Consider the following 112,360-nt stretch of genomic DNA (forward strand, 5'->3'; position numbering starts at 1 on the left):
TCGGAGACAGGGTCAGATCTCGGAGACAGGGTCAGATCTCGGAGACAGGGTCAGATCTCGGAGACAGGGTCAGATCTCGGAGACAGGGTCAGATCTCGGAGACAGGGTCAGATCTTGGAGACCTGGTTGAAGGAGAGCTCGACCGGCGTCTCGCGACCGAAGATGGAGACCAGGACCTTGAGCTTCTGCTGCTCGGCGTTGATCTCGTTGACGGTCGCGGGGAGGGTGGCGAACGGGCCGTCCATGACGGTGACCGACTCGCCGACCTCGTAGTCGACGGTGGCGGGGGCCTTGGCCTGCTCCTTGGCGGCCTTGGCGACGCCCTCCTCCGGCTCGGGGGCCAGCAGGTTGGCGACCTCGTCCAGGCTGAGCGGGGAAGGCTTGTTCAGCAGGCCGACGAACCCGGTGACGCCCGGGGTGTTGCGGACCGCGGCCCACGACTCGTCGGTGAGCTCCATGCGGACGAGGATGTAGCCCGGCAGGACCTTCTCGTTGACCTTCTGGCGCTTGCCGCCCTTGATCTCGGTCACCTCGTGCTGCGGGACCTCGATCTGGAAGATGTAGTCCTCCATGTTGAGGGTCTGCGTCCGGGTCTCGATGTTGGTCTTGACCCGGTTCTCGTAGCCCGCGTAGGAGTGCACGACGTACCAGTCGCCCGGCTGAAGGCGGAGCTGCATCTTGAAGTCGGCGTACGGGTCGACCGGCGGGGCGGCCTCCTCCTCGCCGGCCTCCTCGGCGGACTCCTCGGCGGACTCGGCCGGCTCCTCGCCCTCGACGGACTCGGCGAGCTCGGCGGCGCCCTCGGCCGCGTCCGGCGCGGGGCCCTCCTCGCCTTCGAGCTTCGTGTCCGCCGGCTCGGCGTCGCCGGCGGAGACGACCGCCTCGGCCGTCTCCTCGGCGGGACCCGCCTGGTCTGCCGCAGCAGCCGCAGCAGACTGGGCCTCTTCAACGGCCTCGTCGTAGGGCTGTGAGGGCTCGGACACGGTGGACTCTTCTCTCGGTCTGCGGTGATGGACTTGCGAAGGTACGGCGGGGCTCGGCACCCGGCCCGGGTCGTGCGGCGTCAGCCGAAGAGCTCGTAGACGCCCTTCTGCAGCCCGTAGTCGATGCCGGAGACGAGCGCGACCATGACCAGCACGAACACCAGCGAGACGGTCGTGTAGGTGATCAGCTCTCGCCGCGTCGGCCAGATGACCTTGCGCAGCTCGGCGATGACCTGGCGCACGAAGAGCGCGGGCGAGGTCCTCCTGGAGGGGGACTTCTTCTTGCCCTTGCCCTCGTCCTTGGCCTCGGGCTCGTCGCGAGTCTCAGTCGCCATTTGCCGCCGTTCACCTCATAGGTCGTGATCCAACCACCCTGTGGTTGCCGCGCGGTCCCGTGCCGCGGAGTGCCACGGAGGGCCATTGCGCCGCCATGGCGCGGCCGGCACGGGTGCGCGCACCGCACCTCGCAGGGCAGGAGGGACTCGAACCCCCAACCGCCGGTTTTGGAGACCGGAGCTCTACCAATTGAGCCACTGCCCTTCACTTCTCCGGCTAAGGAGAAACCCGACCATGGGATCGGGCGGTGCCGGGTCCCAGCTTACGGCCTCATCGGTGCCCGCGTGCGGACAGGCTCGTATACCGGTGACACGTCACTTGGAGGAGGAGTCTACGTGCCGGAGGGGCCCGCGTCGAACCGGATATCCCGGAGATCCCGGAACGCCGCGGCGACGACCCGTCCGACCGGCTCGGATATATGGCTGCGGGTCCTGGTGCGCCGTCTGTAACGATAGGGGTATGAGCATCGACCGTCCTCGCATCTCCAAGCGCATCGCCGCGATATCCGAGTCCGCCACGCTGGCCGTCGACGCCAAGGCCAAGGCGCTGAAGGCGGCGGGCCGCCCGGTCATCGGGTTCGGCGCGGGCGAGCCCGACTTCCCGACGCCCGACTACATCGTCGAGGCCGCGGTGACCGCGTGCCGGGTGCCGCGCTTCCACAAGTACACGCCCGCGGGCGGGCTGCCCGAGCTGCGCGCCGCGATCGCCGAGAAGACCGAGCGCGACTCCGGGTACCGGGTCGAGGCGTCGCAGGTGCTCGTGACCAACGGCGGCAAGCAGGCGGTGTACGAGGCGTTCGCGGCGCTGCTCGACCCGGGCGACGAGGTCATCGTCCCGACGCCGTACTGGACGACCTACCCCGAGTCGATCAAGCTGGCGGGCGGGGTGCCGGTGGACGTCGTCGCCGACGAGACCACCGGCTACAAGGTGAGCGTCGAGCAGCTCGAGGCCGCGCGCACCGACCGGACGAAGGTGCTGCTGTTCGTGTCGCCGTCCAACCCGACGGGCGCGGTCTACAGCAGGGACGAGATCGAGGCGATCGGGCGCTGGGCCGACGGGCACGGCCTGTGGGTCGTCACGGACGAGATCTACGAGCACCTCGTGTACGGCGACGCCGAGTTCCACTCGATGCCCGTGGTGGTGCCGGAGCTTGCCGACCGAACGCTCGTCCTGAACGGGGTGGCGAAGACCTACGCGATGACCGGCTGGCGGGTCGGCTGGCTGATCGGCCCGGCGGACGTGGTGAAGGCCGCGCAGAACCTGCAGTCGCACGCGACGTCCAACGTGGCGAACGTCTCCCAGGCCGCCGCGCTCGCCGCGGTGACCGGCGACCTGTCGGCGGTCGCGGAGATGCGCAAGGCGTTCGACCGGCGCCGGCACACGATCGTGCGGATGCTGAACGAGATCCCGGGCGTGGTGTGCCCCGAGCCGGAGGGCGCGTTCTACGCCTACCCGTCGGTCAAGGCGCTGCTCGGCAGGCAGCTGCGCGGCAAGCGCCCGGAGACGTCGGTGGAGCTGGCGTCGCTGATCCTGGAGGAGGCCGAGGTCGCGCTGGTGCCGGGCGAGGCGTTCGGCACCCCGGGGTACTTCCGCCTGTCGTACGCGCTGGGCGACGACGACCTCGTCGAGGGCGTCTCGCGCGTCGCGAAGCTGCTGTCCGAGGCGAGCTGACCCGCGCGAGACCGGCGCGGACGACCCGTCCGTGGACGGCCCCGTACGAACACGAGCCGTCCGTGCACGTGCCTCCTCTGGACGTGCTGTCCACGGACTCCAGACATGAGCCGGCATTACACGAAACCGGCCCCGGGTGCACAAATCCCGGGGCCGGTTTCGCGTGGGACGGGGCCTCCGCCGGGCCCGTCACCGGGATGTCCGGCGGGACGTCCCACGCACGGCCCCTCTCCGCCGTGGGACGCCCCGCCGGACGGAGTTCAGGGGCGCACGCCCTCGGCGATGCGCATGAGCCGGTCCTTGGCCGTTCCGGCGGCGGTCACGGTGACGCCGACGCCGGACCGCGCCATCCAGGAGATCTGCCGCGCCGAGTCGGGGCGGTCCCCGGTCAGCGCGGGCATCCCGTGGACGGACGTGTGGCCCGGGACGCCCGGAGCGCGCATCAGGTCCTGCGGTCCGGTCAGCCCGTCGCCCTTCACGAGCGCGATCTCCACCCAGCCGCCGCTGCCGCGCCACGTGCACGTCGTGGTCTCGCGTCCGGCGCTGCGGGCGACATCGCACGGGCCGGTGGAGGTCAGGCCGGCCGGCAGATAGGTGATCCACTGCGGCAGCTTGCCGACGGCGCCGGGCAGCCCCGGCTTGGACGGGGCGTGCCCGTCGCCGGACGAGCCGTGCTCCTGCGGCTTCTGGGAGGCTCCCGCCTCGGACGTCCCCTTAGGAGACGGGGACCCGGGGACGCCCGAGGCGGGAGGTCGCTCCGGCAGCTGCAACGCCGAGACGGTGTTGCTGGGACGGGTCGTCTCGGAGTCGCCGGCCGGTGTGGCCCGGAACGACTGATAGGTGGGCACGAGGGCCAGGGCCGCGACGGAGGCGGCCGCCACGCCGGCGGCCGCGTGGACGCGGGCCTTGCGGCGGCGGTGGCGGCGCTTGACGTCGGCGACGAGCGACTGTGACGCGGTCGCCCCGGCCACCTGCTCGGCCATGGCCTTCCGCAGTTCACTCTCCAGATCCATCGCTCATCTCCCCAGTGGCGCCAGGTTACGGTCGAGGCGTTCCCGGAGCCTGGCGAGCCCCCGGGACGCCTGGCTCTTGACCGTTCCGACCGAACAGCCGAGAGCCTGTGCCGTCTCCGCTTCCGACAGGTCCTCCCAGAAGCGCAGGACGAGCACCGCCCGCTGCCGCGGGCCGAGCTTGCGCAACTCGTCCATCAGGGTCCCTCTCAGCTCGACGGAGTGGTTGGGCGAGACGGTCGGCGTCTCCGGGAGCCTCGCCATGTGGATCTCCCGGAGCACCTTCCACCGCCGGGACCGGCTGATCACCAGATTGACCAGGATCCGGCGGACGTAGGGCTCGGGATCGCTGTCGGGTTCCAGCCGTCCCCAGTGGCGGTAGGCCTTTTCAAGCGCGGTCTGCAGGATGTCCTCGGCGTCCTGCCGGGCCCCGCACATCAGTGCGGCGGTGCGCAGCAGGGCATCGCCGCGTGCCGCCACGAACTCCACGAACGACTCGTCGTCTCGACGCCCCACAGTGCTCCGTCCCGGCTAGAGCGGTTCCGGCAGTTTGTCTGGTCGGGGATGGGCGGCCTCCGCGCCTGGGCCGCCCATCCCTCGTCTGTGTTGTGTTCTGGTGCTGCTGTCTTGCTGGTGTTGCTCGTGCCGCCCTTTGTTACCGGTTTCTACGCTTCGTCACCAGCGGCCTCCGCTTCGTTACCGGTGTCACGGCTTCCCTGGCGGCGTCAGCCGGTCTTGCGCAGGGCGGCGGCCACGTCCTTCAGCCCGCCGGCCACGACCGGGCTGCCGTTGACGAACAGCGAGGAGCCGTTCGGGTCGAACAGCAGCACGCCGTTGCCGTTCGGGCTCTGCCAGGCGGCCACGCCGGCGACGGTCAGCGGGGTGCCGCCCTCGGGCAGGCCGAGCGCCTGCCGCAGCTGCTCCTGCGTCATGCCGGCGCGGGTCTTCAGCGTCTCGACGGTGAGCCACTGGCCGGCCTTGCCGGTCCACTTCTGCGTGACGGCGCAGACCTGCTGCTTGCGCAGCTCCGCGGAGCCGGGGACGGCCGACACGTAGCGCAGGCCCTTCGACGCGATGACGGTCTTCTCGACCGTGCCGCCGACCTTCACGACGGGCTTCAGGGTGCTGCAGTCGAGCTTCGGCAGCGCGGGCAGGGCGGGCTTGGCGGGCGCGCCGGGCACCTGCGTGTTCGGCTTGGCCTCGGTGCCGGCGGGCAGGTCGCCGGTGGACGGGGCGCAGGTGGGCAGGTTCGCCGGGACGCCGGGCTTGGCGGGCACACCGGGCACGGCCGGGACGCCGGGCTTGGCCGGGACGCCGGGCAGGTTCTTGCCCTCCGGGGCCTTCACGCCGGGGACCTCGGTGTTCGGGACGCCCGTCTTCGGCAGGCCCGTCTTCGGCAGCTGCCCCTGCGGCAGGTCCTTGGTGACCGGGTGCTGCTTGAGGTGCTGCTCGACCTGCTTCTTCACACCGTCGGCCGGGACCTTGGGCAGATCGGACTTCGCCGGGAGGCACGTCGGGGCGGTCTTGGGCGCGGCGTCCTGGAGCTTGCGCTCGACGGCGGGGGCCTTGGAGCCGTGCGACTGGAGGCCGGCCTCGTGGTGGGTGCCGGTCATGGCCCACGTCGCGCCGCCGCCCACGGCCACGGTCCCGATGGCGGACGCTGCGATCAAGGCGGCCTTCAGCGTGATCATCGTGAATCCCTTTCTGCACGGGGGTCTTGCTCGGGGGGTCTTGCTCGGGGGTGCCTGTCTCTCTCTGGCGCCCCTCGTATACGCACGGTGCCCGGAGGGGGTTGCACGCGATTCCAAAGTTTTTTCGGGGATGCCCATGGGCGTGATGGCCGCCGCGTGTCATGCGAGGTAGTCCGGTGTGGTGATCCTGCGGGGGCGGGCGTTCGGGGAGGACGATGATCCGGCAACATTGGGTCATGGAGGCCCGTACCGTTTCAGCCCGTCCGGCCGAGGACCGTTCCACGCCGGACCGTTCCATCACGGACCGCCGGGAGCCCGCGCCCGCGCGCGGTCCCGCCCGCCCGGACGTGGCCCTGCTGCCCAAGGCGCACCTGCACCTTCACTTCACCGGCTCGATGCGGCACTCCACGCTCGTGGAGCTCGCCGGCCAGCACGGCGTCCACCTGCCGGACGCCCTCGTCGAGGACTGGCCGCCCCGGTTGCAGGCGACCGACGAGCGCGGCTGGTTCCGGTTCCAGCGCCTGTACGACATCGCGCGCTCGGTCCTGCAGACGCCGGACGACCTGCGGCGGCTGCTGCGCGAGACGGCCGAGGACGAGGCCGCGGAGGGGTCCGGCTGGCTGGAGATCCAGGTCGACCCGAGCGGGTACGCGGCGCGGTTCGGCGGGCTGACCCCGACCGTGGAGCTGGTGCTCGACACGGCGCGCCAGGCGTCGGAGGCGACCGGCGTCGGCATCGGCGTGGTGATCGCGGCGAACCGGACCCGGCACCCGCTGGACGCCAAGACCCTCGCGCGCCTGGCCGTCCAGTACACGGGCAAGGGCGTCGTCGGGTTCGGGCTGTCCAATGACGAGCGCCGGGGTCGCGCCTACGACTTCGAGGGGGCCTTCAGGATCGCCAAGCGCGGCGGGCTGCTGTCGACCCCGCATGGGGGCGAGCTGCTCGGCCCGGCGAGCGTCCGGGAGTGCCTGGAGACGCTGGAGGCCGACCGGATCGGGCACGGGGTCCGCGCCGTGGAGGACCCGCGGCTGCTGGAGCGGATCGTGGACCGCGGCGTGACGCTGGAGGTCTGCCCGGCGTCGAACGTGGGCCTCGGGGTGGCGGCGACCGCGTCGGACGTCCCGCTGCGGCGGCTGTTCGAGGCGGGCGCGTCGATCGCGCTCGGCGCCGACGACCCGCTGCTGTTCGGCTCCCGGCTGGCGCGCCAGTACGAGCTGGCCCGCACCGCGCACGCGTTCAGCGACGCCGAACTGGCGGAGCTGGCCCGGCAGTCGATCCGCGCCTCGGCGGCCCCGGACGACGTCCGAACCCGCCTCCTGGCAGGCATCGACGCCTGGCTCGCCGCTTAGCCTGCGTTTCGAAGTCCCGGCCCACTTCCCCTGCCTGCTGCATCGTGGCAGACCACATCGTGGCCGATCAGAGCCGCGCAGGACCGAGGGCTCGCAGTGATCCAGGGCTCGCAGTGATAAGGGCTCGCAGTGATCCAGGGCTCGCAGTGATCGAGGCGGGCCGACGTGAGGGGGCGGGGTCAGGTGGGCGGGCGGTCGGGGTCTCTGCCGCGGAGGCTTTCCGACCAGGCCGCCATCGCGCGGGGCAGGTCGGGGCCGGCTGGGGCGCCGAACGCGGTCATGACGTTCACGAGCAGGCCGTCCGCCATGAACCGGGCGACCGCGTCGGGTCCCTCCCCCGACAGGTCGCCGACGAGGCGCCAGAGGCGGGCCCAGCGGATCCGGCCGAGCGCGGCGATCTCCTCGTCCCGGACGGCGACCGCGTGGATCCCCAACTGGAGGCGCGGAAGGGCGGGCTCCTCGCGCGGCAGCCGGAGGTACGCCCGTTCCATCGCGGCCATGGCGTCCCTGCCGCGCAGGCCGCGCGCGGCCTCCGCGAGGCGGTGCTCGATGTCGTCGAAGCAGCGTTCGGCGGCGGCGAGGAAGAGCGCGTGCTTGGACGGGAAGAGCCGGAACATGTAGGGCTGGGAGACGCCGATGCGGCGGGCGATCGTCCAGGTGGACGTGCCGTCGTAGCCGCCGTGGGCGAACTCGGCCATCGCTGCCCGGACCGCCAGCTCGCGGCGCGCACCGGCGCTCATCCTCGGGCTCATGGCGTCCACGGTAGTGACTTGGAACGATCATGGGGGCGGGTGCCACAGGCCCCGCCGTTCGAGGTGGGCGACCAGCAGTTCTCCGGCCCGGACGATGTGGGCGCGCATCTCCTCGTCGGCCGCGGGGGCGTCGGCGTCCCGGAGCGCCGCCAGGATCCGGCCGTGGTCGCGGACGGCGACGCCTGGCCAGTCGGCGAGCCGCCCGTACAGGCCGCGCGGGACGTAGCGGGCGGCCGTGCCGAGCGACCAGGCGAGCTTCGGCGAGTCGGCCGCCAGGTTGATCTCCCGGTGGAAGAGGTGGTTGCGCTCCTCCATGAGGTCGGGGCGGTGCGCGGCGTTGTCGCGTGCCAGGGCGTGCTGGAGGCCGTCCAAGCGCCGCAGGGCGTCGGGGCCGATGCGGGGCGCGGCGCGCTTGGTCAGTTCCGCGGCGATGCCCGCCTGAACCCAGAACAGGTCCTGGACGTCCCGTTTCGACAGCGGCGCGACGACGAACCCGCGCCTCGGCTCCAGGACGACGAACCCTTCGCTGCGGAGCGATTTCAGCGCCTCCCTGACGGGTGTGACGCTGATCCCGAACTCCATGGCGAGGCGTTCCAGCCGCAGGTGCTCGCCGGGCCGCAGCCGCCCGTCCATGATCAGTTCGCGGAGGCGGGCGGCGGCCTCGTCGCTCAGCTGGAGCCGCGTGCCGAGCGCCTGCCGGGGCGGGGGGAGGGGAGCGGGAAGGACCACGGTCGTACTCCAGTCCGGGCCCTGCCGCGGCGCGCCCCGCGGTTCCTCAAGGGCCCTGGAGGGATTGTTCCCGCCGGGTCACGCGGTGATGCCCTCGATCAGCAGCAGGACGCCGAAGACGGCGAACCCGGCGGCGGCGCCGTACTTGATGACGCGCTCGGGCAGCCTGCGGCCGAGCATCTGGCCGACGACGATGGCGAGCGCGTCGGCGGCGACCATGCCGACCGTGGAGCCGAGCCACACTCCGGTCAGCCCGGCGAGGCCGCCGTGGTCGGCGGCGAGGGTGACGGTGGCGAGCATCGTCTTGTCGCCCAGTTCGGCGAGGAAGAACGCCCCGCCGACGGCGAGGATCGCCGATCCCGTGGCGCGCCGCGCCTTGTCGCGCTCGTCGTCGTCGAGCTCGTCGCCGCGCAGCGTCCACAGCGCGAAGCCGAGGAACGCGATGCCGGCGATGATCGAGATCGGGCCGGTGGGGAGCGCGGCGCCGAGGGCCGCGCCGAGCGCGACGCTCGCCAGGTGGACGACCGCGGTCGCGGCCGTGATGCCGATCAGCACCGGAAGCGCGCGGAAGCGCGTGGCGAACGTCATGGCCATGAGCTGGCTCTTGTCGCCCAGCTCGGCCACGAAGATCACGGCCAGGCTGATGAGGAAGGCGGACACCTGATCCCTTTCGCTCGTGCTGCCGGGCGAAAGGGCGGGGGCTCGCGCGCGCGACCTCGGCCCGGCATGACTGCCAGGCCGAAGGTCTCGTCCGCCGCGATGTGAATCGGGCCCGCGTGACCGGGCGCCGTCGGCGGCGCCAGCATGTCGACCACGCGATTGGGACTACTCCCCCTCGACGCCGCCCACCCTACCAACCCTCACCCGACGCCCCACGTCAGACGGCCCCTGCACTCTGAACAGCCGACCCGCGATCGGGCGGGGCTGTCTGGGGTGGGGGCCGGGGGGTGGGGCCGGGGTTAGAGCGTCACGCCTACCATGACGGGCTCGTTGACCAGTTCGACGCCGAAGGCGTCGCGGACGCCGTCGCGGACCTCGCGGGCCAGGGCGAGCAGGTCGGCCGTGCCGGCGCCGCCCGGGTTGGTGAGGGCGAGGGTGTGCTTGGTGGAGATCCTGGCGGGGCCGCGCGCGTGGCCCTTGGTGAATCCGGCGCGGTCGATCAGCCAGGCGGCGGACGTCTTCACCCGGCCGTCGGCCTCGGGGTAGCGCGGGAACGTCGCGTCCGGGCCGAGGCGTTCGGCCACGCGGCGTTCGAGCTCGGCGAGCCGGTCCGGGTCGAGGATCGGATTGGTGAAGAACGATCCGGCGCTGCGGGTGTCGGGGTCGGTCGCGTCCAGCACCATGCCTTTGCCGCGCCGCAGTTCGAGGACGGCGTCGCGGGCCTCTTTCAGCGTGACCCGGTCCCCCGGCCGGACGTCCAGCTTCCGGGCGAGTTCGGCATAGGCGATGGGCTGCGATTCCTCGGTCTCGTCCAGCGCGTATGTCACGTCCAGGACGACGTACCGGTCGTTGCCCTTGAAGACGCTGTGCCGGTAGGTGAACCGGCAGGCGTCGCGGTCGAGGACGACGCAGGCGCGGGCCTCCCGGTCGTAGGCGCGGACCTCGACGATCGTCTCGCTGACGTCCTGCCCGTAGGCGCCGACGTTCTGGATCGGCGTGGCGCCGACGCGGCCGGGGATGCCGGACAGGCACTCGACGCCGGCGAGCCCGTCGGCGACGCAGCGGGCGACGAACGGGTCCCAGTCCTCACCGGCCTGGACGCGGAGCAGGACCTTGCCGCCCTCGGCGGCGACGCGCTCGGTGCCGCGGGTCCCGACGTGCACGACGGTGCCGGGGAACCCGTCGTCGGACACCACGAGGTTGCTGCCGCCGCCGAGCACGAGGACCGGCTCGCCCTCGTCGTCGGCCTTGCGGACGGCGGCGACCAGTTCGGCCTCGGTCGTCGCCTCGACGAAGCGCCGCGCGGGCCCGCCCAGCCGCAGCGTGGTGTATCCGGCCAGGTTCACGTCTTCGGCGAACACCGCCACGTCGTCTCCCCCTCCTGCCGCCCCCGCGCCGCCGGGCGGCCCGCCCTCGTCCGGTGGCCTGCGCACCGGCCGGGGCGGCCCCGGCCGGTGTGCCGCCGCGCTCAGGCGAGCTTGACGACCGCCTTGGCGCGCGTGAGGACCTTCTGGTCGTTGGACCTGGCGGTGAGCGCCACGACGACCTTGTTGTCGTCGAGCTTCTCCTCCACCTTGCCGCTGATCTCCAGCGTCGCGCCGCCCTGGTCGGGGACGACGACCGGAGAGGAGAACCGTACCCCGTAGTCGACGACGGCGCCCGGATCGCCGACCCAGTCGGTGACGTAACGGCCGCCCTGCGCCATCGTGTACATGCCGTGCGCGATCACGTCCGGGAGGCCGACGGCCTTGGCGACGGACTCGCGCCAGTGGATGGGGTTGAAGTCGCCGGACGCGCCCGCGTACATGACGAGGTTCGCGCGGTCGACGGCGTAGGTCTGCGCGGGGATCTCGGTTCCGACCTCGACGTCGGCGTAGTTCACCTTGGCGGTCATCAGGCCCCCCGCTCCACGATCGTGTTGTAGGACTTGCAGACCAGTTCGCCTTCGACGGTGGCGACCTCGGTCTCGACGACCATCTTCTCGTTGTTGCCGATCGAGCGGATCTCGGTGATGGTCGAGGTGCAGGTGATGACGTCGCCGGCGCGCAGCGGGCGGGTGTACTCGAAGCGCTGCTCGCCGTGCACGACCATCGCGTAGTTGAGGCCGAGGTCGGGGTCGGCGAGGCCCGGGTTGCCGAGGGACACCACGATCGGGAAGGTGGGCGGCGCGATGACGTCGGGGTATCCGGCCGCCTTCGCCGCCTCCTGGTCGCGGTAGAGCGGGTTGCGGTCGCCGATCGCGTCCGCGAACTCGCGGATCTTCACCCGGCTGACCTCGTAGGGGTCGCTGGGCGGGAAGGTCCGCCCGATGAAATCACGGTTGAGTGCCATGCAGTCCGTCCCTCCAGGTGGACCAGGGCTCCGGAGCCGCCGCCGGCCGCGCTTCCCGCCGGTCCGCGACGCCCGGGCGCCCTCTGAGCGCGCTGGTTCCGTCTCTTCGGACGGACGGTAACAGAACGACGTTCAGCCCGTCCTCGCGGGTCTCACTGCGAGAACGGGCTGATCATGTCAGGGCAAGCATGCGAAGAAGTCTGCGGGGGCGGACTCGCGCCGTGGACGGGTCTCCCGGTGCGGACTGCGGGTCCGTGCTCCCGGGGTTTCCCAGTGTGGACGGCGGGTCCTGGCCCTGCTTTCAGCGGGCAGTACTTCTCCGTCCGGACCTCGGTTAGCGCGTCTCCTTGTGCGGACGGTGCGTCCTGGCCCCGTGTTGAAGCGCAGCGGGCAGTACTTCTCCGTCCGGACCTCGGTTAGCGCGTCTCCTTGTGCGGACGGTGCGTCCTGCAGTTGGGGCAGTACTTCTTGATCTCCAGGCGGTCCGGGTCGTTGCGCCGGTTCTTCCGCGTGATGTAGTTGCGGTGCTTGCACTCCTGGCAGGCCAGCGTGATCTTCGGCCGGACGTCGGTGGCAGCCACGATGGAGTGCCTTTCTGAGCTAGGGACATGGACTTTCGGACCTCGGCCGTCCCAGGGGGCGGCCGGCGATTCGACCCAGCCTGCTCACCCCCGGGGTGGGGGTGAGAGACCTGGGTAGTAGCGAGGGCCGGACTTGAACCGGCGACACAGCGATTATGAGCCGCTTGCTCTGCCTGACTGAGCTACCCCGCCGTGATGGTCGGTGTGGACCGGATTGACAGGATACCGGATGCGCACCGAGCCCTGGAAACACGAAATCCCGGGTGAGGATCGGGGAATCGGTTCCACGGGCTCCGCGGGACCGCCTCCCAGGTTACCGGGTGAGCCGACGATCTGCGAAACGTCCTGCTGGAACCGGTGGGACGGTACCACAAGCCCAGGTAGGGAGCGAATCAGGACGGCCTGCGCTCGGACAGTGACAGCTCTGCCCCTGTCCCCTGAACCGGCCGTGGCCCCATGAAAGGGCCCTGCGCCATGTATCGGCCCTGCCCTGGGAAAGAGCATGCCCGGTGAAACAGCCCTCCCCCGGAAACGACGAAGGCCGCCGTCCGGAGTGCGGATGGCGGCCGGGATGCCGTGAGCCCCTTTACGGAATCGAACCGTAGACCTTCTCCTTACCATGGAGACGCTCTGCCGACTGAGCTAAAGGGGCCTGCGTCGTTCGCGCAGTGAAACCATACACGGCCCGGGCGCGTGGTGCGAACCGGATTCCCTCACCGGTGTCGGTGCTGGTCAGCGCAGCAGGTTGCGGGCGATGACGAGCTGCTGGATCTGGCTCGTCCCCTCGTAGATGCGGAAGAGCCGGACGTCGCGGTAGAAGCGCTCGACGGCGACGCCGCGCATGTAGCCCATACCGCCGTAGACCTGGACGGCGCGGTCGGCGACCCGTCCGACCATCTCCGAGCAGTAGTACTTGGCGCAGGACGGGCCGAGCTTGGTGTCCTCTCCGGCGTCGTAGGCGCGGGCCGCCTCCAGGACCATCGAGCGTCCCGCGTAGAGCTCGGTCTGCGAGTCGGCGATGAGCCCCTGGACGAGCTGGTACTCACCGATCGTCCTGCCGCCCTGGCTGCGTTCCTTCGCGTACGCGACGGTCTCGTCCAGGATCCTTTGGGCGAGGCCCACGCAGACTGCGGCGATGCTGAGCCGCCCGTGGGCGAGGGACGCCATCGCGGTGCGGAAGCCCGTTCCCTCCGTCCCGACCATGGCGTCGGCGGGGACGCGCACGCCGTCGAAGAACACCTCGGCCGTGTGGGCGCCGCGCTGGCCCATCTTCTGGTCGGCCGGGCCGACCCGCAGCCCGTCCGCGCCCTTCTCGACGAGGAAGGTGGAGATGCCGCGCGAGCCGGCGCCGCCCGTCCTGGCGAAGACCATGAAGACGTCGGCCTCGGGCGCGTTGGTGATGAACCGCTTGGCGCCGTCGATGACGTAACCGTCGCCGTCGCCGTCGCGGACCGCGGTCGTGGTCAGCGTGCTGGGGTCGGACCCGGCCTCGGACTCGGTCAGCGCGAACGCCCCGATGACCTCGCCGGACGCGAGCCTGGGCAGCCAGGCGTCCTTCTGCTCCGGCGTCCCGGAGTTCACCAGGACCTGACCGGCGATGCCGTTGCTGGTGCCGAACATGGAGCGGAACGCGGGGCTGGCATAGCCGAGCTCGAAGACCAGCCGCACCTCCTCGCTCAACGACAGGCCGAGCCCGCCGTACTCCTCGGGGAGCGCGTACCCGAACAGGCCCATGTCACGGGACGTGCGCCGCAGCGCCTCCGGGATCGCGTCGGTCTCCTCGATCTCCTCCTCACGCGGGACGACCTGCTCGCGGACGAAGCTGCGGACGGCCTTGAGCACGTCGGCGAAATCCTGTGGCTCCATGCGCGCCATTCTAGAATCAGATTCCAAGATGGCGCTCGGGTTCTCTTTCGACCCGCCCGATGTGCCAGGCTTAACGATCATGTCGCTTCAGCCTCTCGTCGACCGGATCGTCCGGGCCGCGGTGGTCGAGGACCGCGCCTTCGGCGACCTCCTGCCGCAGCTCATGCAGGCGTCCCAGTCGGCCTCGCCCGCCGAGATGACCGCCGCCCTGCCCCGACTGGCCGAGGGCGTCGCCGAGGCGCCCCCGAACCTCGGCGGCTGGCTCGCCGTCGTCACCGGCGCCTGGATCGAGAACGGCGCCGACCCGGACCCCGTCGGGGCGCCCCTCGTCCACCGCATCTCGGAGGTCACAGCCGCCGCGCTGGCGTTCGCGAACGCGTGGGACCAGGCCGCCGCCGGCAAGCCGCCGCCGGACATGCAGGAGGAGCAGCCGTCCCAGGAGGTCTTCGACACCGTCGAGCCGCACCTCGGGGACGGCGCCGTGACCGCGATGATGTCGTGGTTCGCGCTGCCGCAGTTCGCGATGGCGGGCTGCACGGTCCTGCAGATGGGGCCCTCGGTGCGGGCGGGCATCGCCGAGCGCGACTTCTGCGCCTTCGCAGCCGGGCAGGCCGCCCAGTACCTCGGGCAGATGGAGCACTACCAGGCGCTGCTGCGCGTCCTGGACGGCGAGCGCCTCCTCGTCCTGGACCGCGCGAGCCGCAAGGGCTGGACGGTCACGATCGGCGGGATCGGCGACAACTTCCAGCTGCACGTCCTGCTGGCGGGGGCGCTCATCGGGCGGCCGGGCGGGCTGACCGGCGACCGGCCGGCCCCCGAGATCATCGCCTGCTTCCTGAACGCCGACGTCCCGCCCGGGCGGCCGATCATCTCCAGCCCGTGGAACCTCGTCGACGCGCACGGCGAGTGGATCTGGAACGAGGGCGTCCCGGCCGACATCCCGGTCGTGAACGGCACCCGCGTCGTCGTGATCGACCCGCCGCCCTACGAGCGCACGTTCCCGGCCGGACGGCGCTTCCCGCTCATGCCCGCCACCCTCCGCGTGGACGGCATGCACCTGCCGGAGGACCTCGACGCCTGGTGGCCCCACATCGCGGCCCCGACGCGCTGAGGCAGAGCGGCCCCGACGCGCTGAGGCAGAGCGGCCCCGACGCGCTGAGGCAGAGCGGCCCCGACGCGCTGAGGCAGAGCGGCCCCGACGCGCTGACGGCAGGGCTCGCGCGGGGACCGGCGCTTCGGTCAGGAGTCGAAGCGCACGAAGACGGCGGTGGCGTCGTCGTATCGCTTACCGCGGGCCGCGGGCGCCGATGCCTCCGCGGCCCTGGTCCTCCTGACCAGTTCCCGCGGCCCCTGCTCGTCCAGGAGGCGGAGCAGGTCGTCCCACTCCATCTGGCCGAAGCGCTCCACGAGCCTGGACGCGCCGTCGCTCAGCACCGCCGCCCGCCGCAGCCCCTCGACCGGCACCTCACCGGTCAGCCCCTCGTAGGCGGCCTCCGGTCTGGTGCTCGCCACCCAGAAGCCGCCGGGGCTGTTGCGGGACCGCCGCACGCCCTCCAGCGTGTAGCTCGGCAGATGGTCGACCCGGTCGTCCCGGAAGACCCTGATCTCTCCGACGTCCACCACGATCGGGGAGTCGGCGAGGACGTACCACTCCACGGCCCCGCCGCGGCGCCGCAGCAGCGACACGGTCGCGGACGGACTGTCCGGATTCTCCAGGTCGCACGTGTCCGTGTGCGCCTCCCCGGTCACCTTGATCGCCTCTGCGACCAGGTCGGGCAGCGGCTTGCCGTCCTCCAGCGCCAGCAGCCCCGCGATGCGCCCGCCGAGCCTGCGCACCAGCCACGCGGGGTCGTGCCGGCATCCGCTGTCCACCCCGTTCGGCGCCGTCGCCCCGTCCAGCAGGACCACCCAGCCGGGGCCCGCCGCCACGAAGTCCTCGTTCTCCCGTCCCGGCGTCGCCTCACTCACATAACTCACCTGCACGGATGCAGGTCTACCCGCTGACCCGCCCGCAACGGGCCGCTAGACCAATTCCCTCACCCTCGGTTCCCGCGCCTGACCTGATGTGGTCGCCCGCTCTTCCGCTGGGCTGACCGTTTCGGGGTGGTCGGCGAAGAACGGCCTCGTCCGCGCGTCCGTCGAGCGGCCGGACGCTCTCGCTCCACTCCCCCGGAATCCACCACCGCCCGTTTGCGCGGCCGCCGCCACGTTGAGCCGGTCGTCCCGTACTCGACCGTGCGGCTCCCGTAGGCGCCGCGCGGGGGGACGCGGAGGGACGCGGCACGAGGCGTCCTCACTACAGAGCGTTGACGTGGCACCGAGGCCCAGTCCGGCCCGTCGGAGACGTGGTCCACTCCGGCCCCGGGTTTCGGTCGCGGTCGACAGGACCACGCCATCGTGCCGCTGACCTGGGAAGATCATCTTTCGGCGGGCCAGGAGACCGCTTTCGGACAGCGATCTTTGTATCCATCGACCGGGTCGGCGGCGTCCGCATCGACCGGCCCACGCCGCTCCGCAGGAGCGCCACATCCTCGTCCGTGACACGTTTTCCCAGTTCACGCGCCGAGATCGAGAGTCGCCCAGGGATGTTCGTGGTCCCCAAGCCCAGCCGTCCGACCACGCGTCTGACAGGTCCAATGACTCCCATGCGACCAGATCACCCCAACTGTCACATATCGTTCACCTGCAGCTTCATCCCCCAATAGACCGAAACGTTAACTCTGACCCATTACCGTTCGATCGTCGCCGCGCTCCCCGGCGAAACCCCGACCCCTGCCGGTGAAGGAGAGAGCGGCCCGTGACGCATCGTGGCCAACGCGCGCGCGTGTTCGCCGCCGTCGCCGTGGGAGCGGCCGCCCTGCTCGTGGCCGCCTTCCTGGCCTTCCACGCATGGCGGGAGGACCCGGCCGCCGCCGCTCCGCCGATGCCGTCCCCCGACGCGTCCCGTCCGGCCGAGCCCGCGACCGCGGCCGCACTTCCGCCCGCGGCGCCGCTCCGCCTCGAAGTGCCGCGGATCGACGTCCGGACACCGCTGATGAAGCTGGCCAAGAACCCGGACCAGACCGTCGAGACGCCGCCGCTGAGCCGCGCCCAGGAGGCCGGCTGGTACCGGCTCGGCGCCGCCCCCGGCAGCCGGGGCGCGGCGGTGGTCATCGGGCATGTGGACTCGACCCGCGGCCCGGCCGTGTTCTACCGGCTGGGCGAGCTGCGCCCCGGCGACAAGGCGAGCGTGCTGCGCGCCGACGGCCGCACCGCCGTCTTCCGGATCGACTCCGTCGAGCGGTTCGGCAAGAACCGCTTCCCCACCCGCCGCGTCTACTCCGACCCCGGCTACCCGGCGATCCGCCTGATCACCTGCGGCGGACGCTTCGACCGCGCCACCGGCCACTACGTCGACAACGTCATCGCCTTCGGCCACCTCGTGCGCTCCGCGGAGGCCCGCTGACATGCGTCCCGCCCACGAAGCGCCCGAAGGGTCCCGTCCGCGGCCCGGACGCCACCGGTTCACCAGCCCGGCGCCGCCCGGCGGCACGCCCCAGGTCCGACGGACGTCCGGTTCGGGACACCTTGCGTCCCCGACGGCCTGGGGAGGCCCGTCCGCGTCCCACCGCGCCCCCTCTCCGACCACCACCGTGCCCGACCGGATGGCGGCCGCGCTCATGCCGCCGCCGGTGCGGCGGCACCCGGTCGCGCCGCCCCGCCCGACCGGCCCTCGGCCGCGTCCGGTGCCCGGTCCGCCGCGCCAGGAGAAGCGGCAGCAGCAGGAGAAGCAGCCGAAGCAGAAGAAGCGGGACGGCAAGCGCGACCAGCCGCCGGTGCGCGCCGACGCGATGCGCGTGACCGTCCTGATCCCGGCGCACAACGAGGCGAAGCAGATCACCGAGACGATCGCCTCGCTGCGCCGCCAGGAGCGGCCCCCGGACCACATCATCGTGATCGCCGACAACTGCACCGACGCCACCGCCGCGTTCGCCCAGCTGTGCGGCGTCGAGATCGTCGGCACCCGCGGCAACAAGCACAAGAAGGCGGGCGCGCTGAACCAGGTCCTCGACCGGCTGCTGCCGATCTTCGGGCCGGACGACGCGGTCATGGTGATGGACGCCGACTCGGCGCTCGACCCGGGGTTCATCCGGCACGGCGTCGAGTACCTGGCCACCGGCCGGTACGCGGCGGTCGGCGGCACGTTCACCGGCAAGCCGGGCGGCGGCACGGTCGGCATGTTCCAGCGCAACGAGTACGCCCGCTATGCCCGGGACGTCCGGCGCCTGCAGGGCAAGGCCCTCGTCCTCACCGGGACCGCGACGATCTTCCGCGCCACCACCCTCCAGGATGTGGTCGCCGCCCGCCGGGAAGAACGCCTCCCCGGACTGCCGCACGTCTACGACGTCCGCGTGCTGACCGAGGACAACGAGCTCACCCTCGCGATCCTGCACCTCGGGTTCCGCATCCTCTGCCCGAAGGAGTGCACGCTCACCACCGAGGTGATGCCGACCTGGCGGGAGCTGGCCCAGCAGCGGCTGCGCTGGAAGCGCGGCGCGCTGGAGAACCTCGTCGACTACGGCTGGACGCCCATCACCCGCCCCTACTGGGGACGGCAGCTGCTGTCCCTGCTCGGCATCCTGGTGATCACCGCCTACCTGCTCTCGCTCGCCTACTCGGCGGTCTACCTCGGCGGGATCCAGCTCAGCCCGGTGTGGGGCGGCATCACGGTGATCTTCATGGTGGAGCGCGTGGTGACCGTCCGCCAGCGCGGCCCGGCCCAGATGGCGATCGCCGCCACCATCGTCGTCGAAATGATCTTCGACGTCTTCCTCCAGATCGTCCAGGCGCGTGCGTTCTGGCAGGCCGCCTGGCGCAAAGAAAGGAAATGGTAGATGTACCACAACCCCCCGATCGGCGGCGTGGCCGCCGGTTTCGGCGGCGCCGCCGCCGCGTCCCCCTGGCTCGGCCTCCAGGCCCTCTGGCTCGGCCTCGCCCTCTTCACCCTTGTCTCCGCGGGCCTCGCGGTGAAGCGCATCCTCCCCGCCCGCAAGGGCTGACCGTGAGGGCCGGGGACCCCCCTCCCGGCCTTCACGCGCCCGCTCCGGTAGGTTCCGGCCGGTGAACGGAATCGCAGGCACGGTCGCGACGGCTGGCGGCCTGTTCGCGGCGACGAACGTCGACGACCTCATCGTCCTGACCGTCCTGTTCCTGTCCGACCGCGCGACGGGCTCCCCGAAGCCCCGGCAGATCTGGGCGGGCCAGTACCTGGGCATCGCCGCCCTGGCCCTCGTCTCGGTGGTCGCCGCGCTGGGCCTGGAGATCGTCCCGGACGAATGGATCGGGCTGCTCGGCCTCGTCCCGCTGGCGCTGGGCATCCGCGGCCTCGTGGCGGCCGTCCGCTCCCGCGACCACGACGCCCCTCCCGCGGTGGCCTCGGGCCTGCTCCCGATCGCGGGCGTCACGATCGCCAACGGCGCCGACAACATCTCGGCCTACACCCCGGTCTTCCGCACCATCGGCCCGGCGCCCACCCTGGCCACCCTCGCGGTCTTCGCCGCCGGCGTCGCCCTGTGGTGCCTGGCCGCCTCCTGGCTCGGCTCCCACAAGAAGGTCATCGACCTCCTCGACCAGCACGGCCGCCGGCTGGTCCCGATCGCCTTCATCACCATCGGCACCCTGATCGTCCTGCAGTCCACCACCGCCCTCGGCCTGTAGCTCACGCGAAGCCCTTGGGATGCTCCCGCCGTACGGACGACAGGGCCGCCGATCGGCTACCCACCGACCTCCGCCACGGCATCGGCCTTGGCCGCGGCCGCGTCGGCCTTATCTCGGGGCGGCTGAGCGGTCGGCCGTCGCTACCATCGGTCGATCATGGGGCGAATATCGACTTCGCGGGGACTGCGGCTACTGGGCGGAGCGGCCGTCGCCGCGGCAGGTGCGCTGCTGGCACTCGGATGGGGGCGCAGAAGCCTGGTGGTGGTCACCGTGCAGGGGACCAGCATGCTGCCCACAATGCAGGACGGCGACCGCGTGCTGGTCCGGCGGCGTCCTCTGCGGCAGGTCAAGCGCGGGGACGTCGTCGTGCTCGAACCTCCCCTGGACGGGCCCTACCTGCCCGGCCCCGCAGGTCCCGACGGACGGATCTGGAACGTCAAGCGCGTCGCCGCCCTCCCCGGTGACGAACTGCCGCCCGGCATACCCGGCGCCTCGGGTCTCGCCGGAGAGCGGGACACGGTGCCGCCGGGGGCGCTCGCGGTCCTCGGCGACAACCCCGACAGCATCGACTCCCGCCACCGGGGCCTTTTCTCGGGCGACCGGCTACTGGGCGTCGTGGTGCGCCGCCTGAGCGTCACACCGCACCCGAGTCAACGGCCGGGCGGGGGGCAGATGCCGACAAGATCCTTCTGATCTTGATCGCAGAGTGCACAAGCCGGCATCGCCGGCCGGCCGCCCCCTTGCCGTAAATGATCAACGTCATTAGCTTCGGCACCGGTGGGCGTGATCATCTTGGCGCGACGCGCCGCCGCTCGGAACCCCGGGCCGGAACGATCCGGCCCCGACTTGAGGAGTCCCTCATGATCCGTGCACTCAACCGCCTGGGCGACCGGATGCTCGGCCGGGTCCTGCCGAACACGACCGCCCGCGCCGAGCCCTGCTGGTGGACGTCGACCGGCGTCCGCTGCTGCATCTACGCCGGCAAGACCTACTGCGGCATCTGACACCCGCCGCCGCTCGCCTTGCAGTACGTCACGCTGACCGCGCGCTGCGCCCTGGGGCTGATCTTCCTGGTCGCGGTGGCCGGCAAGGTCCGCGGCCGGGACGCCTTCCGGGAGTTCCGGCTGTCGGTGCCCGGCCTCGCGCCCGGCCTGCCTCCCACGGCGACGGCCGCCGCCGTGGTGGCCGCGGAGTCCGCCGCCGTCGTACTGCTGGCCGTCCCGCGGACGGCGCCGGCCGGCCTCGCGCTGGCCGGCGCCGTCCTGTTCGCGTTCGCCACGGCGATCCACCGGGCACTCCGCGACGGCAGGAACGCCACCTGCCGCTGCTTCGGCGCACGCCCGTCCCCCGCCGGACGCGTGCACGTCGCGCGCAACCTCGCCCTCACCACGCTCGCCTGGGGCGGCCTGGCGTCGCACCTTGCGGCCCCCGGGCCGGTGCACCCCGCCGGCGCCGTCATCGCGGTGGCGGGCGCGGGCGTCCTGACCCTGGTGTTCGTCTTCTTCGACGAACTCGCCGACCTGCTGCTCGCGCCGTCCGCACGCTCTCCGCAGTGACGCGTCCCGGCACCATCATGAGGGAGCACCGTTGCCCTACCTCGCCGCGGGAGTCGTCTTCGTCGGCGTCCTCTGCGCGTTCGACCTGATCCTGACGCTGGCCGTCGTCCGCCGCCTGCGCGAGCACGCGGCCCTGCTGGACGGCGGGCGGGCACAGGTCCCGTTCACACCCCCGGGCACCTCGCTGCCCGAGTTCAACGCGCCCGCTCTCGACGGCACCGCCGTGACCCGCGCCTTCTTCACCGAGCCGACGATCGTCGGCCTGTTCTCCACCACCTGCGCCGCGTGCCGCGAACGGCTGCCCGAGTTCACCGAACGGGTCCGGGGCCTGGACGCCCGGCGCGTGCTGGCGGTGATCGAGGGCGAGCGGGACGACGCCGAGCCCTTCACCGCCGCGCTCGCACCGGTCGCCACCGTGGTCGTCGAGCCGGTGAAAGGGCCTGTGAACACGGCGTTCGGGCATCCGGCGTCCCCCAGTTTCTACGTCGTCGGGCAGGACGCCGTGGTGACGTCCTCGACCCTCACGCCTGCCGGGCTGTCGCTGCCGGCCCGCACGTGAGCCGACCCGGGACGCGTACCGCGGTCGTCGCCGCGCTGGCATGGCGCGCCCACCGGACCGCGACGGCCGCGTCGGTGGTCCTCGCCGTGCTCACCGGGCTGGCGCCGGTCGCGACCGCGTGGCTGACGAAACTCGTCCTGGACGCACTCGCCGGCGGCGGAGACCGGAGCGTCCTGCCGGGCCTCGCCGCAGGGCTGGCCGCCTGCGGACTGTGCGTCATCGTGCTGCCGCACGCGTCCACCTACGCCCAGGCCCAGCTGCGCCGCGCCGTGCGCGCCCTCGTCGTCGAGCGCCTGTTCGGCGCGGTCAACGCCCACACGGGCCTGCGCCGCCTTGAGACCCCGGCGTTCCAGGACACGCTGCGGCTGGCGCACGAGTCCAGCCAGACCGCGCCGGACCGGCTGATCCTCGGGACGCTGGCCATCGGCCAGGCGGCCATCACCATGTCCGGATTCGTCGGCACGCTGCTGGTGATCAACCCGCTGCTGGTCCAGGTGATCTTCCTGGCGGCGCTGCCGTCGGTCTGGATCCAGCTCGGCCTGAGCCGGGAGCGGGCCCGGACGATGTGGAGCATCAGCCCCGGGAAGCGCCGCGAAGTCTTCTACGGGGAACTGCTGACCAGGCCGGAGGCGGCCAAGGAGGTGCGCCTGTTCGGGCTCGGCGGGCACTTCCGTTCCCGGATGCTCGACGAGGTCCGCTCGACCAGCGGCGCCGAACGGCGGATCGACCTGAAGACGCTCCGCAGTCAGGGGCTACTGGCACTGGTCGGCAGCGCCGTCGCGGGCGGGGGCCTGGTGTGGGCCGTGCTGGCGGCCGCGTCCGGCACCCTCACCGCGGGCGACGTGACGATGTTCATCGCGGCGGTCGCCGGAGTCCAGGCCGCGTTGACGTCGATCGTCGACCGGTGGGCGGACGCGCACAACGCACTCCTGCTGTTCGGACACTTCACCGCGATCGTGGACGCCGAACCCGACCCGCCTCCACATCCCCGCCCTCGTCCCGTCCCGCCCCTGCGGCAGGGGATCGAACTGCGGGACGTGTGGTTCCGCTACAGCGAAGCGCACCCCTGGATCCTTCGCGGCGTCGACCTGCACATCCCGTTCGGCCAGAGCGTCGCCCTGGTCGGAGTGAACGGGGCGGGCAAGAGCACGCTGGTCAAGCTCCTGTGCCGCCTGTACGACCCGGACAAGGGCGCCGTCCTCTGGGACGGCGCGGACCTGCGCGACCTCGACCCCGAGGAACTCCGCGAACGCATCGGCGCGGTATTCCAGGACTTCATGGAGTACGACCTGACCGCGTCCGACAACATCATGCTGGGCGACCTGAGGAGCACCGGCGAACAGATCGTGGACGCCGCCCGGCGCGCCGGGGTCCACGAGGCGCTCGAGGCGCTGCCGCACGGCTACGACACGATGCTCAGCAAGATCTTCGGCAGCGACGGAACCGGCGTCGCCCTCTCCGGCGGTCAGTGGCAGCGGCTCGCCCTCGCCCGCGCGCTCCTGCGGCAGGACCGCGACCTCCTCCTACTGGACGAGCCGAGCTCCGGTCTGGACGCGGACGCGGAGCACGCCGTCCACGCGTCCCTCCGCCGCCACCGCCACGGCCGCACCAGCGTCCTCATCTCCCACCGCCTGGGTGCGGTACGCGACGCCGACCTCATCGTCGTCCTCTCCGAAGGCAAGATCACCGAGCGCGGTCCGCATGACGCCCTGATGGACCTGAACGGCGAATACGCCCGCCTCTTCACCCTCCAATCCAGCGCCTACTCACCTTCCCGGGAAGGTCGGCACGCAGGGAGGGCCCCTTCTGGCGGACTCGGCTGACATGGTGGTGCCCCGGCCTGCCAGAAACCCAGGAGGAGTGATCGCGGACGGCGTCGGGGAGCAGCCGAGCACGCCGAGCAGGAACCGGCCGGCGAAGGCGAGCCTGTTCTTCGCCGGCTCCGGCATGGCGGCACTGGCGAACTCCGCCACCGGCATCGCCTGGGTCAATCCCATGATCTTCGTTGGCCTGGCGATGCCGTACGCACTGGCGGCGGCGCCCCAACCGGCATCGTCTTCGGGCACGTCGGTCGCTTCCGCGGCCGCCGTCTCGACGGGGACGGGCGCGGGATGGCGCTACTCGGGATCCTGCTTGGCCGGCTGATGATCTTCGTCTGTGTCCTGGCGGTCGTCGCGGTGCTGGGACTCATCGCCGGCCTGGCCGTCCTCGTGGACTCTCTCGACTCCAAGTAGAGCCAGGCCCCCAGCACGAACAGACTTCAGAGCCGCCGAAGGTGCTCTCGAGTCTCGGCAGCAGCCGGAGACCGGCCGCGGGGAGACGGGCGACTTCCGCCATCGGCCCAGGTCACGATCGCGCAAGGTCCTCGGGCGGTCAGGCGACCGCTCCGCCCTCGGGGGTCCCATGAAGATGATCGGGGCGTCGGCCAACAACAGGGTGACCGCGGCCCGAAAGGAAGTCGATGAAAGCTCCTCCGGAGGCAGGACCCGTGCCGGACGACGCCGAGCTCGTGGCATCGTCCGTGCGCGAGCCCGAACGCTTCGCTCTGCTGTACGACCGCTACTTCGATGACATCCACCGCTACCTCGCCGCGCGACTCGGCCGGGAGAACGCCGACGACCTCGCCGCCGAGACGTTCCTCATCGCCTTCCGCCGCCGGACGGACTTCGACGCCTCGCGCGGCGGCGCCCTCCGTCCCTGGCTGTACGGGATCGCCACCAATCTGGTGTCCCAGCACAAGCGCACCGAGCAGCGCCGGCTCAAGGCGCTCGGCAGGGTGAAGGCCGACTACGCCACCGACGGCCATGAGGAGCACGTGGCCTCACGCGTCACGGCCGAAGCCCTTCGGCCGGATCTGGTGCGGGCGATGCGGGACCTCGCGCCAGGCGACCGGGACGTGGTGTTCCTGTCGGTCCTGGGCGGGCTCGGCTACGACGACATCGCCCAAGCCCTCGGCATCCCCAGCGGCACCGTGGGCTCCCGCCTCAACCGTGCCCGAAAGCGGCTTCGACGCGCTCTGGGCAGCGGAATCAACTCGACGGAGGAGGACTGATGGACGAGATGACGCTGATCGAGCGCGTTTTCAGCGAGCCGAAGGCCGACCCGAGCGTCGCCGCGGCGGGCCGGGCCCGGCTCCTGGACCTGGCGAAGGCCGCCGAACCCGCCCCCCGCCGGCGGCCGGGACGGCCGCGCACCCGCTGGCTGCTCGGGGCCGGACTGCTGCCCGTGGCGGCAGCGGCCACCACGGCGATCGTGGTGGCCGGCGGCACGTCGACGCCGGCCCCCCGTCCCGCGGACCCCTCGGCCCGCGGGATCCTCCTCGCCGCGGCGACCCGGTCCGCGGCGGTACCCGCGACCGGCCGCTACTTCCGATTCACCGAGGAGGAAGCGCAAGCGCACACCGTCGGCTCGAAGGAACATCCGTACCGGATGCTGAGCCGCAGCGTCGACGACCTGTGGTACTCCACGGAGCCCGGCGCCACCGGTTGGGTCTCCTCCCAGGATCTGGGCGCCCAGCCCGCGACTCCGGCGGACGCCGCGGCATGGCGTGCCGCGGGAAGCCCGAAGCGGGTCAGGGAGCAGTGCGACGAAGGCAAGATCATCGGATCCAAGTCCGGCAGGTTGCGATCCGACGGCACCTTCGAAGAGGTCCCGGTCAGGCAGCGGTGCAGCTGGTTCGACGTCCGGCCCCGGCCGAAGACGACCACGCCGATGTCGGGCGGCGAGGGCATGACGGGGCGGCCGCCCGCCGGTCTGGACATCGCCAGGCTCTCCGACGACCCGGCCACCCTGCGGCGCCAGCTCCTGACCTGGACCCGTTCAGGCGGCCTCGCCGGCCCGGTGGAGGGCGACTCCGCCCAGTTGTGGGCGGCCGCCGGCATCCTCATCGCCTCCCCCGTCGGACCCGTGCGGCCGAAGGTGCGCGCGGCCGCATACCGGGTCCTGGCGGACCTCCCGGACGTGCGCTCGCTCGGCCCGGTCACCGACCAGAACGGGCGGCAGGGCCAGGCTCTGGCCCGGACGGGCGCGGGCGGCGAGGGCGTCGGGCCCGGCACCTACAGGCTCATCATCGATCCGAAGACCGGGTCGCCGTTGGGGACCGACTACCGAGGGGCCGGTTCCGGGGAGTACTCCCTCGTGCTCAACTACGGATACACCGACGAAGCCCCGAAGATCCCGAACGGCACCCGCCCCTGACCCCGGGCACCTAGCCTGGCGAAGCCGGAAACGAGCCTGGCCACAGGCATCGCGCTGCGGTAGCCGCCGGCCGGCCGCAGCACTCGGCGATGGCTCAGAGGCCCTGCACCCCCTGGCCGTGTCCAGGTGGTGCAGGGCCGAGGTGCAAGCAGCTCAGTCGGCCGAGTGCGCGGAGTTCCCCGTGAGACCCTTCAGCCCGGCCCCAAGGGAACGTGGTGGTTCTACGGCGTGGAAGGCGGCCGTCAGACCATCCCCATGCGGCACACGGAGCGATGATCCCGTTCGTCTCGTCCGCCGTCGGAGCCGCCTCTGCTCATACGGGTGCTAAGAGTTGACCGCCGCGCGTTTGCGGGCGCTTCGGACCGCTGCGGAGAGGGTGGCGATGTCGTAGGCGCCGACGTGGCGCCGTCCGTTGACGAAGAAGGTCGGGGTTCCGGAGACGCCGCTCAGGTCGGCCGAGTCGACGTCTTCGGCGATCCGTCCGGCACCGGTGTGGCGGCGCAGGTCGGCACGGAAGCGCTCGACGTCGAGGCCGATCTCGCCGGCGTAGCGGACCAGGTCCCGCGGTCTCAGCGCGTCCTGGCGGTCGAGCAGCAGGTCGTGCATCTCCCAGAACCGGCCCTGCGCGGCGGCCGCCTCGGCGGCCTCGGCCGCGAGCTGCGCCTGGGGATGGATGTCGTTGAGCGGCAGGTGGCGCCACACGTACCGGACGTCGCCATGGTCGGCGAGCAGTTCCCGGACGACGGCCTCCGCCCGCCCGCAGTACGGGCATTCGAAGTCGCCGTACTCCACCACGGTGACCGGTGCCTTGGCGGGACCGCGGACATGGTCGCGCTCCGGCTCGACCGGTGCGGCCAGGTCGATGATGCTCTCCGCCGTCCCGAGCAGCGCGCGCAACCGCCTGCGCGGCGGCAGCAGCGCCGTCGCGCGGACGACGCCCCAGGTCACGACCGTGGCGCCCAGTGCCGCGGACAGCACACCGATCTTGGCCTCCTCCAGCCGCGCACCGGTGAAGGAGAGCGTCGCGATCAGCAGGGCCACGGTGAAGCCGATGCCGGCGATCGCGCCGCCGCCACCGACCGCGGCCCACCCGACCGGCGGACGCAGCCGGCCCCGGCTCAGCCTGGTCACCAGCCATGAGGACCCGAGGATCCCGAGCGGCTTCCCGGCCACGTACCCGACCACGATGCCGAGCGTCACCGGCGAGGTGAAGGCGCGGCCGAGGAACCCGGCGGTGATCGTGACGCCCGCGTTGGCCAGCGCGAACAGCGGCACGACCACGTAGCTCGCCCACGGGTGGATCAGCAGCTGGAGCCGCTCGTTCGGGGAGATCGCCGCGGCCACCCCCGTCCGCGCCGACCGGGCGAACTCCGGGGTGGGCTGTTCCCGGAACAGCCTGAAGACCTCCGTGGCGCGTTCCAGGTCGTCGCGCGCCGCCGGATGGGCGTACGTCAGCAGTCCCATGACCAGGCCGACGACCACCGGCTCCACCCCGGCGGACTGGACCGCCGCCCACGCGGCGACGCCCAGCACGACGTACACCGGTATCTGCCGGACCCCGAGGGCGCGCACCAGCACGGTCACCGCGAAGATGCCGACCGCCAGCAGCAGCGGCGGCAGCGCGACCTCGCCGCTGTAGACGACCGCGATCACCACGAGCGCGATGACGTCGTCCACGACGGTGGCCGTGAGCAGGTACGTGCGCAGCCGTGCGGGGAAGGTCCGTCCGACCAGGGCGAGCACGCCAAGCGCGAACGCGGTGTCGGTCGACATCGCGATGCCCCAGCCGTGGGCGGCCGGGCTCCCGGCGTTCAAGGCGAGGTAGATGGCCACCGGCACGACCATCCCGCCGACACCGGCGGCCAGCGGCAGCGCGAACCGCCGCCGGTCGCGGAGCTCTCCCATGTCGAACTCGCGGCGCGCTTCCAGCCCGACCACGAAGAAGAACACCGTCATCAGGCCGCTGTTGACCCACGTCCGCAGATCCTGCGAGAGACCGGCGCCGCCAATCCGGATGGACGCCCGCGTCTCCCACACCCGCGCGTAGGAGGACGCGTCCGCGTTCGCCCAGACCAGTGCGGCGAGCGTCGCGGCCAGCAGGACCACGGCGCCGCCCGTCTCGGTGCGCATGAACTCCCGCAGCGGAGTCCGCAGGTTGCGCGCCCACGCGGTCCGGTCGGCGAACGATCCGGAGGGCGGGCCCGCTCGTCGCTCCGTCATCGCCGGACGCTCACGAGCGCCCCTCGCCCGCGTCCGGCAGCCGGACGTGCAGGGAGACGGTTCCGGTCAGGTCGATCCAGGCCGAGTCCGGTGTCCGGACGAAGCGCACGAGGACGTGGTCGCATCCGGGACACCGGGCGACCAGGCCGGGCGCCCGGTCGTACACCCGCAGCTCGGCGATCGCGCCGGTGCGCCCGCAGTTGACGCAGCGGCAGGTGGCCGCCGTGACGTCCACGGCGAACAGCTCGCTCAGCGGGCCGGCCAGCACGTTGCCGTCCACATGATCCATGGGACGCCGGTCCGGTTCTCCATGGGGCGCGTTCATCTCGATCAGCCTCCGCTCAGCCGAACCGTTCGGTCTTGATCCGCCGCGGGTCGTGACCGCGGGCGAGCAGCATGTCGGCCGCCGCCTCCACGAAACCCGTCGGCCCGCAGACGAAGCAGTCATGGTCCGGCGGGCCGTCGCCGAGATCGGCCGGCATCAGCCGACCGGGCGGGCGGGCCCAGCCCTCGGGCGCCACCCGGGTGTAGACGTGCGTGACGTCCAGGCCGGGCTCGGGACGCCGCAACTCGTCGGCGTAGAACACGTCTTCGGGCGTGCGCGTGGAGTACACCAGCCGAAACCGCGCTCCACTCCCGGCCAGGCGGCGGGCACGGACCATCGCCATCAGCGGCGCGATGCCGGAACCGCCCGCGATGAGCAGGACGTCCCGTCCCGACTCGGGCCGCCACACGAACCAGCCGCCCACCGGGCCCCGGATCTCGACCGGGTCGCCGACGGCGAGCCCGTCGACGAGATACGGGGAGACCTCACCGTCCGGGACCCGCTGCACGGTGAGCTCGACCCGGTCAGGCGCGGAGAGCGAGTAGCTGCGCTGCGCGGCATAGCCGTCCTCGGCGGTCAGCCGCACGTCGACATGCTGACCGGCCAGATGCCCCGGCCAGTCCGGCACATCGAAGACCAGCGTGCGGGCCGTGCTCGTCTCCTGGCGCGTCTCGGCCAGCCGCGCCACGCGCCACGCTAGTCGCCCTGGTACCGCTGCTCGCGCCATGGGTCCCCATAGTCGTGATAGCCGGCGGTCTCCCAGAAGCCCGGCTCGTTCTCGGTCAGCAGGTCGATGCCGCGCAACCACTTGGCCGACTTCCAGAAGTACAGGTGCGGGACCAGAAGCCGCACCGGCCCCCCGTGCTCCGGGTCCAGTTCCTCGCCGTCATAGCGGTAGACGACCCATGCCTGGCCATCGAGCAGATCCTCGAGCGGCAGGTTGGTGGTGTACCCGCCGTAGGACGACACGAGCGCGAAATCGGCCGTGGTCTCCACGTCGTCCAGCAGGACGTCCAGCGACACCCCCTGCCAGTCCGTGCCGAGCTTGGACCACTTGGTGACGCAGTGGATGTCCACCCTCGGCGTCTCGAACGGCAGATCCAGCAGCTCCCGCCACGTCCACCGGTGCTGCTGCCCGGTCTCCGTGGTCACCGTGAGCTCCCACTCCTCAGCCGGGATCCGCGGGGTCGGACCGGCCGACAGCACCGGAAAGTCCTCGGTCAGGTACTGCCCGGGCGGCAACTGGACCCCAGAATCCCGCCGCCGCCCATGGAACCCGGGCGAAACGATCCCCATCACAGCCTCCTCTCATCAGGCCGAACGGACCCCGCCCCTCGGGCCCTACCTTCCCAATCACGCCGAGCCCGATGCGATTCCCCCACTCGACGCCCCCTGGGCACAGCACCCCCACTGCCGACTGTCGGCTGATCTACCCGTTCCATCACTGCCACTGCTGGAAGGCGAGCGCGCTACCTGAGACGAGACCGATCGCGCAGGACCGCATCGCAACGATTCAGCGAAGGCGTAAGGGACGGTTGTTTCATAATTCGGTACACGATGTACCGTTATGGTCATGGCGACTGACACGCAAGCTTGGCCGGACGGCCTCGCGGTGGCCCAGGTACGGGTCGCGCGGCCCACCGACAAACTGGACGAGGTGGTCACCTTCTACAAGGACCGCTTGGGCCTGCATGAGCTCTACCGGTTCAACGACCACGCCGGCTACGACGGCGTGATGCTCGGACTGCCTGGAACCGACTACCACCTGGAGTTCACCTCACACGCCGACGGCAGCCCGTGCCCGGCACCCACCGACGACAATCTCCTCGTGTTGTACTTCGCGGACGAGGCACGGATGTACGACGTGGTCGAACGGCTCGCGGCAGCCGGGCACGAACCGGTGCCGGCGGAGAACCCCTATTGGACCGAGAACGGCGCGCTCACATTCGCAGACCCGGACGGCTGGCGCGTCGTCTTGGTGCCCAAGCCTGTCTTCTAATGGCTGGCCGTGCCCGCGACCCGCGCATCGACAGCGCCGTGCTCGCCGCCACCGCCGAACTGCTCGGCGAGGTCGGCTACCCCGCGCTGTCGATGGGCGCCGTCGCCCAGCGCGCCGGTGTTCATCGTCCGGCCGTCTACCGCCGCTGGCCGTCCAAACGCCACCTTGTGGTCGACGCGGTCGCCGAGGGCCTCGGCCTGCGCCCCACCCCCGACAGCGGCGACCTGCGCGCCGACCTCGTCACCGGCATCACCACGGTGGTCGACTCTCTGGCAGGCACACCCCTCGGGCGGGTGCTGCCCGCTCTCATCGCGGACCTGCACACCGACCCCGAACTGTCCGAACGCTTCCTGGACCGGGTGTTCCACCCTCGCCGCGCCACCACCGCCGCCACACTCCGCTCGGCCGCCGAACGCGGCGAGATCCGCGCCGACTTCGACCTCGACTTCGTCCTGGACGCCCTGGCGGCCCCGCTCTACTACCGCATTCTGTTCGGCCACCTGCCATTGACCCGCTCGGTGGCCGAACAATCCGTGGACACGGTCCTCGCCAGCCTCAGCAGGACCGAACGTGAGGCTCCCCCGTAGCACGGACGGTCGTGGTCGAGGCACGGTGTCGTTCCTCGTAGTCCACCGGACTGAGCTTCTGGTCCGCAGCAAGATCAGACATGTCCAGGCATGTCCTTACGCGTCTCCTGACCAGCGCGGCAACCTCCCGCTCGTCCACACCCGTCCAAGGTCATCCGACCCCATGGTCAGCAGGAGCGTTGGCAGCCGCTCTGCTTGAGAAGGTTGGGCCCGCTGACGGCCTCTTCCGCTCGCCGGGACGATCGATCTCTTGGAGACCTCCGTCACCGGCGCTGGTCTGCTCGTGTTCGCGCGGAGCAATCACGCCGCAAACGCTGCTGAAGTCGGGATGCGGCTCCAGGGCGAATTTGTGTGCGCCGGCAGGACTCCCGAGGACGTGCCCCACGGCTCTGGCATGCTGAGCCCATGACTGGCGAACATCAGGACCCTGAGGAGCGCCGTGCCCACCTGGTCCGGGTCTTCACGGCTCTGGGTGCGGCGGATCCCGAGGTCTGGGCCGACTCCGAAATGGACGAGAACATTCCGCAGCTGGCCCGTTTCCTGTTTCTGCGCAGCGTCCGGCAGGTGGTGGCGCAGTGGGAGCAGCCCGGCGCCGTGGAGCAGCTGCTCGCCGATCCGCGAAACCCCGACGCGCTGGCGCAGTTCGAGGCTGCGGGCATCGAGCCACGGACGTTGGCGCTCTTCGCCAGTCGGGTCGCCCATGCGACCGCCTTCGACCTGGCTTATCGGCTGGCGGACTCCGACTTCGTCGACCACGACCCGGAGGATCCCGACGGATACCCGCCCATGGGGCTCCGCGACGAACTTCCCGGCTGGTGCCTGGTGGAGTCCACACCGACCGGTGAACACACCGACCGCCACCTCGACAGCCTGCACGAGGACATCGGCGGGCTTTGGGAGGAGTTCACCGCGGAGTTCAAACCGCAGCGGGACGCGTAGAAGTACCGAACACAGACGCTCTCGAACCCCAAGTCTTGACAATTACCTCCAACCCCCTCCCAACCGCCACAGACGCACGATGCTCCGGGGTGCTGACTTGCTCTCGTCTCGGGCTCCCGCTGCTGGGCGGGGCGGCCGTGCAGTACTGATCTCGCAGAGGGCGATGAAGGAGGGTGCCGATGTTCGGCTTGATGGTCCGGTTCACCTGCAAGGACGAAGAGAGCGCCGGTAGGTTCGATCAGCTGGTGTCCGAGACGATCGGCAAGATCGAATCGGAGGAGCCGGGCACGCTGATCTACGCGGTGCACAAGGTCGGCGGGCATCCGCATCTCCCATGAGCTGTACCGGGATCGGGCGGCCTTCGACGCGCACGAGGAACAGGAACGCGTCCGGCGGTTCCTCGGCGCTCGTGATGACCTGCTCGCCTCGGTGGAGGTCGACTGGTTGGGCCTCCAGGTAGGCGAGGGAACGACAGGGTGAGCACTGAGTATCAAAGAGCACTCGGACGGCGGATCGCTCAGGAGCGAAAGCACCAGGGGCTGTCTCAGCCTGAGCTGGCGCGGCTGATCGATCGATCTGTGGCCTGGGTCTCCCAGGTGGAACGCGGCGTGCGCAAGATCGACCGCATGTCGGTCTTGGAGAAGGTCGCCGACGTGATGGAGCTGCCGCTCTCGGAGTTGGCGGCCGAGGCTCCGGTGGTCGCCGCCTCCAGTGAGGAACTGCCAGGGCCGGCCGGACTGCGGCTGGTGCTGTCGGGCGCTCACTCGCTGCGGGCCATGCTGCACGCGGCTCCCGCCCCGCCTACGGCGGAGATCAAGCGAACGTACGGGTGATCCCCTGATGATGGCCGCCGGCGCCTTCGGCTCGGGTTCGTCTTCCTGCAGGCGCGGCACTTCGACCAGGCCGAGGAGAACGCCCGGACGGCTACTGAGGCGCTGTGGTTCCTGGTCGACCAGGGCAAGCCGGAAGCCATGTCCCTGTGGGGCGGGCTGATGTTGCAGCGGCCGTGGCCGGGTCGCGGCTCAACCAGGCGGACGTGGCCTATGGGCATCTGGCGTGAGCGCGTGAGGTCGCTGAACGGCTCGGGAGTGGTCGCAACGACTACAACACCGAGTTCGGTCCGGCGAACGTCGTGCTGCACGAGGTCGCCGTCGCGGTCGAGTTGGGAGACTTCGGGCTGGGAGCGAGGTCGACACCTCGACGTTGTCGGGGGAGCGGCGGGCACGGCTGCATATCGACCTCGCGCGTGCGCACGCTCAGCGGAGACAGGTTGACGACGCTGTTGCGGCCCTACTGGAGGCGGAGTCGATCACGCCGGAGCAGATACGGAACCACCGAAATATGCGTCAGGTCGTGTCCGATCTGCTGACCATGCAAGACCCACCCTCGTCAGACCTGCGCGAACTCGCGGAGAGGGTGGGCGCGCAGGAAGCCGGGGTGCTGGCGACTCAGGTGGCCGAGTGGGCCGGGAGTGTCACCGTCCTGCTGCGGGTCTACGCAGGGTGCATCGACGGTCACGAGCACATGTGGAACGGCCGTGTCGAGGACGCGCTCAAGGACGACGACCAGGGCGTCGAGACGTCCCGGCCGTGTTCCGTGACTGTTCCGTGAAGAGCCGGCAATGGCCGGTAGGAGTGGGGAGCTACTGGGAAACAACGAGAACGGCCCCTGACAGCGTTCTAGCTGGTCAGGGGCCGTTCTACATGATGGTGGCGGGTGCAGGGTTCGAACCTGCGTAGGCTAAGCCGACGGTTTTACAGAGAGACCACGTCCGCGACAGCGTTGACGCACTGACCTGCGAGGACCGTCAGTCTCCAGGAGAGGAGATACGCTTGTTCCGCCATGGTTCCGAAGGATGGCCTCGCGTCCATCTTCTCTGTGGATGTCTGACTCGCCCTCGTCACCGCATGACCCAGGTGGTTTGTGACGGCTACCCCGCAGCCAACTCACGTTCCATCCGTCCGATCTGCTCCGGGAGCTAGGTCTCGGCGTTGCCTTCCAGTACCAGCCGGTTGACCCCGAACCTCCCCACCAAGACGACCACGCCATATATGCTTTGCCCGTGTCCATCGCAGCTCAGCACCATTGGTACTCGCTCGGTTGGGTGGATTGGCTTAGCGTAATTGGTACGCCATTTACCCTACTCGGCCTCGGACTCGCTTATTGGCAAGCCAGAAATGCCTCTACCAAGGCTGAAGACATCCAAAAGGCAATGAAAAGCACCGAGAGGCAGATTAGAGAGAGGCAACTGATACTTCTCATCCCCGCATTGAGGGTCGTTTCGAGCCAATTGGACGAAGCAATCTTTAACAATAATAGCCAACTCGCAAGACAGCATCTAGAGAGTTGGCGATCACAAGTGACTCACATTCGAGGTATTCTCACAGCCGCGGATTCAGAGCGTCAAGATCTGCAGCGCAGCATACAGCAAAGCATAGCCCAGGCAGCGACGGCCGGAAGTGACCTACTTAAGGCAAATCCGGCTAACGTGAACGTCTTCACCACATGCGAAAATGCACGCGATCGCATGCATAAAACTTGCGACCTGCTAACAGTTTGGCTCGGTACATATTCTACCAGCACACCGGAAGGTGGTGGGGTTTAACATGGCTAACGCCGTCGCCGAACTCGCCGCGCAACTGTACAGGCTCACACAAGAACGGATAATTGAATGGGAATCCTCTGGGGCCTCTACGTCGGGTAGGTTTATTTACTCAACGCCAAGCGCCTCAGTCGTCATCGAACTGATCACCGGTAAGAGCGGTGGTCGCGACCGAGTGCGCTTGAGTATTCTCAACTCCTCTGGAGACGAGGTGGATGACGTCGAGGTTTACCGAAGTTCAGCAGCAGAACCATCCAGTGCATTGGCGATCGGCGCATTGGCCAGTCTTTTGCGCGAGGACCCTAACGCGAAGCTCGTTAATGCGCTCTATAGGGAAGTGAGGCGAAGCGTCATGAAGGCGGATGACGTAATCGCTGAACTGTTGGACAGCCTCCCTGCAGAGGACGAGTCGGGAGACACGGAGGAGTGAAACGCGAAAGCCGGAGAGGAAGATTAGCTCAGTTTGTAGACCGTAATCTCTGCCGTTACCTTCGGAAGATGGTGGAGTACATCTCGCACCAGCACAGTCAACCACCACCGGATGGGGTGTGGACTATGAATTACGAATGGGTGGAGTTTATTGGAACTCTGGCACTCCCTTGGGGAGTTCAGGGGGATGAATGGGTTCGGCGCGTCCAGGAAAATATTAAGCAAATGGAAGGTGTGGACGGTACTGGGATAAAGAATGATCTCACCACTCAGCCATTCATTGAACTGCGGATGACTTGTAGTGGTAGCGAGGTGGACACACGGCTCTTGGTCTTGCCTCTTCAGGACGGACAAGGCATTCAGATTGGCTTTGGGGGTCGTACCGGGAAAATTGATGAGCCAGTGGCGGAAATGTGGGCATCTGCGATCAGCAAAGCCAGCGATGAGTTGGGCTCCAAAGAAAAGCATGGGTGGACCGCACTGATCGGGCAGTATCCGGAAAAAGTCGGCACGTATACAATACGACTTGCGGACAACGGTGAAGTCGGCGGGATGAGTTTGACTTCTACTGGAAGTCTGATTCGAGAGCCAGTTCAGTCTATGACGCCTTCATTCTCTACGTGGGGTGTCCGTGCATCTGTACCTATTCTTGTGCGAGGCGCCAGCCAAGGACACGATTGGGATCAAGCGCAGACAGTTGCCGCAGATACATTGAATAGGCTGGTAGGTCTCCTCTCTCTGGCATGGGATAGGCGCATCGAGGTGCGGGAAAGTGCGGCCCCTTTGGCATGGGGAGAACGCCGGGCACCTGAGAGAATCCCCTACCTGTCTGATGATTTTGGCCTCGAACTTGATGACAAACCAGCGGCTACGGATGTTAGTCTTCCTGACTGGCTCGATGATGCATGGAAGAAGTTGGAAAAGCAGCGGAAGCTAGGCGCAGCGCTCTCTACCTATATGGAGGGTGTGCGAATTGCGGAGGATCATCCCAGCTTGGCCCTGGTGGCCTTTATTTCTACCATCGAATCTATCTCGCTCATGCTATTCAAAAAACAGAAGTGCCCCAACTGCCACAACCATATGAATGTCTCGGCGAAGTTTCGGGAAACACTCAGGTTGGCGATAGGAGATCATGAGGCCGCCAGTCTTGCCGCCACGTATAGCAAGCGCTCTAAGACCGTCCATGAGAGTCGCCTTCATGGAAACGAGTTGCTTCCCGGAGCAACGCAATTTAGCATTTTTTCCATGCCAGCCGAAAGGGATTTCCATTTTCAAAGCGTCTACCGTATCAAAGTGGCCGCCCAGAAGCTTCTCTTGATGGCTTTACGAAACGAGTTGCCCCCTCGACGAGAATTCACAGGAGAGGGCGCTGATGGGTAGCCCGCTAGTTGGATGTAAGGCCAAAAAGACTAAGCCCTGACCCATGGAACTGCCAGGGCTCAGCAGTAGCGAGTTAAGTGGCTATTAGTCCAAGTAGTGAAACTTGGGCTTGGGGTGCATTAGGAAGTCGTGGTGGGAGATGTTCCAGGCGTAGGCGCCGGACATGGAGAAGGCGACTAGGTCGCCGACTGCGATGCGATCTGTGGGGACTTCGCGTGCGAAGACGTCCTTTGGGGTGCAGAACTGGCCGACGAGGGTCACGGGTTCACCGGCGACTGCGGGGCCGTTGCCGTTGTGGGTGAGGACGTCGTGCGGGTGGTTGTGTTGTTTGGTGACGGGTGTGCGGATGTGCATGGTGCCGCCGCGTAGGACGGCGTTCCACTGGCCGTGTGCCTTTTTCACGTCCAGTAGTTCGGTGAGGTACCACCCGGCGTAGACGCTGATGGAGCGGCCCGGTTCGATGCGCAGCGTTTCGCCCGGCTCGGCGAGTGCGGCGACGTACTGCTTCCAGTCGAATCGGGTCTCGGGTGTGGAGTAGTCGACGGCCATGCCGCCGCCGAGGTTGAACTCACGCGGTCCGGTGTGGCCGATCCTGTCGAGCCACGCGCGGCCCCACGCGAGGATCTCGGCGGACTGGGCGACCATGGCGGACGCGTCCAGGCCGGACGCCAGGTGCGCGTGGATGCCGCGTAGGCGCAACTGTGGGGAGTTCTCCAGGATGCCGGGGCACGACTCGATTAGGTCGGGATCCATGCCGAACGGGCCGCTCATGGCAAGCGCGACGCCGCTGCGGTCGCCGACGAGGTTGACCCGTAGCAGGACATCGACCTCACGGCCGGACGTGGCAGCGATCTCGGCCAGGCGGGACAGCTCGTAGGGGCTTTCGACGTGGATGCGCTCGACCCCGAGGTCGAGGGCAAGGCGTAGTTCGTCGTCGGTCTTGCCGGGGCCGCCGAACGCCAACCGCGCGTCCGGCAGTGCCTCGCGCACGTGCGCCAACTCGCCGCCGGACGCGACCTCGATGCCATCGACGTACGGGGCGAGAGCTTGCAGGATCGGCGCGTCCGGGTTGGCCTTTGCGGCGTAGAAGATCTCCGGCGCACCGAGTGCCGGAAGCGCGGCCTTGACCTCGGCCGCGTGCTCACGCAGTGCGGCGAGGTCGTAGACGTAGGCGGGTAGCTCGCCCTTGCCGGCGAGGGCCTGGGCGTGGTCCTGGACTGGGCGCGTGATCATCGGGTGTGGTCTCTTCCGGTTGTCAGGCAAGCGGGAACTCGTACTGAGCTGTCACGTAGTGGGCGGGCGCGACCGAGACCGTGACCTCGACGGCGCGTCCCTCGGCCGTCATGCCGACATGCGTGATCTCCACGACCGTGCGCTCCGGGCTGATCTCCAGCGCGTGCGCCTCGGCATCGGTGGGCAGACGACTTGGGATGATCTGCTCGCGCGTCCTGGTCTGGGCGTAGCCGAGTTCGGCAAGCGCGCTCTTGACGCCGCCGACGATCACCGGGCCGTCTTCCTCCAGGACGGTTCCCTCGGCGATGTCGAGCGGGAACCAACTGGGCAGCCGGACGGGAATGCCGCTGGCGAGCAGACGCAGCCCACGGGAGCGAACCTCGGCGTCGAACGCCACACGGGCGCCGTTGGTTTCGCGGGGCGCCCGCTCGTAGCGCGCTGGCGAGCGGAGCATCGGCGGCAGCCAGGTGACCATGGTGCCCCGTCCCTGCCGAGGCCGGACGATCCCCTCGGCCGCGAGGGCACTTAGCGGGCTTCAGGCTGAGTCGCCGCTCGATGAGACCCCGCACCCGCCCCGCGGCATGCTGCCATCTCGACATGCGGCCGTCTCAGCGTGGCTGAGTGCTGGTATGCCTCCGGCACAGGGGTCCGAGGGTGCCGGGCAAGAGGAGGACGCCATGCGCCGAATCAGTGAGGCGACCAGGCCAAAGAGCCCTTAGAACTTCGGCACGTATTCGGCACAGCCACCCGTAGAAGGCCGTTAACGATCAGAGACAGCCGGACACTACGAGAACAGCCCCCGACCGGGTTACGCCTGGTCAGGGGCTGTTTTCACTGGTGTGGCGGGTGCAGGGTTCGAACCTGCGTAGGCTAAGCCGACGGATTTACAGTCCGCTCCCATTGGCCACTCGGGCAACCCGCCGTGGTGTTTCGCTGGAAAGGATAGCGGACCATCGGGGTGGGTGTGACATCGAGGCGGGGCGTGCGGGGGGTGGGGAGTCGATACGCTCTGTGGATCAGTGATGCTGCTGCTGAGGGGATGTGTGGGCGATGGCCGACTCGTCGTTTGACATCGTGTCGAAGCTCGACCGGCAGGAGGTCGACAACGCGTTGAACCAGGCCGCCAAGGAGGTGGCCAACCGGTTCGACTTCCGGAACGTGGACGCGGGGATCAAGTGGTCCGGGGAGACGATCGAGATCCAGGCGAACACCGAGGAGCGGGCGAACGCCGTGTTGGACGTGCTGAAGGACAAGCTCGTCAAGCGGGGGATCTCGCTGAAGGCGATCGATCCGGGTGAGCCGAAGCTGTCCGGCAAGGTGTACAAGCTGGGCGTGGGGCTGAAGGAGGGCATCGCCCAGGAGGACGCCAAGAAGATCGGGAAGATCATCCGGGAAGAGGGGCCGAAGGGTGTGAAGGCCCAGATCCAGGGGGACGAACTGCGGGTGACCTCGAAGAAGAAGGACGACCTCCAGCAGGTCATCTCCCTGTTGAAGGGCAAGGACCTCGAGGTCGCCCTGCAGTTCGTGAACTACCGGTAGGACGAAGGGGAGCGCGCCGGCCCCATCCCCCGCAGAAGTGGCCGGCGCGCTCTTGTGTGTTATGACGCGGCCGTGTCCGGAGTGGTTCGGTCGAATTCCTGCTAGCGGCGGCCGGCCATGCGTTCCAGGCGGGCGATGCGGTCGGCGGTCGGGGGGTGGGTGGAGAAGAGCTTGCCGATGCCGGCGCCCTGGAAGGGGTTGGCGATCATCAGGGAGCTGGTGGTGGCGAGCTCGGGGTCCTGCGGGAGCGGCAGGGCGCGGGTGCCCGCGTCGATCTTGCGGAGGGCCGAGGCGAGGGCCAGCGGGTCGCCGGTGAGGCGGGCGCCGGCGGCGTCGGCGGAGTACTCGCGGGTGCGGCTGATCGCCATCTGGACGACGGCGGCGGCGACCGGGCCGAGGACGAGCATCAGGAGCGCGCCCAGGATGCCGGGGCCGTCGTCGTCCTCGGAGCGCCCGATCGGCAGGAAGATCGCCAGGTGGGACAGGTACGTGATGACCGTGGCGATGGCGGCGGCCACGGAGGAGATGAGGATGTCCCGGTTGTAGACGTGGGACAGCTCGTGTCCGAGGACGGCGCGCAGTTCCCGCTCGTCCAGCATCTGGAGGATGCCGCGGGTGCAGCAGACGGCGGCGTTGCGCGGGTTGCGTCCGGTGGCGAACGCGTTGGGCTGGCGGGTCTCCGAGACGTACAGGCGCGGCATGGGCTGGCGGGCGGAGGTCGACAGCTCCCGGACGAGCCGGTAGAGCACCGGCGCCTCGACCTCGCCGACCGGGTGGGCCAGCATCGAGCGCAGCGCGATGCGGTCGCTGAAGAAGTACGCGACGCCGTTGGTTCCGAGGGCTATGACCAGCGCGATCGCCAGGCCGGTGGTGCCGCCGAACGTCCAGCCGGCGACCAGCATCAACGCCGACAGTGCGGCGATCAGTGCTGCCGTCTTGACGCCGTTGAACTGCACCTGCGTCGCCTCCCCGTCGGTCCTGCCATGAACATCAACGGTTTGACCTGGGCGAACGTTCCCAAACGTGGACGGGTTACGTGGCCTGTCCGACCGTCTGCAGGACGATCTGCGGCGCGACCGACAGCACGACGGCGCCGGCCGCCGCGGCGGTGATCGCGACGCGGACGGCGGGGCCGGGGGCGGCGTCGTAGTCCTCGCCGGTGGCGGACGGGGTGAACAGGCGGACCGCCCAGGCGAGGTAGTAGTACAGCCCGATCACCGTGTTGATCGCCATCACGACGGCGAGCCAGGTGACGCCGCCGGCGAGGGTGGCGCGGAACACCACGACCTTCGCGAACAGCCCCATGACGCCGGGGGGCAGGCCGGCGAGGCAGATGAGGAAGAAGGCGAGGGCGGTGGCGACGGCGGGGCTGCGGCGGGCGAGGCCGCGGTAGTCGTCGAGGGTGTCCCGGCGTCCGGTGGCGGTGCCGCGGCGGGAGAAGCCGATCACGACGGCGAAGGCGCCGATGTTCATCACGGCATAGAGGGCGACGTAGGCGGTGGTGGCGGCGACGGCCTCGGGGAGGCGGTGCGAGCCGACCGCGAGCGGCGCGAGCATGTAGCCGGACTGGGCGACGGACGACCACGCGAGCAGGCGGATCGCGGTTTTCTGGCGGAGCGCGGCGAGGTTCCCGAGCGTCATGGTGAGCGCGGCGAGGACGGCGACGACGGGCCCCCACACGTGCCCGTAGGCGGGCAGGCCCAAGGCGAGGACGATCGCGAGCCCGGCGAACCCAGCGGCCTTGGACACCACGGCGAGGAAGGCGGCGACGGGCAGCGGGGAGCCCTGGTAGACGTCCGGGGCCCAGAAGTGGAACGGGACGGCGGCGACCTTGAACGCGAACCCGGCGAGGACGAGCACCGAGCCGAGCCCGGCGACGGGGTCGAGGTCGGCGGGCAGCCGGGACAGGGCGGGGGCGATCCGGTCCAGGTGCATGGCGCCGGTCGCGCCGTACACGAGGCTGATCCCGAACAGCATGACCGCGGTGGAGACGACGGAGACGAGGAAGAGCTTGAGCGCGGCCTCGGACGCCGTCCCGTCGTAGCGGCGCAGCGCGGCGAGCGCGAACACCGGGAGGGAGAGGGTCTCCAGCGCGACGAGCAGGAGGACGAGGTCGCGGGCGGCGACCAGGGAGAGGGCTCCTATGACGGCCGAGAGGAGGAGGAAGTGGTACTCCCCGACCGGGATCTTCGAGTCGGTGATCTCCTGGAGGGACAGCAGCACGACGATCACGGCGGCGCCGAGGATGATCCCCTGGAAGAGCAGGGTGAAGTCGTCCGCGACGTAGGAGCAGGAGGCGGGGCCGCCGGCGCGCAGGCCGTCCGGCAGGCAGAAGGTGGCGCGGCGGTCCCCGGTGGCCAGCGCGACCACGGCGGCCAGCGCTGCGGCGAGGGACCCGCCGGACAGCAGGGTCAGGACGCGGCGGGGCGCGTCGAAGGCGTCGGCGAGCAGCAGCCCGATCGCGGCGACGGCGAGGACCAGCGGCGGCGCGATCGCCGCGTAGTCGATGCTCTGGATCATCAGCCGCCTCCGAACAGCGCGCGGACCGGACCCGTGGTCACGTCCAGCAGGGTCTTCGGCCAGAGGCCGACCAGCAGCGTCAGCGCGATCAGCGGCACCCAGGCGGCGTACTCCTGGAGGGAGACCGGCGCGACCGGGCCGCGCGGCTCGGCGACGCCATCGGACGGCCCGTGGGTGAGCTTCGCGAGCATTCGCAGGAAGTAGGCGGCGGTCAGGACGGTGCCGAGCGCGGCGACGGCCATGAACGTCACGAACGTCTCGCGGGGCAGGGACGCGTGCGGGCGGTACGCGCCGATCAGCGCGAGCACCTCGCCCCAGAACCCGGCGAGCCCGGGCAGCCCGAGGGACGCGACGGACGCGAAGGTCAGGATCGAGGCCAGCCGCGGGGACGTGCTGAGCATGCCGCCGCCGATGGCGTTCATGTCGCCGGTGCCCCAGCGCTCCTTGACCGAGCCCGCGAGGAAGAACAGCAGGCCGGTGATGAGGCCGTGCGCGATGTTGCCGAACAGGGCGGCGTTGACGCCGACGGGGGTGAGGGTCGCGATGCCGAGCAGGACGAAGCCCATGTGCCCGACGGACGAGTAGGCGATCATCCGTTTGAGGTCGCGCTGGGCGAGGCAGGCGAGGGCGCCGTAGACGATCCCGATGACGGCGAGGAGGCCGAGCCACGGCGCCCAGACCTGCGCGCCGTCCGGGGCGAGCGGCAGCGCGACGCGGACCAGGCCGTAGGTGCCCATCTTCAGCAGCACGCCGGCCAGCAGGACGGACCCGACCGTCGGGGCCTCGGTGTGCGCGTCCGGCAGCCAGGTGTGCAGCGGCCACATCGGCGCCTTGACCGCGAACCCGATCCCCATCAGGGCGAACGCGGTGACCTGGAGGCCGTGCGACAGGCCGGACCCGTGCCGGGCGGCCAGGTCGGTCATGTCGAGCGTGCCGGCCTCGGTGCCGACGAGCAGCATCCCGGCGAGCAGGAGCCCGGAGCCGAGCAGCGTGTAGAGGATGAACTTGGTGGCGGCGGCGCGGCGCCCCGTCCCGCCCCACAGCATGATCACCACGTACATGGGGACGAGGACGGTCTCGAAGAAGACGAAGAACAGCACGAGGTCGAGCGCGACGAACGTGCCGAGCATCCCGACCTCCAGGACGAGCAGCAGCGCGGTCAGCAGCCGGATCCGGCCGCCCTCCGGCGGGTGCCGCAGCGTGTAGAGGAAGCACAGGAACGTCAGCAGGGCGGTCAGCACGACGAGCGGCAGGGAGATCCCGTCCACGCCGAGGTGGAACCGCAGGCCGATGGCGGGCGCCCAGGGCCGGTCGACCTCCAGCTGCATGCGGGACGTGTCGCCGAAGTCGAACGCCGTCGCCGCCGACACCGCGACGAGGAGGGTCGCGGCGGACACGGCCGTCCCGAACGCCCGGACGGCGAAGCCGGTGCGCAGGAACCGGTCCGCCGGGACGAGCATGGCGAGCGCCCCGAGCAGCGGGATCGCCATCATCAGCACGAAGATCACTGGAAGATCACCACCGCGGCCGCGATGACGGCGACACCGGCGAGCAGGCCGGTGAGGTAGGTCTGGGGGTTTCCGTTCTGGACGAACCTGACCAGGCCGCCGAGCCTGCCCGTGGCCCGTCCGGTGCCGGTGACGGCGCCGTCCACGCGTCTCTGGTCGAAGATGACGACGTGCCTCGCCAGGGTCTGGACGGGCCGGACGATGACCGCCGCGTAGAGCTCGTCCACGAAGAAGGCCCGCGCGAAGACGGTGCGGACCGGGCCGAGCGCCCGCGCGGGGTCCAGAGCCGGGTCGCGGTTCCACACGAGGAACGCGCCTCCGGCGCCGGCGGCGAGGAGCAGGATGCTGAGCACCGAGGCCCCGAACTGGGGACGCAGCTCCGACGCCCCGAGCCCGAAGAACCCGAGGATCGCGGCGGGGACGGCCAGCGCCGCCACGGTCCACGACATGAAGCGCGACGGGTCGCGCACCTCGTACGGTCCGCGACGTTCACCGAAGAACGTCATCAACCACGCGCGCATCGCATAGGCGGCCGTCAGCACGACCGTGATGAGCAACCCCAGATAGATCAGCCATGCGATCCCGCCCGACACGCTGATCGAGTTGGGCCCTGCGCCAGAGGCCTGTGAGAGGGGCGCGTAGGAGAACCAGCCGGCCGTCTCGATCTCGCCGCCGTGCAGGGCGGCGTGCTGGGCGGCCTCGATGACGGCGTCCTTGCTGAACCATCCGCTGAACGGCGGGACGCCCGCGAGGGCGGCGAAACCCACCGTCATCGACCAGAACGTGAGGGGCATGCCGCGCCGGAGCCCGCCGTACTGGGCGAGCAGGTTCGACCCGGCGGTCACGATCACGCACCCGGCGGCGAGGAACAGCAGTGCCTTGAACGCCGCGTGGGTCAGCAGGTGGAAGACCGCCGCCGACCGCGCGCCCACCGCGAGTCCGGCGGCCATGACGGCGAGCTGGCTGATGGTCGAGTACGCCAGGACGCGCTTCAGGTCGTCCTGCGCGAGGGCCGCGCACGCCGAGCCGACCATGGAGACCACGGCGATCACGCCCAGCACGGCGAGCGCGGACGGGGCCGCGAGGAACACCCCGTACAGGCGCGCCACGACGTAGATCCCGGCCGCGACCATCGTCGCGGCGTGGATGAGGGCGCTGATCGGGGTGGGGCCCGCCATCGCGTCCGGGAGCCAGGTGTGCAGCGGGAACTGGGCGCTCTTGCCCGCGACCCCGGCGAGCAGCAGCAGCGCGGCCGCCGTCGCCGTCGTCTGCGGGAGCTCGCCCGCCGTCCGGACGATCCGGTCGATCTGGAACGTCCCGGCGCCCACGCCGAGGACGATCACGCCGATGAGGAAGCCGACGTCGCCGAGCCGCGTGACGAGGAACGCCTTGACCGCCGCCCGCGAGTTGGCCCGGTCCTCCCAGTGGTGGCCGATCAGGAAGTACGAGCAGATGCCCATGACCTCCCAGCCGACGTACAGGACGAGGAGGTCGCCGGAGTAGACGACCAGCAGCATCGCGGACGTGAACAGCGAGATGAACGCGGCGTAGGACGAGTACCGCCGGTCCCCCGACATGTACGCGACCGAGTACACCTGGACGGCCAGCGCCACGCAGCAGACCATGAGCCCGACGACCGCGGCGAGGCCGTCCACCTGGAGCCCGACGCTGATCGGGACCGAGCCGGTGTCGACCAGCGCGAGGGCGCCGGTGCGCTCGCCCGGGTCCCGCCAGACGGCGAACGCGACGATCGCCGACAGGACGAGCGACACCGCGACCGGCGCGCAGGCGATCAGCGCCGGACCGTTGCGCAGCGGCGAGCCCGCGGGGGCGCCGCGCAGCACCCGGGTCAGGGACGGGCCGAACAGCATCCCGGCGAAGGCGGCGAGGAAGGGCAGCAGCGCGACGAGCGACGCGAGCCAGATCACGGCGACGCCTCCTCGCGCTCGGGTTCCGGTTCGGAGGTCTCGGCGTTCTCGGGGATTTCGGAGAGACTGCGCAGCCGGTCGACGTCGATCATCTGGCGGTTGCGGAACACCAGCAGCACGATCGCGAGGCCGAGCCCGACCTCCGCCGCGGCGATCACGATCGTGAACAGCGTGAGGACCTGGCCGCCGTGCAGGCGGTCGCGGTACCAGACGTCGAACGTGACGAGGTTGAGGTTCACCGCGTTCAGCATCAGCTCGACCGACATCAGGACGAGGATCGCGTTGCGGCGCGCCAGCACCCCGTACACGCCGACGGAGAACAGCAGGGCGGCGACGACCGTCGGGTAGGCGAGATGCATCAGGCGCCGCCCTTCCCGTCTGGCGTCGCCGCGGGCTCCGCGCCGGATTCCGCGCCAGGCTCCGCGCCGGATTCCGCGCCAGGCTCCGCGCCGGGTTCGGTGCCGGGCTTCGCCTTCCGCTTCGCGCGGGGCTTCCCGTCGGCGGCGGGACGGGCCCGGATGTCCGAACGCGACAGGACGATCGCGCCGACCAGCGAGGCCAGCAGCAGCACCGACAGGACCTCGAACGGCAGCACCCACGTCCGGAACACCGCGCCGCCGAGCTCGTCCGCCGATCCGCCGCCCGCGCGCAGCGGCATCCGCGCGTCGCCGAACCCCATGACCATCACCGCGACCAGGACGGCGGCGGTGCCGGCGGCGACGGCCAGCGCGGCCCACCGGTTCCCGGAGTCGAGGTCGGCGGACTCCCCGATCGGCGCGCGCGTCAGCATGATCCCGAACAGCAGCAGCACCACGATGGCGCCGACGTAGATGAGGACCTGCACCCAGGCGACGAACTCCGCGGTGAGGACGAGGTAGCCGCCCGCGAGCGCGCCGAACGACACCACCAGCCACAGCGCCGCGTGGACGAGCTGCCGCGTCGTCACCACGAGGACCGCGGAGCCGACCGCCACCACGCCGAGCAGCGCGAACACGATCTCCTGGCCGCTCATGCGCGCTCCCCGGGCGCCGAGGGGGGCCGGCGGGCGGCCCGTGCGGCGGCCTTCTCCGCCGCGGCCACCTCCTTCGGCGGCTCGGCGGACGGGTCGTGGGCCTGCGGCGGCGGGACGGTCCACATCCACTCCCGCAGGCGCTCCTTCTCGTGCGTCAGCTCGGCGATGTCGTACTCGGCGTACTCGAACTCCGGCGACCAGAACAGCGCGTCGAACGGGCACACCTCGATGCAGATGCCGCAGTACATGCACAGCGCGAAGTCGATCGCGAACCGGTCGAGGACGTTGCGCGTCCGGGGGCGTCCGCCGCCCTCGGCCGGGAGCGTCTCCTTGTGCGAATCGATGTAGATGCACCAGTCGGGGCACTCGCGGGCGCAGAGCATGCACACCGTGCAGTTCTCCTCGAACAGCGCGATGACGCCCCTGCTGCGCGGCGGCAGGTCCGGTTGCACTTCGGGGTACTGGCGCGTTATGGACCGCCGCGTCATCGTCCGCAACGTGACCGCCAGCCCCTTGGCCAGCCCGCCTCCTGGTAGCCGTCCCACGCGCCCCATGATTGCGCACGATCGGCGCGGGGGGAACGCGGCGGGTTCCGCGTTCGTCCAACGAGGTATAGGTCGTGTGCTGATGAGCTGGTTTGCGGCCGGGGAGGGCATGTGAGTCATCACGCGGACCGCCCGCACGATTCGGAGCCCGGTCACCGCCCCCGTCCGGCGTCCGACCGCGCCCGTCCCGCGCACCGGCACCCGCCGCGGCCTCGGCAGAAGCCGCGCACCCCACCCGGCTGGAGTCCCCCTTACCCCGGGCCGCCGGTGCCCCCGCAGCCGCCCTATCCGCCGCCCATTCCGGCCCCGACCCCGGAGACGGCCCGAGGTTTCGTGTGGGCCTGCGTGCCCTTCCTCACTCTCGGCTACGGGACGCCGGTCTCGTTCCTGTACGCGGCCGTCCGGCGGCGGTCGCCGGGGCTCGCGGTCACCGCCGCCGGGTACGGCGCCGGGTCGGTCGCCGTGCTGATGATGCTTCAGTCCGGCCAGCTGTTCCTCACCGCACTCGGCTTGTTCACGGCGATCCTGCTGTGGATCGCCGGTACGGGGCACGCGATCGCCCTCCGGTCGTCCGTCTTCCCCCGGGAGGTCCCCCGCCACCGGCTCAACGAGCACGCGGTCGAGGTCGCCAAGTACCGCCGGTCGCTGCGGGAGGAGGCCCGCGCGCTCGCCGCCGAGGACCCGGCGCTCGCCCGCGAACTGCGCATCGGCCGCCCGGACATGCCGCGCACCTACGACGACGGCGGCCTCGTGGACGTCAACCACGCGTCCCGCGAGATCATCGAGGCGCTGCCCGGCGCGACCCCGGAGATCGCCGACCGGATCGTCCGCCGCCGCGAGCAGACGGGCGGGTTCGTCTCGGCCGAGGAGATGGCCGTCGACGCCGACGTCCCGCCGGACGTCCTCCCGCTGATGGCCGACTTCACGATCTTCCTCAGATGACGCCAGGGCTGCGAGGGCTGACGGCGCTCAGAGGGCGACCTTGAGGACGCCGGTCAGCGCGAGCTGGGCGAACGACAGCGGGACGAGCCACGCCCAGGCGAGCTTCTGCAACTGGTCCTCGCGCATGCGCGGATAGCTGACCCGCAGCCAGATCACGCAGAACGCCAGCACGCCGACCTTCAGCAGCGTCCAGAGCCAGCCCAGCTCGGTGTTCAGGAACGGGCCCTTCCAGCCGCCGAGGAACAGCACGGTCGTCAGCGCGCACAGCACCACGATCCCGGCGTACTCGGCCAGGATGAACAGCGCGAACCGCAGCCCGCCGTACTCCGTGTACGGGCCGAAGATGATCTCCGAGTCGGCCACCGGCATGTCGAACGGCGGCCGCCGCAGCTCCGCCAGGCCCGCGACGAAGAACACCACGCCGCCCACCGCCTGCCACGGCAGCCACCACCAGCGCCACTCCTCCACGACGCCCTGAAGCGACAGCGTCCCCGCCGCCATCGCCACCGACGACGCCGCGAACACCATCGGCAGCTCGTAGGACATCAGCTGCGCGGCGACCCGCATCCCGCCGAGCAGCGAGTACTTGTTCGCGCTCGCCCAGCCCGCCATGATCGCGCCGATCACGCCGACGCCCATGACCGCGAGCGCGAAGAACACCCCCGGGCCGAGGTCGAGCGCGACCTGCCCGCCCGGCCCGACCGGGACCACGAGCAGCACCAGCAGGTACGGGACGATCGCGACGCCCGGCGCCAGCTTGAACACCCACCGGTCGGCGTCGCGCGGGACCACGTCCTCCTTCTGCGCGAACTTGACCCCGTCGGCGACGAGCTGCGCCCAGCCGTGGAAGCCGCCCGCGTACATGGGGCCGAGGCGGCCCTGCATGTGCGCCATCACCTTGTGCTCGGCCTGCCCCACCAGCAGCGGGAGCACCGCGAACGCGCCCGCGACCAGCAGCAGCTTGACCACGACCTCAAGCATTCGGACCCCAGCCCTCCGGGACGCCGGGCGGGCGGACGCGGCGGCGGCTCGGCGCGCCGTGCCCCGACTCGCCCGGTTCCTTCGCGCCCGGCCACGGCTTGGCGACGCGGGCGGCGAGCACGAAGTCCTTGCGGAGCGGGTGGCCCTCGAAGCCCTCCGGCAGCAGCAGCGGGACGAGGTTCGGGTGGCCCTCGAAGAGGATGCCGAACATCTCCGACGTCTCCCGCTCGTGCCACGCTGCGCCCCGGTAGACGCCCGTCGCGGTCGCCAGCACGGGTGCGCGCTTGGAGACGCGCGTGCGGATCAGCAGGTGGTGGCGGCGCTCCAGCGAGTAGACGTGGACGACGACCGCGAAGCCGTCCTCCATCTCGTCCACGCCGGTCAGCCAGTCGAAGAACCCGCAGGAAAGCTCGTCGCGCGCGAAGGTGAGCGCGTCGATCCAGTGCTCGGGCGGCACCCCGACGGCCAGGCCGCCGTGCGTCTCCTCGCTGGTGATCTCGTCGCCGAAGCGGGCCGTCCAGGCGTCCGTGAGTTCCGCCGCGAGGGATTCGGAGCTCATCGGTCACGTCCGATCTGGTCGTCGTGCTCGTCGTCGACCAGGCCGGGGATGATCGAGGGATCGTGCTCCGGATTCACGCCCTCGGCCGTGTCCTGCGCCGTGCCCTCGTCAGTGCCCTCGTCCTCGGGAAGGTGAACGGGCTGCGTCGTGTCCGTGGGCAGGACGGGCGGAGTCTCAGGCTCGGGCGCGGCCTCGATTTCGCTTAGGTTTCGGACGGGCTGCGTGACGTCGGTCGGCCCGACAACCTCCGGCTCGGGTTCTGGGCGAGCCTCGGCTTCGCCGAGGTGCTCGACCGGCTGGGTGACGTCGGTCGGTTCGACGGGCGGCGCCTGCGGCTCGGGCCTCCCCGGGGCCTCGGCATCGTCGAGGTGCCGGACGGGCTGGGTCGTGTCCGTCGGCCGGGCGGCCGGCGCCTGCGGCTCGGGCTCGGGCGGAGGTTCGGCCTCGCCCAGATGCGGGACGGGCAGCGTCTCGTTCTCCGCGGCCTCGTGCCCCACTACCTCAGACTGCGCCGCCTCGTCGTCCGGCCCCTCCTCCGGTGCGCTGTTCCAGTGCTCGAAGGTCTCGTGCTGGTCGGGCGGGGGCGGCGGCTGGAGCGGGCGGCGCAGGACGGTCGCCGTGAGCGGGCGCGGCGCGGGCGGCGGGGCCACGGGCTCGCGGTCGGCGCCGTCGCCGCCGTAGCGGTCGCCGAGCGACTCGGCCGCGATCTTCTCCTGGAGGTGGACGATGCCGTGCAGCAGCGCCTCCGGGCGGGGCGGGCAGCCGGGCACGTAGACGTCCACGGGGATGATCTGGTCGACGCCCTTGGTCACGCAGTAGGAGTCCCAGTACGGGCCGCCGCAGTTGGAGCAGGCGCCGAAGGAGATGACGTACTTGGGTTCGGGCATCTGCTCGTAGAGGCGGCGCACGGCCGGGGCCATCTTGTCGCTGACGGTCCCGGAGACGACCATCAGGTCGGCCTGCCGCGGGCCGGGGGCGAACGGGATGACGCCGAGCCGGATGAAGTCGTGCCGGCTCATCGACGTCGCGATGAACTCGATGGCGCAGCAGGCCAGCCCGAAGTTGAAGACCCAGAGCGAGTAGCGGCGGCCCCAGTTGAGCACGAACCTGATCGGCTTGGGCGCGAGCCGCGACAGCGGCCCGACGCTCGGCGGGGGTAGATCGATGGTGCCCACACCGCCATTGTTACAGCGCCCGGCGGTCAGACCCAGGACAGGACGCCCTTCTTGCCCGCGTATGCGAGCCCCGTGGCGAGGAAGGCCAGGAAGACGAACATCTCGCCGAGGGTCGTCGCGCCGTAGCCGGGGTCCGAGAAGACGGTCGCCCAGGGGAACAGGAAGACCGCGTCCACCGCGAACACCACGTACAGGTAGCCGAAGACGTAATAGCGCACGTAGGAGTGGGCCCAGCCCTCTCCGACCGGATCGACGCCGCACTCGTACGTTGTCAGCTTCTCGACCGTGGGACGATGGGGACGCAGCAGCCGGTTCGCCGCGAGCGCTCCCCCGACGATCCCGGCGCCCACGAGGAGCAGCACGACCACGACGACATATGTGTCGAAATAGTTATGCACCAGATCCTCCTCGCGTGCGTCACATCAAGTATCTCGCGGAGCAGCCAGTATCTCGCGGAGCAGCATCGAGCTATGTGACGTCGTACCTCCTCGACAGGGGGATCACAATGTCATGGTCTTGCTGCACACTAGGTTCGCATGGGTCAGTTTGACCTGGAAGGACGTGACCGGATGAGCAACCCCCCTCCTCCCCCGGGCTGGGAATCCCCGGGCGGGGCCTCCTGGCCGCCTCCGCCGCCGCCAGCGGGCCCGGGCGGGCCCGGTCCCGGCGGGCCCGGCGGCCCGGGCGGGGCTCCGCCGCCCGGCGGCTTCGGTGGTCCCGGAACCCCGCCTCCCTTCTTCCCGCCGCCCCCCGGCGCCCCGATGGGCCCCCCGATGCCGCCGCCGAGGCGCGGCGGTGGCGGCGGCCTGGTGATCGGCCTCGTCGGCGGCGGCGTCGCCCTGCTGGTGATCATCGCGATCGTGGTGTTCGTGGTGGCCAAGGGCGGCGGCAAGTCCCCCGAGGAGAAGCTGACCGCGGCCGCCTCCGACATGGACTCCGCCCGCGCGGTCTCGCTGAAGGGCACGTTCGGCGGCAGCGAGACGCTGCGCGGTGAGCTGAACGTCACCAAGGGCGGCCGCGCGATGGGGCCCGTCACCTGGAACAGCGACCAGGTCACCGTGCTGTCGGCCGACGGCAAGCTGTTCGTGAAGGGCGACAAGTCGTACTGGACGCGGCAGATCTCCTCCACCGACGACCCGTACTACCTCACCTCGGGTGAGCAGTGGGGCCGCCTGAGCGCGGACGAGCTCGACCTCGACTTCAAGGAGCAGCTGTCCCCGACGGCGCTGGCGAGCAAGATCCGCTCGGCCCGGCTGTCGCGGGTCAAGCCGATCGAGACGACGTGGATGGGCAAGAAGGCCCTCAAGTTCAGCACCTTCTCCTCCACCCTCTACATCACCGACGAGGACGACGCGAAGCTGCTGCGCTACGAGGCGACCACGCCGCGCGTGGCGGTCGACGTCACCCCGAAGGACTCCAGCGACGCCTCGTCCCTCATCTCGGACATGCGCACGAGCATGGGCGAGCTGAAGGACTCCTTCAACGGCTCGGCCCGGCCCACGGTCGACGAGTGGAAGAAGGGCGGCTGCAACGGCAACTCCGGCTGCACGGTCGAGGCCAAGATCCGGCCGCCGTACGACGCGGAGAAGCCCGTCTCCATCGACGTCCGGTTCCGGCTCACGGCCGGCACGCTGACCGGCCGCGACCTCGGCAACTGCACCACCCGCATCACGATCACGAGCACCCTCTCCCAGTGGGCGAGCTGCCGGGTCGTCAGCAGCGCGTGGACGAGCTGGGCCAAGGCCACCGGCGGCACCTTCTACAAGCACGCCGAGTACAAGGTGATCGGCGCCACCTCGGCCGAGGTGTCCGCCCTGCAGAACGGCCTCGACAGCGAATGACGCCGCAGGTGAGGCGCATCGCGCGCTGAGCCGCGGCCGCAAGGGTGCCCGGCGGCGTCCTCCTCTTTCGGGGGGAGGCGCCGCCGGGCACCCTTATGCTCTTTGTGGACGGCCCCTCCAGGGCCCGGCGGCCGCCCCCATCCCCCGGAACGTTCCCGAGCCCGTCGGTGCCCAGCGGGGGACGCCTCCTACCCCTTGCTTTGTGTCTGACGGTCGGGCCGAAACCGGGCCCCGGAAGTGAGCAGAGTGAGCCCCGAGTGAGCGTTGACAAGGACGAGCCGTCACCGACGGCCTCTTCCCGCCCCCCGTCCCCGGACGCCCGCCCCGACCAGGGCGACCCCGTCGAGGGGCCCCACCCCGGAGACGTCCGCGTCGCCGGCGGCCAGGCCCCGCCGGGCGCGGCCTCCACCACGGATCCGGGCACGGGGCCACAGGCGGCGACGGCCCCCGCGGCCCCCTCCGGTTCGGACCCGGGCGCGACCCCGACCGACCCGCACGGCACGCCCACCCTCGTCCCGCCCGGCGCGGACCCCGCCCTCCCGCCCGGCGTGGTCCCCATGGTCCCCGTGAGGCAGCCCGGCGCGGCGTCCCCCTCCCCGCCCGCGGCGCCCTCTGGTCCGGGCTTCGTTCCGCCGCCCGGTGCGGGCGGCCCCGTCCCGCCCGACTCGGGCTTTCCGGGCGCGGCGTTCCCGCAGGGCGGCCCGGTCCCGCCGGGCTCTCCCGGGCCGGGCCAGAAGCGCAAGCCTCGGGGACGGCGAGTGGTGGTCGTCGCCGGGGCGGCGGCCGCCGTGGTCGTCGTCGGCGCGATTGCGGCCGTGGTGCTCACCGGAGGCGAGGAGTCCGCGAAGAAGAAGCCGAAGCCGACGGTGTCGGCCGCGCCTCCCGCATGGACGATCGCGGCGGGCCGCGACCTCACCTCCGGGACGGGCCTGCGCTACGACGGCACCGTGACGGTCAACGGGCAGCCCGTCCAGGCGCACCTGCGCGTGACGCCCGCGGGGGCGGCGACCGGCACGCTCACCGGGGGCGTGCTGACGGCGGAGGTCGTCGCGGTCGGCGGCGTCACCTACCTCAAGGCAGGGACGTCTTTCTGGCAGACCTACGCGAGCGGCGTCGCGCATCCGGAGTACTACGCGGGGCGCTGGTCCAAGGCGCCCGCGTCGGTGCCCGGCTTCGACGTCCCGGACGTCCTCGGGCCCAAGGCGATCGCGAAAGCGCTGGCCAAGGCTCCCGCGAAGCCGCCCACGGAGGACGTGAACGGCGTCCGGGCCTTCAGGGTGAAGACGTCCGACGCGGAGTACGTGCTCACGGCGGCGGCCCCCTACCGGCTGCTGGCGGTGCGGCCGAGCGGGCAGGCGGGGCCGCGCTTCACCGCCGCGCCCGTCGCGGCCCCGGCGACGCTGTTCGCCGAGCTGCGCCCGCGCGTGGCCAGGCTCGGCGGGGCGTCCGATCCCGGCCTGCGCTTCACGCCGGGGACGCTGACGTTCAGCAACTGCGACCAGAACACCAGCGGCTGCACCGTGAGCATGCCCGCCACGCTCACCGAGCCCGCGACGGTGCCGGACGGCGCGCGCGCGGCGCTGCGGGCGGCGATCTCGTCGAGGGGCGAGCCGCTCGGGACCTGCACGGGGTCGGGACCGGTCCCGGCCAACCGTTCGCTGGTTCTGCGTTGCACCGTGACGAGCAAACTGTGGCGGCACTGGATGCGCGCCGCCCTCGACAACCCCGGCTCCTACCCGTACGAGGCGAAGGCGCGCGTCGTCGGCGAGGCGCTGGACGTCGCTGACGTGCCGAAACTCCTCGCCCGCGTCGACAAGGAGCGCAAGGCGGTCATGAAGGCCGTCACGGCCACGCCGGGCCCGGCGGTGTCGGGGGAGCCGTCCGTCAAGCACTCGGAGGGGCCAGAAGTCGCCACATCCCAGACACCAGGGACACCGTGAACCCCACCTTCAGGGGCGGTGCGGTCGAACGGGATTCCGGCTGTCTACACTTCGGGTCGTGAACTCCACGCCTCTGGGGAGCCGATGCTCCTCGACGAGTCCCGCGCGGCTGCTGGTCCGGCGTCTGCACGTCGACCTGTGCCGCCAGCGCAGCTGCCTGTGTTCGGGATGAACCCGGGGGCCCGTCCAGGTCGTATCGCCCGATAGGACCTGCGGAGCGTTCCGCCGCCCGTCGCTCGCCTCCAAGACGCGCGGCCACCGGCACCCCGCGGGGAGCGCACGTCTTCATTCTGTGCGGTCATCCCGGTGTGCGGCCTGTCCCCGCTCATCCATCCCGTCCCGGACATACCATGAAGGTAAGCCTTAGTAGCATCACGATCCTGGGTGCCTCCCCCAGGACGGATGCTGCGCGTCGAGGAGGTCTTCCTCTGTGACCAAACAGGTCCAGCAGCTCGACCGCGTCATCATCCGCTTCGCCGGGGACTCCGGCGACGGCATGCAGCTGACCGGCGACCGCTTCACCCAGGAGACCGCGGCGTTCGGCAACGACCTTTCGACGTTGCCGAACTTCCCGGCCGAAATCCGCGCCCCCGCCGGGACCCTCCCCGGCGTGTCCAGCTTCCAGTTGCACTTCGCCGACCACGACATCCTGACGCCCGGCGACGCGCCCAACGTCCTGGTGGCGATGAACCCCGCCGCCCTCAAGGCGAACCTCGGGGACCTGCCGCACGGCGCCGACCTCATCGTCAACACCGACGAGTTCACCAAGCGCAACCTCGCCAAGGTCGGCTACGCGACCAGCCCCGTCGAGGACGACTCGCTGTCGGAGTACCGGGTCCACGCGCTGCCGCTGACCTCGATGACGGTGAAGGCGCTGGAGGACTTCGACATCTCCAAGAAGGACGCCGAGCGCGCGAAGAACATGTTCGCGCTCGGCCTCCTGTCGTGGCTGTACCACCGTCCCACCGACGGGACGCTGGCCTTCCTGGAGCGCAAGTTCGCCAGCAAGCCCGAGATCATGAAGGCCAACATCGCGGCTTTCCAGGCGGGCTGGTCCTACGGCGAGACCACCGAGGCGTTCTCGGTGCAGTACGAGATCAAGCCGGCCGAGCACGAGCCCGGGCTGTACCGCAACATCACCGGGAACCTCGCGCTGGCGTACGGGCTGGTCGCGGCGGGCGTGCAGAGCGGGCTGCCGATCTTCCTCGGCTCCTACCCGATCACGCCGGCGTCCGACATCCTGCACGAGATCTCCAAGCACAAGCGGTTCGGCGTCCGGACCTTCCAGGCCGAGGACGAGATCGCCGCGGTCGGCGCGGCGCTCGGCGCCTCGTTCGGCGGATCGCTCGGCGTCACCACGACGTCCGGGCCCGGCATCGCGCTGAAGAGCGAGACGATCGGCCTCGGCGTCGCCACCGAGCTTCCGCTGCTGGTCATCGACGTGCAGCGGGCCGGGCCGTCCACCGGCCTGCCGACCAAGACCGAGCAGGCCGACCTGCTGCAGGCCATGTACGGCCGCAACGGCGAGGCCCCCGTCCCGGTGGTCGCGCCGCAGTCCCCGTCGGACTGCTTCGACGCGGCGATCGAGGCGGCGCGGATCGCCGTGAAGTACCGCACGCCGGTCATCCTGCTGTCGGACGGCTACCTCGCCAACGGGTCCGAGCCGTGGAAGCTGCCGGACGTGGCGTCCCTGCCGAAGATCGAGCCGAACTTCGCCGAGCCCTCGCAGGAGGAGTTCCAGCCGTTCGAGCGCGACCCGGCCACCCTCGCCCGCCCGTGGGCGGTCCCGGGCACGGCGGGGCTGGAGCACCGGATCGGCGGCCTGGAGAAGGCCGACGTCACCGGCAACATCTCCTACGACCCCGCGAACCACGACCGCATGGTCCGGCTCCGCCAGGCCAAGATCGACGGCATCGCGAACGACATCGCGCCGCTCGCCGTGGACGACCCGTCCGGTGAGGCACGCGTCCTGGTGATGGGCTGGGGCGGGACGTACGGGGCCATCTCCGCGGCCGTCCGGCGCGTCCGGGCGTCCGGGCGGAACATCGCGCAGGCGCACCTGCGGCACCTCAACCCGTTCCCCGCGAACCTGCCCGAGGTGCTGCGCTCCTACGACAAGGTGATCGTCCCTGAGATCAACCTCGGCCAGCTCGCGCTGCTGCTGCGCGGCCGGCTGCTCATCGACGTGATCGGCTACAACCAGGTCCGCGGCCTGCCCTTCAAGGCCGAGGAGCTCCAGGGCGTCATCCAGGATGTGATCGACAGTGAGTGACAACGGAGCGAACGGCAACGGCTCCCCGAACGGGAACGGCAACGGCGCGCCGAACGGCAGCGGCGCGCCGACCGGCAACGGCCTGCTCTCCCTCGTCCCGAAGGCGGACGGGAAGCAGACGATGAAGGACTTCAAGACCGACCAGGAGGTGCGCTGGTGCCCCGGGTGCGGTGACTACGCGATCCTCGCGGCCGTCCAGTCCTTCCTTCCCGAGCTCGGGCTGCGCCGCGAGAACATCACGTTCATCTCCGGCATCGGCTGCTCGTCGCGGTTCCCGTACTACATGAACACCTACGGGTTCCACTCGATCCACGGCCGCGCGCCCGCGATCGCGACGGGCCTCGCCACGTCCCGTCCGGACCTGTCGGTGTGGGTGGTGACCGGGGACGGCGACTCGCTGTCCATCGGCGGCAACCACCTCATCCACGCGCTGCGCCGCAACGTCAACCTCAAGATCCTGCTGTTCAACAACCGGATCTACGGGCTGACGAAGGGCCAGTACTCGCCCACGTCGGAGCTCGGCAAGATCACCAAGTCGACGCCGATGGGCTCGCTCGACGCCCCCTTCAACCCGCTGTCGCTCGCGATCGGCGCGGAGGGCACGTTCGTCGCCCGCACCATCGACTCCGACCGCAAGCACCTGCAGTCGGTGCTGCGGGCCGCCGCGCAGCACCGCGGCACCGCGCTCGTCGAGATCTACCAGAACTGCAACATCTTCAACGACGGCGCGTTCGACCCGCTGAAGGACGCGGCGGTGCGCGACGACGTCACCGTCCGGCTGGAGCACGGCGAGCCCATCGTGTTCGGGGCCGACCGCGCCAAGGCGCTGCGCCGCACCCCGTCCGGGTCGTTCGAGGTCGTGAACGTCGCGGACGTGGACCCGTCCGAGATCGCCGTGCACGACGCCCACAACCCGGACCCGTCGCAGGCGTTCGCGCTGTCGCGGCTGGACCAGCCCGCGTTCGAGCACACCCCGATCGGCATCTTCCGCGACGTCGACCGCCCGTCCTACGACGAGTTGATGCGGGCCCAGCTCGACGAGGCCGTCCAGACGCAGGGCGAGGGCGACCTCGCGGCCCTGCTCGGCAGCGGCGACACGTGGCGCATCGACTGATCGCGGCGACGTAGGAGAGCACTCTCCGAGGCCCGGCCCCGCCACCGCGGGGCCGGGCCTTCGCACGCTTGGAAACCCCGGGAACGGGGCACTGTCTCTCACGTGCCGACCGCCGGCGATCCGCGGGAGTCTTCCGGACGGGACGCCATGCGCGGCGGCGTCCCCGCCTGACAGACTGAGGAGATCATGAACCGGGGAGGTGACGATGCGGGTCATACCGCGCCGTAACAAGGGTCGTTCGCGGGACGAGGATCCCGCGCCCACCCCGGCGCCTCCCGCCCCGTCCCCCGATCCCTCGCCTTCGAACGTGAAGCGGCAGGCCCCGCTGATCCCCGAAGACGCCGCGCAGCCGACGCAGCCCCAGCGTCCCGTCCCCGCCCCGTCCGGCGACACGCGTCCCATGAAGGCCCCGCCCGAACCGGGCCGCGACCCCGCCGAGGCGCTGGGGCAGAAGAGCCTGCGTGACGCGGACCGGCGCGCCGAGGCCACGACGGCCGTGCTGCCCGCGGCCGCCCGGCCGCTGGACACGGAGGCCGAGCGGCGGCGTGCGCGCGCCGCGCAGCGGCAGCGGCAGGCCGCGGAGATGAAACGGAGCCGGGCGGCGCGGCGGCGGGGACGCACCTACCGGGAGGCCCCGCCCGCGGGGGCCGCCGAGCAGCACCGGTCGGCGATGCTGGTCATGGTCCTCACACTGGGCCTGCTGATCGCCGCCGTCGCGGTGACCGGGGGGCTGATCGCGTCCTCGATGCGGACGCGGCCGGTGACGCTGGCCGCGCCGCTGCACATCTACCCGGTCGCGCAGGCGGTGCCGGGCCAGTGCCCCGCCGGGACGCAGGGCATCACCGGGCAGACCGCCACCGGTGTGACCTGCTACCGCCTCACCCAGGGGCTCGCCATCCACAAGGTCGCCGACCTGCGCGTGCAGAAGTCGCGGGTGAAGCCCGGCGGGTACGACGTGGCGGTGACGCTCCGCCCGAGCGACCGGCAGGCGTTCGCCCAGCTGACCCGCGCGACGGTCGGGCGCGACCTGGCCTTCGTCGTTCGCGAGCGCCTCGTAACGCTGCCGCGCGTCGACATGGCCATCACCGACGGCAAGGTCATCGTGACCGGCTCCCCCGACCGCGCCTCAGCGAACGCCCTCGTCCGCCAACTAAAGGGGCACGCTGTTTAACTGCGTTTCTCTCCTCCTTCGGGCCTGGCGGCCCTCCATCGTCGAAAAACGCGGGCGATCGCTGGCATCGCTCCGGCTCGCCTTGCGGCTCGCTGCGCGATCAGATTCTTGCTCCGCTCGAATCTGCCTTCGGACGCGATCGCGACCATTCAGGTTGTCGCGGGGTGCGGCGCGGGCTGAGGTCAGTGCGCTGCTCATTCTTACGTCGGGAGTTCTTCCCCCTGGACGGCTTGGATTTCCAGTTCGACCTTCAGGCTTTCGCCTACCAGGGCCACGCCCGCTTCGACGATCTGGTTGAAGCGGATGCCGAAGTCGGCGCGGCGGAGTTCGGCGGTCGCGCGGAACGCGGCGCGGAAGCCGCCCCACAGGTCGCCGCCGCTGCCGAGGTAGGTCATGTCGAGGTCGACCGGCTGGGTGACGCCGTTGAGGGTGAGGCGGCCGTGGACGGTCCAGCGGTCGGGCCCGGCGGCGGTCAGCCCCTCGCCCTCGTAGGTGACGACCGGGTGGACGTCGGCGTTCAGGAAGTCGGCAGAGCGCAGGTGGTCGTCGCGCATCTTGTTGCCGGTGTCGATGGACGCCGCCTCGATGCGCGCCGTGACGCGTGACTCCTCGACCGGCTCGGCGATCTCGATGCGGCCCTCGAAGGCGGCGAACCGGCCGCGGACGCTCGACAGGCCGAGGTGCTGCGCGACGGCGCCGACGTTGGAGTGCGCCGGGTCGATCGTCCAGGCGCCGGCCGGCGGGAGCTCGGTGCCGCCCGCCCGGCCGAGGACGATCTTCCCGATGTCGGCGGTGCCCGCGCTGGAGACGATCATCGTCGAGGCGGCCGGCTGGAAGCCCATGGCCGTCACGATCACCGTGTAGGTGCCGGGGGGCAGCGGGCCGGCGGCGAGCACGCCGTCCTCCCCGGTCTGCTCGCGCGCGACCTGGTCGCCCGCCAGGTTCGTGACCGTGACGATGGCGTGCCGCACCGCCCAGCCGTCCTTCGTCCGCACCGTCCCGCGCAGACCTCGGTTCGCGTCCATCAACGACCCGCACTCCAGGTTCCGTGTTCTGGGGCCGCCGCCCGCGGGCGGCCCGGCTCGCTCGCGTCCGTCACTCGTCCGGGTAGCCGAGCTTCAGGTCGTGGTCGTCCAGCCCGCCGCCGGAAAGCGACAGACCGGTCGCGACCGGAGGATATCCGGACGCGATCAGCGTGTACTGGCCGCCGGTGAGGTCGGTGAAGGCGTACTCGCCGTCCGGTCCGGTGATGACCATCGCGACGACGTTCCCGGCGGCGTCGACGAGCGTGACCCGCGCGTCCCCGACCGGCTCCCCCGACTCGTTGCGGACCGTCCCGCGAATCCGGGCGCCGGGCGGCATGTCCACGTCCAGCACCGTCTGCCCGCTCCCGGTGACCTCCACCGGCATCGCGACCGGGCGGTGCGCGGCGGCGCTGACGGCGAGCGTGTAGGCGCCGGACACGATGTCCTGGAACGCGTAGCGCCCGTCGGTGTCGGTGCGTCCGGTGCCGACGACGTCGCCGCGCACGTCGGTGACGACGACCATCGCATTGACGATGGGGGCGCCGCCGGCGCTGCGGACCGTTCCGGCCAGGCCGCCGCTGCCGGCCAGCAGCAGGTCGAACTCGACCGGCCGGTCGCCGACGACGAGCGTCGCGGCCTGCGGCTCGTGCCCGGCGGTCGCGGCGATCAGCACGTAGCTGCCGGGGCCGGGCGTCGGCAGCGCGTACCGCCCGTCCCCCCGGGTGATGGTGCGGGCGAGTTGGTGGCCGTCCACGCCGATGAGGGTGAGGGCGGCCGAGACGACGGGCTCTCCTTCGCGCGTCCGCACGACGCCCCGCACCGGAACGCCGCCGGGCTCTTGCAGCCCGTTCTGCTGGGCCAGGAGATGCACCTGGGAGGCGAGGTCCAGAGTGGCCGAGGGCGCCGCCGGCTCCTCGGGCGGGGTCGGCGGCGTGGTGGTCTTGGCGAAGCGGCCGTCGTCCTGGGGGCCGTGGCCGCGCGCGTGCCTGCCCGCGCCGATCGCACCGACGGCGCCCGTCCGCACCGCCGGGGACGGCGGGTGGACGACGCCGCTCTCCGCGGGCGCCTCCTGCTGGACGGCGGGCGCCGGCTCGCCCTTGCCGCGGTGCGCCGAGCCGCGCAAGGGGAGTTCCTTCAGCGCGAGCACCGCGAGGAACCCGACCAGGGCCACCGGGATGCCGACGAGGAAGACGGTCTGCAGCGAGTTCGTGAACGCCTCCTGGATGATGCCCCTGACCGGCGGGGGAAGCTTGCTGATCTCCTCCGGGGAGCCGAGACCGTGCGCACCGCCGCCCGGCATGGGGATGCCCGCGGCGCGGAAGCCACTGGTGATCTCGTCCGCGACCCGATTGGTGAGGATAGCGCCGAACGCGGCCACGCCCATAGCACCGCCGAGATTACGGAAGAACGAGACACCGGACGTCGTGGAGGCGAGGTCGGCGGGCGCCGCGGCGTTCTGCGCGGCGAGGATGAGGATCTGCAGGCTGAGACCCATCCCGACGCCGAGGACGGCGAGGTCGGTCCCGACGAGCACCTTGGGCGAGTCGGTGTGCAGCAGCGACAGCAGATACAGCCCGCCGGCGACGCACAGCAGCCCGAACACCGGGAAGATCTTGTAGCGGCCGGTGCGGGTGACGACCTGCCCGGAGCCGGTGGAGGTGACGAGCATGCCGACCACCAGCGGCAGCGTCATCAGGCCGGACGCCGTCGGGCTCATCCCCTTGACGATCTGCAGGTACTGCGGCATGTAGATCATCACGCCGAACATCGCCATGCCGACGCAGACGGAGACGAACGAGGTCAGCAGGAACGTCGGGTTGCGGAACAGCCGGGGCGGCAGGATCGGGTCGCGCGCGACGCGCTCGGCGACGATCGCGAGGACGAGCAGCACGGCGGCGGCGCCGAGCAGGATGTAGGTCCACTGGGAGTTCCAGGCGAACTCCGTCCCGCCCATGGACAGCATCAGCATCAGCAGCGCGGCGCTGCCGGTGACGGTGAACGCGCCGAAGACGTCGATGCGGGTGTCGCGGCGCACCTTCGGCAGCTTGAGCACCTTCTGGATGACGAGGAACGCGACGACCGCGAGCGGCACGCACACGTAGAAGCACCAGCGCCAGCCCAGGCCGTCGGTGTCCACGATGAACCCGCCGAGCAGCGGCCCGGCGACGGTCGAGACGCCGAACACCGCGCCCATGAACCCGGCGTAGCGGCCGCGCTGCCGGGGCTCGACGACGTCCCCGAGGATGACCTGGGCGAGCGCGGACAGGCCGCCGACGCCGAGGCCCTGGAACGCGCGGGCCGCGATGAGCTGGCCGATGTCCTGCGACAGGCCCGCGCCCACCGAGGCCGCCACGAAGATGATCAGGGCGGTCTGGAACATGAGCTTGCGCCCGGCGATGTCCGACAGCTTGCCCCACAGCGGCGTGGACGCCGTCATGGTCAGCAGCGAGGCGCTCGCGACCCAGGAGAGCTTGTCCTGGCCGCCGAGGTCGCCGACGATCGTCGGCAGCGCCGTCGCGACCACCGACGTCGAGATCATCGACGTCAGCATCGCCATCATCAGACCGGCGAGGATCTCCAGGATCTGACGGTGCGTGTAGTGCGGTCGCGCCTGCTCTGGCACCGCCGGGCCGTGCGACGCCACGCTCGCCTGAGCCACCCTGCCCCCACAACTCGGATGAAATACCTGTGTTCTGCATATACCTTATGTAGACGGTTGTTTACTTGCAACTCATTGGATAATGGGGATGGACCGTTACCGGTGACCGGGAGCTGGGGATGCAGGTCGAGAAGGAGCCCCGCCGCGAGGTCGCGCGGCGGCGCAAGCGCGACCGGGAGGCCACCCGGCGCCGCATCCTGGACGCCGCCCGCGACCTGTTCGGCGAGCACGGCTACGACGGCGTCACCGTCCGCATGATCGCCGCACGCGCCGAGGCGAACATGGCGCTGGTGAACCGGTACTTCGGCTCGAAGGCGGCGCTGTTCGGCGAGGTGCTGGCCGGGGAGTCGGTGATCCGCGGCGTCATCGCGGGCGACCCCGAGGGGCTGCCGCGCCGCCTCGCCGAGCACTTCGTCCGGCAGGTCGACCAGCGCTCGGTCACCGCCATGTCCCGGATGCTGGACCGGTCGGCCGGCCACCCCGAGGTCAAGGAGATCCTGCTCCGCTACCTGGAGGACGTGATCGTCGAGCCGATGGTGGCGCAGCTGGAGGGGCCCGACGCGCGGGCGCGGGCGCTGCTGGCGTCCACGATCATCATGGGCGGCGGGCCGGTGCGGCGCCTGCTCGGGCTCGGCGACCTGCGCGCCGCCGACCCCGCCGAACTCACCGACCGCCTCACCGCGATGTTCACCGCCGCCCTCGCCCCGTCCGTCCGTCGCGAGGCGTAGCGGCGCCGGGCCGCGTACCGCGGCGGGAGCAGCCGAGATCGGCTTCAGGGCGGAGCGGCCGGTCGCGGGGCGCGCATAGGGTTCTGGCATGAGGCGGGCGGGCGCGCTCAAGGCGCGGTGGGGCAGGACGGGACGGTCCGCGCGCTGGGCCGCGGCCGGGGTCGCCGTGGTGATCGCGGGCGGTGCCGCGGCGTGGGGCGCGACGGCCGACGGGGAGGCGCGCGTCCGGGAGACCGAGCAGCGCGTCACCGTCGTCGACGGGCCGAAGGACGACCAGCGCGTCACGCTCGACACGACGTTCTACAAGCCGGTCGGGCGGGCGAAGGGCCCGGCGGTCCTGCTGGGGCACGGCTTCGGCGGCAGCAAGCGGGACGTCGCGGGCGAGGCGCGCGACCTGGCCCGCGCCGGGTACGCGGTGCTGGCCTGGTCGGCGCGCGGGTTCGGGCGCTCGACCGGCGAGATCGCCCTCAACTCCCCCGACTACGAGGTGAAGGACACCCGGCAGCTGATCGACTGGCTGGCGCGGCGCCCGGAGGTCCGGCTCGACGGCCCCGGCGACCCGCGCGTCGGGATGGCGGGCGAGTCCTACGGCGGCGCGATCGCGCTGATGACCGCCGCTTACGACCGGCGGGTGGACGCCATCGCGCCGCGGATCACCTGGAACAGCCTGCCCGACGCGCTGTTCCCCGACGCCGCCGCGGGCGCGAAGCCCACCGACGGCGTCTTCAAGAAGCTGTGGGCGGGGCTGTTCTTCACGGGCAGCGCCGACCGCACGGCGTGCGGGCGTTTCCTGCCGTCCCTGTGCGACATGTACCAGGAGGTCGCGGAGAAGGGCCGTCCGACCGAGTCGGCGATCGCGACGCTGCGGCGGTCGAGCCCCGCGTCCGTCGCCGACCGGATCAAGGTGCCGGCGCTGATCGTCCAGGGGCAGTCCGACTCGCTGTTCCCGCTCGACCAGGGCGACGCCAACGCGCGGGCGATCGCGCGGAACGGCGCCCCGGTGTCGGTGGTGTGGTTCCAGGGCGGGCACGACGGCGGCGACCCGGAGACCGAGCGGGTCGAGGGGCTCGTGCGCGACTTCTTCGACGCGCGGCTCATGCGGTCGTCGGCGCCTTCCCCGGACGGGTTCACGGTGACGCGGGCGGGCGGGCTCGACTCCTCCACCCAGGCGGTCGTCGTGGACGAGGCGTCGACGCGGCGGTATCCGGGGCTTTCTGGTGACCCGTCGACCCTGCCGCTGTCCGGAAGCGAGCAGACGATCTTCAACCCGGCGGGCGGGTCGCCCGCTTCGGTCTCGGCCCTGCCGGGGCTGGGGGCGCTCGGTTCCCTGGGCGGGTCGCTCGGCGGCTCCCTGGGCGGGCAACTGCCCTCGGACATGCCCGGACAAACCGCCACGTTCGACACTCGTCCGCTGGACCGTCCGCTGTGGCTGACGGGCGCCGCGACCGTCCGGCTGAAGGTCAGCGGGGACGGTCCGCTGTTCGCGAAGCTCTACGACGTGCCCCCGGGCGGGGCGGCGGCCCCGGCGCGGCGGCTGGCGGCGCCGTTCCGGGTGTCGGGCGGCGAGGTCACCGTGACGCTCCCGGCGATGGACTACCGATTCGACCGCGGGCACCGGCTCCGCCTGGTCGTCGCCACCACCGACATGGGGTTCGCGACGCCCGCCGAGCCCTCGTCGTACAAGGTGCAGGTGGTGTCGCCGCTGAGCGTCCCGTCCGTCCCGTCGCTGAAGACCGCGCCGGCGCCTCTGCCCGCCTGGGTGTGGGCACTGCCTCTCGTTGCCGTCGCGTTGGCGCTCGCCATCCTTCTCCCTGGACGCCGCAGGCGCGGCGCCGAAACGGACAACGACGTTCCCCTGGAGATAACCGGGCTAACGAAGGCGTACAAGAACGGGCATCTCGCGGTCTCGGACCTGTCGTTCCGGGTGGAGAAGGGGCAGGTGCTAGGGCTCCTCGGCCCGAACGGTGCGGGGAAGACGACGACGCTGCGCATGCTGATGGGGCTGATCCATCCGGACTCAGGCTCGATCCGCATCTTCGGGCACCGCGTGTACCCGGGCGCGCCCGTGCTGTCCCGCCTGGGGTCGTTCGTAGAGGGACCTGGATTCCTGCCCCACCTTTCCGGTCGCGACAACCTGGACCTCTACTGGCGCGCCACCGGCCGTCCCTCGGACGAGGCCCACTTGGACGAGGCGCTGAAGATAGCCGACCTGGGCTCGGCGCTGGACCGGGCCGTCCGCACCTACTCGCAGGGGATGCGGCAACGTCTCGCCATAGCGCAGGCCATGCTGGGGCTGCCCGACCTCCTCGTCCTGGACGAGCCCACCAACGGCCTCGACCCGCCCCAGATCCGCGAGATGCGGGAGGTGCTCGTCCGGTACGCGGCCGCCGGACGGACGGTCATCGTCTCCAGCCACCTGCTCGCCGAAGTCGAGCAGACCTGCACGCACGCGGTCGTCATGGCCGCCGGCCGCCGCGTCGCCGCCGGCCCGGTCGCCGAGATCACCGGGTCCGGCCGCCGCCTGGAGGACGCGTTCCTGGAGATCATCGGAGAGGGTTCATGACCGCCTACCACGTCCGGCGCACCCTTCCGCTGCGGGTGGAGGCCGTCCGGCAGTTCCGGCGCCGCCGCACGCTGGTGGCCTTCGCGATCCTGCTCGTGCTGCCGTGGGTGCTGGTCGCCGCGTTCAAGCTCGGCGGCGATCCGGGCACGGACGGCGTTCCCAGCCTGGTGGACGTGGCCACGTCGTCCGCGCTGAACTTCGCCCTGTTCGCCCTCTTTGTCTCGACCGGTTTCCTGCTGGTGGTCGCGGTCGCCCTGTTCTGCGGCGACACGGTGGCGAGCGAGGCGGGCTGGTCGTCCCTGCGCTACCTGCTCGCCGCGCCCGTGCCGCGCGCCCGGCTGCTGCGGCAGAAGCTGATCGTCGCCCTGTCCTACGCGGTCGTCGCGGTCGTCAGCCTGCCGCTGATGGCGCTGGTCGCCGGGACGGCAGGGTTCGGCTGGGGCGACGTCGAGCTCCCGACCGGCGGCACCGTCCCGGTGAGCACCGCGCTCGGCCGCATGGCGATCATCATCGGCTACTCCCTCGTCGCGCAGCTCGTCGTCGCCGCCCTGGCGTTCCTGCTCTCCGTGACGACCGACTCCCCCCTGGGCGCGGTCGGCGGCGCGGTCGGGCTCGTCATCGTCAGCAACATCCTGGACGCCGTCACAGCGCTCGGCTCCTGGCGCGACTTCCTCCCGACGCACTGGATGTACTCCTGGATGGACGCCCTGCAGCCCGAAGTCCAGTGGGCGGGCATGGCCAAGGGCGCCGCCATCTCCGTCTCCTACGCCGCCGTCCTGTTCGCACTGGCGTTCCGCCGTTTCCGGACGCGCGACATCGTCTCCTGATTCGGTGCCGTCACCTGATTTCGGCCACGATCCGCGATCTTCTGGACGCGAACCGTGGAAATGGGCTTCCCAAAAATCGGTCGAACGGGCAGTGTTGGTCGCATAAGCTCAGCGAACCTCGTCCGGCCCGGCCGCGTCACATGAGGTAACCGCTCGATCCACGGGTTTTAAAGGCAGCCCGACGGGGGGAGATGATCACCATGGCACGGCAGCAGCTCATCAAGCGCCCCAAGCCCCCACGTCAACCGAGCCAGCCCGACCTGCGAACCCCCTCGGGCCGCCTCCTGCCGTACTGACCCTCAACGGGAGAGCCGCGAAAGGAAGCTCTCCCTCTCCACGACCACCCGCTCGACCCGGCCCTCACCCACCACCGCGCCCCGTCCGTCGACGGCTTCGAACGCGAAGGCCAGGCGCGTCCCGTCCACGTCCCGCAACTCGGCGGTGACCGTCACCCGTCCGCCGACGGGTGTGGCCGCGCGATGCCGGACCTCGACCCGCGTCCCGACCGAGGTCTCGCCCTCCTCCAGCCAGGGCCCGACCGCCTTCACCGTGGCCGCCTCTGCGAGCGCGAGCAGCCTCGGCGTCGCCAGCACGGGCACGTCCCCGCTCCCCGCCTGGACGGCCGTGTCCGCCTCCGCGACCACGATCCCGACCTCGCCCCGCAGCCCCGGCGTCAGTTCCATGCGCCCATCCTGCCCGGCTAGGCGTGCAGCTCACGCTCGAGCCGCGCGGCGACCTCCCGATACCGGCTGACCGGCACCAGGTGCACCCCGTCGAACGCCCCGCTGTCCCGCACGGCCAGCACCTGCTCGCACGCCGCCGCGACCCCGGCCGCCCGGTCGCGCTCGACCGCCTCGACCAGCTCGTCCGGGATGTCGATGTCCGGAATCGCCGCGGCCAGGTTGCGGGCCATCCCCGCACTCGCCAGCACCATCACCCCGGCGTACACGGGCCCCTCGACGTCAACGGTCTCCCGCCAACGCAGCAGGCTCTCCACCGAGTAGCTGACCTGGACGAACATGAAGTCCGCCGCCCGCTTCCAGTCAGGGACCCGCCGCAGCCCGGAGGTCACCCCCACCTGGAACGGGGCACACCCGGCGAAAGCGGCATCCTCCCCGGCCGCCCGCGCCTCCTCGATCATCGCGCGCACGGTCAGCTCGCTCGTCCGTCCGCCGACCGAGGGCTTGTCCCCGTAGACGAAGAGGAACCGCTCGGCCCCGTAGGCCGCGGCCGTCAGCAGGTCGCGCCGGAACCCCAGCAGGTTCCGGTCGCGGGAGTTCAGACACGCGATCCCGCGCGCCCCCATCGCCTGCACCTCATGAGCGACCGCCACACTCGACACCGTCGCCCGCCCGATGTGGTTGTCCGGGATCAGGAACGAGTCCGCCACCGGACTCAACACCCCGATCTGATGCCGCACCCGCCGCAGATCCGGCCGCGTAGGCGGCTCCACCTCACAAACAACCTCAAACCCCATCCCCCAACCCTAACGACACGGCCGCGCGCAGGTTCGTCATCGCTCAGGCCTCTGGTGCCGCGCGATCGCTCCGACGAAGGACGCGGTCAAGGACGCCGTCGTTCCTCTCTTCGACGGCCTGCAGGAGCCGGTCGCCGAAAACGCAGAGGCCGGCTTCCCACGGATGCCCGAAGGTCCCGAACGAGAGGTCCTGCGCCAGAAAGATGAAGTAGTCGCCGTCAGGGAAGACCGGAACGGCCCAGGAGACGTCGTTCTCCGGATCGGTCATGCGATGCGGCCAGAACCGGTAACAGGGATGCTGCCAGTCCAGGACGTACAGCCACTCCCCTTGATCGACACAGGCCTTGAAGGCTTGGTGGAGCAGGCTGTTGACGTCATCAGGTTCGACGGCGAAGTCCCACCAGCCCATCCCTGGAAATACGGGACGCTCCCGAGCAAGATCCCACGTCACCGACGGGTGGGGCTCCAGAATGCCCGGCCACCGGTCGGGGCGGGTGGAGGCGCGAAACGCCGTCAACTCCAGGAAAGAGCCCCAGGCCCGGTCCTCCTCCGACTCGGAGAGCGGAGCCCAGGCCGCCGAGCCTTCCGTCATCTGTCCTCCCACAGGTCCGGATGGGCATTCTCACTGAGAATCGACGTCCGCACTGCCTAGGATCAACCGCTTGAGGGGAGGTCCTAGGGTTCTCGGGTGCGTATGTATCTGTCTTCCTGGCGGGTCGGGGAGCATCCGGAACGGATGCTGGGGTTGCTGGCCGGTGCTGCCGGGGCGCGGGCGGCGGTGATCGCCAACGCTGTTGACGCCCTGCCCGACGCCGAGCGGCGAGCGGCGGTCGAGCGGGAGGTCGGCGCACTCGCCGCCCTCGGCCTGCGGCCGGTCGAAGTCGACCTGCGGGCGTTCTTCGGCCAGGATCCCAGCCGAGTCGCGGCCACGCTTCGCGGATTCCCCCTCCTCTGGGTCCGGGGAGGCAACGTGTTCGTCCTGCGCCACGCTCTGGCGGCGAGCGGCGCCGACCGCGCGATCGTCGAACTGCTGCGCGAGGACGCCGTCGTCTATGCCGGTTACAGCGCCGGCGCTTGCGTCCTGGCCCCGGATCTTCAGGGCCTGGATCGGTGCGACGACCCCGAGGCGGTGCAGGCCGCCTATGGCACCCCGGCCCGTTTCGATGGCCTCGCCGTCCTTGATTACGTTGTCGTGCCGCACATCGACTCCCCCGGCCATCCCGAGACCGAGATCCTCGGCGACGTCGCCGACCACTACCGCGCGCAAGGCACCGCCCACCGCACCCTGCGCGATGGTCAAGCTCTCGTGATCAACGGCCCCACTACCGCCGTCCACTGACCCGACGCCGCCGGATCAGTCATCGAGGATGCTGTTCAGCTCCGCGAGGATGTCGTGCCAGCCGGGCATGCGCGCCTCTGGAGGGGCGGCAGGATCGAAGAGCACGTGGGCGCCCATGGCGCGAAGTACGTCCAGGTTCCGGCGGAAGGCCACATGGCCGGCCAGTTCGGCTTTGACCTGCGGCACCGCCAGCGTCGGCACGCCCATGCCCAGGAGCTCGCACAGCATGCCGACCGCGACCGTGTCCGTGATGCCCAGCGCCCACTTGTTGATCGTGTTGAACGTGGCCGGAGCCACCACGACGGCATCGGCGGGAGGCAGTCCGTTCGACGTCTCGTGCGGCTGCCGGAAGTCGGTCCGCACCGGCCCGCCCGTCAGGTCTGCGAGCCGCTCCATGTCCAGGAACTTGGCGCCCATGGGGGTCGCGATCACCCGGACGTGCCAGTCCTCGGCCTGCGCCAGCCGCACAAAGGCCTCCACATCTGACGCCGCCCCAGCCCCGCACACGATCGCGTAGAGGACCTTCACCGAAGCCACGCCTTACGCTGCCCGCGCTACGTCGGCCGGACCGCTCAGCCTCGTGCGGCCGACGTCGCAGTAGCTGTGGGGAACCATGCCGAGGCGTGCCATCATCCTGCCCTCTCCGACGCATGCGTCTCTGCCGACCAGCAATGAGCATGGCATCCAGATGTCCACGGCGAGCACTCCCGGTCGGAGCATGCTCGCCGGCGCCGAGAGTCAGATCGCAACGCGACGACACCACCATGGGAGGTCCGCATGAACGAAGGGGTCGTTCACCGTCCGCGCCATGAGCCGATCGTCGAGCGGCCCGACAAGCGCGGACAGTTCGCGCCGAGTTCCCTTCCGCATGCTCCGGATGGCGGCTCCCAGGAGAGTGCGGCCGTCATCGTGACCGGGTGATCGAGCGTGATGGAGAGCGGAAGGACCAGTCGGCCCGGAACCATCCGGTCTCGACTTTTTCTCAAGCCGTCCGATGGCGGGGCGATAGTCAGGGCGACGGCAGATCGGCCCGGGCGCGCCACCAGGATGGGTCGCGGGGATCTTCCAGCCAGGAAACGGTGCGGTTCGCGGCATTTTCGAATGCGTGCCCCAGCGATATCCCGTTATCGACGACCAGGGCCAGAGGGTCGACGTAGTGGGTGCCATGGTCCTTGTCACACCAGCAGGCCACGCTCACAGCGGCAGAGGCGCAGAGCAGTCCCTCCCGGGTCCAAGAGACGTCCAACTCGAACTCAAGCCAGTCAGCTTCTTGATCATAAATAGGGATCGTTGTAAGTAGGATCTCTGCGACGGTGCCGGGCGCCTGGTCTCGGGAGAACACAGCGTGGTGAGGGGCCCACTCCCACAATGGCTGTTGTGCTGGGGGACGCTTCGCGTCCAACGCCCTCGACGCACTGCGCATCCGCTCCAAGTCTCCTGCGTCGCTCTGAGGAAACAGCGCATGCAGCGGAACATCGTCGAAGGCTCCGCGCTCCATGAACATGCAAGAACCCTGACGCGGTCAGCACAGTTCGGCAACTCCAGCGAACGGCAGCAACGCCGAACGAAGGCCTAAAAACTGCGTCCTAAGCCCTGGACCGGACAGGACATCGATGCGCATGGAGGCTTGAGTCACCCTTGCGGGCGCCTCGGCCGCGATGCAGTGGATGCGCCTTAATTCGATCGACAGGCATGCGCAAGGGCCCGCATCCTGCCCTTATGGGGAAAATGGATGCGATCGCCGCGCGAGTCGCGGAGGGCGCCACTGTGGAGTTCCGGCCCTCGGGGTCCTCCATGGTGCCGCTGATCCGAAGCGGGGATCTGGTCACCGTCGCGCCGGTCGATCCGGTGAAACTAGAGGTCGGCGACATCGTGCTCGCCCGGGTGGCCGGGACGGTCTACCTGCATCTCGTCTCAGCCGTCGATCCGGCCAAGGGACGCGTGCAGATCAGCAACAACCGCGGTCGGATCAACGGCTGGACCGGACGCGAGCGGATCTTCGGAATCTGTGTCGCCGTCAGGGGCGACCCCCGGCCGGGCGCCCTGGCGAAGACCGCGCCCCAAGAGCCAGACACACAAGAATCTGGCCGTTAGCCACCAAGCGGCATCCACACAGGGCCGCCCCCAGTTGCGCAAAGTGCTCGACACCTACGCGTCTTAACCGGCGCTGCTACCGCAGAGAAGCGGCGATCAGTTCCGCCATGCGGAGCAGGCGGGCCACGTACTCGGCGCCCTCGCCACGCAGCTGCGGCAGGACGCCGCGAAGATCGCTCAGCAAGCCGTTCAGGGCCGACCGGCGTTCGGTATCGAGAGTCCCTCCGCGCAGGTACGCGGAGATGCATCCCGCCATGTAGGCGTCGAGCGCCGCCACTGACTCACCGCTTGGAGCGTCCAGCCACCGCAGGGCGTCTGGGAACGCGAGATCCAAATGCTCTGCCCAGAGGGCCGAGACCTCTCCGTCCGCCGTCCAAGTCACCCGGCGGAGGCTACTCCTGCGGGGCACGAGAGGCCGGTGCCGACCAGGCCGCAGTGGCCGTTCGGGTTCTTCTGGAGGCATTGCTGGTGATGGCCATCATCGATCAAGAGACGCTCGACCGGACCCGTCCTCGGCTTCGCCTGAATGCCCTTGGCGCTCGTGGCCGGTGTCGAAGTGTCTGGTGACGTACTCCTCCGCGCCGAGCGCGCTCGTGCGCATCAGCGAGAAGACCTCGGAGACTTCGCTGATCGACTCGTCGTCGCCGACGAAGTACGCCTGGGCGAAGTCCAAGTACTGCCCGGCGGTGATCTGCGCGTAGTCGCGGGCCGCGGCTTCGGCCTTGGCTATCGCCTCGTCGAACGAGGCCGCACGCCAGACTGTGACGCTCTCCTCATACAGCCCCTCACCGTCGTGAGGCAGTCGAAAGACGCAACGAACCCCGTACCAGCCCGCCCTCTCCATCGGCCGAGGCTACTCCAGTACCGGACTGACCCCCGCCGCCGACTTCCACTTCGCCGAGGCGTCGAGGACCTCGTGGCGCGGGGGCGCCGGGATGGGGTCGGCCGTGGTGGAGAGCGCCGTTTCTGGAGTGGCCGTCTTGGTCTTCGCCAAGCCGAACATGCTCTCAAGGTCAGTGAGCCAAATGACATGAGTGTTGTTCCGTTTGGTTGATTACCTGCTGGTATGTTGCGTTCGTGAGGCGGGGCATGGTGTGCGGGGTCGCGGCGTACGTGATGTGGGGGTTGTTCCCGCTGTACTGGCCGCTGCTGAAGCCCGCGGGGGCGGGAGAGATCCTCGCGCACCGGATCATGTGGTCGCTCGTGGCGGTGGCGGCGGTGCTCGCCGTGCGGCGGAGCCGGGGGTGGCTGCGGACGCTGGGATGGCGGCGGGGCGTCCTGCTGACGCTGGCGGCGCTGGCGATCAGCGTCAACTGGGGGACGTACATCTACGCCGTCAACAGCGGGCACACGATCGAGTCCGCGCTGGGGTACTTCATCAACCCGCTGATCACCGTGGTGTTCGGGGTGCTGGTCTTCCGGGAGCGGCTGCGGCCGTGGCAGTGGGCGGCGGTCGGGACGGGGGCGGCCGCGGTGGTCGTGCTGACCGTCGACTACGGGCGGCCTCCGTGGATCGCGCTGGTGCTGGCGTTCGCGTTCGGGGTGTACGGCCTGCTCAAGAAGTTCGCCGACATGCCGTCGGCCGAGAGCCTGGCCGTCGAGACGGCCGTGACGTTCCTGCCGGCGCTGGCGTTCGTGCTGGTGCTGGAGGGACGGGGCGAGGCGGCGTTCGGGCATCACGGCGTGGGGCACGCGGCGCTGCTGGCCGCGGCCGGGATCGTGACGGCCGTCCCGTTGATGCTGTTCAACGCGGCGGCCGTGAGGCTGCCGTTGAGCGCCCTCGGCATGCTCCAGTACCTGGCGCCGGTGCTGCAGTTCGCCATCGGGCTGCTCGTGCAGCACGAGGAGATGCCGCCGAGCCGGTGGGCGGGGTTCCTGCTGGTCTGGGTCGCGCTGGCGACGCTCACGTGGGACGGGTTGCGCGCCGGACGCCGGGAAGCAGTGCCCGAAACCGCCCTGAGGGGCTAAAGTGCCGGACGTCACACGCCCGAGTGAGGGAGTCGTCGTTGCGTCTGCTCAGCGTCACCGTGTTGGGAACGGCGCTCGTGGCGGCGGGCATGCTGGCTCCGGCGACGGGAGAGGCGACCGCGACCGGGAGGAGCCCGGTGTCGGTGGAGCCCCGCGCCGTGCGACCCGGTGAGCGGGTCCGGCTGGCGGTGCCCGGCTGCGCGGGCAGGGTGGCCGCGAGGTCCGAGGCGTTCGCCGGACCCGCGGCGGACGGCGCCGCCGTCGTCAGGCGGGACGCCCCGCCGAGCACGTACCCGGTCGTGGCGCGCTGCGGATCACGGACGGTGATCGGCGAGGTGCGGGTGGCGGGACGCGTCGCGTGGCCTGATCTGGCCCCGATCGACCGCGCCGCAAAGTAATTCGGTATAAACCGGAAGAGAGCTCCACTTAACAGGCATCACTCTCTGTGTTGTCCGGTGGGAGCGTACGCCCTTTTCGCGCGCCATTTGATCATGCCGGTAAGGCCTGACTCGACAACGGGACAACACAGCCGGCAAGTGATAAGGGTCACGTCGAAAAGGTTGAGCTTTCTACCGCTCCAAGCCTTGCCGATGTTAATTGATCATGTGATACTCCCACAGAAAGCTACATAACACCGCAACCTTCCCACACACCACTAATCACTCATTCCTGGCGTCCCGCCGCGAGGGGCGCCGGACGTCCCGGGCGGCCCCGCGCTCCGGGACGGTGTGACCGCGAGCACTGGCACTCCAACTCAACATCGAGGGGCAGTCGGTAATGTCCGTTGACGTCGGCGCCGTCCCAGTCCAGAAGGCGAAGAACTTCCCCCTGTACCGCACGGTCGCCGGATTCGTCCGCGACCCGCTGCGCCAACTGGAGCGGATCAGCACTGAGGGGGACGGCCGGCTCATCCGGCTCGACCTCGGTGCGTCGCACCCCTACCTCGTCACCCATCCCGACCACATCCAGCAGGTGCTGCGGCGCGAGTCGGAGATCTTCCAGCGGGACGGGGTGTTCTGGCGGCCCCTGCGGGAGTTGATGGGCGACAGCATCCTGTCCGAGGGCGCTGAGTGGGAGCACAGCAAGCGAGTGCTGCAGCCGGTGTTCACCACCCGCAACGTCAACCGGCTCACCGGGCTGATGGCGGAGGCGATCAACGACGCCGTCGCCAAGCTGGACGAGCCGGCGCGCGCGGGACGGCCGATCGACGTACTGCCGGAGATGAGCCGGATCGTCAACGAGACCGTGATCAAGGTCCTGTTCGGCGACAAGATCTCCCCCGTCGAGGCCAACAAGCTGATCCCGACGTTCGACCAGATCGCGACCTCGATCTCGGTCCGGTTCCTGCTGCCGTTCCTGCCCCGCGTCCTGCCGATGCCGGGCGACAAGGCGTTCAAGGACGCCGTCCAGGTGATGGACGAGGTCCTGTTCGAGCTGGTGGCGCGCTACCGGGACGACCCGGGCGACGGCAGCGACATCTTCACCGCGCTCTGCCAGGCCCGGACCGAGGACGGCGCCCCGCCGGACGACAAGTGGATCCGCGACAACCTGCTCGCCATGTTCGCGACCAGCACCGAGACCACGACGCTGGCGCTGACCTGGCTGTGGCCGCTGCTGCACGACCACCCGGACGTCAGGGACAGGCTGGTCGAGGAGATAAAGGGCGTGGTCGGCGGCGAGCCGGTCCGTCCGGACCACCTTCCGCAACTGCCGTACGTGTCGCAGGTCGTCCAGGAACTGCTGCGCCTGTACCCGGTGGGCTGGATGTTCCCGCGCATGGCGACCGCCCCGACGATCCTCGGCGGCGTGCACATCGAGCCGGGCGACCCGGTCCTCATCAGCCCGTTCCTCACGCACCGGCTGGAGGCGGTGTGGGACCGTCCGCTCGAGTTCGATCCCGACCGGTTCACGCCGGAGAACTCCCAGAAGCGGCACCGCTACGCCTACTTCCCATTCGGCGGCGGGCCGCACCAGTGCATCGGCCGCCACGTGTTCGACGTCGAGGCGCGGATGATCCTGACGAGCATCCTGAACCGCTTCAGTCCGGCCTTGTCCGACGCGATCCCCGCGATGCCGCGCATCGGCGCGACGCTGCGGCCGCGGGAGTCGATGGAGATGACGCTGACTCCGCTCAGGCGGGTCACGTGACGGCGGCGGAGGGGGCGCCCCCGCATACCGGGGCCCTCACGACGCCCGACCCCCTCCAGGACGCGCGGCACAACGGGGCCGTGATGGCGCAGGCCGTGAAGTGCGCCCGCGACCTGGCCAAGTGCGCCGAGTCCTATCCCGACCTGTTCGACGCCAAGCCGATCGACGAGACCCTGTTCAACGCCGTGGCCTGCGCGAACGCCTTCGGGTCGCCGTGGCTGAGCGCGTCCGGGATCCGGATGGCGGCGCGCACCTCGCTGTGGATCTTCGGCCTGGACTGGCTGGTGGACCATGTCGCGACGTCCCGGGACGAGGTCGACGACATCAACCGCCGCTGCCTCGCCGTGGCCGAGGGGGCCGCGCCGACCCCTGGCGACGGGCTCACGAGGTTCCTCGCCGACATCCGGGACGACGCGGCCGCGTCTCCGGCCTTCGCGGCGCTGCGCGACGACTGGCTGGCGCAGCTCGGACGGCTCCTGGAGTGCGGCGCCCGCGAGCTGACGTGGAAGTCGGGCGACAAGGCGGCCTGGCCGACGTTCGAGGAGTACCTGGACAACGCCGACAACATCGGTTCGGCGTGGGTCAACATCTCGCACTGGATCGTGCACGCCGACCAGGGGATCCTCGATCACATCGGCGAACTGCAGGTCGTGAGCCGTGCCGTCCAGCAGGTCCTGCGCCTGCTCAACGACCTCGCCACCTACGAGCGGGACATCGCCTGGGGCGACCTGAACGCGCAGATGCTCGACGTGGAACGTGCCGAGATCACCGCCCGGATCGAACAGCTCGTGGCCCGCTGCCAGGACCTCGTCCGCCCGCTGCGGAACGACTGCCCCGAAGCGGTGGCCTATCTGGAACGGCAGATCGGCTACAGCACGGGCTTCTACCACCTCGGCGACTACTGGGGGTGTCTGTGACCGTCGCGGAGGCGGGGTCGGACGCGCCCGATCCCACGGATCCGGACCCCCACGATCTTCACACGGCCGCCGACGCGCTGGTGGCCGACCTCGTGCGCAACCCGTGGGGCCGCTCGTCCCCGTCCGTCTACGAGACCGGGCGGCTGGTGAGCCTTGCCCCATGGCTGACCGGACATTCCCGGCGGATCCGGTTCCTGCTCGACACGCAGCGGCCCGACGGCGGCTGGGGACCGCCCGATCCGGGCTACGCGCTCGTCCCGAGCCTGAGCGCGGCCGAGGCGCTGCTGTCCGTGCTCGCCTCGGAGGGTCGGCGCTGGCCGTCCGGCGTCTACGTCGCCGAGGTGATCCGCGGCGCCGGGCGCGCCATGCGGACCATCGCGCGGTGGATCTACGGCGGCGCGGCGACGGACGTCCCGGACATGCCGGCGATCGAGCACATCACCCCGGCCCTCATCGAGGCGATCAACGCGCACCTCGACCGGCTCCGCGACGACCCCGCCTTCGCGACCTGGTGGACCGGAGGCCGGCTGGCCCCGCCCGCCGGGATGGGCGGAGCGTTCGTCGCCGCCGCCAGGGCCCACCTCGAAGGCGGCGGCGCCGTCCCGCTGAAGGTGCAGCACGCGCTCGAAGTGGCGGGTGCGTCGGCACGCCGCGCCGAGTCCGTCCACCCCGTACCGCTGCCGGGCCCGCACCCCTCCCGCGATCTTTCCGCGCCGGAGGCGCCGGGACGGTTCGCGACCGTCGGCGCCTCCACCGCCGCCACCGCCGCCTGGCTCGGCGCCCCGGGGCGGGGCGGGGAGGCGGACGAGGCCGTGCTGCGCTACCTGGAGGCCGCCGTCGAGCAGCACGGCGGTCCCGTTCCCGTCGCCGTCCCGGTGACCAACTTCGAGCGCGGCTGGGTGCTGGGCTGGCTGGCCCGCGCCGGTCTCGCGCCGGCCGTCCCGCGGGAGATGGTCGTCCAGATGCGGGCGGCGCTCGGCGAGGACGGCGCGCCGGGCGGCACCGGCCTGCCCCCGGACGCCGACACCAGTTCCGGTCTGCTGTACGCGTTGTCGCTTCTCGGGGAACCGCACCCACCCGACCTGCTGTGGAAGTACGAAACGAAGACGCATTTCTGTAGCTGGCCCGGTGAGAACGGACGCTCCGTCACGACCAACTCGCACGTACTTGAGGCGTTCGGCCATTACCTGGAGTGCGGCGGCGCCGACCCGGCGGGCCGTTACGCGGCGAGCGCGCGAAAGGCGGCGTCCTGGCTGAGGGGCGAGCAGTTGAACGCCGGCCGCTGGGAGGACCGGTGGCATGCCTCACCGCTCTACGCGACCGCTTGCGCGGCCCTCGCGCTGGACGGGTTCGGCGGCCCGGAATCCGCGGACGCGGTGCGCCGGGCCGTCGGGTGGGTGCTGCGCGAACAGCGTCCGGACGGCTCGTGGGGACGCTGGTGCGGGACCGCCGAGGAGACGGCCTACGCCGTGCACGTCCTCACGTTGGCCCGTCCGTCCGGCGACGCCGCGACCGACTCGGCGGTGCGGGAGGCGGCGGAGCGAGCGGTCCGGCGAGGCGACGCCTACCTGAGATCGGCCCTGCGGACCGCCTCCGGCGCCTTGACCGGCGGTCCGGAGGACGTTGACTCCGGCAAGCCGCCTCTATGGCACGACAAAGACCTATATCGCCCAACGACGATCGTCCGGGCGGCGGTCCTGGCCGCTCTTCGTCTCGCCCAGTGTGACGCCGGTGTTTCGGTGCGGTGAATTTCACCACGTTGTATGAGGGTGACCTGCTTGTACGGCTGAGACGGAAACCATTCACCTTGAGTGGGTTTGGTGGCGTTGGTAAGGTTCAGCGGTGCGTTGCCGGTGACACGGCATAGCGCTACCCGCACTCACGCCACCAGTGTCTCGCAGCCGGGCCCCAGTACCTCGCATTGCAGGCACCTTGACAATTGTTGGGGCGATCATAATGCGTTTCCGCAACTCACGGCTGCGGACCAAGATTACGGCCCTGCTGGTCTCGCTGACGGCATTGTGGGCCTTCGCCGCCTGGGTGACGTTGCGCGAAGGCGTGAACCTGCTGTTCGTCAGCACCCTGGACAGCGTCGCGGCCCCGAGCGACCCGCTGCTCGTCGAACTGCAGAACGAGCGCCGCCTCACCGTGACCATGCTCGCGTCCGGCCAGCGGCGGCCCGACCTGCTCGCCACCCAGCGCGCCCGTACGGACAAGGAGCGGGCCGTCGTCGTGGAGAAGGCGCGAAGCGGCGCCGTCCACCGCGCCGCCGACGACGCCATGGACAAGAAGCTGGACGAGATGGTCAGGCTGCTCGGGCAGTTGGACCGGGACCGCCAGGCGATCGACACCGGCTCGTTGAACCGGGACCGCATCGTCCAGATCTACTCCGGCGTCATCGAGTCGATCTTCCGTATGTACGACGGAACGACCACGCTCAGCGACAAGGGCCTCACCACCGACCTGCGGGCGGAGATCGCGGTCAACCGCTCCTGGGAGATGCTCTCCCAGGAGGACGCGGTCGTCGCCGGCGTGCTCGCGTCCGGCAGGTTCACCGCCGCCGACCAGATCGCCATCGCGCAGATCGTCGGCGCCCGGCGGCTGCACTACGAGCGGGCCATGGTCGACCTCGAAGGCGCCGACCGGAAGGCGTGGAACGAGCTGAACGCCAACAAGCGGCTCGTCTCCGTCGGCACCCTCGAGGACGCCCTCCTGCAGCGCACGAAGACACAGCGGAACCGGGTCACCGCCGAGCAGTGGCGCGGCACCACCGAACCTGCGCTCGCCCAGATGCGCAAGACCATCCAGGACGCCGGTGACCGGCTGGTGGAGCGCGCCACTCCGATCGCGATCGGGGTCATCGTCCGGCTGCTGCTCGCCGGTGGACTCGGCCTCCTCGCGGTCATCGCGTCCATCGTCGTGTCGATCACCACGGCGCGCGCGCTCGTCCGGCAGCTGGAACGGCTGCGCGGCGCCGCCTGGGAGCTGGCCGAGCAGCGGCTGCCCGGCGTCGTCGAACGGCTCGGGCACGGCGAGCAGGTGGACGTCGCCGTCGAGGCGCCGCCGCTGCGGTTCGGCACGGACGAGATCGGGCAGGTGGGCCGCGCGTTCAACGCCGTCCAGGAGACCGCGATCCGCACCGCCGTCGAGCAGGCGGAGCTGCGCCGCGGCATCCGGGACGTCCTGCTGAGCCTGGCCCGCCGCACCCAGACGCTGGTGCACCGGCAGCTCACCATGCTGGACACCATGGAGCGCCGCCGCGACATCGAGACCAAGGAGCTGGAGGAGCTCTTCCGGCTCGACCACCTCGCGACCCGCATGCGGCGCAACGCCGAGAACCTCATCGTGCTCTCCGGCGCCCTCCCGGCCCGCGGCTGGCGCAACGCCGTCCCGATGGTGGACGTCGTCCGCGCCGCCGTCGGCGAGGTCGAGGACTACACCCGCGTCACCGTCCTGCCGTTCGGCCCGGTCGAACTGGCCGGACGCGCGGTCGGCGACGTCACCCACCTGCTCGCCGAGCTGATCGAGAACGCCGTGTCGTTCTCCCCGCCCGACACCATCGTGCAGGTCGGCGGGCACCTGGTCGCCAGCGGCTTCGCCATCGACATCGAGGACCGCGGGCTCGGCATGACCGACGAGAAGCTCGCCGAGATCAACGCGCGGATCGCCGACCCGCCCGACTTCAACCTGCAGAGCTCGGTCCAGCTGGGCCTGTTCGTGGTCAGCAAGCTCGCCGAGCGCTACAACCTGCAGGTGTCGCTGAAGCGGTCCGCGTACGGCGGGACGACCGCCGTCGTCGTCATCCCCCGGGAACTGATCGTCGAGCAGGGCCCGGCGCAGGTCCCGGCCGGCACCACCACCACGAACGGCCTGGAGGTGCGGCGCCCCGCCGCGGTCGGCGCCGCGCCGGCGGCCGCCGTCCGCACCACCGCGCCCACGGCGACGCTCCCCCCCGCGAGCACCGGACCGCAGCCCGCCGGACCCGCCCTCGTCGCGGTCCCCCCGCCGGCCGCGGAACCGCCGCCCGCCCAGGCGTCCGGCGGCACCGCCCCCGAACCGCGGCCCGAGGCCCCCGCGCCCGCTCGGCGCGACGAGGACCCCGAGGACGGCGCACGTCCCGACCCCATCGAGCCGGAGGACCTGCCACCCGTGCCCGACATCTCCACGACACCGTCCGGTCTGCCCGTCCGGGTGCCGCAGGCGAACCTGGCCGACCCCCTGCGCACCGATGAGCCCGTCGTCGCCGACGAGCAGGACGAGCAGGACGACCCGGGCCGCTCCCCCGAGGAGATCCAGCGGATCATGGGTTCCTATCAGCGCGGCACCCAGCGGGGCCGCTCTGACGCGGCGGAAGCCCTCGGCACCAACGCAGCGGAAGGCGAGGCAGATCAGTGACGCAGAAGACCGGTTCCTCCTCCGATCTCGGCTGGCTGCTGGACGACCTGGTGCACCGGCTGCCGCACGCCCGCAGCGCGGTCGTGCTCTCGGCCGACGGCCTGCTCATGGCGTCCTCGGAGGGCATGACGCAGGACGACGGCGAGCACCTCGCCGCCGTAGCGGCCGGCATCCAGAGCCTGGCCAAGGGCGCCGGCACCCGCTTCGGCGGCGGCCCCGTCCGGCAGACGATCGTCGAGATGGCCTCGGCGTTCCTGCTGGTCACGGTGGCCGGCAAGGGCGCCTGCCTCGCCGTCCTCGCCGGTGAGGAGGCCGACGTCGGCCTCATCGCCTACGAGATGGCGATGCTCGTCACCGCCATGGGCCACCACCTCACCACGCCGTCGCGTTCGGAGGCCGCGCAGGAGGGGCGCCCGGCATGATGCCCCCCGAGGACCCCACCCAGGAGCCCTGGGTGGACGAGACCGCGACGCGGCCCCCCGTCCAGGACCGCTTCCTGGACGAGCACGCCGGCCCGATGGTGCGGCCGTACGTGATGACCAGCGGCCGCATCGAGCCGACCCGCGGCAAGTTCGACCTCATCACGCTGGTGGTGGCGGTCGGCCCCGAGCCGGAGGGCGCGATCGGCCTCGGCCCCGAGCACCTGGCCATCATCCGGCTCTGCCAGTCGGTGATGTCGGTGGCCGAGATCACCGGCCATCTCGACCTGCCCGTGGCGACCGTGCGGGTGATGCTCGGCGACCTGCTCGACAAGGGTTTCGTCTCCCTGCAGGAACCCGAACCAGAGGCGGACATGCATGACATCAGGCTCTACAAGGCGGTGATCGATGGTCTCCGGGCCCTCTAGGCGCGACGTGCGCGCCCGCCGGCTCCCCACCGCGGTCAAGATCGTGATCGCGGGCGGCTTCGGGGTCGGCAAGACCACGATGGTGGGCACGGTCTCGGAGACCCGCCCGCTGCGCACCGAGGAGTTGCTCACCGACGAGAGCGTCGGCATCGACGACATCTCCGGGGTGGAGCGCAAGCAGACCACCACGGTCGCGATGGACTTCGGCCGCATCACGATGCGCAACGAGTACGTCCTCTACCTGTTCGGCACCCCCGGCCAGGAGCGCTTCTGGTTCATGTGGGACGAGGTCTCCCTCGGCGCGCTCGGCGCCGTCGTCCTCGCCGACACCCGCCGCCTGTCGGACTGCTTCCCGTCCGTCGACTACTTCGAGCGCCGCGGCACCCCGTTCATCGTCGCCGTGAACTGCTTCGAGGGCGCCCAGCGCTACGACCTCGCGGAGATCCAGATGGCCCTCAACCTGGGCCCCAAGGTCCCCGTCATGCTCTGCGACGCCCGCCGCCTGGACTCCTGCAAGGAAGTCCTCATCGACCTCGTCCTCCACGCCATGAAGACCCGAGGCCTGACCGAAGAACCCGAACCCCAGAACGCCTAGCCGCGGGCGCCCTCGGCGACGGCCTCCGCGAAGGCGCGGAGGCCGGCCGTGGCCCGGTCCCGGTGCCAGACGAGCGTGAGCGCCGAGTCGGGCAGACCGGTGAGCGGGACGAAGACGACATCGCCCCGCGCGTGGCGGCGGGCGGTCGGGAGACACAGCGGCATCGCGCCGCGCCCGGCCGCGACCATCGCGAGGGCCTCCTGGACCGTGCTGACAGCCGGTCCGGCCGGGATCTCGCGGCCGCCGGGCGTCAGCGGCGGGGACTGCGCCTCGCGCCAGTAGCGCGGTGCCGGGCCCGCGATCCTGACCAGCGTGTGCCCGGCCAGATCCTCGGCGCAAACCGACGGACGGTCCGCGAGCGGATGGCGCGCCGGAACGGCCAGGCTCAGTGGCGCCTCGGAGAAGACCGGGCCGAGGGCCAGGCCCGGCTCCCGCACGGGGGTCAGGACGATCGCGGCGTCGACGTCCCCGCCCAGGACCGGTCCGAACGGGTCGGCCAGCGGCATCTCGACCGTGTGCACCTCGCAGCCGGGGTGGTCGCGCTCGAACGCGCGGACGAGGCCGGCCAGATTCTCGTCCAGCGACCCGAGGAAGCCGATCCGCAGCACTCCGCCGACACCGCGCGCCCTGGCCCTGGCCTCGTCGACGACGTCGAGGAGGGCCGCGTACGCGGGGCGCAGGTCGTCCCGCAGGGCGGCGCCGAGCGGGGTCAGCCGGACACGGCGGCTGGTGCGTTCCACCAGCCGGGCTCCGATCCGCTGCTCCAGGGCGCGGAGCAACTGGCTCACACGGCTCTGCGAGAGGTAGAGGCGTTCCGCGGTCCGGCCGAAGTGCAGCTCCTCGCTCAGGACGAGGAAGCACTCCAGCTCCCGGGCCTCCAGTTGCGGCACGTGCTCCCCCTGTCCCCGATCGATGAGTCTCGCTCATACAAGGATGCGATCTTCGCCGTTGTTCCTGCGAAGACCCGCGCGCCAGGGTCGGAGCCATGACGGTTCCCTCTGCTCCACCGCCGCGGCGGGGATGGCCGGCCGTGCTCGCGGTAGCCTCCGCCACGTTCCTCGTCGTCACCAGCGAGATGCTCCCGGTCGGGCTGCTGACCTCGATGAGCCCGGACCTCGGCGTCTCCGCGGGCACGGCCGGGCTGGCGATGACCGTTCCCGGCCTCGTCGCCGCGCTGTCCGCGCCCGCGCTCTCCGCGGCCACCGCCCGGCTGGACCGGCGGGCGGTGCTGGTCGTGCTGGTGGGCCTGCTGGCCGCGGCCGACCTCGGCTCGGCCGCGGCGCCCGGACTGCCGGCGCTGCTGGCGTCGCGGGTCCTGGTCGGGGTGGCGATCGGCGGGGTGTGGGCGATCGCCGGCGGGCTGGCGGCGCGGCTGGTGCCGGAGCGCTCCACCGGCGCCGCCACCTCGTTGATCTTCGGCGGTATCGCGGTGGCGTCGGTGGCGGGCGTCCCCGCCGGCACGCTGATCGGCGACCTCGCGGGCTGGCGGGCGGCGTTCGCCGTGGCCGGAGCGCTGTCGCTGGCCGCCTGCGCCGCGCTCGCCGCGCTGCTGCCGGCGCTGCCCGGGACCGGCGCGGCGGGCTTGCGGGCCATGCCGCAGGTCCTGCGCGCACCCCGCGCACGGACCGGTCTGCTCGTGACGTTCCTCCTGGTCACCGGGCATTTCACGGCGTACACCTATGTGCGTCCCGTGCTGGAGCGGGTGTCCGCCGTGGAACCGGGCCTGATCAGTGCCCTGCTGCTGGTCTACGGCGTGGCGGGCATCGCCGGCAACTTCGCCGCGGGGACGGCCGCCTCCCGCGACCCGCGCCCCACCCTGGTGGGGATCACCGCCGTGCTCGCGCCGGCCGTCCTGCTGTTCCCGGCCGCCGGCCGGTCGCCGCTTCCGGCGGTGGTGCTGCTGGTCCTGTGGGGAATCGCCTACGGCGGCGTGTCGGTCACGCTGCAGAACTGGCTGCTCCGAGCCGTGCCCGCACACGCCGCCGAGCCCGCGTCGGCGCTGTTCGTCGCGACGTTCAACATCGCCATCTCCCTGGGCGCGCTGTCGGGCGGACGCGTCGCCGACACCGCCGGAGAGCCGTCCGTCATGTGGCTCGGCGGAACACTGGCCGCCCTGGCCCTGACCACCGCCGCAACCCCGCACCGACCTCAACGATCGCACCCGAACCCGACGCCGGATTCGAGCAAAGCAAGAATCTGAAGCCCGCATGACCTCACAGGTGCCGCACCCTAAGGCGAACCGACCTCAGCCACCGCAGCAACCACGCGACAACCTGAATGGTCGCGATCGCGTCCGCAGGCAGGTTCAAGCGCAGCAAGAACCTGAAGCCCACATGACCGCGCAGGCGCCGCCCCTAGGACGAACCGACCTCAACCAATTCCCCAACCACGCAACAACCTCAATGGTCGCGATCGCGTCCGAAGGCAGGTTCGAGCTTGCGAGAACCTGATCGCGCAGCGAGCCGCAAGGCGAGCCGGAGCGATGCCAGCGATCGCCGCAGTGCCCGACGATGGAGGGCCCTCAGGGCCCGAAGGAGGAGAGCACTGCAATAGACACAGCAGGGCCCTCAGGGCCCGAAGGAGGAGAGCACTGCAAGAGACACAGCAGGGCCGTCAGGCCCGAAGGAGGAGAGAAAAGCAATAAGTACTACTAACCAGTTCTACTTATCACGTAGTCGCAGAGGTTGGTCAGGGCGTCTCGGGCGGGGATTTCGGGGAGGGTCAGGAGTTCGGTGCGGGCGTCCTCGGCCCAGCGGCGGAGGTCGGTGCGGGCGCGGTCCATGGCGGGGTGGGCGCGCAGGAGGGCGAGGGCCTCGGCGTGGAGGGCGTCGTCGGTGAGGTCCTGGACGAGCAGTTCGCGGAGGCGGGCGTCGTCCGGGCCGGAGCCGATGCCGGCGAGGACGTGGTGCATGGGGAGGGTGCGGATGCCCTCGCGCAGGTCGGTGCCGGGCGTCTTGCCGGACTCCTCGGTCTCGGAGGCGATGTCGAGGATGTCGTCGGACAGCTGGAACGCGATGCCGATCTTCTCGCAGGCGGAGGTGACCGTGTCGACGACGTGCGCGGGGGCGCCGGAGAGCAGGGCGCCGAACTGGCCGGAGACGGCGATCAGGGACGCGGTCTTGTCGGCGACGACCTGGAGGTAGTGCTTGAGGGGGTCGGCGTCCTCGGCGGGGCCGACGGTCTCCTGGATCTGGCCGCGCACCAGGCGGGCGAACGCGCGGGCCTGGATGCGGACGGCCTCCGGGCCGAGGTCGGCGAGCAGGTCCGACGCGCGGGCGAACAGGTAGTCGCCGGTGAGGATGGCGACGGTGTTCGTCCAGCGGGAGTTCGCGGACTGCTGGCCGCGCCGGACGGTGGCCTCGTCCATGACGTCGTCGTGGTAGAGGGTGCCGAGGTGGGTGAGCTCGACGACGACGGCGGCCGGGACGACGCCGGGCGCCGCGGGGTCGCCGAAGTGGGAGGCCAGCAGCACCAGCATCGGCCGGAACCGCTTGCCGCCCGCCTCGACGAGGTGCTGCGACGCCTCGGTGAGCAGCGGATCCTCGCCGCGGACGCAGTCCAGGAGCAGGGACTCGACGGAGGCCAGGCGCTCCTTGGCGTCGGCCGCCAGCGCGGCGTCGACGGGAAGCCCGAACGGGCCGGTCTCCTGGATGGCCGGCCCGCCGGACTTCTCAGCGAATGGGTTGCTCACCCAAGACTCCCTACCGGACGAACATGTGGGTCGTGGCCTGACCCGCGAGGTCCAGAACGGGCTGCGGGATCACGCCGAGTACCACAGTAGCCGTCACCCCGAGCGCGACCGCGACCGCGGTCGCCGGGCCGGCCACCACGACCGGGCCCTCGGCGTCCGGCTCGCTGAAGAACATGACGACGATCACACGGACGTAGAAGAACGCGGCCACCGCGGAGGAGATCACGGCGACGACCACCAGGGGCGTCGCACCGCTCTCGACGGCGGCCTTGAACACCGCGAACTTCCCGGTGAAGCCGCTGGTCAGCGGGATGCCCGCGAAGCCCAGGAGGAAGAAGGCGAACACGCCCGCGACCACCGGGGACCGCTTGCCGAGCCCCGCCCACCGCGACAGGTGGCCGGCCTCGCCGCCCGCGTCCCGCACCATCGTCACGACGGCGAACGCGCCGATCGAGGTGAAGCCGTAGGCGACCAGGTAGAACATCGTGCTGGACAGGCCGTCGGCGGAGCTGGCGATCACGCCCATGAGCAGGAAGCCCGCGTGCGCGATGGACGAGTAGGCCAGCATCCGCTTGATGTCGGTCTGCGTGATCGCGATGATCGAGCCGGCGACCATGGTGAGAATCGCCACACCCCACATGACGGGCCGCCAGTCCCACTTCAGCGTCTCGAACGCGACGTAGTAGACGCGCAGGATCCCGCCGAACGCGGCGACGACGGTGCAGGACGCCATCAGCGCCGTGATCGGCGTGGGGGCGCCCTGGTAGACGTCCGGCTTCCACATGTGGAACGGGACGCCGCCGAGCTTGAACAGGAGCCCGACCGACAGCAGCGCGACGCCCGACAGGAGCAGGGTCTCGCTGCCCGCGTCCTTGCCGATCTGTGCGGAGATGTCCGACAGCCGGACGGACCCGGCGTACCCGTAGAGCAGCGCCGCCCCGTACAGGAAGAACGCCGAGGAGAACGCGCCGAGCAGGAAGTACTTGACCGCCGCCTCCTGGGAGAGGAGGCGCCGCCGGCGGGCGAGCCCGCACAGCAGGTACAGCGGCAGCGACATGACCTCCAGCGCCACGAACATGGTGAGCAGGTCGTTGGCCGCCGGGAACATCATCATGCCGCCGACCGCGAACATCATCAGCGGGAACACCTCGGTCTGGGTGAACCCCATCGCGGTGGTGCGCTGCTCGGCCTCGCTGCCGGGCAGGGCGGACGCCTGCGCGGCGAAGTGGCCGCCGGCCTTGTCCCCGCGCTCGGCGATGAGCAGGAGGCTGACCAGCGCCAGCACCAGGATCGTGCCCTGGATGAACAGGGTGGGCCCGTCCACGCCGAGGGCGCCCTCGGCGGCGACGTGGTGCGGGTTGTCGCGCCACGCCAGCGCGATCGTCCACGCGAACCCGCCCGCGAGGCCGAGGAACGCGACCGGCACCTGGAGGTAGTAGCGCGCGTTCCGGCCGGCGAACGCCTCGACGAGCACGCCCACGACGGCGGCGCCGAGGACCAGCAGCAGCGGGGCGATCTGCCCGTACTCGATGTGCGGCGCGGGGATGTCACCCCCCTGCGCGAGGACCGCGCTCACCTGACTGGTGGTGCTCATGGACGGGCTCCGTTCTCGGCGACGTTACCGGTGATGTCCGGCGCCGGGTCGTGCTCGCCGACCCGGGCCAGCGTGTGGTCCACCGACGGGTTGATCACGTGCAGCACCGGCTGCGGGAAGAAGCCCATCGCCACGATGATCGCGATGATCGGGGCGATGGCCCACTTCTCCCGGGCGGACAGGTCCTTCATGCCCTCGACCGCGGGCGCCTTGGGGCCGCCCATGGTCCGCTGGTACATCCACAGGACGTAGATGGCGGCGAGCACGACGCCGCTCACCGCGAGCGCGCCCGCCCACTCGTACCGGCTGAACGTCCCGACGATGACGAGGAACTCCGAGACGAACGTGGACAGGCCGGGCAGCGACAGCGCGGACAGGCCCGCGATCAGGAACATCCCGGCGAGCACCGGCGCGACCTTCTGCACGCCGCCGAAGTCGGAGATCCGCGCGGACCTCCGCCGGACGATCATGAAGCCGACGACGAGGAACAGCGCGCCGGTGGAGAACCCGTGGTTCACCATGTAGAGCGCGGCGCCGGACTGGCCCTGCGACGTCATCGCGAAGATGCCGAGGACGATGAACCCGAAGTGCGAGACCGACGTGTAGGCGATCAGGCGCTTCATGTCGACCTGGCCGATCGCGAGGATCGCGCCGTAGATGATGCTGAGCACCGCGAACCCCAGCACGACCGGGGTCGCCCACTTGGCGGCGCCGGGGAACAGCTCCAGGCAGAACCGGAGCATCCCGTAGGTGCCGACCTTGTCCAGGACGCCGACGATCAGCACCAGCGCGCCGGGCGGGGACTGCTGCGCCGCGTCCGGCAGCCAGGTGTGCACCGGCACCATCGGCGCCTTGATCGCGAACGCGACGAAGAAGCCGAGGAACAGCCACTTGGCCGTCGTCGGGTCGATGTTCATCTTCGACAGCTCGTCGAACATGAACGTGCCCTGCCCGAGGCCGCCCTTCTCGACCGCCCGGCTCGACAGCGGGTACAGCCAGATGACGGCGACGAGCATCAGCAGCCCGCCGAACAGCGAGTACAGCAGGAACTTCACCGCGGCGTAGGAGCGCTGCGGGCCGCCGAAGTACCCGATGATGAAGTACACCGGGATGAGCATCGCCTCGAAGAAGACGTAGAACAGGAACACGTCCGTCGCGGCGAACACGCCGATCATGGCCGCTTCGAGCGCCAGCAGCAGCGCGAAGTACGTCTTCGCCGACCGCTGTGTTCCGCCCCCGTGGCTACGCCCCGCCTCCCCCCGGGCGGGGACGTCCACGCCGCCGGACCGGTCGGCCTCACCCCACGACGCCAGCATGACCAGCGGGACGAGGATCACCGACAGCAGGATCAGCACCAGCGCGACGCCGTCGACGCCGAGCGCCCAGTGGACGCCGAACTCCTTGATCCACCAGTACTTCTCGGTGAACTGGAAGCGCGGGCCGCCCGCGTCGAAGCCCGCCGCCATGACCCCGGTGAGGGCGGCGACGAGGAGGGAGACACCGAGCGAGAACTGCTTGACCAGCGCCTCCCGCTCGCGCGGGATGGCGCTGAGCAGCACCGCGCCCACGAGTGGCAGCGCGATGAGGACGCTCAGCCAGGGAAAGTCGCTCATGACACGTTCACCACCAGGAGCGCCGCGACCACGAGGGCCGCGCCGCCGAGCATCGATAGGGCGTAGGAGCGGGCGAAGCCGGTCTGGACGCGCCGGAGCCGGCCGGAGCTGCCGCCGACGCCGGCGGCCGTGCCGTTGACGGCGCCGTCGACGCCGCGCCCGTCGAACCAGACCGCGAGCCGGGTCAGCCACTGGCCGGGCCGCATCAGCAGCGACTCGTTCAGCGCGTCGCCGTAGAGGTCCTTGCGGGCCGCGACGGTGATGAAGGAGCCCTTCGGCGCCTCACGCGGCACCTTGCGGGCGCCGTACTGCATCCAGGCGATCCCGGCACCGACGATCATCAGGACGAAGGTGGCGGCGCCCGGCGCGGTGAGCCACTTGAACTCGTGCGCGTGCTCGGGCGCCCCGACGACCGGTTCGAGGAAGTCGGCGAAGCCGCCGAGGATCAGGAACCCGCCCGCGAAGACGGAGCCGACCGCGAGCAGCATCAGCGGCCAGGTCATGACGGCCGGCGACTCGTGCGGGTGGACGTCGTCCTCCCACCGCTTCTCACCGAAGAACGTCATGAACATGACCCGCGACATGTAGTACGCGGTGATCCCGGCGCCGATCAGCGCGCAGGAGCCGAGGATCATCCCGGACGTGCCGCCCTTGTCGTAGGCGGCCTCGATGATGCCGTCCTTGGTGAACCAGCCGGACAGGCCGGGGAACCCGATGATGGCGAGGTACCCGAGCCCGAACGTCGCATAGGTGATCACCATCACCGTGCGCAGCGCGCCGTAGTGGCGCATGTTCACGTCGTCCTTCATGCCGTGCATGACCGAGCCGGCGCCGAGGAACAGGCCCGCCTTGAAGAAGCCGTGCGCGACGAGGTGCGCGATGGCGAACACGTAGCCCGCCGGGCCGAGCCCGGCGGCCAGCACCATGTAGCCGATCTGCGACATCGTCGACCCGGCGAGGGCCTTCTTGATGTCGTCCTTGCCGCAACCGATGATCGCACCGGCGAGCAGCGTGGCCGCGCCGACGATCGTCACCACCAGCTGCGCGGTCTCGGACATCTCGAAGATCGGCCCGGAGCGGACGATCAGGTAGACGCCCGCGGTCACCATCGTGGCCGCGTGGATGAGGGCCGACACCGGGGTCGGGCCCTCCATCGCGTCCAGCAGCCAGGACTGGAGCGGCAGCTGGGCCGACTTGCCGCACGCGCCGACCAGGAGCAGCAGCCCGATGGCCGTCGCGGTGCCGGTGCCGAGCTTGCCGGCGAGCCCCGCGTGCTCGGCGCCGGTGCCGAGCACCGGCCCGAAGTCGATGGTGCCGAACGTGGCGAAGATCAGCGCGATCGCGATGATCAGCCCCATGTCGCCGACGCGGTTGACGACGAACGCCTTCTTCGCGGCGGTCGCGGCCGTCGGCTTGTGCTGCCAGAACCCGATGAGCAGGTAGGAGGCGAGGCCGACGCCCTCCCAGCCGAGGAACAGGATCAGGAAGTTGTTCCCCAGCACCAGCAGCAGCATCGCCGCCAGGAACAGGTTCAGGTAGGCGAAGAACCGGCGCCGGTCGGGGTCACCCGACATGTAGCCGATCGAGTAGATGTGGATGAGCGAGCCCACCCCGGTGATCAGCAGGACGAAGGTGATGGACAGCGGGTCCACCAGCAGGTCCATGCCGACCTTGAACGTGCCGACGTCGATGAAGTCCCACAGGTGCACGGTGCGGCGCCGGGTCTCGGCGTCGTACCCGAGCATCTGCGCGAACATCGCGGCGCCCACCGCGAACGACGCCACCGACAGCGCGGCGCCGAGCAGGTGGCCCCACTTGTCGGTGCGCCTTCCCCCCAGCAGGAGGATCGCGGCTCCCGCGAGCGGGAGCGCGACGAGGAGCCAGGACGCGGCCTGGATGCCTTCCGCTTTCATCCCTGGCCTCTCAGTACTTCAGCAGGTTCGCGTCGTCGACCGACGAGGACCTGCGGGTCCGGAAGATGGTCATGATGATCGCCAGACCCACCACGACCTCCGCGGCGGCCACCACCATCACGAAGAAGGCGATGATCTGGCCGTCGAGGTTGCCGTGCATGCGGGAGAACGAGACGAACGCCAGGTTCGTCGCGTTCAGCATCAGCTCGACGCACATGAACACCACGATGGCGTTGCGGCGCACGAGGACGCCGAGCGCTCCGATGGTGAACAGGATCGCCGAGAGCGCCAGGTAGTGCCCCGGACTCATTCGCCTGCCTCGCCTTCACTCGCGCCGCCGCCGGCGGCCGGGGTCCCCGACTTGACCGAGCGCCCCTCGGCATCGGTGTCGCGGACGTCCTCGGTGACCGCCTTGACCGCGGCCACGTCCCGTTCGAGGGCCTCCTCCTCGGAGCCGCCGTACAGGTCGGCGTGCCGCTCCGCGGTGTCGGTGCGGGCCGCGATGACCGGGTTGACCGACAGCTCCGAAGGCGTCCCGTCGGGCAGCAGCGCCGGCATGTCGACGGCGTTGTGCCGGGCGTAGGTGCCGGGGCCCGGCAGCGGGCCCGGGTGCGAGCCGGACAGGAACCGCTGCCGCGACAGGTCCTTCTGCGTCGCCTTCGGCTCGGTGCGCTCCCGGTGCGCCAGCACCATCGCGCCCAGCGCCGCGGTGATCAGCAGGGCGCTGGTCGCCTCGAACGCGAACACGTACTTGGAGAACAGCAGCCGGGCCAGGCCGATGACGTTGCCCTCGGAGTTGGCCTGGGTGAGCCCGGCCGAGTTGCCGAGCGCGGCGTTGCCGACCCCTACGGTGAGCAGGACGAGGAAGCCGACCGCGGCGATCACCGCCCAGAACCGCTGCCCCCGGATCGTCTCCACCAGCGAGTCGGTGGAGCTGACGCCGACGAGCATCAGCACGAACAGGAACAGCATCAGCACCGCGCCGGTGTAGACGATCACCTGCACGAACGCCAGGAAGGGCGCGTTCTGGATCGCGTACAGCGCGGCCAGGGAGAGCATCACGGTCGCCAGCAGCAGCGCCGAGTGCACCGCCTTGCGCGCGAAGATCATGCCGAGTGCGCCGAGGACCGAGACGACCGCCAGCAGCCAGAAGAAGAACGGCTCGCCGGACTGCTTGTCGGCGACCTGGGCGGCGAGCACGTGCGCGCTCGCGACGGAGCCGGTCACTTGCCCTCACCGCCCTTGCGCGCCTTCTCGCGCTTGACGTCCTTCTCGCGCTTGACGGCCTGGTCCATGCTGGCGCGGCCGCCACTCTCAGACGGAACGGTCGGAGCCGAAGGCGATCCGGGGGGCGTGGGGGGTCGTCCCCCCTCGGAGGACGCGGTCGGAGCGGAGTCGCTCTCCTGGAGGCCGAGGCGGTAGTAGTCCTCCTCGGTGTCGCCGAGCCGCATCTCGTGCGGGGGCGCCTCCATGCCCTCGCGCAGCGGCGCCAGCAGCATCTCCTTGGTGTAGATGAGGCTCTCGCGGCTGTCGTCGGCGAGCTCGTACTCGTTGGTCATCGTGAGCGCCCGGGTCGGGCACGCCTCGATGCACAGGCCGCACAGGATGCACCGCAGATAGTTGATCTGGTAGGTGCGCCCGTAGCGCTCGCCGGGCGAGTACCGCTCGTCGGCCGTGTTGTCGGCGCCCTCGACGAAGATGGCGTCCGCGGGGCACGCCCACGCGCACAGCTCGCAGCCGACGCACTTCTCCAGGCCGTCCGGCCACCGGTTCAGCTGGTGCCGCCCGTGGAAGCGAGGAGCCGTCGGCTTCTTCACCTCGGGGTACTGAACGGTCTCGCTCTTCATGAACATCTGGTGGAACGAGACCCCGAACCCCTTGACCGGGTTCAGGAAATCAGTGAGTCCCACTGGTGACCTCCTCGGAGGGGGTTTCGATCGTGGCCGGCCGGACCGGCTCGCGGGCGCGGCCGTGGTAGTGGGGCGCGTCCATCGGCGGCACCGGGAACCCGCCCGCCGACGGGTCGGTGCGCGGCCCCTCCGTCGCCCCCGGGACGATCTCCTTGCCGTCCTCGCGGCCGCGGACCATCTCCCACACCACCGTGGCGACCAGCACCACCGCGGCGACCACGGCGGCGGCGATGAACAGCTGCCGCATCTCGTAGCCGTCGTTGCGCAGCGCGCGGATCGTCGCGACCAGCAGGATCCAGCCGAGCGAGAAGGGCATCAGCACCTTCCAGCCGAGCTTCATGAGCTGGTCGTAGCGGACCCGCGGCAGCGAGCCGCGCAGCCAGATGAAGAAGAAGATGAACAGGAAGACCTTGACCAGGAACCACAGCACCGGCCACCAGCCGGAGTTGGCGCCCGCCCACACCGTGGAGATCGGCGCGGGAGCGCGCCAGCCGCCGAGGAACAGCGTGGTGGCCAGGGCCGACAGCGTCGCCAGGTTGATGTACTCCGCGAGGAAGAACATCGCGAACTTCAGCGACGAGTACTCGGTGTGGAAGCCGCCGACCAGCTCGCCCTCGCCCTCGGGCAGGTCGAACGGGATGCGGTTCGACTCGCCCATCATCGTGATGACGTACACGACGAACGACGGCGCGAGCAGCACCACGAACCACTTGTCGTGCTGCGCCGCGACGATCTCCGAGGTGGACATCGAGCCCGCGAACATGAACACGGCCACGAACGACAGGCCCATCGCGATCTCGTAGGAGATCATCTGGGCGGACGAGCGCAGCCCGCCGAGCAGCGAGTACGGCGACATCGAGGACCAGCCGGCCAGCACGATGCCGTAGATCCCCATCGACGACATCGCGAGGACGAGCAGCACCGCGACCGGCAGGTCGGTGCCCTGCAGCGCCGTCTGGTGCCCGAACACCGACACCGTCGGCCCGAACGGGATGATGATGAACGAGATGAACGCCGGCACCGCCGACATCACCGGCGCCAGGACGAACACGACCTTGTCCACCTGGCGGGGGACGATGTCCTCCTTCAGCGCCAGCTTGACGCCGTCGGCGAGGCCCTGCAGCAGGCCGAAGGGCCCGGCCCGGTTGGGGCCGACGCGCAGCTGCATCCGGCCGATGACGCGCCGCTCGATCCACATCGTCATCAGCACGGTGACGACGAGGAACACGAAGACGGCGAGGACCTTGCCGCCGATCAGCCACCACGGGTCCGACCCGAAGTCCTGCAGCTGCGGGTCGGGCGCCGGGGCCGCGGCCAGGTAGCTCATCGGATGCCTCCAGCGTTCTCGGTCGCGGTCGCGAGCACCGCGCTCGCGATCTTGACGACGCCTCCCGCCACCGCGCCGAGGTCCCGGTGCACGGCGCAGCCGGCCGAGTTCGTCGGCAGCCACACCACCCGGTCGGGCAGGTCGGGGGTGATCTCCAGCGGGAGCGTGACCTCGCCGCGCCCGGCCGTGACCGTCACCGCGCCGGTCGCGCCGATCTCCGCGGCGGTCGCGGGCGACAGCCGGGCGACGGCGTGCTTGGCGGTGCCCGCGAGGAACGGCTCGCCGTCCTGCAGGCGGCCCCGGTCCAGCAGCAGCCGCCACGTCGCGAGGAGGGCCTCGCCCTGCTCGGGGTGCGGGGCCAGGCCCTGCGCGACGTTCGGCGCGTCCGGGCGCTCGCCGCGGTAGGCGCCGAGGGCGGCCATCTCGCGGCGCGCGGCCTCGGGCTCCGGCAGACCGAGGTGGACGTCCATCTCGTCGGCCAGCGCGTGCAGCACCCGCAGGTCGGACATCCGCCCGGCGGACTTGAGCACCACGTCGAACTGGCGGCCGCGGCCCTCCCAGTCGACGAACGTCCCGGACTTCTCCGCGACCGCCGCGACCGGCAGGACGACGTCGGCGCGGTCGGTGACCGCGCTCGGCCGCTGCTCCAGGCTCACCACGAACGGGGTGGCCTCCAGCGCCCGCAGCATCGCCTCCGGGTCGGCGAGGTCGTAGGGGTCGACGCCGCCGACGAGCAGCGCGCCGCGCCGCCCCGCGGCCGCCTCCGCGATGATGCCGGCCGTGTCCTCGCCGGGCCCGGCGGGCAGGTCGGCGACGCCCCAGGCGCGGGCGACCTCGGCGCGCGCCTGCGGGTCGGTGACCGGGCGGCCGATCGGAAGCAGCCCGGGCAGCGCCCCGGCCTCGATCGCGCCGCGCTCACCGGCCCGGCGCGGCACCCAGGCCAGCCGGGCGCCGGTCGCCTGCGCCACCCGGACCGCCGACGTCAGCGCGCCGGGGCTGGTGGCGAGCCGCTCGCCGACGAGGATGACGGCGCCGGGCGTCTCCAGCAGCGTGCGGATGTCTGGCCTGGCGTCATCCCCGATGCTGGCGGCGTCCCCGATGAGGGAGCCGAGGGTCTCGGCCTCCGCGCCGGGCGGCGTCGGCAGCAGCGTGCCGCCGACCTTCCCCAGCCCGCGGGTGGCGAACGGGGCCGCCGCGAACACCTTCAGGCGGTTCTTGCGGTACGCCTTGCGGAGCCGCAGGAAGACGATCGGCGACTCCTCCTCGGGCTCGAACCCGGCGAGGAGGACGACCGGCGCCTTCTCCAGGTCGGCGTAGGTGACCTCGATGGGGTGCCCCGCGACGGACGAGGCGAGGAACCGCGACTCCTCGTCCGACAGCGGCCGGGCCCGGAAGTCGACGTCGTTGGTGCCGAGCGCGATCCGGGCGAACTTGGCGTAGGCGTAGGCGTCCTCGAGCGTGACGCGGCCGCCGGTCAGGACGCCGGCGGTACCGCGCGCCGCCGCGAGGCCGCGCGCCGCGATGGTGAGCGCCTCGGGCCAGGACGCCGGCTCCAGCTCGCCGTCCTCGCCCCGGACGAGCGGGTGCGTGAACCGGTCGGGCTGGGTCGTGTAGGCGAACGCCCAGCGGCCCTTGTCGCAGTTCCATTCCTCGTTGACCTGCGGGTCGTCCCCGGCCAGCCGCCGCGTGATCTTCCCGCGGCGGTGGTCGGTGCGCATCGCGCAGCCGGACGCGCAGTGCTCGCACACGCTCGGCTGCGACACGAGGTCGAACGGGCGGGACCGGAACCGGTAGGCGGTGCCGGTGAGCGCTCCCACCGGGCAGATCTGCACGGTGTTGCCGGAGAAGTAGGAGTGGAACGGGTTGCCGTCGGCGGTCCCGACCTCCTCCTTCGCGCCCCGGGCGAACAGGTCGATGAACGGGTCGCCAGCGATCTGCTCGGAGAACCGGGTGCAGCGGGTGCACTGGATGCAGCGCTCGCGGTCGAGCAGCACGCCGCTGGACAGCGGGAGCGGCTTCGGCCAGGTCCGCTTGGTCTCCAGGAACCGGGTCTCGCCCCGCCCGTTGGACATCGCCTGGTTCTGCAGGGGGCACTCGCCGCCCTTGTCGCAGATCGGGCAGTCCAGCGGGTGGTTGATGAGCAGGAACTCCATGATGCCGTGCTGGGCCTTGTCGGCCACCGGCGAGGTGAGCTGGGTCTTGACGACCATGCCCGGCATCACGGCGGTGGTGCAGGACGCCTGCGGCTTCGGCATCCCGCGGCCGTTCCCGGCGTCCGGGATCTCGACCAGGCACTGCCGGCAGGCGCCGATCGGGTCGAGCAGCGGGTGCTCGCAGAACCGGGGGATCTGGATGCCGAGCAGCTCGGCGGCCCGGATGATCAGGGTGCCCTTCGGCACCTCGATCTCGAAGCCGTCGATGGTGCAGGAGACCATCTCCACCTGCTCAACCGACTTGCCCGACTTGTCGTCGGTGACGGTCACTTGGCACCTCCCCAGAGGGTGGACTTGGCCGGGTCGAACGGGCAGGCGCCCAGCTCGAAGTGCCGGAGGTACTCGTCCCGGAACAGCTTGATGGACGAGACGACCGGGCTGGTCGCGCCGTCGCCGAGGGCGCAGAACGCCCGGCCGAGGATGTTGTCGGAGATGTCGAGCAGGGTCTCCAGGTCCTCCTCGGTGCCCTGCCCGGCCTCCAGCCGCTTCAGCATCTGCTTGTACCAGTAGGTGCCTTCGCGGCACGGCGTGCACTTGCCGCACGACTCGTGCGCGTAGAACTCCGACCAGCGCAGCACGGCGCGGACGACGCAGGTCGTCTCGTCGAAGATCTGCAGGGCCCGGGTGCCGAGCATGGACCCGGCGGCGCCGACGGACTCGAAGTCCAGCGGCACGTCCAGGTGCTCCTCGGTGAAGATCGGCGTGGACGACCCGCCCGGAGTCCAGAACTTCAGCCGGTGCCCCTCGCGGACGCCGCCCGCCATGTCGAGCAGCTCCCGCAGCGTGATGCCGAGCGGCGCCTCGTACTGCCCGGGCCGCGTGACGTGCCCGGACAGCGAGAAGATCCCGAAGCCCTGGGACTTCTCGGTGCCCATCGCGGCGAACCACTCGGGCCCGTTGGCGATGATCGAGGGAACCGAGGAGATCGACTCGACGTTGTTGATGACGGTGGGCCCGCCGTACAGGCCCGCGACCGCCGGGAAGGGGGGCTTCAACCTGGGCTGACCGCGGAACCCTTCGAGGGAGTCCAGCAGCGCCGTCTCCTCGCCGCAGATGTAGGCCCCGGCGCCGCTGTGCACGACCACGTCCAGGTCGTAGCCGGAACCGAGGATGTCCTTGCCGAGGTAGCCGGCCTCGTACGCCTCCGCCACGGCCTGGTGGAGGCGGCGGATCACGTGCAGCACCTCGCCGCGCACGTAGACGAACGCGAGGTTCGACTTGATCGCGTACGCGCTGATGATGATGCCCTCGACGAGCACGTGCGGGTTGGCCATCATCAGCGGGATGTCCTTGCACGTCCCCGGCTCGGACTCGTCGGCGTTGACGACGAGGTAGCGCGGGTTCGGGCTGGACGGCGGCAGGAAGCCCCACTTCATCCCGGTGGGGAAGCCCGCGCCGCCGCGGCCGCGCAGGCCGGAGTCCTTGACCGCCTGGACGATCTCGTCCGGCTCCATGCGGAACGCCTTGCGCAGCGCCTCGTAGCCGCCGTCGCGCTCGTAGCCCGCGCGGGTGAACGAGTCGGCCTGGTCCCAGTTCTTGGTGAGGATCGGGGTGAGCGTGGTCACTTGTTCCGCCCCTCCTGCGACCCGGGCTTGGCCTCGCCGCCGACCGGCTTGCCCGGCTCCTGCGGCGGGGAGCCCATGTCCTCGGGCTTCACCGGCTCCTCCGGACGCTCGCGCTCGACGTCGGCGCGGGGCGCCTCCCAGCCGCGCTGCTTCGCGATCTCCAGTCCGACCAGCGACTCCGGCCCGGCCTGGACGCCCTCGCCGGCGCGCCCGTCGGGGAACCCGGCGAGCACGCGGGACGCCTCCTTCCAGGTGGCCAGGCTCTTCGGGCCACGCGAAGGAAGCACTTGCTTACCAGAGCGCAGGTCGTCGACGAGCCGCTTGGCCTTCTCGGGAGTCATGTTGTCGAAGAACTCCCAGTTGACCATCATCACCGGCGCGAAGTCGCAGGCCGCGTTGCACTCGATCCGCTCCAGGCTGACCTTGCCGTCCGGGGTGGCCTCGTCGTGGCCGACCCCGGTGTGCTCGCTCAGCTCGTCCCAGATCTGGTCGCCGCCCATGACGGCGCACAGCGTGTTGATGCAGACGCCGACGTGGTAGTCGCCGACCGGCGCGTGCTTGTACTGCGTGTAGAAGGTGGCGACGCCCGTCACCTGCGCCGGGGTGATGCCGAGCTGCTCCGCGCAGAACTCGATCCCGGCCTCGGTGATGTGGCCCTCCTCCGACTGCACCAGGTGCAGCAGCGGCAGCAGCGCGGAGCGCGGCCGGGGGTACCGGCCGATGATCTCCTTGGCGTCGCGCTCCAGCCGCTCGCGGACCTCAGGTCCGTATGTCATCGGTCCACTCCCCCCATGACCGGGTCGATGCTCGCCACGGCGGCGATGACGTCGGCGACCATGCCGCCCTCCGCCATCGCCGGGGTGGCCTGCAGGTTGACGAAGGACGGCTCCCGGAAGTGGACCCGGTAAGGCCGGGTGCCGCCGTCGCTGACCACGTGGGCGCCGAGCTCGCCGCGCGGCGACTCGATCGGCGCGTACGCCTGCCCCGCGGGCACCCGGAAGCCCTCCGTCACCAGCTTGAAGTGATGGATCAGGGCCTCCATCGAGGTGCCCATGATGTGCGCGATGTGCCGGGGCGAGTTGCCCATGCCGTCCGCGCCGATCGCCAGCTGCGCCGGCCAGCCGATCTTCTTGTCCTCGATCATCACCGGGCCCTTGACCGACTGGAGCCGGTCCAGGCACTGCTCGACGATCTTCAGCGACTGCTCCATCTCGTCCATGCGGACGAGGTAGCGGCCGTAGACGTCGCTGGTGTCCTGCGTGGCGACCTCGAAGTCGTAGGTCTCGTAGCCGCAGTAGGGCTGCGACTTGCGCAGGTCCCACGGGAGCCCGGTCGCGCGCAGCACGGGGCCCGTGACGCCGAGCGCCATGCAGCCGGTCAGGTCGAGGTACGCGATGTTCTGCGTGCGCGCCAGGTAGACCGGGTTGGCGTCCATCAGCTTGCGCAGCGCCTGGATGCGCTTCGGCATGCGGTCCAGGTAGTCGCGGATCTTGCTGGTGGCGCCGCTCGGCAGGTCCTGCGCGACCCCGCCCGGACGGACGTAGGCCATGTTCATCCGCAGGCCGGTGATCTCCTCGAACAGGTCGAGGGTGTACTCGCGCTCGATGAAGCCGTTCAGCATCACCGTCGTCGCGCCGAGCTCCAGCCCGAACGTGGCGATCGCGACCAGGTGCGAGGAGATCCGGTTCAGCTCCATCATCATCACGCGGATGATCTGGGCCCGCTCCGGGATCTGGTCGGTGATGCCGAGCAGCTTCTCCACGCTCAGGCAGTACGCCGTCTCGTTGAAGATCGGCGCGAGGTAGTCCATCCGGGTGCAGAACGTGGTGCCCTGCGTCCAGGTGCGGAACTCCATGTTCTTCTCGATGCCGGTGTGCAGGTACCCGATGCCCACCCGGGCCTCGTTCACCGTCTCACCGTCGAGCGTCAGGATGAGCCGGAGCACGCCGTGCGTGGACGGGTGCTGCGGGCCCATGTTGACGACGAGCCGCTCGTCGCCGAGGTCCTCCGCGCCGGAGACGACCTGGTCCCAGTCCTGGCCGTTGACGTCGAAGACCTTGCCCTCGGCCGCCTCCTCGGCGGCGTAGGCGTCGTATTCGGTGTACTTCGTGGAACTCATACGTACGACCTCCGCTCGTCGGGCGGGGGGATCTCCGCGCCGCGGTACTCGACGGGGATGCCGCCGAGGGGGTAGTCCTTGCGCTGCGGATGGCCGACCCAGTCGTCGGGCATCTCGATCCGCGTGAGCGCCGGGTGGCCGTCGTAGATGATCCCGAAGAAGTCGTAGGTCTCCCGCTCGTGCCAGTCGCTCGTCGGGTAGACCGGCACCAGCGACGGGACGTGCGGGTCGGCGTCCGGGCAGGTCACTTCCAGCCGGACGCGCCGGTTGTGCGTGATCGACAGCAGGTGCACCACCGAGTGCAGCTCGGCGCCCTCGTCCTTCGGGTAGTGCACGCCCGACACGCCCGAGCACATCTCGAAGCGCAGGGACGGCTCGTCCCGCATGGTCCGCGCGACCTCCACCAGGTGCTCGCGCCTGACGAAGAACGTGATCTCGCCGCGGTCGACGACGACCCGCTCGACCGCGTCGCCGAAGTGGGGGTAGGCCCGCTCCAGCTCGTCGGCGACCTCGTCGAACTCGCCGGCCTCGGCGGCGCCGCCGGGCCCGCCGTACGGGCGCTGCGCGGACACCTTCGGGCTCTGCCGGATGACGAGCCCGCCGTAGCCGGAGGTGTCGCCGGTGGTCCGCGCGCCGAACATGCCCTTGCGGACGACCGGCTGCTCGCGGCGCTCCTCCTCCGCCTGCGCGGGGAGCTTGTCGGCGTTCTGCTCGGCCCGCTGCTCAGGGTTCTGCGAACTCATGCTGTCCTCCCCCTGGGGGGGCGACCCCCCAGACCCCCCGGGAACTGCACCTGAATGCTGACCTGCACTCCGCTGCGCTCCGTTCCGGTCATCATTCAGGCCCCCTGTCCGAGCAGCGGAAGCCGACGGCGCTTGGCCTCTTCCAGCTCGGCGATCTGCTTCGCGCGCTGCGGCCCGAGCTTGGTGTTCTGGATCTTGTCGTGCAGCTTCAGGATCGCGTCCAGCAGCATCTCCGGCCGCGGCGGGCAGCCGGGCAGGTAGATGTCAACCGGGACGATGTGGTCCACGCCCTGCACGACCGCGTAGTTGTTGAACATGCCGCCGGACGAGGCGCACACGCCCATCGCGATGACCCACTTCGGCTCGGTCATCTGGTCGTAGATCTGCCGCAGCACCGGCGCCATCTTCTGGCTCACCCGGCCCGCGACGATCATCAGGTCGGCCTGCCGCGGCGTCGCCGAGGCGCGCTCCATCCCCCACCGGGAGAAGTCGTGCCGGGGGTCGCCGGCGGCCATCATCTCGATCGCGCAGCACGCGAGACCGAACGTCGCCGGCCACACCGAGGAACTGCGCGCCCACCCCGCCGCCTGCTCGACCGTGCTCAGCAGGAATCCGCTGGGGAGTTTCTCCTCTAGACCCATGTCAGTCCCACTCCAGACCGCCGCGCCGCCAGATGTAGGCGTACGCCACAAGGACGGTGACGATGAAAAGGACCATCTCGACAAGGCCGAAGAGCCCCATCCGGTCGAACGCGACCGCCCAGGGGTAAAGGAAGATGATCTCAATGTCGAAGACGATGAACAGCATCGCCGTCAGGTAGTACTTGATCGGGAAGCGCCCGCCGCCGACGGGCTGCGGGGTCGGCTCGATGCCGCACTCGTAGGCGTCCAACCGGGCGCGGTTCCAGCGCTTGGGACCCGTGAGCGCGGCCATCGCCACCGAGCCGGCGGCGAAGGCGAAGGCGAGCACCCCCAGCACGATGATCGGAATATAGAGATCCATATCTCTACAGCCTCTCCTCGGGACGTACGACGTTGTACGGGGCGGGCCGCCTGCGACCCGCCACCCTAGCCAAGGTGATCAATAGCGCTCCCCTCAGGGGGTCGGGTACTGCACTGTAGTCCGCTCACCTGCGGAAGTATGAATTCCACGCGCGCTCTCATGCCGTCGGCGCCACCTTCTGCATCGCGTTGATGACACGGTCCATCGCGTCGCCGCCCTTGGGGTCGGTGAGGTTCGCGAGGAGCTTCAGCGTGAAGCGCATGAGCGTGGGATGCGGCAGGCCGTGCGCGGTCAGGAACTTCATGACCCGCGGGTCGCCGATCGCCTGGACGAACACGCGGGCGAGGGTGAAGTAGCCGCCGTGCTCGTCCTTCAGGATGCGCGGGTACTCGTACAGGGTCCGCTCGCGCTGCGCGGGAGTGCGGCGGGCGAGCGCCTGCACCATGATGTCGGCGGCCAGCCGGCCGGACTCCAGGGCGTAGTCGATGCCCTCGCCGTTGAACGGGTTGATCATGCCGCCGGCGTCGCCGACGAGCAGCATGCCGCGGGTGTAGTGCGGCTGCCGGTTGAAGCCCATCGGCAGCGCCGCGCCGCGGATCCTGGAGGTCGCGTGCTCCTCGTCGAACTGCCAGTCCTCCGGCATCTGCGCGCACCAGCGCTTGAGCATGCCGCGGTAGTCGACGTTCTGGAACGCCTTGCTGGTGTTGAGCAGGCCGAGGCCGACGTTGGAGGTGCCGTCGCCGACGCCGAAAACCCAGCCGTAGCCGGGCAGGAGGCGCTGGCCGTCCCACAGCTCCAGCCACGCCTCCATGAAGTCGTCGTCGTGGCGCGGGGTCTGGAAGTAGCGGCGGACCGCGACGCCCATCGGGCGGTCCTCGCGCCGGCGCAGCCCCATGGCGAGCGACAGCCGGGTCGAGTTGCCGTCGGCGGCGACGACCAGGGGCGCGTGGAACTCCAGCTTCTCGCCCTCGTAGTCGGCGGTGACGCCGGTGATGCGGTCGGTGCGCTCGTCGACGATCGGGCCGGTCACGTTGCAGCCCTGCAGGAGCTGGGCGCCGGCCTTGGCGGCGTGCTCGGCGAGGAGCTGGTCGAGGTCGGTGCGCTTGCGGACGAGGCCGAAGTCGGGGAAGGACGCGAGCTCCGGCCAGGGCAGCTCGACCTTCACGCCGCCGCCGTAGATGCGCAGCCCCCGGTTGCGCCCCCAGCCGGGGTCGTTGATGTCGACGCCCATGCCGATGAGGGCGCGGACGGCCCGCGGGGTGAGCCCGTCACCGCAGATCTTGTCGCGCGGGAAGGTGGCCTTCTCCAGCAGGAACACGTCCAGGCCGGCCTGCGCGAGCCAATAGGCGGTCGACGATCCGGCGGGGCCTGCCCCGACGACGATGACGTCCGCGTGTCGGGTGGAGTCGGTCACGATGGTCCTCTTCGCTCGTTCGCTTGTGAAGTACTTCACAAACATCCGGTGGGGAGTCTATTCCTTTATCACGACTGGTGGGTACTTCTGGGCCGGTCCGAGTCTGGACCGGTCCCAGGCCACCGGCCGCCGCACGTCAAGAGGACTTGACGGCAGGGTTCACCGCGTGGTGCAGCGCGACCACGCCGAACGTGAGGTCGCGCCAGCGCACCCCGTCCCAGCCCGCGTCCTGGATGAGCCGCGCCAGCCCCGCCTGGTCGGGCCAGGCGAGCGTCGACTCGGCGAGGTAGTGGTAGGAGTCGGGATTGGAGCTGACCCGCGCCAGAAGCGGCAGTCCGTAGCGCAGGTGCGCCTTGTGGCCGAGCGCCAGGACCGCGTTCGGGGGGTGGCTCACCTCGCAGATCAGCAGCCGCCCGCCGGGCCTGGTGACCCGGCGCAGCTCGCGCAGCGCGAGCGCCGTGTCGGCGACGTTGCGGAGCCCGAAGGAGATCGTGACGGCGTCGAAGGAGCCGTCCGCGAAGGGCAGCCGCAGCGCGTCGCCGGCCACGAAGCGCAGGCCCGCGACGCCGGCCTGGCGGCGCACCCCGACGCGCAGCATGCCGAGCGAGAAGTCGCACGCGACCGTGTCGGCCCCGGCCTCGGCGAACGGCACCGACGAGGTGCCCGTCCCCGCGGCGAGGTCGAGGATCCGCTCGCCCGGCCGGGCCCCGATCGCCCGGACGACCTCCCGCCGCCACCGCCGGTCCTGGCCGCCGGTCATCAGCGTGTTCATCAGGTCGTACCGCTCGGCGGTCCCGTCGAACATCGCCGCGACGTCGGCGGGCTGCTTGTCGAGTGAAGCGCGGGTCATGAATCCAGCCTAGGCCGCTCAAGCCCCTGCACGCGGGGGCGGGGGGCCGGTTCTCGCCTCGCGCGGCGGGCACCGGACCGCCGGCCGGGCGCGGGCCGGTCGGGCACGGGCCGGTCCGCGCAGGTCAGTCCGCGCGCGGGCGCGGCGCGTCCTCCTTGGCGACCGACCGCTCGAACCTCTCGCGCTGCGAGCGCACGCCGCCGGCGACCGCGGCGGACATCCGGTCGCGCTGCGCGGACAGCAGGACGTAGCTGACGATCCCGCTGATCAGCAGGGCCAGCAGCAGGAGGAGGAACCCGCGGGCCCCGAAGAGCGCGAGCACGCCCGCGGTGACCGCGAAGATCGCGGCCCTGGCGAGGGTGTAGAGGATGACGGAACGCATGGCCCTTCGAGGTTATCCCCGGTCCCGAGCGATCTCTCCCCGGGGTCGCGGGTCGGCGGCTTCGCGTCCGCGTACCGGCGCCGCGGTCAGCTCAGCACGTCCAGGAGGAGAGCCGGGTCCACGTTGCCCCCGGAGAGGATCGAGACGTAGGTGCGGCCCTCGGGAAGCTCCGCGCGGTGGTAGAGGAAGGCGGCGGTGGCGACGGCGCCGCCGGGCTCGGCGACGAGGCGGGCCTCGCGGACGAGGCGGCGCATCGTCTGCCGGATCTCGTCCTCGGTGACCGTGACGACGGCGTCGACGTGCGCGCGCATGTGCGCGTAGGTCAGGTCGCCGACCCGCTGGACGCGCAGCGCGTCGGCGAGGGTGCGGCCGGTCTCCTCCGCCGCCCACTCGACGGGGCGTCCCGCCGCCATCGAGTCGCGGGCGTCCGCCGCCAGCGCCGGCTCGACGCCGACGATCTTCGCCTCCGGGCGCAGCGCCCTGACCGCGGCGGACACCCCGGCGATCAGGCCGCCGCCGCCGACCGGGACGAGCACGACGTCCACGTCCGGGCGGTCCTGGACGATCTCCAGCCCGACGGTGCCCTGCCCGGCGATGACCCGGGTGTCGTCGTAGGGCGGGATCAGCGCGAAGCCGTGCGCGGCGGCGAGCTTGTCCGCGGTCTCGGCGCGCGCCTGGGCGGTCGGCTCGACGTGGACGACCTCGGCGCCGAGCGCGATGCACGCCTCGACCTTCACGGCCGGGGCGGTGTGCGGCATGACGAGGACGGCCTTGGTGCCGAGGGCGCGGGCGGCGTAGGCGACGGCCTGCGCGTGGTTGCCGCTGGAGTGCGTGACGACGCCGCGCGAGCGCTCCTCCGGGTCGAGGGAGGAGATCGCGGAGTACGCGCCGCGCAGCTTGAAGGCGCCGATCGGCTGGAGCGACTCGGCCTTCACCAGCAGCGCGGGCGCGCCGGACGCGGACGGGGCCGGGTCGCGGCGGAACGGGACGAGCGGCGTCCGGACGGCGACCCCCGCGATGCGCTCGGCGGCCCGCTCGATCTCCGGCGTCGTAACGAGATCGGACATGCCCGGGAGACTACTTCTCCCGGCCGTTCGCGGGGGCGCTGACGGCGTGACATGGCAGGTCAGCGGGGGTCAGGGTGATCACTGTGACCCATGCCGGAATCACCGTGCGTGATCGCTCCAGTTCATCGGACTACGGTCGGTGATCTTTTCCGAAAACAAGGGAGAAATCGGTCTTGACCCGCCACACTGTTAAACAGTCCACCCGCGCCGAGAGCGGGACAAAGGGGGAGAGAAAACGTGGAAAGCACGAGCGAGCGCCTGCTGACCCCAGGAGAGGTCGCCGCCCTCTTCCGGGTCGACCCGAAGACGGTCACCCGGTGGGCCGCCGCGGGCCGGATCAGCAGCATCCGCACTCCGGGGGGCCACCGGCGCTTCCGCGAGTCGGAGGTGCACGCGCTGCTGCGCGGCGAGGAGCCCGTCGCCGAGCATTCGGCCCACTGACGCGGGCCCACCGCCCGGACCCGCGGTCCTGAACCGCCCGGACCGCCCGCCGAAGCAGTCCTTGGCCGAAGGCAGTCCTCGCCGGGCGGCCGGGGCGCCCCTCCGCCCCCGCTCACTCCTCAGCGCTCACTCTCCGGGTCGCCCGCCTTCCACTCCTCGAACCTGCGGAGCAGGTCAGCGTCCTCGTCCCGCCAGCGGCGCCGCCGTTCCGCCAGCTCCTCCTCGGTGAGCGACTCCTCCAGGAGCCGGTCGTAGTCGGGGTCGTCCGGGCCGATCTCGATGTAGGCGTCGGCGATGATCCGCCCCTCGCGCGCCTCGGGCCCGTCCTCGCCGTCGGCGAGGACGCTGTGGGGGACCCGGAGCGTGCCGTCGGGAAGCCGGATCACGTACATCGTCGATCACCTTCGCCGTCTGTCGTCGGGCGGCCTGACCATCTCGTGTCCTAGATCCCGTACTTGCGGTTGAAGAAGAGCATGACCTCTAGGGCCGTGCGGATGTTGCCGGCGAGCATATCGACCAGGGCGGGGCGCTGCCGGGACGAGATCGCGGCGAACGCGTCGGCGAAGAACTCGCGGCGGCCGAGCGCGTTCGGCTGCTTGTGGAACGCGCTCGCCAGGTACGGCAGGCACTCCTCGTACAGCTGCCGGAAGGCGGGGCTGTCGGACGTCCACTCGCCGTCGTCGCCGTCGATGTCGTCGAGCGCGTGCCCGACCTCGTGCAGCATCACGTCCGGCGTCGGGGACGGCCGGTCCCCCACGACGATCTTGCGGTCGCCGTAGGCGCCGGCGCAGATGTCCCAGGTGGCGCGGCCCGACGGCAGCGGCCGGTCGCGCAGGTGCCCCATGTCGTCGAGCTGGGGGACGCCGCCGGGGCCGACGTAGATGCCGTCGAGCCCGTTCGCCAGCTTCTCCTTCAGCGGCTCGGGCAGTGACGCCAGGCTGTCGACGGCGCCGATCACCTCGGGGGGCGGCGGCCCGTCCCGCAGGTCCCACTGCCGGTGCAGGACGGCCTCCAGCACGCCGCAGTCGCGGCGCCCGTCGGCGGCGTGCGGCATGCCCGGCGGGTGGGGCTCCACGCGCGGCCGCTCGTCCTCCAGCTCGAAGTCGCTCCAGGAGTAGTCGCCCGACCGCGGCCTGCCGTGCCCGCGCCGCCCGAGCCGGCCGGTCATCCCGCGCAGGCCGCCCGCCGTGTCGACGGGCCCGGCCTCCGGGCGCTCCGGCCCGAGCGCGTAGTCGTCGTCGCGGCCCGCCTTGCGGAACCGGCCGAAGCGGTCGCGCGGCTGGTTGCTGCGCGGCCGCACCTGCCCCGAGTCGGGCGGGGACGGCGCGTAGGCGACCTCGTCGCCGGGCGGGTCGCCGGCCGCGTCCGCGCGGAACCGTCCGCCGCGGAACGTCTCCCGGGGCTTGCGGTGCACGCCTTTGAAGCGCATCGGGCTCCTCTGTCAGCGGGACCCGCGGGGGTATCGGGCGGCGTCCGCCGCCGGACCGGGCTCCCGAAGGAAGGGTAAGCCGGAAGCCGACTCCGCGTCATCCCGAGGAGTCACGGGGCGGTGGCGGACCGCCGCCGTCAGGCGTAGGAGTGCAGGCCGGAGAACATGTAGTTCACGCCGAAGAAGTTGAAGAGGAGCGCGGCGAACGCGACCAGCGACAGGATCGCGGCCTTGCGGCCCTTCCAGCCGGCGGTGGCGCGGGCGTGCAGGTAGGCCGCGTAGATGATCCAGGTGACGAAGGACCAGATCTCCTTGGGGTCCCAGCCCCAGTAGCGGCCCCACGCCTGGTCGGCCCAGATGGCGCCCATGATGATCGCGGCCGTCCAGATCGGGAAGGCGAACATCGTGACCCGCATCGAGAGCCGGTCGAGGGACTCCACCGACGGCAGGCGCGACAGCACGCCGCCGTCCGCCACCCGGCCGCGCGACTCCGCCCGCTCCTTCACCAGGTACAGGACGGTCGCGGCGCCCGCGACGGTGAACGCGCCGGTCGCGATGATCGCGGCGGTCACGTGGATGGCGATCCAGTAGGAGTTCAGCGCCGGGCTGACCGGGCCCACCGAGTCGTACAGCCAGATGTTGGCGACGCCGAGCGCGATGACGGCGGCGGCCATGACGAACGCGCCGAGGAAGCGCGCCCGGTAGCGGAACATGACGACCATGAACGCGGTGACCGCGGCGAACGCGATGGCGGTGAGGAACTCGTACATGTTCCCCCACGGCCACCGGTTGGCGGCGAGCCCGCGGGTCACGAGGACGCCGAGGTGCGCGCCCCAGCCGAGCACGTTCAGCAGGACGGCGAGCCGGATCCAGTCGACCTGGGGGCGCTCGACCCCGTCGCCGGCGTCCGTGTCGGCGGCGGCGCCGTCCGCCGCGGCCTTGCCGGACCCGGCTCCGCCCGCGGTCTCGGCTCCGGCGGTGCCCACCAGCACCTTCGCCTCGGCCTTCGCCGTGCTCTCCGCCGGGCCGGCGGCCACCGCGCGGCGGCGGCCGAAGCCCATGTCGGCGGCGTAGGCGACCAGCGCGATGATGTACATCACCACGGTGGTCAGCATGAGCTTGTCGCTCAGGTTCGCGAGGTCGGCGTGGCTCACCTCGTCACTCCTTCGGTTCGGTCGCCGCACCCGAGGGGCCGGGCTGGCCGAGCGGGGCGGCGGGGTCGGTCTCGCCGGGCTCGGAAGCGGGCCCGTCCTGCGGACCGCGCAGCGCGGTCACGATGTCGTCGAACTCCGAGGTCGGGTTCCCCAGCGTGAGACCGCCGACCTCCACAACCGTACGCCCGCCCTCTCCGGCGCTCGCACGGACCCACACCCTGCGGCGGCGGACCATGAACGAGGTCGCCACGCCGAGCACCGCGAGGACCGCGGCGATCAGCGCGGGGATGCGGCCGGGGTCGCGGTTGACCGACAGGCTCGTCCACTCCTTGAGCCCGTCGAAAGTGACGGTGCCGGCGTCGCCGGGGAGCTTGAAGGTCTCCCCCGGCTCCAGCAGCTTCTGGCCGCCCTTGATCGGCTGGAGCGTCTTGCCGAGGCCCTCCAGCTTGTAGACCGACTGGGGGCTGCCGGAGTCCAGGCCGAGGTCGCCCTTGAACGCGGTGATCGTGACGACCGGCCGGATCGGCGCGGGGAACGCCGAGACGATCTGCTTGCCGTCCTCGCTCGCCACGGCGGTCGGCCACAGGATGGCGTAGAAGGCGAGCTGGTCGGGCTCGGCGTCGGGGACCTTGATGACGCCCTCGGACGTGAGGTTCCGCGGCTCCATCTCCAGGAACGGGACCGAGTCCTGGAAGGCGACGTTGCCCTTCGCGTCCCGGACGGTGAACACCGGCGCGTACCCGTGGCCGAGCAGGTACACCTTCGCGCCGCCGACCTTGAGCGGATGGTTGATCTGCAGGTCGTAGGGCTTGTTCCGGGCGTCCGGGCTCGACCGGTAGTGGATCTTGGCGTTGAACGCGGTGGCCTGGCCCCGCTTGTCGCCCTTGGTCTCGTACTCGGCCTTGAAGTCGTCCAGCGTGAGCGTGAACGGGGCCAGCTCGCCGCCGGTGAACGCGCGTCCCGGCTGGAACTGGTCGTAGAGGCCGAGCGAGTTCGCGAACGTCTTGCCCTCGGTCAGCAGGACGTTGCCCCGGTAGCCGAACAGGTTGCCGAGTCCGAGCGCGAACAGCAGCGCCAGCAGCGCGAGGTGGAAGAGCAGGTTGCCCGTCTCGCCCAGGTAGCCCTTCTCGGCGGACGCGGCGCCGCCGGAGACGTCCACCCGGAAGCGGCGCTCGCGCAGCGCCGTGCGCGCCTCGGCGAGCACCTCCTCGGGGGAGGCGTCGGTCTCGTACGTCGCCGACTGCGGCAGCCGCGCCAGGTTGCGGGGCGCCGCGGGCGGGCGCGCCCGCATCGACCTGTAGTGCTTGACGGCGCGCGGGATCACGCAGCCGGCGAGCGAGACGAAAAGCAGGATGTAGATGGCCGCGAACCAGGGCGCCGCGAACACGTCGAACATCGAGAACTTGTCGAGCCAGGGCCCGAGCGTCTCGTGCTTGTCCAGGTAGGCGGCGACCTTCTCGGGCGCCTGGCCGCGCTGCGGCAGGACCGAGCCGGGAACCGCGCCGAGCGCCACCAGGAACAGCAGGATCAGCGCGGTCCGCATGGTGGTGAGCTGCCGCCAGCCCCACCGCAGCCATCCGAGCGGCCCGATGCCGGAGGGGCGCGGCACCTCCTCCGGCGCCTGCCGCGCGGCGGGCGCCTCGGTGCCGGTCTCCGCGGCCTGGTCCTCGGCCCTGTCCTCGGCCTGGTCCGTGCCGGCGTGGTCGGTGTCGGTGTCGACGTGGTCCGTGTCAGTCATCTCAAATCACCGGTTCGAAGCCGCTGATCCACGACCTCAGCTCGATGGTCAGGTCACCCCACAGGCCGCTCACGAGCAGCACCCCGATGAGGACGAGCATCCCCCCGCCGATCCGCATGACCAGGGGGTAGTGGCGCTTCACGGCGCCGAACGCGCCGAGTGCCCTACGGTAGGCGATCGCGGTGGCCACGAACGGCAGGCCCAGGCCCGCGCAGTACGCCAGCGACAGCAGCGCGCCCCGCCAGGCGCTGGCCTCGGTGATCGCGAGGCCCTGCACCGCGCCGAGCGTGGGGCCGATGCACGGCGTCCAGCCCAGCCCGAACAGGACGCCGAGGAGCGGCGCCCCGGCGAGCCCGGCAGCCGGGAGGCGCCCCGACTTCACCGTCCGCTGCAGGCCGGGGACGAAGCCCATGAACGCGAGCCCGAACACGATCGTGATGACGCCGAGGACGCGGGTGATCGTGTCCTGGTACTCCAGCAGCCACCGGCCGAGCCCGCCGAAGACCGCCCCGTAGCTGACGAAGACCACGCTGAAGCCCGCGACGAACAGCAGGACCCCGGCGAGGAGCCGCCCGCGCCGCTGCTCGGCGAGGTCGACGCCGCTCATCCCCGTCACGTACGACAGGTAGCCCGGGACCAGCGGCAGGACGCATGGCGAGGCGAACGAGACGAGCCCGGCGAGGGCCGCCAGCGGCGCCGCCGCCACCAACGACCCGCTCACGACCGTCTCGTCCAGGGAGCTCACTTCTCCGCGAGGACCTTGCCGACCAGGGGGTTCAGCTTGGTGTAGGTCGTCGCGCCGATGATGCGGGCGGCGACGCGGCCCTGCCGGTCCAGCACGAGCGTGCTCGGGATCGCGCTCGGCGGGACGTCCCGGAACGCCAGCGTCACGCGGCCGTCGGCGTCGAAGAGGCTGGGGTAGGTGACCTTGAACTTGCGCTCGAACGCCTGCGCGTTGGGCTTGGCGTCCTTGAAGTTGACGCCGAGGAACTCCACGCCCTGCGCCTTCTTCTCGTCGTAGACCTGCTGGAGGGACGGCGCCTCGCCGCGGCAGGGCGCGCACCACGACGCCCAGAAGTTGACGACGACGACCTTGCCCTTGAGGTCGGCGAGCTTGAAGGACTTGCCGTCGAGCTGCTCGCCGCCGACGGCGGGGAGGCCCTTGCGGTCGGCCGCCTTGTACTCGGTCACGTTGCCGTCGCCGGAGATGAAGCGGTTGTCGCCGCCGTCCGGCCCGCCGTCCGCGGCGCCGGTGCCGGCGCAGCCGGCGAGCAGCGCGCAGAGCGCGGCGGCGGCCCCCGCCAGGAAGGGGGCGCGGGAAGGCGAGATGCGGCGGGGGTTCACGTGCCCCTCCTCGGTCCTACAGGGCTTCGGTACAAGGCGGTCGGTGCGGGCGTTCAGCGCGAGACGCCCGGTTCGGGACGTCCGGCGAAGACGCGCGGCACGAGATATTGAGTACTACAAGATGTAGTACACAACTTAGCGGTGCGGTCAGGCACCCGCGACACTGGGGCCCTTCGCGATCCCGGCGGCGGGCTCGCGGTAGGCGACCTCCACCAGCCGGCTGCCCTCGAAGGTCAGGCTGGTGAGGCTGGCGAGCGAGCACTCCCGCCGCGCCGGGTGGTGCCAGAGCTTGCGGCGCTCGGCGTGCAGCCGCAGGATCCAGATCGGCAGCTGGTGGCTGACGCAGACGGCCTCGTGGCCGCGCGCCGCCTCCCGGGCCCTGATGACGGCGGCGCGCATCCGGGCGGCGAGCATCTTGTACGGCTCGCCCCAGGACGGCCGGAACGGGTTGACGAGGTGGCGCCAGTGCTCGGGGCGGCGCAGCGAGCCGGTCCCGATCCCGAACGTGAGCCCCTCGAAGTGGTTGCCGGCCTCGATCAG

At 70.9% G+C, this 112,360-nt stretch carries 114 protein-coding genes, 4 tRNA genes and 2 pseudogenes (1 of these 120 running past the window's edge); 47 read left to right on the forward strand and 73 right to left on the reverse strand.

Translation table 11 applies throughout. From position 1 onward, the window contains the following. Window positions 1–107: 107 nt before the first annotated feature. From nusG to AB0C21_RS32880, 3 genes are all read right to left on the reverse strand, one after another. On the reverse strand, window positions 108–983 hold the full coding sequence (gene nusG, locus AB0C21_RS32870; RefSeq protein ID WP_500209521.1) for a transcription termination/antitermination protein NusG: 876 nt from the start codon (window positions 981–983) through the stop codon (window positions 108–110). Window positions 984–1,063: 80 nt separating this feature from the next. Next, entirely contained in the window at window positions 1,064–1,318 is a 255-nt protein-coding gene (gene secE / locus AB0C21_RS32875; protein ID WP_149259628.1) for a preprotein translocase subunit SecE, read from the reverse strand. 132 nt (window positions 1,319–1,450) lie between these two features. Next, window positions 1,451–1,523, reverse strand: a tRNA-Trp gene (locus tag AB0C21_RS32880). A 255-nt stretch (window positions 1,524–1,778) separates the two neighbouring features. Between AB0C21_RS32880 and AB0C21_RS32885 the strand changes: the two genes are divergently transcribed. Next, entirely contained in the window at window positions 1,779–2,990 is a 1,212-nt protein-coding gene (locus AB0C21_RS32885; protein ID WP_500209522.1) for a pyridoxal phosphate-dependent aminotransferase, read from the forward strand. 260 nt (window positions 2,991–3,250) lie between these two features. Here the strand turns inward: AB0C21_RS32885 and AB0C21_RS32890 are convergent, their stop codons facing one another. The 3 genes from AB0C21_RS32890 to AB0C21_RS32900 all read right to left on the reverse strand — a co-directional run bounded on the left by AB0C21_RS32890 (window position 3,251) and on the right by AB0C21_RS32900 (window position 5,691). Then, on the reverse strand, window positions 3,251–4,003 hold the full coding sequence (locus AB0C21_RS32890; protein ID WP_500209524.1) for a hypothetical protein: 753 nt from the start codon (window positions 4,001–4,003) through the stop codon (window positions 3,251–3,253). 3 nt (window positions 4,004–4,006) lie between these two features. Continuing rightward, a complete protein-coding gene (locus tag AB0C21_RS32895) occupies window positions 4,007–4,516 on the reverse strand; it encodes a SigE family RNA polymerase sigma factor (protein WP_149259631.1) in 510 nt (169 codons plus the stop codon). Window positions 4,517–4,725: 209 nt separating this feature from the next. Then, the gene (locus AB0C21_RS32900; RefSeq protein ID WP_500209527.1) at window positions 4,726–5,691 is read right to left on the reverse strand and encodes a hypothetical protein; all 966 of its coding nucleotides are present in this window, start codon (window positions 5,689–5,691) and stop codon (window positions 4,726–4,728) included. Window positions 5,692–5,927: 236 nt separating this feature from the next. Here AB0C21_RS32900 and AB0C21_RS32905 point away from each other — a divergent pair, with 236 nt between their 5' ends. After that, the gene (locus tag AB0C21_RS32905; RefSeq protein ID WP_500209529.1) at window positions 5,928–7,040 is read left to right on the forward strand and encodes an adenosine deaminase; all 1,113 of its coding nucleotides are present in this window, start codon (window positions 5,928–5,930) and stop codon (window positions 7,038–7,040) included. Between the two features lie 179 nt (window positions 7,041–7,219). Here the strand turns inward: AB0C21_RS32905 and AB0C21_RS32910 are convergent, their stop codons facing one another. The 10 genes from AB0C21_RS32910 to AB0C21_RS32955 all read right to left on the reverse strand — a co-directional run bounded on the left by AB0C21_RS32910 (window position 7,220) and on the right by AB0C21_RS32955 (window position 13,959). Beyond that, on the reverse strand, window positions 7,220–7,792 hold the full coding sequence (locus tag AB0C21_RS32910) for a TetR/AcrR family transcriptional regulator (protein ID WP_500209531.1): 573 nt from the start codon (window positions 7,790–7,792) through the stop codon (window positions 7,220–7,222). 27 nt (window positions 7,793–7,819) lie between these two features. Beyond that, window positions 7,820–8,521 (reverse strand): GntR family transcriptional regulator, encoded by a 702-nt coding sequence (locus AB0C21_RS32915; RefSeq protein WP_500209533.1) that lies wholly within the window; start codon window positions 8,519–8,521, stop codon window positions 7,820–7,822. A 78-nt stretch (window positions 8,522–8,599) separates the two neighbouring features. Further along, window positions 8,600–9,181, reverse strand: a complete 582-nt coding sequence (locus AB0C21_RS32920; RefSeq protein WP_500209535.1) for a TMEM165/GDT1 family protein — start codon at window positions 9,179–9,181, stop codon at window positions 8,600–8,602. Between the two features lie 299 nt (window positions 9,182–9,480). Next, complete coding sequence (locus AB0C21_RS32925) at window positions 9,481–10,548, reverse strand: UDP-N-acetylmuramate dehydrogenase (protein ID WP_500209537.1); 1,068 nt, start codon at window positions 10,546–10,548, stop codon at window positions 9,481–9,483. 101 nt (window positions 10,549–10,649) lie between these two features. After that, complete coding sequence (locus AB0C21_RS32930) at window positions 10,650–11,075, reverse strand: MaoC/PaaZ C-terminal domain-containing protein (protein ID WP_500209539.1); 426 nt, start codon at window positions 11,073–11,075, stop codon at window positions 10,650–10,652. After that, window positions 11,075–11,512, reverse strand: coding sequence for a MaoC family dehydratase N-terminal domain-containing protein (locus AB0C21_RS32935; RefSeq protein ID WP_149259638.1), 438 nt, complete (start codon window positions 11,510–11,512; stop codon window positions 11,075–11,077). Before AB0C21_RS32935 ends, AB0C21_RS32930 begins: the two co-directional genes overlap by 1 nt. Before the next feature lie 416 nt (window positions 11,513–11,928). Then, complete coding sequence (gene rpmG / locus AB0C21_RS32940; RefSeq protein ID WP_067466611.1) at window positions 11,929–12,093, reverse strand: 50S ribosomal protein L33; 165 nt, start codon at window positions 12,091–12,093, stop codon at window positions 11,929–11,931. A gap of 118 nt (window positions 12,094–12,211) precedes the next feature. Then, a tRNA-Met gene (locus tag AB0C21_RS32945) sits at window positions 12,212–12,285 on the reverse strand. Between the two features lie 387 nt (window positions 12,286–12,672). Continuing rightward, window positions 12,673–12,745 (reverse strand) — tRNA-Thr (locus AB0C21_RS32950). Between the two features lie 80 nt (window positions 12,746–12,825). Continuing rightward, entirely contained in the window at window positions 12,826–13,959 is a 1,134-nt protein-coding gene (locus AB0C21_RS32955) for an acyl-CoA dehydrogenase family protein (protein ID WP_500209541.1), read from the reverse strand. Window positions 13,960–14,038: 79 nt separating this feature from the next. Between AB0C21_RS32955 and AB0C21_RS32960 the strand changes: the two genes are divergently transcribed. Further along, window positions 14,039–15,070, forward strand: coding sequence for a hypothetical protein (locus tag AB0C21_RS32960; RefSeq protein ID WP_500209543.1), 1,032 nt, complete (start codon window positions 14,039–14,041; stop codon window positions 15,068–15,070). Between the two features lie 128 nt (window positions 15,071–15,198). Here AB0C21_RS32960 and AB0C21_RS32965 read toward each other — a convergent pair whose 3' ends face one another. Then, entirely contained in the window at window positions 15,199–15,927 is a 729-nt protein-coding gene (locus AB0C21_RS32965) for a PP2C family serine/threonine-protein phosphatase (protein ID WP_500209545.1), read from the reverse strand. An 829-nt stretch (window positions 15,928–16,756) separates the two neighbouring features. Here AB0C21_RS32965 and AB0C21_RS32970 point away from each other — a divergent pair. The 12 genes from AB0C21_RS32970 to AB0C21_RS33025 all read left to right on the forward strand — a co-directional run bounded on the left by AB0C21_RS32970 (window position 16,757) and on the right by AB0C21_RS33025 (window position 25,968). Further along, window positions 16,757–17,404: a class F sortase gene (locus AB0C21_RS32970; RefSeq protein ID WP_500209547.1), complete on the forward strand. Its 648-nt coding sequence runs from the start codon at window positions 16,757–16,759 to the stop codon at window positions 17,402–17,404. 199 nt (window positions 17,405–17,603) lie between these two features. After that, window positions 17,604–18,833 carry a glycosyltransferase family 2 protein gene (locus AB0C21_RS32975; RefSeq protein WP_500209549.1) on the forward strand — a complete coding sequence of 410 codons (1,230 nt, stop codon included), beginning with the start codon at window positions 17,604–17,606 and terminating at the stop codon, window positions 18,831–18,833. Next, window positions 18,834–18,998, forward strand: coding sequence for a hypothetical protein (locus tag AB0C21_RS32980; RefSeq protein WP_500209550.1), 165 nt, complete (start codon window positions 18,834–18,836; stop codon window positions 18,996–18,998). It abuts the gene before it with no gap. A 61-nt stretch (window positions 18,999–19,059) separates the two neighbouring features. Then, a complete protein-coding gene (locus AB0C21_RS32985) occupies window positions 19,060–19,656 on the forward strand; it encodes a cadmium resistance transporter (RefSeq protein ID WP_500209552.1) in 597 nt (198 codons plus the stop codon). A gap of 156 nt (window positions 19,657–19,812) precedes the next feature. Next, the gene (locus AB0C21_RS32990) at window positions 19,813–20,349 is read left to right on the forward strand and encodes a S26 family signal peptidase (RefSeq protein ID WP_500209554.1); all 537 of its coding nucleotides are present in this window, start codon (window positions 19,813–19,815) and stop codon (window positions 20,347–20,349) included. Between the two features lie 167 nt (window positions 20,350–20,516). Then, on the forward strand, window positions 20,517–20,660 hold the full coding sequence (locus AB0C21_RS32995; RefSeq protein WP_200841904.1) for a hypothetical protein: 144 nt from the start codon (window positions 20,517–20,519) through the stop codon (window positions 20,658–20,660). A gap of 18 nt (window positions 20,661–20,678) precedes the next feature. After that, complete coding sequence (locus AB0C21_RS33000; protein ID WP_500209556.1) at window positions 20,679–21,212, forward strand: MauE/DoxX family redox-associated membrane protein; 534 nt, start codon at window positions 20,679–20,681, stop codon at window positions 21,210–21,212. A 31-nt stretch (window positions 21,213–21,243) separates the two neighbouring features. Beyond that, a complete protein-coding gene (locus AB0C21_RS33005) occupies window positions 21,244–21,771 on the forward strand; it encodes a TlpA family protein disulfide reductase (protein ID WP_500209558.1) in 528 nt (175 codons plus the stop codon). Next, window positions 21,768–23,594 (forward strand): ABC transporter ATP-binding protein, encoded by a 1,827-nt coding sequence (locus tag AB0C21_RS33010; protein WP_500209559.1) that lies wholly within the window; start codon window positions 21,768–21,770, stop codon window positions 23,592–23,594. Before AB0C21_RS33005 ends, AB0C21_RS33010 begins: the two co-directional genes overlap by 4 nt. A 37-nt stretch (window positions 23,595–23,631) precedes the next feature. Further along, window positions 23,632–23,916, forward strand: coding sequence for a hypothetical protein (locus AB0C21_RS33015; RefSeq protein WP_500209560.1), 285 nt, complete (start codon window positions 23,632–23,634; stop codon window positions 23,914–23,916). A gap of 316 nt (window positions 23,917–24,232) precedes the next feature. After that, on the forward strand, window positions 24,233–24,823 hold the full coding sequence (locus AB0C21_RS33020) for an RNA polymerase sigma factor (protein ID WP_149259650.1): 591 nt from the start codon (window positions 24,233–24,235) through the stop codon (window positions 24,821–24,823). Continuing rightward, window positions 24,823–25,968 carry a CU044_5270 family protein gene (locus tag AB0C21_RS33025; RefSeq protein ID WP_500209562.1) on the forward strand — a complete coding sequence of 382 codons (1,146 nt, stop codon included), beginning with the start codon at window positions 24,823–24,825 and terminating at the stop codon, window positions 25,966–25,968. Before AB0C21_RS33020 ends, AB0C21_RS33025 begins: the two co-directional genes overlap by 1 nt. A 324-nt stretch (window positions 25,969–26,292) precedes the next feature. Here AB0C21_RS33025 and nhaA read toward each other — a convergent pair whose 3' ends face one another. The 4 genes from nhaA to AB0C21_RS33045 are packed head-to-tail and all read right to left on the reverse strand — an operon-like array spanning window position 26,293 to window position 29,809. Continuing rightward, complete coding sequence (nhaA, locus tag AB0C21_RS33030) at window positions 26,293–28,188, reverse strand: Na+/H+ antiporter NhaA (RefSeq protein ID WP_500209564.1); 1,896 nt, start codon at window positions 28,186–28,188, stop codon at window positions 26,293–26,295. Window positions 28,189–28,198: 10 nt separating this feature from the next. Further along, window positions 28,199–28,513 carry a DUF6510 family protein gene (locus AB0C21_RS33035; protein WP_500209566.1) on the reverse strand — a complete coding sequence of 105 codons (315 nt, stop codon included), beginning with the start codon at window positions 28,511–28,513 and terminating at the stop codon, window positions 28,199–28,201. Window positions 28,514–28,529: 16 nt separating this feature from the next. Then, window positions 28,530–29,201, reverse strand: coding sequence for a ferredoxin reductase (locus tag AB0C21_RS33040; RefSeq protein WP_500209568.1), 672 nt, complete (start codon window positions 29,199–29,201; stop codon window positions 28,530–28,532). Between the two features lie 8 nt (window positions 29,202–29,209). Then, window positions 29,210–29,809 (reverse strand): sulfite oxidase-like oxidoreductase, encoded by a 600-nt coding sequence (locus AB0C21_RS33045; RefSeq protein WP_500209570.1) that lies wholly within the window; start codon window positions 29,807–29,809, stop codon window positions 29,210–29,212. Window positions 29,810–30,086: 277 nt separating this feature from the next. Between AB0C21_RS33045 and AB0C21_RS33050 the strand changes: the two genes are divergently transcribed. The 8 genes from AB0C21_RS33050 to AB0C21_RS33085 all read left to right on the forward strand — a co-directional run bounded on the left by AB0C21_RS33050 (window position 30,087) and on the right by AB0C21_RS33085 (window position 36,449). Further along, complete coding sequence (locus AB0C21_RS33050) at window positions 30,087–30,512, forward strand: VOC family protein (RefSeq protein ID WP_500209571.1); 426 nt, start codon at window positions 30,087–30,089, stop codon at window positions 30,510–30,512. After that, window positions 30,512–31,099 (forward strand): TetR/AcrR family transcriptional regulator, encoded by a 588-nt coding sequence (locus tag AB0C21_RS33055; RefSeq protein WP_500209573.1) that lies wholly within the window; start codon window positions 30,512–30,514, stop codon window positions 31,097–31,099. Before AB0C21_RS33050 ends, AB0C21_RS33055 begins: the two co-directional genes overlap by 1 nt. 405 nt (window positions 31,100–31,504) lie before the next feature. Next, window positions 31,505–32,038, forward strand: coding sequence for a hypothetical protein (locus AB0C21_RS33060; RefSeq protein ID WP_500209575.1), 534 nt, complete (start codon window positions 31,505–31,507; stop codon window positions 32,036–32,038). A gap of 179 nt (window positions 32,039–32,217) precedes the next feature. After that, on the forward strand, window positions 32,218–32,376 hold the full coding sequence (locus AB0C21_RS33065; RefSeq protein ID WP_500209577.1) for a hypothetical protein: 159 nt from the start codon (window positions 32,218–32,220) through the stop codon (window positions 32,374–32,376). Between the two features lie 138 nt (window positions 32,377–32,514). Further along, entirely contained in the window at window positions 32,515–32,871 is a 357-nt protein-coding gene (locus AB0C21_RS33070) for a helix-turn-helix domain-containing protein (RefSeq protein ID WP_500209579.1), read from the forward strand. Between the two features lie 520 nt (window positions 32,872–33,391). After that, entirely contained in the window at window positions 33,392–33,649 is a 258-nt protein-coding gene (locus tag AB0C21_RS33075; protein ID WP_500209580.1) for a hypothetical protein, read from the forward strand. 995 nt (window positions 33,650–34,644) lie between these two features. After that, entirely contained in the window at window positions 34,645–35,070 is a 426-nt protein-coding gene (locus AB0C21_RS33080; RefSeq protein WP_500209582.1) for a hypothetical protein, read from the forward strand. A gap of 68 nt (window positions 35,071–35,138) precedes the next feature. Beyond that, window positions 35,139–36,449, forward strand: a complete 1,311-nt coding sequence (locus tag AB0C21_RS33085; RefSeq protein ID WP_500209584.1) for a hypothetical protein — start codon at window positions 35,139–35,141, stop codon at window positions 36,447–36,449. An 84-nt stretch (window positions 36,450–36,533) separates the two neighbouring features. Here the strand turns inward: AB0C21_RS33085 and AB0C21_RS33090 are convergent, their stop codons facing one another. The 3 genes from AB0C21_RS33090 to AB0C21_RS33100 all read right to left on the reverse strand — a co-directional run bounded on the left by AB0C21_RS33090 (window position 36,534) and on the right by AB0C21_RS33100 (window position 38,604). Next, complete coding sequence (locus tag AB0C21_RS33090; RefSeq protein WP_500209586.1) at window positions 36,534–37,682, reverse strand: type III PLP-dependent enzyme; 1,149 nt, start codon at window positions 37,680–37,682, stop codon at window positions 36,534–36,536. A 22-nt stretch (window positions 37,683–37,704) separates the two neighbouring features. Further along, entirely contained in the window at window positions 37,705–38,157 is a 453-nt protein-coding gene (locus AB0C21_RS33095) for a UTRA domain-containing protein (protein WP_500209587.1), read from the reverse strand. 365 nt (window positions 38,158–38,522) lie between these two features. Then, window positions 38,523–38,604: transfer RNA gene (locus tag AB0C21_RS33100), tRNA-Tyr, on the reverse strand. 128 nt (window positions 38,605–38,732) lie between these two features. On the opposite strand from AB0C21_RS33100, the gene AB0C21_RS33105 reads away from it, so the two are divergent. Beyond that, on the forward strand, window positions 38,733–39,221 hold the full coding sequence (locus tag AB0C21_RS33105; RefSeq protein ID WP_500209589.1) for a YajQ family cyclic di-GMP-binding protein: 489 nt from the start codon (window positions 38,733–38,735) through the stop codon (window positions 39,219–39,221). Between the two features lie 101 nt (window positions 39,222–39,322). Here AB0C21_RS33105 and htpX read toward each other — a convergent pair whose 3' ends face one another. The 7 genes from htpX to AB0C21_RS33140 all read right to left on the reverse strand — a co-directional run bounded on the left by htpX (window position 39,323) and on the right by AB0C21_RS33140 (window position 46,734). Next, the gene (gene htpX, locus AB0C21_RS33110) at window positions 39,323–40,177 is read right to left on the reverse strand and encodes a zinc metalloprotease HtpX (RefSeq protein ID WP_500209591.1); all 855 of its coding nucleotides are present in this window, start codon (window positions 40,175–40,177) and stop codon (window positions 39,323–39,325) included. Window positions 40,178–40,253: 76 nt separating this feature from the next. Next, the gene (locus AB0C21_RS33115; protein ID WP_500209593.1) at window positions 40,254–41,741 is read right to left on the reverse strand and encodes an NADH-quinone oxidoreductase subunit N; all 1,488 of its coding nucleotides are present in this window, start codon (window positions 41,739–41,741) and stop codon (window positions 40,254–40,256) included. Beyond that, window positions 41,741–43,234 carry a complex I subunit 4 family protein gene (locus tag AB0C21_RS33120; protein ID WP_500209704.1) on the reverse strand — a complete coding sequence of 498 codons (1,494 nt, stop codon included), beginning with the start codon at window positions 43,232–43,234 and terminating at the stop codon, window positions 41,741–41,743. The genes AB0C21_RS33115 and AB0C21_RS33120 overlap by 1 nt, the downstream gene beginning before the upstream one ends. Before the next feature lie 11 nt (window positions 43,235–43,245). Then, window positions 43,246–45,177 carry an NADH-quinone oxidoreductase subunit 5 family protein gene (locus AB0C21_RS33125; protein WP_500209595.1) on the reverse strand — a complete coding sequence of 644 codons (1,932 nt, stop codon included), beginning with the start codon at window positions 45,175–45,177 and terminating at the stop codon, window positions 43,246–43,248. Then, window positions 45,174–45,536: an NADH-quinone oxidoreductase subunit NuoK gene (gene nuoK / locus AB0C21_RS33130; RefSeq protein ID WP_500209597.1), complete on the reverse strand. Its 363-nt coding sequence runs from the start codon at window positions 45,534–45,536 to the stop codon at window positions 45,174–45,176. The genes AB0C21_RS33125 and nuoK (AB0C21_RS33130) overlap by 4 nt, the downstream gene beginning before the upstream one ends. After that, entirely contained in the window at window positions 45,536–46,189 is a 654-nt protein-coding gene (locus AB0C21_RS33135; RefSeq protein WP_500209599.1) for an NADH-quinone oxidoreductase subunit J family protein, read from the reverse strand. Before AB0C21_RS33135 ends, nuoK (AB0C21_RS33130) begins: the two co-directional genes overlap by 1 nt. Next, the gene (locus AB0C21_RS33140) at window positions 46,186–46,734 is read right to left on the reverse strand and encodes a NuoI/complex I 23 kDa subunit family protein (protein WP_500209601.1); all 549 of its coding nucleotides are present in this window, start codon (window positions 46,732–46,734) and stop codon (window positions 46,186–46,188) included. Before AB0C21_RS33140 ends, AB0C21_RS33135 begins: the two co-directional genes overlap by 4 nt. Window positions 46,735–47,079: 345 nt before the next feature. On the opposite strand from AB0C21_RS33140, the gene AB0C21_RS33145 reads away from it, so the two are divergent. After that, complete coding sequence (locus AB0C21_RS33145; protein ID WP_500209603.1) at window positions 47,080–47,676, forward strand: ComEA family DNA-binding protein; 597 nt, start codon at window positions 47,080–47,082, stop codon at window positions 47,674–47,676. A 27-nt stretch (window positions 47,677–47,703) separates the two neighbouring features. Here the strand turns inward: AB0C21_RS33145 and AB0C21_RS33150 are convergent, their stop codons facing one another. The 4 genes from AB0C21_RS33150 to AB0C21_RS33165 are packed head-to-tail and all read right to left on the reverse strand — an operon-like array spanning window position 47,704 to window position 50,789. Further along, window positions 47,704–48,657 (reverse strand): complex I subunit 1/NuoH family protein, encoded by a 954-nt coding sequence (locus tag AB0C21_RS33150; RefSeq protein ID WP_500209604.1) that lies wholly within the window; start codon window positions 48,655–48,657, stop codon window positions 47,704–47,706. After that, on the reverse strand, window positions 48,650–49,216 hold the full coding sequence (locus tag AB0C21_RS33155) for an NADH-quinone oxidoreductase subunit C (RefSeq protein ID WP_500209606.1): 567 nt from the start codon (window positions 49,214–49,216) through the stop codon (window positions 48,650–48,652). Before AB0C21_RS33155 ends, AB0C21_RS33150 begins: the two co-directional genes overlap by 8 nt. Further along, a complete protein-coding gene (locus tag AB0C21_RS33160; protein ID WP_500209607.1) occupies window positions 49,213–50,391 on the reverse strand; it encodes an NADH-quinone oxidoreductase subunit B in 1,179 nt (392 codons plus the stop codon). Before AB0C21_RS33160 ends, AB0C21_RS33155 begins: the two co-directional genes overlap by 4 nt. A gap of 26 nt (window positions 50,392–50,417) precedes the next feature. Next, the gene (locus AB0C21_RS33165; protein ID WP_149259666.1) at window positions 50,418–50,789 is read right to left on the reverse strand and encodes an NADH-quinone oxidoreductase subunit A; all 372 of its coding nucleotides are present in this window, start codon (window positions 50,787–50,789) and stop codon (window positions 50,418–50,420) included. 375 nt (window positions 50,790–51,164) lie between these two features. Between AB0C21_RS33165 and AB0C21_RS33170 the strand changes: the two genes are divergently transcribed. From AB0C21_RS33170 to AB0C21_RS33190, 5 genes are all read left to right on the forward strand, one after another. After that, on the forward strand, window positions 51,165–52,232 hold the full coding sequence (locus tag AB0C21_RS33170) for a hypothetical protein (RefSeq protein WP_500209608.1): 1,068 nt from the start codon (window positions 51,165–51,167) through the stop codon (window positions 52,230–52,232). Between the two features lie 257 nt (window positions 52,233–52,489). Further along, window positions 52,490–54,172, forward strand: coding sequence for a hypothetical protein (locus tag AB0C21_RS33175; protein ID WP_500209610.1), 1,683 nt, complete (start codon window positions 52,490–52,492; stop codon window positions 54,170–54,172). A gap of 430 nt (window positions 54,173–54,602) precedes the next feature. Continuing rightward, window positions 54,603–56,444 carry a 2-oxoacid:acceptor oxidoreductase subunit alpha gene (locus AB0C21_RS33180; RefSeq protein ID WP_500209611.1) on the forward strand — a complete coding sequence of 614 codons (1,842 nt, stop codon included), beginning with the start codon at window positions 54,603–54,605 and terminating at the stop codon, window positions 56,442–56,444. Window positions 56,445–56,526: 82 nt separating this feature from the next. Further along, window positions 56,527–57,558, forward strand: coding sequence for a 2-oxoacid:ferredoxin oxidoreductase subunit beta (locus tag AB0C21_RS33185; RefSeq protein ID WP_500209706.1), 1,032 nt, complete (start codon window positions 56,527–56,529; stop codon window positions 57,556–57,558). Between the two features lie 307 nt (window positions 57,559–57,865). Next, a complete protein-coding gene (locus AB0C21_RS33190; protein ID WP_500209612.1) occupies window positions 57,866–58,729 on the forward strand; it encodes a SecDF P1 head subdomain-containing protein in 864 nt (287 codons plus the stop codon). Between the two features lie 200 nt (window positions 58,730–58,929). Here AB0C21_RS33190 and AB0C21_RS33195 read toward each other — a convergent pair whose 3' ends face one another. The 3 genes and pseudogenes from AB0C21_RS33195 to AB0C21_RS33205 form a co-directional block, all read right to left on the reverse strand. Then, on the reverse strand, window positions 58,930–59,754 hold the full coding sequence (locus AB0C21_RS33195; RefSeq protein WP_500209613.1) for a YceI family protein: 825 nt from the start codon (window positions 59,752–59,754) through the stop codon (window positions 58,930–58,932). Window positions 59,755–59,824: 70 nt separating this feature from the next. Continuing rightward, window positions 59,825–60,778 carry an MSCRAMM family protein gene (locus tag AB0C21_RS33200; RefSeq protein ID WP_500209707.1) on the reverse strand — a complete coding sequence of 318 codons (954 nt, stop codon included), beginning with the start codon at window positions 60,776–60,778 and terminating at the stop codon, window positions 59,825–59,827. Between the two features lie 75 nt (window positions 60,779–60,853). After that, window positions 60,854–62,413, reverse strand: a pseudogene (locus tag AB0C21_RS33205) (MDR family MFS transporter); the annotation flags it as partial. A gap of 119 nt (window positions 62,414–62,532) precedes the next feature. Here AB0C21_RS33205 and AB0C21_RS33210 point away from each other — a divergent pair. The 3 genes from AB0C21_RS33210 to AB0C21_RS33220 all read left to right on the forward strand — a co-directional run bounded on the left by AB0C21_RS33210 (window position 62,533) and on the right by AB0C21_RS33220 (window position 66,531). Next, complete coding sequence (locus AB0C21_RS33210; protein WP_500209614.1) at window positions 62,533–63,141, forward strand: TetR/AcrR family transcriptional regulator; 609 nt, start codon at window positions 62,533–62,535, stop codon at window positions 63,139–63,141. An 88-nt stretch (window positions 63,142–63,229) separates the two neighbouring features. After that, window positions 63,230–65,704: an alpha/beta fold hydrolase gene (locus AB0C21_RS33215; protein WP_500209615.1), complete on the forward strand. Its 2,475-nt coding sequence runs from the start codon at window positions 63,230–63,232 to the stop codon at window positions 65,702–65,704. Then, entirely contained in the window at window positions 65,701–66,531 is an 831-nt protein-coding gene (locus AB0C21_RS33220; protein ID WP_500209616.1) for an ABC transporter permease, read from the forward strand. The genes AB0C21_RS33215 and AB0C21_RS33220 overlap by 4 nt, the downstream gene beginning before the upstream one ends. A 299-nt stretch (window positions 66,532–66,830) precedes the next feature. Here AB0C21_RS33220 and AB0C21_RS33225 read toward each other — a convergent pair whose 3' ends face one another. From AB0C21_RS33225 to AB0C21_RS33235, 3 genes are all read right to left on the reverse strand, one after another. Then, window positions 66,831–67,214 (reverse strand): thioesterase family protein, encoded by a 384-nt coding sequence (locus tag AB0C21_RS33225; RefSeq protein ID WP_500209617.1) that lies wholly within the window; start codon window positions 67,212–67,214, stop codon window positions 66,831–66,833. A 17-nt stretch (window positions 67,215–67,231) separates the two neighbouring features. Further along, on the reverse strand, window positions 67,232–67,921 hold the full coding sequence (locus AB0C21_RS33230) for a methylenetetrahydrofolate reductase (RefSeq protein WP_500209618.1): 690 nt from the start codon (window positions 67,919–67,921) through the stop codon (window positions 67,232–67,234). Window positions 67,922–68,051: 130 nt separating this feature from the next. After that, window positions 68,052–68,600: a DUF2716 domain-containing protein gene (locus tag AB0C21_RS33235; protein ID WP_500209619.1), complete on the reverse strand. Its 549-nt coding sequence runs from the start codon at window positions 68,598–68,600 to the stop codon at window positions 68,052–68,054. Between the two features lie 102 nt (window positions 68,601–68,702). Here AB0C21_RS33235 and AB0C21_RS33240 point away from each other — a divergent pair, with 102 nt between their 5' ends. After that, window positions 68,703–69,347: a Type 1 glutamine amidotransferase-like domain-containing protein gene (locus AB0C21_RS33240; protein ID WP_500209708.1), complete on the forward strand. Its 645-nt coding sequence runs from the start codon at window positions 68,703–68,705 to the stop codon at window positions 69,345–69,347. Window positions 69,348–69,362: 15 nt separating this feature from the next. Here AB0C21_RS33240 and AB0C21_RS33245 read toward each other — a convergent pair whose 3' ends face one another. Continuing rightward, window positions 69,363–69,884 carry a flavoprotein gene (locus AB0C21_RS33245; RefSeq protein WP_500209620.1) on the reverse strand — a complete coding sequence of 174 codons (522 nt, stop codon included), beginning with the start codon at window positions 69,882–69,884 and terminating at the stop codon, window positions 69,363–69,365. 240 nt (window positions 69,885–70,124) lie between these two features. Here AB0C21_RS33245 and AB0C21_RS33250 point away from each other — a divergent pair, with 240 nt between their 5' ends. Beyond that, window positions 70,125–70,268, forward strand: a complete 144-nt coding sequence (locus tag AB0C21_RS33250; protein ID WP_500209621.1) for a hypothetical protein — start codon at window positions 70,125–70,127, stop codon at window positions 70,266–70,268. Between the two features lie 88 nt (window positions 70,269–70,356). Here the strand turns inward: AB0C21_RS33250 and AB0C21_RS33255 are convergent, their stop codons facing one another. Beyond that, a complete protein-coding gene (locus tag AB0C21_RS33255) occupies window positions 70,357–70,851 on the reverse strand; it encodes a hypothetical protein (protein WP_500209622.1) in 495 nt (164 codons plus the stop codon). Window positions 70,852–71,039: 188 nt separating this feature from the next. Between AB0C21_RS33255 and AB0C21_RS33260 the strand changes: the two genes are divergently transcribed. Then, window positions 71,040–71,441: a S24 family peptidase gene (locus tag AB0C21_RS33260; protein ID WP_500209623.1), complete on the forward strand. Its 402-nt coding sequence runs from the start codon at window positions 71,040–71,042 to the stop codon at window positions 71,439–71,441. A gap of 76 nt (window positions 71,442–71,517) precedes the next feature. Here AB0C21_RS33260 and AB0C21_RS33265 read toward each other — a convergent pair whose 3' ends face one another. The 3 genes from AB0C21_RS33265 to AB0C21_RS33275 form a co-directional block, all read right to left on the reverse strand. After that, window positions 71,518–71,718, reverse strand: coding sequence for a hypothetical protein (locus AB0C21_RS33265; protein WP_500209624.1), 201 nt, complete (start codon window positions 71,716–71,718; stop codon window positions 71,518–71,520). 201 nt (window positions 71,719–71,919) lie between these two features. Then, window positions 71,920–72,285, reverse strand: a complete 366-nt coding sequence (locus AB0C21_RS33270; RefSeq protein WP_500209625.1) for a hypothetical protein — start codon at window positions 72,283–72,285, stop codon at window positions 71,920–71,922. Window positions 72,286–72,294: 9 nt separating this feature from the next. Then, the gene (locus AB0C21_RS33275; RefSeq protein WP_500209626.1) at window positions 72,295–72,444 is read right to left on the reverse strand and encodes a hypothetical protein; all 150 of its coding nucleotides are present in this window, start codon (window positions 72,442–72,444) and stop codon (window positions 72,295–72,297) included. Between the two features lie 86 nt (window positions 72,445–72,530). On the opposite strand from AB0C21_RS33275, the gene rarD reads away from it, so the two are divergent. The 9 genes from rarD to AB0C21_RS33320 all read left to right on the forward strand — a co-directional run bounded on the left by rarD (window position 72,531) and on the right by AB0C21_RS33320 (window position 82,311). After that, complete coding sequence (gene rarD / locus AB0C21_RS33280; protein WP_500209709.1) at window positions 72,531–73,409, forward strand: EamA family transporter RarD; 879 nt, start codon at window positions 72,531–72,533, stop codon at window positions 73,407–73,409. Between the two features lie 38 nt (window positions 73,410–73,447). Then, entirely contained in the window at window positions 73,448–73,807 is a 360-nt protein-coding gene (locus tag AB0C21_RS33285; RefSeq protein ID WP_500209627.1) for a hypothetical protein, read from the forward strand. 379 nt (window positions 73,808–74,186) lie between these two features. Next, a complete protein-coding gene (locus tag AB0C21_RS33290; protein ID WP_500209628.1) occupies window positions 74,187–75,557 on the forward strand; it encodes a cytochrome P450 in 1,371 nt (456 codons plus the stop codon). Continuing rightward, a complete protein-coding gene (locus AB0C21_RS33295) occupies window positions 75,554–76,474 on the forward strand; it encodes a terpene synthase family protein (protein WP_500209629.1) in 921 nt (306 codons plus the stop codon). The genes AB0C21_RS33290 and AB0C21_RS33295 overlap by 4 nt, the downstream gene beginning before the upstream one ends. Further along, complete coding sequence (locus AB0C21_RS33300; protein WP_500209630.1) at window positions 76,471–78,222, forward strand: prenyltransferase/squalene oxidase repeat-containing protein; 1,752 nt, start codon at window positions 76,471–76,473, stop codon at window positions 78,220–78,222. Before AB0C21_RS33295 ends, AB0C21_RS33300 begins: the two co-directional genes overlap by 4 nt. 208 nt (window positions 78,223–78,430) lie before the next feature. Next, complete coding sequence (locus AB0C21_RS33305) at window positions 78,431–80,869, forward strand: nitrate- and nitrite sensing domain-containing protein (RefSeq protein WP_500209631.1); 2,439 nt, start codon at window positions 78,431–78,433, stop codon at window positions 80,867–80,869. Continuing rightward, complete coding sequence (locus tag AB0C21_RS33310; RefSeq protein WP_500209632.1) at window positions 80,866–81,291, forward strand: roadblock/LC7 domain-containing protein; 426 nt, start codon at window positions 80,866–80,868, stop codon at window positions 81,289–81,291. The genes AB0C21_RS33305 and AB0C21_RS33310 overlap by 4 nt, the downstream gene beginning before the upstream one ends. Then, a complete protein-coding gene (locus AB0C21_RS33315) occupies window positions 81,288–81,716 on the forward strand; it encodes a DUF742 domain-containing protein (RefSeq protein WP_500209633.1) in 429 nt (142 codons plus the stop codon). The genes AB0C21_RS33310 and AB0C21_RS33315 overlap by 4 nt, the downstream gene beginning before the upstream one ends. Continuing rightward, on the forward strand, window positions 81,697–82,311 hold the full coding sequence (locus tag AB0C21_RS33320; protein WP_149259692.1) for a GTP-binding protein: 615 nt from the start codon (window positions 81,697–81,699) through the stop codon (window positions 82,309–82,311). The genes AB0C21_RS33315 and AB0C21_RS33320 overlap by 20 nt, the downstream gene beginning before the upstream one ends. Here AB0C21_RS33320 and AB0C21_RS33325 read toward each other — a convergent pair. After that, window positions 82,308–83,201, reverse strand: coding sequence for a LysR family transcriptional regulator (locus AB0C21_RS33325; RefSeq protein ID WP_500209635.1), 894 nt, complete (start codon window positions 83,199–83,201; stop codon window positions 82,308–82,310). The genes AB0C21_RS33320 and AB0C21_RS33325 overlap by 4 nt on opposite strands. Window positions 83,202–83,341: 140 nt before the next feature. On the opposite strand from AB0C21_RS33325, the gene AB0C21_RS33330 reads away from it, so the two are divergent. Beyond that, on the forward strand, window positions 83,342–84,511 hold the full coding sequence (locus AB0C21_RS33330; RefSeq protein WP_500209636.1) for an MFS transporter: 1,170 nt from the start codon (window positions 83,342–83,344) through the stop codon (window positions 84,509–84,511). Window positions 84,512–84,961: 450 nt separating this feature from the next. Here AB0C21_RS33330 and AB0C21_RS33335 read toward each other — a convergent pair whose 3' ends face one another. The 19 genes and pseudogenes from AB0C21_RS33335 to AB0C21_RS33425 form a co-directional block, all read right to left on the reverse strand. Continuing rightward, the gene (locus AB0C21_RS33335) at window positions 84,962–85,963 is read right to left on the reverse strand and encodes a polyprenyl synthetase family protein (protein ID WP_500209711.1); all 1,002 of its coding nucleotides are present in this window, start codon (window positions 85,961–85,963) and stop codon (window positions 84,962–84,964) included. A gap of 49 nt (window positions 85,964–86,012) precedes the next feature. Beyond that, window positions 86,013–87,596, reverse strand: a complete 1,584-nt coding sequence (nuoN, locus tag AB0C21_RS33340) for an NADH-quinone oxidoreductase subunit NuoN (protein WP_500209638.1) — start codon at window positions 87,594–87,596, stop codon at window positions 86,013–86,015. After that, complete coding sequence (locus AB0C21_RS33345) at window positions 87,593–89,209, reverse strand: NADH-quinone oxidoreductase subunit M (protein ID WP_500209639.1); 1,617 nt, start codon at window positions 89,207–89,209, stop codon at window positions 87,593–87,595. Before AB0C21_RS33345 ends, nuoN begins: the two co-directional genes overlap by 4 nt. Beyond that, window positions 89,206–91,122, reverse strand: a complete 1,917-nt coding sequence (gene nuoL / locus AB0C21_RS33350; RefSeq protein ID WP_500209640.1) for an NADH-quinone oxidoreductase subunit L — start codon at window positions 91,120–91,122, stop codon at window positions 89,206–89,208. The genes AB0C21_RS33345 and nuoL overlap by 4 nt, the downstream gene beginning before the upstream one ends. Window positions 91,123–91,132: 10 nt before the next feature. Beyond that, window positions 91,133–91,432 (reverse strand): NADH-quinone oxidoreductase subunit NuoK, encoded by a 300-nt coding sequence (gene nuoK / locus AB0C21_RS33355; RefSeq protein WP_021593191.1) that lies wholly within the window; start codon window positions 91,430–91,432, stop codon window positions 91,133–91,135. Next, window positions 91,429–92,349, reverse strand: coding sequence for an NADH-quinone oxidoreductase subunit J (locus AB0C21_RS33360; protein ID WP_500209642.1), 921 nt, complete (start codon window positions 92,347–92,349; stop codon window positions 91,429–91,431). Before AB0C21_RS33360 ends, nuoK (AB0C21_RS33355) begins: the two co-directional genes overlap by 4 nt. A gap of 161 nt (window positions 92,350–92,510) precedes the next feature. After that, window positions 92,511–92,975 (reverse strand): annotated as a pseudogene (gene nuoI / locus AB0C21_RS33365) (NADH-quinone oxidoreductase subunit NuoI); the annotation flags it as partial. A gap of 43 nt (window positions 92,976–93,018) precedes the next feature. Then, window positions 93,019–94,359: an NADH-quinone oxidoreductase subunit NuoH gene (nuoH, locus tag AB0C21_RS33370; protein ID WP_500209644.1), complete on the reverse strand. Its 1,341-nt coding sequence runs from the start codon at window positions 94,357–94,359 to the stop codon at window positions 93,019–93,021. Then, window positions 94,356–96,842 (reverse strand): NADH-quinone oxidoreductase subunit G, encoded by a 2,487-nt coding sequence (locus tag AB0C21_RS33375; RefSeq protein ID WP_500209645.1) that lies wholly within the window; start codon window positions 96,840–96,842, stop codon window positions 94,356–94,358. The genes nuoH and AB0C21_RS33375 overlap by 4 nt, the downstream gene beginning before the upstream one ends. Beyond that, window positions 96,839–98,137 carry an NADH-quinone oxidoreductase subunit NuoF gene (nuoF, locus tag AB0C21_RS33380; protein WP_149259700.1) on the reverse strand — a complete coding sequence of 433 codons (1,299 nt, stop codon included), beginning with the start codon at window positions 98,135–98,137 and terminating at the stop codon, window positions 96,839–96,841. Before nuoF ends, AB0C21_RS33375 begins: the two co-directional genes overlap by 4 nt. Next, complete coding sequence (nuoE, locus tag AB0C21_RS33385) at window positions 98,134–98,913, reverse strand: NADH-quinone oxidoreductase subunit NuoE (protein ID WP_149259701.1); 780 nt, start codon at window positions 98,911–98,913, stop codon at window positions 98,134–98,136. The genes nuoF and nuoE overlap by 4 nt, the downstream gene beginning before the upstream one ends. Next, a complete protein-coding gene (locus AB0C21_RS33390; protein WP_500209647.1) occupies window positions 98,910–100,256 on the reverse strand; it encodes an NADH-quinone oxidoreductase subunit D in 1,347 nt (448 codons plus the stop codon). The genes nuoE and AB0C21_RS33390 overlap by 4 nt, the downstream gene beginning before the upstream one ends. Beyond that, on the reverse strand, window positions 100,253–100,999 hold the full coding sequence (locus tag AB0C21_RS33395) for an NADH-quinone oxidoreductase subunit C (protein WP_500209649.1): 747 nt from the start codon (window positions 100,997–100,999) through the stop codon (window positions 100,253–100,255). The genes AB0C21_RS33390 and AB0C21_RS33395 overlap by 4 nt, the downstream gene beginning before the upstream one ends. Window positions 101,000–101,094: 95 nt before the next feature. Then, window positions 101,095–101,640, reverse strand: a complete 546-nt coding sequence (locus AB0C21_RS33400; RefSeq protein ID WP_149259704.1) for a NuoB/complex I 20 kDa subunit family protein — start codon at window positions 101,638–101,640, stop codon at window positions 101,095–101,097. 1 nt (window position 101,641) lies between these two features. Then, window positions 101,642–102,001, reverse strand: a complete 360-nt coding sequence (locus AB0C21_RS33405) for an NADH-quinone oxidoreductase subunit A (RefSeq protein WP_141580369.1) — start codon at window positions 101,999–102,001, stop codon at window positions 101,642–101,644. A 157-nt stretch (window positions 102,002–102,158) separates the two neighbouring features. Continuing rightward, entirely contained in the window at window positions 102,159–103,415 is a 1,257-nt protein-coding gene (locus AB0C21_RS33410; RefSeq protein ID WP_500209651.1) for a geranylgeranyl reductase family protein, read from the reverse strand. A gap of 136 nt (window positions 103,416–103,551) precedes the next feature. Next, window positions 103,552–104,265, reverse strand: coding sequence for a demethylmenaquinone methyltransferase (locus AB0C21_RS33415; protein WP_500209653.1), 714 nt, complete (start codon window positions 104,263–104,265; stop codon window positions 103,552–103,554). 124 nt (window positions 104,266–104,389) lie between these two features. Continuing rightward, a complete protein-coding gene (locus AB0C21_RS33420; RefSeq protein ID WP_500209655.1) occupies window positions 104,390–104,647 on the reverse strand; it encodes a DUF4229 domain-containing protein in 258 nt (85 codons plus the stop codon). Between the two features lie 86 nt (window positions 104,648–104,733). Continuing rightward, window positions 104,734–105,714, reverse strand: a complete 981-nt coding sequence (locus AB0C21_RS33425; RefSeq protein ID WP_500209657.1) for a threonine ammonia-lyase — start codon at window positions 105,712–105,714, stop codon at window positions 104,734–104,736. 237 nt (window positions 105,715–105,951) lie between these two features. Here AB0C21_RS33425 and AB0C21_RS33430 point away from each other — a divergent pair, with 237 nt between their 5' ends. Beyond that, entirely contained in the window at window positions 105,952–106,155 is a 204-nt protein-coding gene (locus tag AB0C21_RS33430; protein ID WP_141580358.1) for a BldC family transcriptional regulator, read from the forward strand. Between the two features lie 119 nt (window positions 106,156–106,274). On the opposite strand, the gene AB0C21_RS33435 is transcribed toward AB0C21_RS33430, so the two are convergent. From AB0C21_RS33435 to AB0C21_RS33465, 7 genes are all read right to left on the reverse strand, one after another. After that, a complete protein-coding gene (locus AB0C21_RS33435) occupies window positions 106,275–106,547 on the reverse strand; it encodes a hypothetical protein (RefSeq protein ID WP_500209659.1) in 273 nt (90 codons plus the stop codon). A gap of 50 nt (window positions 106,548–106,597) precedes the next feature. After that, the gene (locus tag AB0C21_RS33440) at window positions 106,598–107,584 is read right to left on the reverse strand and encodes a hypothetical protein (RefSeq protein ID WP_149259711.1); all 987 of its coding nucleotides are present in this window, start codon (window positions 107,582–107,584) and stop codon (window positions 106,598–106,600) included. A 137-nt stretch (window positions 107,585–107,721) separates the two neighbouring features. Further along, on the reverse strand, window positions 107,722–108,738 hold the full coding sequence (gene ccsB / locus AB0C21_RS33445) for a c-type cytochrome biogenesis protein CcsB (protein WP_500209661.1): 1,017 nt from the start codon (window positions 108,736–108,738) through the stop codon (window positions 107,722–107,724). 4 nt (window positions 108,739–108,742) lie between these two features. Continuing rightward, window positions 108,743–110,476, reverse strand: a complete 1,734-nt coding sequence (gene resB / locus AB0C21_RS33450) for a cytochrome c biogenesis protein ResB (protein WP_500209663.1) — start codon at window positions 110,474–110,476, stop codon at window positions 108,743–108,745. Between the two features lies 1 nt (window position 110,477). Then, a complete protein-coding gene (locus tag AB0C21_RS33455; protein WP_500209665.1) occupies window positions 110,478–111,221 on the reverse strand; it encodes a cytochrome c biogenesis CcdA family protein in 744 nt (247 codons plus the stop codon). Next, window positions 111,218–111,820, reverse strand: coding sequence for a TlpA family protein disulfide reductase (locus tag AB0C21_RS33460; RefSeq protein WP_500209667.1), 603 nt, complete (start codon window positions 111,818–111,820; stop codon window positions 111,218–111,220). The genes AB0C21_RS33455 and AB0C21_RS33460 overlap by 4 nt, the downstream gene beginning before the upstream one ends. A gap of 147 nt (window positions 111,821–111,967) precedes the next feature. Next, window positions 111,968–112,360: the 3' portion of a histidine phosphatase family protein gene (locus AB0C21_RS33465; RefSeq protein WP_149259715.1), read on the reverse strand. It continues 246 nt past the right edge of the window; only the last 393 of its 639 coding nucleotides appear in the window; the start codon falls outside the window, past its right edge — the gene reads right to left on this strand; the stop codon is at window positions 111,968–111,970.

This window comes from Spirillospora sp. NPDC049024, from assembly GCF_040649235.1.
GTDB lineage: Bacteria > Actinomycetota > Actinomycetes > Streptosporangiales > Streptosporangiaceae > Spirillospora.

Coding starts and splice junctions, on each gene's coding strand:
- secE (WP_149259628.1), bottom strand. CDS start 1,318: ATGGCGACTGAGACTCGCGACGAGCCCGAGGCCAAGGACGAGGGCAAG.
- AB0C21_RS32885 (WP_500209522.1), top strand. CDS start 1,779: ATGAGCATCGACCGTCCTCGCATCTCCAAGCGCATCGCCGCGATATCC.
- AB0C21_RS32890 (WP_500209524.1), bottom strand. CDS start 4,003: ATGGATCTGGAGAGTGAACTGCGGAAGGCCATGGCCGAGCAGGTGGCC.
- AB0C21_RS32900 (WP_500209527.1), bottom strand. CDS start 5,691: ATGATCACGCTGAAGGCCGCCTTGATCGCAGCGTCCGCCATCGGGACC.
- AB0C21_RS32905 (WP_500209529.1), top strand. CDS start 5,928: ATGGAGGCCCGTACCGTTTCAGCCCGTCCGGCCGAGGACCGTTCCACG.
- AB0C21_RS32910 (WP_500209531.1), bottom strand. CDS start 7,792: ATGAGCCCGAGGATGAGCGCCGGTGCGCGCCGCGAGCTGGCGGTCCGG.
- AB0C21_RS32930 (WP_500209539.1), bottom strand. CDS start 11,075: ATGACCGCCAAGGTGAACTACGCCGACGTCGAGGTCGGAACCGAGATC.
- AB0C21_RS32935 (WP_149259638.1), bottom strand. CDS start 11,512: ATGGCACTCAACCGTGATTTCATCGGGCGGACCTTCCCGCCCAGCGAC.
- AB0C21_RS32955 (WP_500209541.1), bottom strand. CDS start 13,959: ATGGAGCCACAGGATTTCGCCGACGTGCTCAAGGCCGTCCGCAGCTTC.
- AB0C21_RS32960 (WP_500209543.1), top strand. CDS start 14,039: ATGTCGCTTCAGCCTCTCGTCGACCGGATCGTCCGGGCCGCGGTGGTC.
- AB0C21_RS32975 (WP_500209549.1), top strand. CDS start 17,604: ATGGCGGCCGCGCTCATGCCGCCGCCGGTGCGGCGGCACCCGGTCGCG.
- AB0C21_RS32980 (WP_500209550.1), top strand. CDS start 18,834: ATGTACCACAACCCCCCGATCGGCGGCGTGGCCGCCGGTTTCGGCGGC.
- AB0C21_RS32990 (WP_500209554.1), top strand. CDS start 19,813: ATGGGGCGAATATCGACTTCGCGGGGACTGCGGCTACTGGGCGGAGCG.
- AB0C21_RS32995 (WP_200841904.1), top strand. CDS start 20,517: ATGATCCGTGCACTCAACCGCCTGGGCGACCGGATGCTCGGCCGGGTC.
- AB0C21_RS33020 (WP_149259650.1), top strand. CDS start 24,233: ATGAAAGCTCCTCCGGAGGCAGGACCCGTGCCGGACGACGCCGAGCTC.
- AB0C21_RS33025 (WP_500209562.1), top strand. CDS start 24,823: ATGGACGAGATGACGCTGATCGAGCGCGTTTTCAGCGAGCCGAAGGCC.
- nhaA (WP_500209564.1), bottom strand. CDS start 28,188: ATGACGGAGCGACGAGCGGGCCCGCCCTCCGGATCGTTCGCCGACCGG.
- AB0C21_RS33035 (WP_500209566.1), bottom strand. CDS start 28,513: ATGAACGCGCCCCATGGAGAACCGGACCGGCGTCCCATGGATCATGTG.
- AB0C21_RS33045 (WP_500209570.1), bottom strand. CDS start 29,809: ATGGGGATCGTTTCGCCCGGGTTCCATGGGCGGCGGCGGGATTCTGGG.
- AB0C21_RS33050 (WP_500209571.1), top strand. CDS start 30,087: ATGGCGACTGACACGCAAGCTTGGCCGGACGGCCTCGCGGTGGCCCAG.
- AB0C21_RS33055 (WP_500209573.1), top strand. CDS start 30,512: ATGGCTGGCCGTGCCCGCGACCCGCGCATCGACAGCGCCGTGCTCGCC.
- AB0C21_RS33060 (WP_500209575.1), top strand. CDS start 31,505: ATGACTGGCGAACATCAGGACCCTGAGGAGCGCCGTGCCCACCTGGTC.
- AB0C21_RS33065 (WP_500209577.1), top strand. CDS start 32,218: ATGTTCGGCTTGATGGTCCGGTTCACCTGCAAGGACGAAGAGAGCGCC.
- AB0C21_RS33080 (WP_500209582.1), top strand. CDS start 34,645: ATGGCTAACGCCGTCGCCGAACTCGCCGCGCAACTGTACAGGCTCACA.
- AB0C21_RS33085 (WP_500209584.1), top strand. CDS start 35,139: ATGGTGGAGTACATCTCGCACCAGCACAGTCAACCACCACCGGATGGG.
- AB0C21_RS33090 (WP_500209586.1), bottom strand. CDS start 37,682: ATGATCACGCGCCCAGTCCAGGACCACGCCCAGGCCCTCGCCGGCAAG.
- AB0C21_RS33095 (WP_500209587.1), bottom strand. CDS start 38,157: ATGGTCACCTGGCTGCCGCCGATGCTCCGCTCGCCAGCGCGCTACGAG.
- AB0C21_RS33105 (WP_500209589.1), top strand. CDS start 38,733: ATGGCCGACTCGTCGTTTGACATCGTGTCGAAGCTCGACCGGCAGGAG.
- AB0C21_RS33115 (WP_500209593.1), bottom strand. CDS start 41,741: ATGATCCAGAGCATCGACTACGCGGCGATCGCGCCGCCGCTGGTCCTC.
- AB0C21_RS33120 (WP_500209704.1), bottom strand. CDS start 43,234: ATGATGGCGATCCCGCTGCTCGGGGCGCTCGCCATGCTCGTCCCGGCG.
- nuoK (WP_500209597.1), bottom strand. CDS start 45,536: ATGCATCTCGCCTACCCGACGGTCGTCGCCGCCCTGCTGTTCTCCGTC.
- AB0C21_RS33135 (WP_500209599.1), bottom strand. CDS start 46,189: ATGAGCGGCCAGGAGATCGTGTTCGCGCTGCTCGGCGTGGTGGCGGTC.
- AB0C21_RS33150 (WP_500209604.1), bottom strand. CDS start 48,657: ATGCTTGAGGTCGTGGTCAAGCTGCTGCTGGTCGCGGGCGCGTTCGCG.
- AB0C21_RS33155 (WP_500209606.1), bottom strand. CDS start 49,216: ATGAGCTCCGAATCCCTCGCGGCGGAACTCACGGACGCCTGGACGGCC.
- AB0C21_RS33170 (WP_500209608.1), top strand. CDS start 51,165: ATGCCGCCGCCGAGGCGCGGCGGTGGCGGCGGCCTGGTGATCGGCCTC.
- AB0C21_RS33195 (WP_500209613.1), bottom strand. CDS start 59,754: ATGGACGCGAACCGAGGTCTGCGCGGGACGGTGCGGACGAAGGACGGC.
- AB0C21_RS33210 (WP_500209614.1), top strand. CDS start 62,533: ATGCAGGTCGAGAAGGAGCCCCGCCGCGAGGTCGCGCGGCGGCGCAAG.
- AB0C21_RS33215 (WP_500209615.1), top strand. CDS start 63,230: ATGAGGCGGGCGGGCGCGCTCAAGGCGCGGTGGGGCAGGACGGGACGG.
- AB0C21_RS33220 (WP_500209616.1), top strand. CDS start 65,701: ATGACCGCCTACCACGTCCGGCGCACCCTTCCGCTGCGGGTGGAGGCC.
- AB0C21_RS33225 (WP_500209617.1), bottom strand. CDS start 67,214: ATGGAACTGACGCCGGGGCTGCGGGGCGAGGTCGGGATCGTGGTCGCG.
- AB0C21_RS33235 (WP_500209619.1), bottom strand. CDS start 68,600: ATGACGGAAGGCTCGGCGGCCTGGGCTCCGCTCTCCGAGTCGGAGGAG.
- AB0C21_RS33240 (WP_500209708.1), top strand. CDS start 68,703: ATGTATCTGTCTTCCTGGCGGGTCGGGGAGCATCCGGAACGGATGCTG.
- AB0C21_RS33250 (WP_500209621.1), top strand. CDS start 70,125: ATGAACGAAGGGGTCGTTCACCGTCCGCGCCATGAGCCGATCGTCGAG.
- AB0C21_RS33255 (WP_500209622.1), bottom strand. CDS start 70,851: ATGTTCATGGAGCGCGGAGCCTTCGACGATGTTCCGCTGCATGCGCTG.
- AB0C21_RS33260 (WP_500209623.1), top strand. CDS start 71,040: ATGCGCAAGGGCCCGCATCCTGCCCTTATGGGGAAAATGGATGCGATC.
- AB0C21_RS33270 (WP_500209625.1), bottom strand. CDS start 72,285: ATGGAGAGGGCGGGCTGGTACGGGGTTCGTTGCGTCTTTCGACTGCCT.
- AB0C21_RS33275 (WP_500209626.1), bottom strand. CDS start 72,444: ATGTTCGGCTTGGCGAAGACCAAGACGGCCACTCCAGAAACGGCGCTC.
- rarD (WP_500209709.1), top strand. CDS start 72,531: ATGGTGTGCGGGGTCGCGGCGTACGTGATGTGGGGGTTGTTCCCGCTG.
- AB0C21_RS33290 (WP_500209628.1), top strand. CDS start 74,187: ATGTCCGTTGACGTCGGCGCCGTCCCAGTCCAGAAGGCGAAGAACTTC.
- AB0C21_RS33305 (WP_500209631.1), top strand. CDS start 78,431: ATGCGTTTCCGCAACTCACGGCTGCGGACCAAGATTACGGCCCTGCTG.
- AB0C21_RS33315 (WP_500209633.1), top strand. CDS start 81,288: ATGATGCCCCCCGAGGACCCCACCCAGGAGCCCTGGGTGGACGAGACC.
- AB0C21_RS33320 (WP_149259692.1), top strand. CDS start 81,697: ATGGTCTCCGGGCCCTCTAGGCGCGACGTGCGCGCCCGCCGGCTCCCC.
- nuoN (WP_500209638.1), bottom strand. CDS start 87,596: ATGAGCACCACCAGTCAGGTGAGCGCGGTCCTCGCGCAGGGGGGTGAC.
- AB0C21_RS33345 (WP_500209639.1), bottom strand. CDS start 89,209: ATGAGCGACTTTCCCTGGCTGAGCGTCCTCATCGCGCTGCCACTCGTG.
- nuoL (WP_500209640.1), bottom strand. CDS start 91,122: ATGAAAGCGGAAGGCATCCAGGCCGCGTCCTGGCTCCTCGTCGCGCTC.
- nuoK (WP_021593191.1), bottom strand. CDS start 91,432: ATGAGTCCGGGGCACTACCTGGCGCTCTCGGCGATCCTGTTCACCATC.
- nuoH (WP_500209644.1), bottom strand. CDS start 94,359: ATGAGCTACCTGGCCGCGGCCCCGGCGCCCGACCCGCAGCTGCAGGAC.
- nuoE (WP_149259701.1), bottom strand. CDS start 98,913: ATGACATACGGACCTGAGGTCCGCGAGCGGCTGGAGCGCGACGCCAAG.
- AB0C21_RS33390 (WP_500209647.1), bottom strand. CDS start 100,256: ATGAGTTCCACGAAGTACACCGAATACGACGCCTACGCCGCCGAGGAG.
- AB0C21_RS33395 (WP_500209649.1), bottom strand. CDS start 100,999: ATGAGTTCGCAGAACCCTGAGCAGCGGGCCGAGCAGAACGCCGACAAG.
- AB0C21_RS33400 (WP_149259704.1), bottom strand. CDS start 101,640: ATGGGTCTAGAGGAGAAACTCCCCAGCGGATTCCTGCTGAGCACGGTC.
- AB0C21_RS33405 (WP_141580369.1), bottom strand. CDS start 102,001: ATGGATCTCTATATTCCGATCATCGTGCTGGGGGTGCTCGCCTTCGCC.
- AB0C21_RS33415 (WP_500209653.1), bottom strand. CDS start 104,265: ATGACCCGCGCTTCACTCGACAAGCAGCCCGCCGACGTCGCGGCGATG.
- AB0C21_RS33420 (WP_500209655.1), bottom strand. CDS start 104,647: ATGCGTTCCGTCATCCTCTACACCCTCGCCAGGGCCGCGATCTTCGCG.
- AB0C21_RS33425 (WP_500209657.1), bottom strand. CDS start 105,714: ATGTCCGATCTCGTTACGACGCCGGAGATCGAGCGGGCCGCCGAGCGC.
- AB0C21_RS33435 (WP_500209659.1), bottom strand. CDS start 106,547: ATGTACGTGATCCGGCTTCCCGACGGCACGCTCCGGGTCCCCCACAGC.
- AB0C21_RS33440 (WP_149259711.1), bottom strand. CDS start 107,584: ATGCGCTTCAAAGGCGTGCACCGCAAGCCCCGGGAGACGTTCCGCGGC.
- resB (WP_500209663.1), bottom strand. CDS start 110,476: ATGACTGACACGGACCACGTCGACACCGACACCGACCACGCCGGCACG.